Here is a 112,519-nt window from a genome sequence, read left to right on the forward strand (position 1 = left end):
CTTGGCTGGATAACCCTGGCCGGCGCCGGGTACCTGCTGTGGCTCGGGGTGGGAACCCTGCGCTCCTGGCGCGGTGCGAGCTTCAGTGCGGATGCCGCCGTCGGGCCGGGAACCCAGCTGCGCACCTTCCTGCAGGGCATGGGCACCAGCGGTATCAACCCCAAGGGCCTGCTCTTCTATGTGGCCCTCATTCCGCAGTTCGTCAGCGCCGATGCGTCGCTGCCCGTGCCGGTGCAGTCGGGCCTCCTGGGCATGACGTTCGTGGCGCTGGCGGGCCTGGTCTATACGGTGGTGGCCCTGCTGTCGCGCACGCTGCTGCAGAGCAGGCCCGGCGCAGCGCGCGCGGTAACCCTGGCCAGCGGCATCATCATGGTGGTCCTGGGGACTGTGCTGCTCGGCGAGCAACTGTTGCCCTTCCTGGCCAACCACTCATAGGCCAACGGGTCCTAATCCCCGCTGAGTTCCCTCCAGTCCTGCTCCCAGATCCGGCGCATTTCCTCATCCTTGCGGATGGGCGCCGGAGCCTCCAGCTCCCGCTGGGGTTCAGGGTCACCGCGCCGGCGTCCCCAGTCGCGCGGATTCAGCGAGCGTCGGCTCGATTCCAGGACCAGCAGCGCCCGGTCCGTCAAGGCGTCATTGCGCAGCGCAAGGTGCGTCTTGCGGCGGCGCAGGACCTCGGCGATCGCCTGGTGGGCCGCGTCCAGCCGGCCTTCCCTCCGCAGGGCACGGGCACGGACCAGCAGCAGGGCAGCGGAGAGGTCGTCCGCGTTCAGCAGTCCCTCCGTCCAGTCGATGACCGTGCGGCTTCGGCCCAGGCTGAGGGCAAGGGAGCAGCGGGCCAGGGCCATGGGAAGCGACGGCGGCAGCCCGGTCAGCGAGTCGAGCGCAGCCTCGGTGCGGCCGGTCTCGCGCAGCGAGTGGGCCAGGGCCAGGAACACCGATTCCTCGCTGAACAGGACGGGGATCTCCACCCGCTCAGCCAGCTCGATCCGCGTGACGATCCTGGTGAGGTAAGTGGAGGAGTACCTGTTGGCTTCATCGTCGTTCCTGGTGGTGAGCCCCCGCTGAAGGAGCTCGGAAGCACGCAGATAGCCGCCGTGTTTGTACACCAGCAGCCCGGCCATCAGGTAGCAGAGCCCGGCCCATCCGGGGTAGGCGCGCGCCAGGGTGATCAGCCGTTCCGGCTCGCGGCTGGTGAAGACGGCTTCGTGGACCGCTTTGGCAGGCTTGGGCATCAGCCGCTTGAGCCGGGGCACCTCGCCGTCGATGGACAGCAATGCGGGGTTCCGCCCACCCAGGACACCGGTCAGCAGGCCACCCACTCCCCCGGCGAGATCATGGACCGGAGTGCGCAGCTGTGCCTGTCCGAAAGGGGTGAGATCGCGGCTGTCCCAGTAGATCGGTGCAGTCTCCCCGGCGCTCATCCTTAAATGCTAACCGTGAGTTCAGAGCCCCCCTCCCCAGTCCGGGCCCCAGGGCAGTCAGTTCCTGGCCATGAACCATTCGGTAAAGGCGGAGGCCCGGCCGGACCCGTCAAACCTGATGACCCACAGGTTGTCATACGTGGGGCGGCCGCCCGAGTACGCGGTGACGCCCTGGACAAAGGCCGTGTTGCCGTCGCATCCGAGCAGCTCCCAGCTGAATGTCCAGTCGGCCGGCTCGTCGCGTGCGGCGAGCCAGCCTTCGACGATCCCCTCGTCGCCCCGCCAGGGTTCCGGATCGTGGGGACGGGTTTCATAGACCGCGTCAGAGGTGAACAGGGCGCGGATGTCATCGGCGCCGTTGCTGTTCCAGGCCGCCTGGTACTTTTCCATCCAAGCGTGGACAAGATCCTCTGCCGACGCACGGCCTTTTGCTGAAGCTGGCTGGGTCATACCTAGGTTGTACCCGCGCCGCAGTGCCGGCGCAACGGCGTCACCCGTTGGCGGCTGCTACCCACACGCCGATCACCCAGGTGCTGGCAGCAAGGCAGGCGAGCCCGAATTCAGCGAGCATACCCACGCCGGTGGCCTTCAGGGCGGCCCAGCTGGACCTCGCCGCCGTCGTAAAGTTCCGCGTGCGGAGGAACTCGCTGGCCAGCAGGCCGGCAGCAAAGCCCACGAAGAGCCCCACCACGGGGATGATGAACATCCCCACGACTCCCGCAACCAAGGCCACCACGATGCTGCGGCTGGGAATGGCGTGCTGCTTAAGTTTCCTGCCGGTCAGGACGGCACCTGCCGTCATTCCCGCGGCGACGAAAATCATGGCCACCGCAAACACCACCCAGCCCGCCGTCCCGGCACCGCCCCAGATGGCCCACGCCAGCAGGCTGACACCGATCAGCACGCTCCCGGGCAGGACGGGAATGATCGTGCCGGCCACCCCCACCAGGATCGCCAGGCCGCACAGGATGGTCACCACGGTCTCGGAGCTCATGATGCCCAGTCTAGGTGGCCCGGTTCAGCGCCTTAGCCCGACGGCGGTGCCTCCTTCGGGGAAGGAGGCACCGCCGTCGTGGTTCCGGAGGAAAGGAGTCCTACTCCGCTTCCACCGCTGCGGCGACGGCGGCGGTAACCGCCGGGGCCACGCGCGGGTCCAGTGGGCTGGGGACGATGTAGTCCGCCGACAGGTCCTCGGCGGCAAGCTCGGCAATGGCACGGGCCGCGGCCAGCTTCATGGCCGGCGTGATGCGGCGGGCCCCTGCGTCGAGCGCACCGCGGAAGATGCCCGGGAACGCCAGGACGTTGTTGATCTGGTTGGGGAAGTCGCTGCGGCCCGTGGCCACGACGGCGGCGTACTTCACGGCAACCTCGGGCAGGACTTCGGGGTCCGGGTTGGAGAGGGCGAAGACGATGGCGTCCTGGTTCATGGTGGCCAGGTGTGCCTCGTCCAGCTTGGAGGAGGAGACGCCGATGAACACGTCGGCTCCAGCGAGGGCTTCGGCGGGGCCGCCGGTGATGCCGCGGGGGTTGCTGCGGCCGGCGATGTCCGCCTTCTTGCTTCCGGGGCTGGCGGCCAGGTCCTCCCGGCCGCTGTTGATGACGCCCCGGGAGTCCAGCAGGACCACGTCGGTGATACCGGCTGCGAGGAGGATTTCGGCGACGGCGATTCCTGCCGCGCCGGCGCCGGACACCACAACCTTCAGCCCTTCCAGGCCGCGGCCTGTCACCTTTGCTGCGTTGGTGAGCGCGGCAAGGGCAACGACGGCGGTGCCGTGCTGGTCATCATGCATGACCGGGCAGTCCAGGGCTTCGATCAGCTTTTCCTCAAGCTCGAAGCAGCGCGGAGCCGAGATGTCTTCAAGGTTGACGGCGCCGAAGCTGGGGCGCAGGCGGACCAGCGTTTCCACGATCTCGTCCACGTCGGTGGTGTTGAGGACCAGCGGGATGGAGTCAAGGTCGCCAAAGGTCTTGAACAGGGCGGACTTGCCTTCCATGACGGGCAGTGAGGCGCTGGCACCGATGTTGCCCAGGCCCAGGACGGCCGTGCCGTCGCTGACAACGACCACCAGGCGCTCGGCCCAGGTCAGCGTGCGGGCGAGTTCGGGCTTGGCGTGGATGGCGCGGCTGACCTCGGCGACACCCGGGGTGTAGGCGATGGACAGGTCCCGCTTGTTGGACAGCGGAACAGTGCTGGTGACGGACAGCTTGCCGCCCTGGTGGGCGCTGAAGATCTCGTCTTCGGTCAGGGCAGTGGCTGCTGAGTTGTCGGCGGCGGTAATTGCGTCAATGGACACGTCGTTGTCTCCTGGTGCTTGCCGTGGGCGCACGGCACATGGGACTGGAACCCGGCAGCGGGCCCAGCATGGAAAAGTAGTGCGACAGGAAACCCAGGGGTGGCGGGTCCGTGGGAACGCCGGGGATGTTTCCGCCCTGCCGCTCCTGTGCCTCCATGGTAGGCAGTCCGGAACTGCCCGGATGGCACCTCTTGACAGCCGCGGCGTCTGAAAAAACGTTTTGGCAGCGGTTTATGTGGCCCGCATCACGTGATTATGGCGGATTTAATCAGGTTTTGGTCTAGACCAGTTACGCAGATCGACTCACTGTTAACGCAGCCTCGGCTTCCGGGGACAGCCGCCCGCAGGCCTTTTTGAGGTCTTCCTCCGCTTCAAAGAGCGACAGCCGGCGGTTCCGCACGGACTGGACCAGACCAGTGACCGTCAGGAGGAGGACCCGTGCTCCCACGGCGTCACCGCAGGCGCCGGCCACGAGCTTTTCGCTGAGTGCGTCGATCTCGCGCAGGAGGTCCGTGGTGTCTTTGTCCGGCAGGTACACGCCCCTGCTGAGGCATTGCTCCACCGCGGGCTGCATGACGCGCATATGGAAGATTTCCATCAGCAGGCCGGAAAGAGCGCGGCCCCGGAAGCGCGGGGACGAGCCGCCGGAACCTGCCTGCAGCTCGTCCAGCTGCTGCCGGTACAGCGCCAGCATCAGATGGGTGGGGGACGGAAAGTAGCGGTAGAGCGTACCCAGCGGCACGTCTGCTTTTTCTGCGACCTGGGAGAGTTCCACGGCATCAAGCCCCGTGCGGGCAAACCCGGCAGCGGTATCAAGGATCCGTGCGTAGCGGAGGCGCTGGCGGGGAGCGGAAGGCCTGGCGGCCATGGGCGGATGGTCTGAAAAAGTCTCGGGCATCAGCATTCCGGGGTTGTGTCGTAGGGACTGCGGCCAGGAGCGCCCCCACTTCCGTACCGCCCTGCAGCCCGGTTCAACTATACGGCACAGGCACGTGACCTAATTAGTCAGCGGCCTTATCTTCAGGCCCCCAAGGGGTCAGTCGACGCCCCGGATCTTCACCACAAAGACCGCGCCCAGCAGTCCAATTGCCGCAGCGGTGAGGAACAGTGTCCGGTAGCCGCCCCAGTAGTTCACGGCCAGGAGCGCCAAAGCCGGAGCAACCACCTGCGGCAGCGAGTTGGCCACGTTGATGACGCCCATATCCTTGCCCCGGCTGACGGCGAAAGGCAGGACCTGGGTCAACAGGGCAAAGTCCACGGCCAGATAGGCGCCAAACCCGATGCCCAGGACCGCGGCACCGGCCAGCGCACCGGGCCACACGGGAAAGAACGCCATGATGGCACCGGCCATGGCGATGGTGGCGGAGGATCCGATGACGAAGGGCTTCCGCCGCCCCACCCTGTCACTCCAGGGCCCAGCGACGACGGCCGTGATCATCACCATCACGGCATAGATGCCGGTCAGGACCAGCACCCCCATGGCGGGGTCCCCGAAGTGGATGACGTCGCGCAGGAAGAAGAGGAGGTAGACGATGGTCAGCTGGTTGCCCACATTGACCAGGAAACGGGTCAGCCAGGCCCACGCGAAGTCCGGATAGCGCCGGGGGCTGATCCAGAAGCCCTTGATGAAACCGAGGGGGCGGAAAGCCGTCAGTTCAGACTTGGGAAGTTCGGGGTCGTTACGGTGGAACAGGTACGGCAGCACGGAGAGCAGCAGCGCACCCGCGCAGAGCCAGTAGCCCACCATGAAGTTCCCGGAGACCACGGCGCCGAAGACCGCCCCCGTGAGGATTCCGAGGGTCTGGCCCATGGCCGCGAGTCCGCCCACTCCCCCGCGCTGGACCACGGGAACCCGGTCCGGGACGGCGGCGGTGATGGCGGCGTAGGCGGCGTTCGCGCCCAGCTGCACCAGGCACCAGAAGAGAACCATGAGCGCCACGGCACCCGAGAAGGACATGGCCAGCAGCGCTGCTGTGGCAAGCACTGCCCCGGCCAGCACCCACGGCGCCCGCCGGCCGAACCGTGACGTGGTCCGGTCCGACAGCGCACCGAAGAGGGGGTTGGCCACCAGCGACACGGCGGCCCCGCAGGCCGTGACCAGGGACAGGATGGCTTCCTTGGCGGGCGCATCGATGCTGATGGCCTGCTGGCCGATGAAGACGTTGATGGGGCCGAAGAAGGCGGCGTTGATCCCCACGTTCACCAGCACCAGCCCGGTCACCCAGCGGGCAGTGACCCGCTCAACCGGTTCGGCGAGCGCTGCCGCCGGGGTTTGGGCCGCGAAGGTGCCGTCCGGCGCGGGCGTATTGGACACACTCATTGGTTTGGCTCCCCCTGGTACGGCCGGTTGGCGGTGGGATCAGACTATCGTGGGCGGTAACGCGCCGCCCTGCGCCGGGCGCCGAATGTGCACAGTCCACCACCACGCGAGGAAAGCCACGTGACCACACCAGCAGGAAACGGATCCGCTCCGGCCATGAACACTGCCGATCTCTACGATGAGCGCGGCGACGCACTGGCATCGGTGTCCCTGCAGTTCCAGTCCTTGGGTGGCAGGTCCCATTTCAGCGGTCCGGTCCGGACCATCCGCTGCTTCCAGGACAACGCCCTGGTGAAGTCCACGCTCGGCTCGCCAGGGAACGGTGCGGTCCTGGTGGTGGACGGCGGCGGCTCCCTGGGCACCGCCCTGATGGGGGACATGATCGCCGAAAGCGCCGTGGCCAACGGCTGGGCCGGCGTCGTCATCAATGGCGCCATCCGCGACCGGCTGGCAATCGCTGAACTGGACCTCGGCGTCAAGGCCCTCGGAAGCAACCCCAGGAAGAGCCAGAAGGCCGGAGCCGGCGAGGTCGACGTGGACGTGGTGATCGACGGCGTGACGTTCCGCCCCGGAGCCACCGTTTGGTGCGATCCCGACGGCATCCTCGTGGAACCGTAGGGCGGTTGGGCAAAAGCTTCAGCAACAAAATCGCACGGCCGGGAATAGAAAGAGCCGGTAAGATAGTTACTGAAAGCAACTATCGCTGCTTATATCCTTTTTCTTCCCTTGGAGCACCCATGTCCAAAGCCACTGCCGCGCCAGGCGCCGGAGAAACCCTGACACGACGCCAGATCGTCACCGTAATGGTGGGCCTGATGCTGGGCATGTTCCTGGCATCCCTCGACCAGACCATCGTCTCCACGTCCATCTACACCATCGCCAACGACCTGGACGGACTCTCCCTGCAGGCGTGGGCCACCACCGCCTACCTGATCACGTCCACGGTCAGCACCCCGCTCTACGGCAAGCTGAGCGACATTTTCGGGCGCCGCCCGCTGTACCTGACCGCCATCGCCGTCTTCCTGGTGGGCTCGCTTTACGCGGGGTCCGTGCACTCGATGACTGAACTAGCCATTGCCCGCGGCATCCAGGGCCTGGGCGCCGGCGGCCTGCTCGCCCTGGCGCTGACCATCATCGGCGACATCGTCTCGCTCAAGGACCGCGCCAAGTTCCAGGGCTACTTCATGTCCGTATTCGGAATCTCCTCGGTCCTGGGGCCGGTAGTGGGCGGCGCGTTCGCCGGTTCCGCCAACATCCTGGGCTTTGACGGCTGGCGCTGGGTGTTCTTCATCAACATTCCCATCGGACTGGCGGCCCTGACGGTAGTGTTCCTGTTCCTGCACCTTCCCGCCAAGCACCTCAAGCAGAAAATCGATTACTGGGGCGCGGCAGCGATCACCGTGGCCATCGTTCCCCTCCTCCTGGTGGCCGAACAGGGCCGCACCTGGGGCTGGACCTCGCTGAACTCCTTCCTCTGCTACGGCCTGGGCGTGGTGGGCATTGCCTGGTTCCTGCTGGCGGAAAAACGCGCCGGCGACTACGCACTCATCCCGCTGCGGCTCTTCCACAACGTCACGTTCGGCCTGTCCTCGCTGCTGAACTTCATCATCGGCATCGGCATGTTCGGCGCCATCGCCATGCTCCCGATGTACCTCCAGCTCGTGAAGGGCCTCACCCCCACCGAAGCCGGCCTGATGATGATCACCTTCACGGTGGGCATCCTGTTCGGATCCATCACGGCCGGCCGCACCATCTCCGCCTCCGGAACGTTCCGCATCTTTCCCATCATGGGTACCGGAATCCTGACCGCGGCGGCCCTGGTGATGGGCTTCTCGCTGGGCGTGGACACGGACCTGTGGGTGCCGGGCCTGATTGCGGTGTTCTTCGGAGTGGGCCTGGGCTTCTGCATGCAGCCGCTCACGCTGGCCATGCAGACCTCGGTTCCGCCGCGGGACATGGGCGTGGGGACTTCCTCGGCAGCGTTCTTCCGCTCCATGGGCGGTGCCGTGGGAACCGCCGTCTTCATCTCCATGCTGTTCAGCCTGGCTGCCAGCCGGATCGCCGACAGCATGAAGGCCGCCGCCACGGATCCCGCCTACCTGGCCGTGCTCAAGGACCCCGCCGTCGCGTCGGACCCGGCCAACGCCAAGCTGTACGACTTCTTCAAGAACGGTGCATCCAACGATTCCCTGAACGACACCAGCTGGCTGCACACCGCCAACAGCACCCTGACCAGGCCCATCACCGAAGGGTTCGCCACGTCCATTGACACGGTGATGCTGACGGCGGCAGCCCTGACCGGCCTGGCGTTCCTCATCAGCTTCGCCCTCCCCCGGAAGAAGCTGACCGACCAGAAAGCATCCCCGCAGGACAGGGACAGCATGGAGATTCCGGCGCACTAGCAGGTGCCCCGGCCCGGGAGCGCACTGAACGGACGACGACGGCGGCACGGCCCGCCGTCGTCGTCCGGCGTTTAAGGGGACAGTCGCTCAAGGGGACAAGGGGCGCCAAGTGGAACCTAAGGCGGTGACGTGCCACACTGTTTAGCGCGTGTGCGCCGGCCCCTTTGGCCGGTACCGCAGCCGACGACGTCCGCACCGCATCCATAAAACCCCCAAACCCAGGGAGAACCATGCCCACTGCACAGGAGCAGACCACCACCGGGATTCCGCGGCGGGTGATCTGGCTGGCGCTCGCGGGGGCGGTGGGCGGATTCCTCTTCGGCTTTGACTCGTCCGTGGTCAACGGGGCCGTGGATGCCCTGAAGGGCGAATTCGCGCTCTCCGAGGCCGTGACAGGATTCGCCGTGGCCATTGCCCTCCTGGGCTGCGCGGCCGGCGCCTTCCTGGCCGGCAAGGTGGCGGACCGGCACGGCCGCATTCCCGCCATGAAGCTCGGCGCGCTGCTGTTCCTGGTCAGCGCCCTGGGCACCGGGTTCGCCTTCGGCGTCTGGGACCTGGTGTTCTGGCGCCTGGTGGGCGGGCTGGGCATCGGCCTGGCGTCGGTCATCGCCCCGGCCTACATTTCCGAGATTTCGCCGCGGCAGGTGCGCGGCCGCCTGGCCTCGCTGCAGCAGCTGGCCATCACCACCGGCATCTTCGCCGCCCTGCTGTCAGACGCGCTCCTGGCCACCACTGCCGGCGGCGCGGACCAGCGCTTCTGGCTGGGCATTGAGGCATGGCGGTGGATGTTCCTCGCTGCCGCCGTCCCGGCCGTGGTTTACGGCTGGATTGCCTTCACCCTGCCCGAGTCCCCGCGGTTCCTCGTATTCAAGGGCAAGGAGGAGGAAGCCCGGAAGGTCTTCGCCTCGATCGCCCCCGCCGAGGATACCGACCGGCACATCCGCGAGATCCAGGACGCCATCGAGGAAGACAAGGTGGCCGGCCAGAAGGGCTCGCTGCGCGGCAAGACCCTGGGCCTGCAGGCAGTGGTCTGGGTGGGCATCGTCCTGTCCGTGCTTCAGCAGTTCGTGGGGATCAACGTGATCTTCTACTACTCCACCACCTTGTGGAAGGCTGTGGGCTTCCAGGAGAAGGACTCCCTGGCCATCTCGGTGGCAACGTCCATCACCAACATCCTGGTCACCCTGGTGGCCATTGCCCTGGTTGACCGCGTGGGCCGCCGGCCCATCCTGCTGGCCGGCTCCGTGGGAATGGCCGTGTCCCTGGGCGCCATGGCCCTGGCGTTCTCCTCTGCCACCGGCTCCGGCGAGAACATCACCCTCCCGGGTGCGTGGGGTCCGGTGGCCCTGGTTGCGGCCAACGTGTTCGTGGTCAGCTTCGGCGCCTCCTGGGGACCCCTGGTGTGGGTGCTCCTGGGCGAGATCTTCCCGTCCCGGATCCGCGCCCGGGCCCTGGGCCTGGCCGCGGCCGCGCAGTGGGTGGCCAACTTCGTGATCACCCTCAGCTTCCCGGTCATGGCGTCCGCGTCCCTGCCGTTGACCTATGCGATGTACGCCCTGTTCGCTGCCGCGTCCTTCTTCTTCGTCATGTTCAAGGTGCCGGAGACCAACGGCATGTCCCTGGAGCAGGCGGAGACGCTGTTCGTGCCGAAGGGTTCGGCGAAGGCCAAGTAACGCCCGATCACATTCGGCAACCTTTCCGGCGACGCCCCATCAGCTTCCGCCGGAAAACATCAAACCCTCCATCACCTGGCGTGATGGAGGGTTTGCCGTTTATTGCCTGACGTGCGGCGGTTACACGACGTGCGGTTCGTGCGAGGACAGGTAGGACCGGCCGCTGAACGCCACCAGGATGGCGATCACCATGGCCACCGCGCCAGCGAAGAACGGGACCTGCGGGCCGAAGTGCTCGCCGAGCTGGGCCGCCGCGAACGGGGCCAGCGCGCCGCCCATCCAGCGGACGAAGTTGTAGCCGGAGGATGCCACCGGCCGGGGCGAACCCGAGACACCCATGGCCAGTTCGGTGTAGATGGTGTTGTTGACGCCCAGCAGTGCACCGGCAACGATCACCAGCACGACGACGGCGGGAACCGAGTGCCCGGCAGCCAGTCCCAGCCCGGCCAGGTCCAGCATGAGCAGGAACAGCGTGCCCGTCAGGACCTTCACCGCGCCGAAGCGGGCCTGCAGCGGCGGGGCCACGAAGACCGAGAACACCGCCACGGCAACGCCCCACCCGAAGAAGACTCCGCCAATGCCGTACGCATCCATGCCCAGGATGAACGGGGTGAAAGCCAGGATGGTGAAGAAGCCGTAGTTGTAGAACAGGCCGCTCGCCGCCGTCGTCCGCAGTCCCTTGTGTCCCAGCGCCAGCAGCGGGTCGCGGAGGCGCACCTTGCGCTCAGGCAGCGGGGTCTTGGGCAGCAGGGCGATCAGGGCGATGAAGGCGGCGGCCATGAGGACGGCGGTGCCGAAGAAGGGTGCGCGCCACTGCCAGCCGCCCAGGAGGGCGCCGAGCAGCGGGCCGAGGGAGATGCCCAGGCCCAGGGCGGCTTCGTAGAGGATGATAGCGGTCCCGGCGCCGCCGCTGGCCACGCCCACGATCACGGCGAGGGCGGTGGCCACGAAGAGGGCGTTGCCCAGTCCCCAGCCGGCGCGGAAGCCCACCAGCTCACCAACGCTGGCGGACAGTCCGGACAGCGAGGAGAAGACGACAATGACGGCCAGGCCGATCAGCAGGGTCTTCTTGCCGCCGATCCGCGAGGACACAAAACCCGTGATCAGCATGGCCAGCGCCGTGACCAGGAAGTAGCTGGTGAAGAGCAGCGATACCTCGCTGGGGCTGGCGTCCAGGTTGGTGGCGATGGCCGGGAGGATGGGATCCACCAGCCCGATGCCCATGAAGGCGAACACTGCGGCGAGGGCGGTGGCCCACACCGCCTTGGGCTGCTTCAGGAATGAGGCCTTTTCGGCCTGCAGGGTTGATTCTGGTGCCGGCAGGGTTTCTGCGAGCTGGCCGTCCATGGAGGGTACTCCTAAGTTCGTGGCTAATTCAGTGTGGGTGGCTGGTTCAGTTCTGGAGGGATGCATTGATCTTGTCGATGACCGGCAGGGCCTCCGACAGGGCTTTACGGTCCTGGTCGGTGAGGGTGCTGAGGATGTCGGCCATCACCTGGTTGCGCCGCGTGTTTGCGGCGTCGACGGCGGCACGGCCTTGGGGGGTGAGGATCACCCGGACGGCGCGGGAGTCTGCCGGGTCGGGCTCGCGCCGGGCCAGGCCCGCGCGTTCGAGCTTGATGATCTGCTCGGTGGCGCTGGGCACGCGGACCCCGAGGTTCCGGGCAATTTCACCGACGCGCTGGCCTTCGCCGAGCAGCATCTTGAGCGTGCTGAGCTGGGCGGCGCTGAGTTCACCGTCCGCGTCGAGGCGCCGGACCAGGTAGACACTGTGGCGGAGGGCTTCGCGGAACCCACTGGCGAGTTCCTGGAGCTGGGGATCGTTGGTATCCATCGTTAGGTACCCTAACATTTAGGGTACCTAACGGTCAAGATTCGAGGGCCATCTTCATGCCGACGTGGCTGGCCTCGAAGCCCAGCTGCTGGTAGAACCGCTGGGCTGCCGTGCGGCTTTGATGGGTGGTCAGCTGCATCAGGCTGCAGCCGCGCCTGCGGGACTCCCCGGCCGCCCAGCCCACCATCAGCTTCCCGAGCCCCTGGCCGCGGAGGGACGCGTCCACCCGGACGCCCTCGAGCTGCGAGCGCCAGGCACCCTTCCGCGAGATCCCTGGCAGGAAACTCAGCTGGAAGGTGGCAACTGCCGCGCCTGCGTCTTCGCCGTGAGGCACCAGTTCGCCCACCACCAGCAGATGGTTCTGGTCAGCCGCTATCGCGTCGAAGGCGTGCTCGTAAGGTTCCATGTCCTGCGCGGTTTCCCGCCCGGCGGCCAGGGCATCGTCGGCCAGCAGCCGCACCATGGCGGGCAGGTCGGCCCGGGTGGCGTGGCGGAGGCGGAACGTGCCGCCGTCGAATTCGGCAGTGAACAGGGCAGGAACGGCATCTTGGGCAGGGATCACCTGCCCAGCCTTGCACAGGAAGACCGCGACGCCGGCACCCGCATGGGTGCCGGCGTCGTGCTGATGCCGCGTTGCCGGAAATCCGGCAGGATCTGATGGAGCGTTGCGTCAGGGGGTGCAGGAAGTGATGGCGCGTCCCGGGATGGGTCAGGCCGGGGTGCTGGCCAGCTCCGCCTGCCGCTCCTCCACCAGGGTGGCAACGGCATTGAACAGCGGATGGTCCTTCTCAAGCCCGGTGATTTTCGCCGTGGCATCGGCCGGGCCCGCGGAGGCCAGGATGGCTGCCAGCTCGGTAGCCTCGGCATCGGCGGGATCGGTGAAGCGCAGGGCGGCCGCGATGGCACCCAGCAGGGCCTCCGGCACGACGCCGCGTTCCGCCAGTTCCGCCGCCGGGCCGATGAACCGTTCGTGCCGGCTCAGCTTCCGCAGCGGGGCGCGGCCCACCCGGTTCACGGTGTCCGGAAGGTACGGGTTGGAGAACCGGACCAGGATCTTCTGGACGTAGGCCTCCTGCTCGTCGTTGCTGAACCCGTGCTTGGCCACCAGGAGCTGCTTGGTTTCCTCCAGCACGGCCCGTACGTCCTCGGCCACGTCCTGGTCCGCCATGGCATCCGAGATCTTCTCCACGCCCGCTTCGAAGCCGAGGTAGGCGGCAGAGGCATGCCCGGTGTTCACGGTGAACAGCTTCCGCTCGATGTAGGGCGAGAGGTCATCCACGAAGGTGGCTCCCGGAATCACCGGAACGGAATCGCCGAAGGCGGTGCGGTCGATGACCCACTCGTAGAAGGTTTCCACCGTCACGTCCAGGCCCTGCCCGGCCTCCTGGTTGGGCACGATCCGGTCCACGGCGGTGTTGGCGAAGACCGCCTTGCCGTCGAGCACTGCGGCGGTGACCCCGGGCTGCGAGGCAACCTCCTTGGCCAGGATGTCCGTGGCATTGATGGCGTTCTCGCAGGCCATCACCTGGAGGGGCGCGAGCCCCGGTTCCCTGGCGACGATGCCCTTGGCGATCACGGGCGCCACGAACTTCAGGATGTGCGGGCCCACCGCCGTGGTGACGATGTCCGCCGTCGAAATTTCCTGGACCAGCTCTGCTTCCTGGGCGTTGGAGTTCAGCGCCCGGAAGTTGTCCACGGTGCGTACGGCGGGGTTCTCCCCCACCTCGTGCACCGCATATCTGTCCGCCTGCGAGAGCCGGGTGATGAGTTCCTCCGCGACGTCCGCGAACACCACCTCGTAGCCTGCGTCATGCAGGAGCAGGCCCACGAAGCCGCGGCCGATGTTGCCGGCACCGAAATGTACTGCCTTCACTATGCGTTGACCTTTCCGAAGAGCTCCAGGACTTCGTCCTCGGACGTGGCAGCCTCCAGCCGGGCCACCTGCTCCTTGTTGGTGAACACCTTGGCGATGGAGGACAGGATGTGCAGGTGTTCGTTGTTGATGCCTGCCACGCCCACCACGAACTTCACTTCCTTGCCGTTCCAGTCGATGCCCTCCGGGTAGCGGATGACGGACACCGCAGACTTGCGGATGTGGTCCTTGGCGGCGTTGGTGCCGTGCGGGATGGCCAGGAAGCTGCCCATGTAGGTGGACACGGATTCCTCGCGCTCGTGCATGGCGGCGATGTATCCCTCATCCACGGCGCCCCGGGCCAGCAGGAGCCGTCCGGCCTCGTCGATGGCGGCGTCGCGGGTGGTGGCCTTACCGGTCAGCACCACGCTCTCGCGGGCCAGGATCTCGGAGGTTCCGGTGGCGGCTGCTGCGCCGCCTGCCGTCGCTCCCGCGGCAGCGGGGGCTGCGTCCACCGGTGCATCGGCGGCGTGGGCACCGTGGGAGGTGCCGGCGTCGGCCGTTCCGCCCTCGGTGTTGCTGTCCCGGACCAGTTCCACGATCTCGTCGTAGCGCGGGCTGTTCATGAAGTTGTCCACCGAGTAGTGGACCGCGCTGGAGGTGACCGGCTTGGCGCGTTCGGTCAGGTCCTGGTGCGTGACCACAACGTCGTAGGTGTCGCTGAGGTTGGCGATGGAGGCGTTGGTGACCTTGACGTCAGGGAAGCCCGCCGCCTTGATCTTGTTCCGCAGCACCGAGGCGCCCATGGCGCTGGAGCCCATGCCGGCGTCGCACGCAAACACGATGTTCCGCACCGGGCCGGCGAGCACGCCCACTCCGCCGTGGCCGGCGGCCGCACCAGCGGCAGTTCCCGCGCCGGCACCGGTCAGGGTGGAGGCAACGGAGCTCTTCTTGCCCTTCATGGCCTCCATGCGGGCGGTGGCGTCGCCCAGGTCCGCCTCGTCACTGTGCTTGGTGGTGCGCAGGATGACGGAGGAGACCAGGAAGGAGACGGCAGCCGCGAGCACCACGGAGAGGATCACGCCGAAGTAGCTGTCGCGGGAGGTCTGCGCCAGGACGGCGAAAATGGAGCCAGGCGCGGCCGGGGCCACGAGGCCGGAGTTGGTGATGGCCAGGGTGGCGATGCCGGTCATGCCGCCGGCGATGGTGCCCAGGATCAGCAGCGGGCGCATCAGGACGTACGGGAAGTAGATCTCGTGGATGCCGCCCAGGAACTGGATGATGGCAGCGCCGGGGGCGGAGGCCTTGGCGGCGCCGCGGCCAAAGAACGCGTACGCGAGCAGGAGGCCCAGGCCGGGACCGGGGTTGGCCTCCAGCAGGAACAGGATGGACTTGCCCTGCTCCAGGGACTGCTGGACGCCCAGCGGGGTGAGCACGCCGTGGTTGATGGCGTTGTTCAGGAACAGGACCTTGGCGGGTTCGATGAAGATGCTGGTCAGCGGCAGGAGGCCGTTCTGCACCAGGAACTGGACAAAGTTGCCGGCGGCCGTGCTGAAGGCGGTGACCAGCGGCGAGATGCCGTAGAAGCCCAGCAGTGCCAGCAGGGCGCCCCAGATGCCGGCGGAGAAGTTGTTCACCAGCATTTCGAAGCCCGGGCGGATCTTGCCGTCCCAGATGGAGTCGATCTTCTTCATGGTCCAGCCGCCCAGGGGGCCCATGATCATGGCGCCGATGAACATCGGGATGCCGGCGCCCACAATCACGCCCATGGTGCCGATGGCCCCCACCACGCCGCCGCGGACGTCGTAGACCATCTTGCCGCCGGTGTAGCCGATCAGCAGCGGCAGGAGGTAGGTGATCATGGGGCCTACCAGGCCGATGTTGGGCTTCCCGCCGGTCTCACCGAAACCACCGAGCTGCGGAACGGGCAGCCACCCCTTCTCGATGAAGAGGGCGGTGATGATGCCCCAGGCGATGAACGCGCCAATGTTGGGCATGATCATGCCGGACAGGAATGTCCCGAACTTTTGGACGTGCACGCGCGCGCTGGTGCGGGGTTTTGCAACTGTCTCTGTTGCCATGTGATTTCCTAACCGTCATTCCTGCTGCTCCGCAGGATTGGTCCGATGATTACGACGACGTACTGCTGGGTAATGCGGGGTTGTGGGGCTATCCGGCCGGGCTGGTGGAGATCCGGTGCAGCCATTCGAGGAAAAGCTTGAGTTCCGAGCTGGAAAGCTGGTCAGAGTGCGAAGCCTGAAGTGCGGCGTTCAGGGCGATCGCTGCCACCACCACCGAGGACTTCCCGGTGCCGCCCGGGGCCGGGCCGCTGGCGGGCTCGGCGGACACCGCGAAAATCATGGCGTCCCGGGTCATGGTGGACAGTTCGAGGTTGCGTTCGGTGGCGGGTTCCGCAATCAGCATCAGCGTCACGCCCACGTTGGCCGCCAGAATGGACCTGGCCGCTTCCCTGGGCTGGACGTTCAGCTGGCCCGCCGCCGCTGCCTTGTTCAGCATCTCTTCCATCAGCGCCTCGGCATCCGCCACGATGGCAGGACGGCTTTCCGGACGGATGTTGCCGAACATGACCAGGTACAGCTCGGGCTGGTTCAGGCCGAACTGGACGTGGTTGTCCCACATTCTCCGGATGTCCTCAAGGGGCTGTCCGGAGGGGGCGAAATCCCTTTCGCCCGCGACATATTCCTCAAACCCTGCGGCGACGACGGCGTCGAACAGACCTTCCTTGTCACCGAAGTGGTGGTACAGGGTGGGAGCCGAAACCCCTGCCAGCTGGGTGATCTGGCGGGTGGAGACCGGAGCTCCGGCCGAATTTGCCAGCAGTTCCGCGGCAGCACGGAGCAGCCGCATTTTGGGGGGAAGCTGGCCATCCAAACTCATAACCGCTACCCTAGCACCTATAGCGTTGCTATATGAACTGAATCACATACAATTTTTTCAGGCACGTTTCCCGCCCCTGGACGTAGCAGTCCTCCGGCGGACCCGGCACGGCGCCGGAGAACTTGGCGGGCCTGTCTACCGGCAGAGAATGAGGACCTTCAGTGCAGAACTTCCCAGGAGTAGGCGTCAGCCCAGGCCGCGTCATCGGCACCATCCGGCAGATGCCCAAACCCATCAGTGAGCCTCCCGCCGGTGAACAGCTGGCTCCGGACACCACTGCCGAGGAAGCCACCGCAGCCCTGAAGGCAGCTTCCCAGGCGGTGCACGACGAACTGAAGGAGCGCGCCGCGCACGCCATCGGTGACGGCAAGGCTGTCCTGGAAGCCACTGCACTGATGGCCAAGGACACCATGCTGATCAAAGGGGCGGCCAAGCTGGTGGCCCGGGGTGTTTCTGCCGAACGCGCCATCTGGGAATCCGGCTCCTCCGTGTCCGAGATGCTGCACAACCTGGGCGGCTACATGGCCGAACGGGCCACCGACGTCCTGGACGTCCGTGCCCGGATTGTCGCCGCGCTGCGGGGCGTCCCCGCACCCGGCATCCCCGCCTCCAACACCCCGTTCGTGCTGGTGGCAGAGGACCTTGCCCCCGCGGACACGGCAACCCTTGACCCGAACAAGGTCCTGGCGCTGGTCACCGCCGGCGGCGGCCCCCAGTCCCACACGGCGATCATCGCCCGCTCCCTCGGCCTGCCCGCCGTGGTTGCCGCCGTGGGCGTCGACGAACTCCCCGACGGCACCGAGGTCTACGTGGACGGCGCAGCCGGCAGCATCACCGCCGAACCCGACGAGACCCTCCGTGCCACCGCGGAAGCCTGGGCAGCCACGGCGTCGCTGCTGGCTGAGTTCACCGGCACGGGTACGACGGCGGATGGCCACCAGGTGCCACTGCTCGCCAACGTGGGTGGCGGCAAGGACGCCGAAGCTGCCGCCAAGCTCGGAGCCCAGGGCGTAGGCCTCTTCCGCACCGAGTTCTGCTTCCTGGAGCGGGACACCGAACCTTCCGTTGAGGAGCAGGCGGCTGCCTACAAGAGCGTTTTCGATGCCTTCCCCGGCAAGAAGGTGGTGCTGCGTACGCTGGATGCGGGCGCGGACAAGCCCCTGCCCTTCCTGACCGATTCCACGGAGCCCAACCCTGCCCTCGGCGTCCGTGGCTACCGCACGGACTTCACCACCCCCGGCGTCCTGGACCGGCAGCTCGAAGCCATCGCCCTGGCCCAGCAGCAGTCCCAGGCCGACGTCTGGGTCATGGCCCCCATGATCTCCACCGCGGAGGAAGCCTCTCGCTTCGCCTCGATGTGCGCAGACGCCGGCATCAAGACCCCCGGCGTCATGGTGGAGGTCCCCTCCGCGGCCCTGACCGCCGAGGCCATCCTCCGCGAAGTCAGCTTCGCCAGCCTGGGCACCAACGACCTCACGCAGTACGCCATGGCTGCCGACCGCCAGCTCGGCCCGCTCGCCAATCTGAACACCCCCTGGCAGCCCGCGGTCCTGCGCCTCGTGGGACTGACCGTCGAGGGGTCCCGCGCGGAGGGCCACGACAAGCCCGTGGGCGTCTGTGGTGAGGCTGCCGCCGATCCTGCCCTCGCCGTCGTCCTTACCGGCCTTGGCGTCAGCACCCTGTCCATGACCGCGCGGTCCCTTGCCGCGGTGGCCGCGGTCCTGAAGACCGTGACCCTGTCCGAGGCCCAGGAACTGGCCAAGCTGGCCCTGTCCGCGCCGAGCGCCACCGAAGCCCGCGCCTGGGTGCGGGAAAAGCTGCCGGTCCTGGAGGAACTGGGGCTCTGACGCCCGCGGGCATGCCGGCCACACCCGGGATAGGCTACGTCCATGGCACTGATAGCCCCCCGCGTCACGGCCGGCCTGCCCGCCGGCGAGGCCCGCAGCCTGACGCGCGCCCTCGAGGACAGCAATGACATCACCGTGTTCGTGGACGGAACGGTCCACCGGCTGCCCGGGCAGGCGAGGGACGCCGTCGTGGATCTCCTCGCCAGGCTGGGCCGCGGCGAAACGGTGACCGTGAGCAGCGTGGAGGAGATGCTGACCACCTCCCAGGCGGCCGAACTGGCCGGGATCTCGCACACCTACCTGCGCAACATGACGGACCGCGGCGAGATCCCGGTGGAGTACCGCGGATCGCACCGCCGGATCCGGACGGCCGACATCATGACGTGGCTTGGGAAGCAGAAGCTTGCGGAGCAAAAGCGCAAGCACGAAAAGGACGCCGGCGATCACGCCGGCACGGCCGGGTAGTGCGGCCCCGCATGGCGTGGCCGCGGCGACGGAAAGACGTTTCGCTTCACTCTGCCGACGTGGAAGCAAACGGTTTGCATGGCCGCATCTTCTGGGCTCACGGGACGCCGCCTCCCGGACCGGACGCTGCCGGAGCCCCCGCCGCGCCCGCCTATGTCCTCATCCACGGCATCGGCGTCTCCCACCGCTACCTTCGCCGCCTCCACGGCGAACTCTCCGCCGTTGCCCCCACGTATTCGCTGGACCTGCCGGGCTTCGCCGGGACGCCCAGGCCGGAGCGGCAGCTGTCCATTGCAGACTACGGCGCCTTCATCGCCCAGGCCCTGAAGGCAAGCGGCATTGGCTCCTACATCCTGGTGGGACATTCCATGGGCGTGCAGTTCGCCATCGAAGCCGCCCTCTACGCCCCGGGGCAGGCCCACCGGCTGGTGCTCATGGGGCCGGTGGTGGACGCCCGGTACCGGAGCGTGCAGCGGCAAGGGCTGGCGCTTTTCCTGGACGCCCTCCTCCGCGAAAACGCGTCCTCCAACTGGCTCGTCTTCTCGGACTACTTCCGCTGCGGACCGCGCTGGTACTTCACCGAACTCCCCGTCATGATGGCCTACCCCACGGAGCGGCGGCTGGCCGGCATCAATGTGCCCGTCCTGGTGCTGCGCGGCAACCACGACCAGGTGGCCGGCGCCGACTGGTCGCTCCGGCTCTCGCAGGTGGTGCCGGAGGGAAGCTTCGTGGAGATCCAGCGCGCCGGACATGTGGTCCAGCACCTGCGTCCGCGGCAGGTGGCGGAGGCCATCAAATCCTGGGCCGCGCCGCCCACCGCCGCATCTTGAGGGCGGCGTGCAGTTCCAGCCGGGGCATCCCCTTCAGCGGGTCCACCCCCAGCAGCTGCCGGATCCGCCCCAGCCTGTTGTAGATGCTGCTGCGGTGCAGGTGGAGCTTGGTGGCCACATCCTGGACTGAGCCGTCATTGTCATAGAGCAGCTCCAGGACCGGAATCAGCTCGCCGTTGCGGTCGTGGTCCTCGAGCATCCGGAAGTACACCGACCCGGAATCAGCCCACGCCCCCACCCCTCCCCCGGCGGACGCGAGCAACTGGTACACGCCGGTGGCCCTGCAGTCCACCAGCTCGCCCAGCTGGGGATCCACCGCGGCGGCCTGGGCCGCCATCCGTGACTGCCGGTATGCCTCGGAGAGCTGGCGGGTCTTGGCGAAGCCTTCACTGATCCCCAGGATGATCCGGTGCACCGGGCGGCCGGAGCGCTTGGCCAGCTCCAGCTGGTAGTGCACCAGGACCTGTGCATGGTTGGCCCGGCCGGTCGATTCGCGGAACAGCACCACCGAATGCGTCTCCGTGCCGGCGCTGAAGAGGGCGGCGTCCACCCCCACCGTGGCCTGGAGTGCGGTGGACCGGTGGATCAGGGTGGACGCGATGGGGTCCGGGCCGCTGGCCCAGCCGTCCGCGTCCAGCACCGTGACCATCTGCCATGGACCCCTGCCCTGGACTTCCTTCCACCCGGCCACGGCGGCCACGGCATTGGGTTCTCCGGCACAGGCGGCCAGGAATTCCCGCTCACGGCCCCGCCGGAATTCGGATTCGGCCGTGTTCGAGTCGAGCAGGAGCCCGGACAGCAGCTCCAGCTCGTGGTTGACGCCGGGCAGTTGGGTGAGGATCGCCGTCGGGCTTTCCTCCGCCGAGTCCTGCTGCACCCAGAGGTAACCCACCCGGAAGCCGCGCACCATCAGCGGGACGCACACCCGGCCCAGCATGCCCAGGTCCGGGTTGGCCGGAACCACCACGGGCCGCACGGCAGTGGCAATGCCATGGGAGAGCTGCCATGCGCTCACGTCCGCCGGAACCTTCTTGCTCAACAGGAAGTTCACCCGCACGCGGTCGGCATGGGACTGGTTGGAGCTGTAGGCGAGCAGCAGTCCGTCCAGGTCCTCAAGGGACAGGCCACGGCCCAGCTTCTGCGCCACCTGTTCGACGAGCTGTTCCACACCCTGCTGCTGCATGGGCCAACAGTACTGCCCAGGTCGCCCAGCGGACGAACGGACACGAGGCGACACCTGACGCTTCAGGACTCGACAGGTGTCGAGGCGAACGATCCGAAATCCGCGGAATGGCGCGGTTTGGCGTGCAGCATCCGATGCGGTTCATGTCGCCTGGCTCACAGCGGGATTTATCGTTGAAACACGAAAATCCTTCCGCCTTTTCGGCCTACCGGCCCCAAAAACTGGAGCAGACGATGATCATCGGCGTCCCCAAAGAAATCAAGAACAACGAATTCCGCGTGGCCATCACCGCGGCAGGCGTCCACGAGTTCCTCACCCACGGGCACACCGTGCTGGTGGAGCGCGGGGCCGGCCTGGGCTCGGGCATCACCGACGAGGAATACTCGATCGCCGGCGCCGAGATCGTCAACGAGGCCGATGACGTCTGGGCCCGCGCCGACATGGTGATGAAGGTCAAGGAACCCATCAAGTCCGAGTACCACCGCTTCCGCAAGGGCCTGATCCTCTTCACCTACCTGCACCTGGCTGCCGAGCCGGAGCTCACCACGGAGCTCATCAACTCCGGCGTCACCGCCATCGCGTACGAAACCGTCCAGGAGGGCCGGTCCCTCCCCCTGCTGGCACCGATGTCCGAAGTTGCCGGCCGCCTCTCCGTCCAGGTCGGTGCCACCTCTCTGATGGCCCCCGCCGGCGGCAAGGGCGTCCTGATGGGCGGCGTGCCCGGCGTCCGTCCCGCCAAGGTGGTTGTCCTGGGCGCCGGTGTTGCCGGCACCAACGCCGCAGCCATGGCCCTGGGCCTGGGCGCCGACGTTACCATCCTGGACATCAACATCAACCGCCTGCGCGAACTGGACGCCCAGTACCAGGGCCGGTTGAAGACCGTTGCCTCCAACACGTACGAGATCGAAAAGTCTGTGGTGGACGCCGACCTGGTGATCGGTTCCGTCCTCATCCCCGGCGCCAAGGCGCCCAAGCTGGTCACGAACGACCTCGTGGCCCGGATGAAGCCCGGCTCCGTCCTGGTGGACATCGCCGTGGACCAGGGCGGCTGCTTCGAGGACACCCACCCCACCACGCACCAGGAACCCACGTACAAGGTGCACAACACCATCTTCTACTGCGTCGCCAACATGCCTGGCGCCGTACCCAACACCTCCACGTACGCGCTGACCAACGTCACCCTGCGCTACGCGGTGTCCTTGGCAAACCTGGGCGTCAAGGCCGCCTTCGACCGCGACCCCGCCCTGGCTGCGGGCCTCAACATCGCCGCGGGCCACGTGGCACACCACTCCGTGTCCGAGGCCCACAACCTGCCCCTCGTGGCTGACTGGCACGAGCTCGTCTCCGCTTAAGGCCCCCCCTTCATCGATTGCTCCGTACTTGTCGTTTTGGACCCCCGGAACGACAACTACGGAGCAATCGATGAGTCATTTAACCCCAAGCTCCCTGGCCCTCTCGATGATTTTGAGGACCTCGACGGCGTCTTCCGGGTTTACGGGGAGGGGCAGGGATGACTGTGCTCCGCCGTCGAGGATCCTGGCTGCCAGCAGGCGGTAGAACTCCGGGTAGTTCCCGCGTTCGGTGGGCAGACGGTCCAGGTGTCCGTCGCGGCCCAGGAGCCCGGCCCACTCCGGAGCTTCCACGCCGTAGTCCCCGTCCAGCGGGCTGCCACCTGCCACGATGTAGGGCTCCTGCGGGTCCACGCCGTTCTTGGTGAAGCCGCCGATCGAACCCAGCACCCGGAAGCGCGGCCCCTGCTGGGCGCACAGCACGTTCATGGCCAGGTGGCTGATCACTCCCGACTGGTGTTGCAGGACCAGGAAGACGTCGTCGTCAGCCCGCTCATCGGACCGCCGCGCCTGCAGTTCCGCGTGGAGGATGGTGGCCGGGCCGAACAGCTGCAGTGCCTGGTCGATCAGGTGGCTGCCCAGGTCGAACAGGACGCCTCCGCCGTCGGAAGCGGTGGCCCGCGCTTTCCAGGCTTTGGCGATGGCCGGGGACCACCGCTCGAACCGCGACTCGAACCGGGTCACCCGGCCCAGGGCCTGGGCCGCCAGCAGCTTTTGGAGGGTCAGGAAATCCCCGTCCCACCGGCGGTTGTGGAACACGGTGAGCACCCGGCCCAGATGCCCCGCCAACGCAATGAGTTCCTCGCCCTGCGCGCTGGTGACCGCGAACGGCTTGTCCACCACCACGTCCAGCCCCGCCTCCAACGCGGCCTTTGCCAGGGGGAAATGGGTCATGGGCGGCGTCGCCAGGACCACAAGGTCAAGGTCCGCTGCCCGCCTGACGACGTCAGCGCCGTCGCGCACCACCTCCACCCCGGGAAGCCGGGACGAGGCACTTGCCTGCCGCCCGGCGTCGGACGTTGCAACGACGTCCAGCGAGTAGCTGGTGTTGGCTGCCAGCAGCGGCGCGTGGAAGACGCTGCCGGCAAGCCCGTAGCCGACGACGGCGGTGCGGATGGTGCGGGGGGCGCCTTCAGTTCCGGTCATGGAAGCAACGCTACCCCCGGTCCCGCGTGGTTAAAACGCCTGGCTAAAAGAAGCCGGCACCCCTGGAAGACCAGGGGTGCCGGCTTGTCGATCGGGCTGCGGGGGGTTACTTCTTGACCCAGCCGATGGTGGTCCAGTCCGGGACCTGCGAGGTGCTCTGGAAGAGGGACGGACCGTAGTTGGCCAGTCCGGTGCGGACGAAGGAGATCTGCGGGCCGTTGAAGACCACGCCCATGGAGTAGTACTTGGCCATGTGCTCCTTCTCCACGTCCATGGCTGCCTTGTTGCGGGCTGCGTTGTCCTCGATGGAGGCGAGGTCGGCGATCTTCTTGTCCAGCTCGGCGTCGCCCAGCTTGTTCTCGTTGACCTTGGAGTCGTAGTACTGCTTGACGGCGTCGGTGGCATCCGGGCCCACGGTGTAGCCGGAGATGCTCAGGTCGAACTCGCGGCTGCCCAGCACCTTGCCGAAGTCGGCGGAGGCGCGCTGGTCAATGCCCACATCCATGCCGCCGGCCTGGAGCTGCTTCTGCAGGGTCTGTGCCACGGCCAGGGTGGTGGGGTCGTCGCCGAAGTTGCTGATCTTGAAGGCAGCGGGCTTGCCGTCCTTCTCCATGATGCCGTTGGCGTTGGCCGTGTAGCCGGCGTCAGTGAGGACCTTCTTGGCGGCATCGGCACCGGTTTCCTTGACCGGGTAGTTGTCCTGGTAGTACTCCGAGAACGGCAGGAGCATCATGGAACCGCTGCTGGGCTCCTCCCAGTTCAGGCCGTTGAAGCGGACCTTGCGGAGGGCTTCGCGGTCCACGGCAGCGAAGATGGCCTTGCGGACGTTGACGTCGGTGATGCGCTGGGCATTCAGGTTCAGGCCGCCGGCGAAGAGGCGCTGGCCGCGGCGGATGTCCGCATCCTTGGTGCCGTCCAGCTGCTTGTAGAGCGAGATGGTGTTGGCGGACATGGCATCGATCTCACCGTTCTTGAAGGCGGCGATCTGTGCGCTGGTTTCCAGCTGGCGGAAGGTCACGTTGGCCAGGACCGGCTTCTGGCCCCACCACTTGTCGTTCGGAACCATGGTGACCGTCTTGGCGGCGGTGTCGTACTGGTCCAGCTTGAAGGGGCCGGCCATCCACTCCGGGTGCATGTTGCCGTTGAAGCCCTCGTTGAAGATCTCCGGGGTGTTGACGGCCGGGTGGATGAGTCCGAAGAAGAGCGAATCCACGGGGAAGACCGGGCGGCTGGTCTTGACGATGACTTCCTTGTCGCTGCTGCCCGCCTCGACGGAGTCAACGAACTCATAGGCGCCCGAGCTGACGATGTCGTAGCCGGCATCCGGGCTCTTGAGGATGTTCCAGGTGTTCTTGAAGGCCTTGACGTCAATGGGCGTGCCGTCGTTGTAGGTGGCCTTGGGGTTCACCTTGATGGTGATGGTCTGCTTGCCGTCCTTGACCACGCTGTCCACCGACTCGCAGAAGTCCGTGTTGGGCGTGACCTTGCCCTTGAAGTCAACCTTCCAGCAGCCGCCGATGCCGCCGCTGTTCATGGCGATCGGGTTCATGGGGATCTGCAGGGCGGAGTTGTCCGCGCTGTTGCCGTTGTTGGAGAACCCGTTGAAGTCCGGGCCGATGTTGCCCAGCGGAAGGGTAACCTTGCCGCCCTGCTGAAGGTCGGACGCCGGCTTCTCGTTGATGCTGATCAGCTTGGACAGGTCGCTTCCGGATTCCTGTCCTTTGGCTGTTTCGGGGCCGCTGGCACCGCCACCGCCGCAGGCCGTCAGCGCCAGGGCCGCAGCAACGGCTGCAGCTCCGCCGATCCTGTTCAGTTTCCTCATGGTTTTCCCTTCATTGGTGCGAGTGGTGGTGCTTTGGGGTCGAAAAATCCTAGGGCGCATGGTGGTCTACCGGTTCGTGGACCACCAGCATGTCCTCGTCCAGCTCCCCGTCCGGGAAGAAGCAGGCGAACTGCTGGTCCGTGGCGGAGGACGCCGTTTCCAGGGGCGGTTCAAGTGTGAGGCACTTCTCCTGCTTGGCCGGCGGGAGTGCGGCGAAGACGGGACAGCGGGTGGCAAAATTGCAGCCCTTCGGTGCCTGCAGCGGCGAGGGCAGGTCGCCCTGGAGGATGATGCGTTCGCGGGTGCGTTCCAGCTGGGGGTCCGGCACGGGGATCGCGGAGAGGAGGGCGCGGGTGTAGGGGTGGCGGGGGTTGTCGAACACCCGTTCCACGGCGCCGATCTCCACGATCTTTCCCAGGTACATGACGGCCACCCGGTTGGAGATGTGGCGGACCACCGAGAGATCGTGCGCCACGAGCAGGTAGCTCAGGCCCAGTTCGGCGCGCAGGTGGTCCAGCAAGTTAATGACACCGGCCTGGACGGAGACATCAAGGGCCGAGACGGGCTCGTCCAGGACCACCAGCTTGGGGTTCACGGCCAGTGCGCGGGCTATCCCGATCCGCTGGCGCTGGCCGCCCGAGAACTGGTTGGGGAAGCGGTTGACGTGGTCCGGCTGCAGGCCCACGAGCTTCATCAGCTCCATGATCCGCTTCCTGATCGCGGCCCGGTCCATGCCCGCGTTCTGCAGGGGCTCGGCAAGGACTTCGTACACCGTGAACCGCGGATCCAGTGCGCCCGTGGGGTCCTGGAACACCATCTGGAGTTCGCGCCGCATTTTGGCTTTGGTCCGGGCATCGGCTGCCTGCTTGTTGCTCAGGCCGCCAATCACCACCTCGCCGTCCTGGTCCGGGTGGAACTCCATGATTTCCAGCAGCGTGGTGGTCTTTCCGGATCCGGATTCGCCCACGATGGAGAAACATTCGCCTTCGCGGATATCGAAGCTCAGGCCGTCCACGGCCTTAACCGTGCCGATCCTCCGCTTGATCAGGGCGCCCCTGGTCAGCGGGAAGTGCTTGCGGACGTCCGTGAGCTGCAGGACAGTGGACCGCTCCTCCCTGGGAATGGCATCGAAGCGGGACACCGGCACGGGCGGCGCAGCGAATACGTCGTGCACATCCACGGTTCCGCCGAGTGAGCCGGACTTGATGCACGCCGCGCGGTGCCGGGCGCCGTCGTCAACGGGTGCCAGGGCGGGCTCACCGTCCAGGCACGCCTCCGAGGCCAGGGGGCAGCGGGCAGCGAACGAGCAGCCGGTGGGGGCGTGCAGCAGGTTGGGCGGCATGCCCTCGATGGGAACGAGCGAGGATTTCTCTGCCACATCCACGCGGGGCACCGCGCCCAGCAGGCCCATGGTGTAGGGCATCCGCGGGTTGTAGTAGATGTCATCCACGGCACCGGTTTCCACCGGCCTGCCTGCGTACATGACCATGATGTCGTCTGCCATCCCGGCCACCACGCCAAGATCGTGCGTGATCATGACGACGGCGGCGCCGGTCTCCTCCTGCGCCGTGTGGAGCACCTCCAGGACCTGGGCCTGGATGGTGACGTCCAGGGCCGTGGTGGGCTCATCGGCGATCAGGACCCGGGGGTTGTTGGCTATGGCGATGGCGATCATCACGCGCTGGCGCATGCCGCCGGAAAATTCGTGCGGGAAGGCCTTCAGCCTGTCCTTGGGGCTGGGAATCCCCACCATGGCCAGAAGTTCGACGGCGCGGGCTTCCTTGGCCGTCCTGCTCATGGTGGGGTGGTGGATGGTGAGCGCTTCGATGATCTGGGTGCCCACGGTGAACACCGGGGTGAGGGATGACAGCGGGTCCTGGAAGACCATGGCGAGGTCGTTGCCGCGGTACTTGCACATGTCCTTGTCGCTGAGACCCAGCAGTTCCCGGCCCTTGAGCCGGACGGAGCCGGAGACCTGGGCCGTGGGCGGGAGGAGCCCCATGACGGCCAGCGAGGTGACGGACTTGCCGGACCCCGATTCGCCCACAATCCCCAGCGTCTTGCCCGGCATCAGGTCGAAGTCGACGCCCCTGACGGCGTGCACAATGCCGTTCTCCGTATTGAAGCGGACGTTCAGGTCGCGGACGGACAGGACGGCGTCGCCGGGGGCGTGGAGCCCTGCCACGTGCAGGCGCTCCACGGCTGGACGTGATGGGTCCGTGGCTCCGGTGGTGGTTTCGCTGCTCATGCCGCCTTCTTTTCCGCGGTGATTTTCCGGGTTTTGGCTTTCTTTGCCTTGCCGCTGGAAGTTGAGCTGGGGTCAAAGGCGTCGCGCAGGCCGTCGTTCATCATGGCCAGGGAGCCGGTCAGCAGGAACATTACGGTGAGCGGCACCCAGAACATCCAGGGGAAGGTCTGCACCTGGGAGGTGGCCTGGCCGATCAGCACGCCCAGGCTCACGTCCGGGACCTTGATGCCGATGCCGATGAAGGAGAAGGCGACCTCGGCCAGGATGGCTGCGGTGACGCCGCGGGTGATGTCCAGGATCAGCAGCGAGCCGATGTTCGGCACCAGGTGCCGCCAGACGATCCGGCGCGGCGGGACACCCATGTACTGGGCCGCCTTGACGAAGTCACGCTGCATCAGCGACATGGACATGGAGCGGATCAGGCGGGCGGTGCCCATCCAGCTGAACACCAGCAGGACGATGATGAGCAGAAGCCACGAGGGCAGGTCGCGTTTCAGGCCTGCACCGCCGCCGCTGGTGGCTACAGCAACCACCAGGAGCGCCGGCATCATGATCAGCGCTTCGAGGATGAACAGCATGACCTTGTCCACCTTGCCGCCGAAGTAGGCCATGGTGCAGCCGTAGACCGCGGCGATCAGGACCGACACCAGTCCCACCACCAGGCCGATCAGGATGGAAATCCTGGTGCCCTCCACGGTCATGGCGTACAGGTCGATCCCTGCCTGCGACGTCCCGAGGTAGTGGTCGGCCGACGGGGGCATGCCGATGTTGAAGGGGTCGATGGTTTCCTTGTCCCATTGGGTGAAGAAACCGCCGATGAACGAGAAAACGGTCAGGGCCAGGAAGATGGCCAGGCCGGCCACTGCGGTCTTGTTGCGCAGGAAGCGGCGGAAGATGATGGTGGTTTTGCCAATGACGACGTCGGCGCTTTCCAGGTGCGCGTCCTGCGCCACTGCTGCCGGGTCAACGGCGTTCAGGTTGGTCATGGCTACTGCACCCGCACTCTCGGGTCGACAAGCGTGGTGGCGAAGTCCGCGAGGATGGCGCCCAGGGCGAAGATCACGGAGCCGTATGCCAAGGTGGCCGTGGCCGCGTTGACGTCCTGCAGCGAGATGGCGTCGATGCTCCAGGACCCCACACCCGGCCAGGCGAAGATCTTTTCCGCGAAGAAGCCGCCGGCGAAGATGGCCGGGATGGTGAAGGCGATGCTCTGGGCCACCGGAATGAAGGAGACGCGCAGTGCGTGCCGGGCAATGGCCTGGTTGCGGGTCAGCCCTTTGGCGCGTGCGGTGCGGACAAAGTCGGCGTTCACGTTGTCCAGCAGGTATTGCCGCTGGGCAATCTGGTACGCGCCCCACCCCACAAGGGTGATGGCCACTGTGGGGACTGCATAGTGGGCCAGCATGTCCACGAACTGGGCCCAGCCCGGCGCGATGCCGGGGGTGGAGATGCCGGTGACGAAGAAGATCCGGTCGCCCACGGATTCGTTGATGTTGATGGCGCCCAGCTGCACCAGGAAGTAGGCGATGGGCGCCGGCACGATGTACGCGAGGTAGCTGTAGGACGTGATGACCCGGTCCTGGAACTTGTACTGGCGTGCCGCCGAATAGACGCCGAGCGCGACGCCGATGACCAGGGTCAGGATGATCGATGCCAGGAAAAGCCGGGTGGAAATCCAGACCCGGTCCCCGAACTCGGCGTTGATGTAGGCGCCGTTGGGGCTGCGGCCCCAGTCCCAGCGGGTGACGATTCCGGTGAGCCAGTCAACGTAGCGCTCCCACGGGCTGAGGTCCGGGTCCAGGCCCTTCAGCCGCATGGAATTGGCCACCTGCTCCGGGGTGGGCCGGGGGATCCGTTCCTGCTCGAGCAGCGCCGGCTTAAGCGAGCTGACGGCCAGGAAGTAGCCGGCGGACGTGGTGAGGAAGATCATCACCACATACGTGATGCCGCGCTTGGCGAGGTACTTGAGCATGGGCGCTGCTGGATCCTTCCGTCTTCCCCGGACAAGCACGGGTTGTGCCGCCTCACCGGGTCCTGCACCAGCGGGTAGCTGGCCTCCCGCAGCCCTTAGGGCAGGTCCTGATGGACTATGTCGCGGGTCACATTCCAGAGGAAACTATCACAAGCCCCAACCCGAAAAGTGCGGGAATCCCCGGAAATTGGACGCGCCGTATCAGATCGTTATGAATAGTTCTGTGAAGCCCGCGTGACTGGACGTGGAGGAACGCCATCGCGTAGCCTACGCGCCCGTGACAACCCGTGTCACAAGGTCGCGCCAGGATGTTGCCAGCCGTTCGCGTGTGACGCCATCTTCACGGATCAGGTGCAGGAGCCGCTCGGGATCGAGGGTGGCGTTGAGGGATCCGGCCATCAGCCAGGGTTCCGGGGAATCCATCCCGCCTTCGCGCAGCAGCATCTCCACATGCCGGTCCCAGAGGGCGGCGGCAGGTACTTCGAACTTTCCCCTGGAAGCATTTCCGGCAGCAAGCACCAGGTCCCCGTATTCCACCACGTAGGCGATCCGCTCGGTTCCGAAGGCGATCAGCCGGTCGAGCGGCGGAGCACCTGGCCCCAGTGGCGGCGGTCCGAACAGGAACCGGGCTTGAAACGCGGCCTCGGAGTCGTTCAGCAAGGTCAGCATCAACCCGGCCCGGCTGCCGAAGCGGCGGAAGACGGTGCCCTTGCCCACGCCGGCCTGTTCGGCCAGCCGGTCCATGGTGAGCGCAGCGGCTCCACCCTGCTCGATCAGTTCCCGGGCAGCCAGCAGGAGGCGTTCCCGGTTGCGGGCAGCATCGCTGCGTTCCGCGGCCGTTACCGGGGTCATTCCCGGCCGCACTGGGATGGAACTCACACAGACAGTGTAAGCATGGGGAATATAAACGGACTACGGTCCGTTTAGTCTGGTGAAGGCTCCGCGAGCCCGAAGTTTGACCGATAGCGGCCCCCGCCGCTCCCCTAGCCAGGAGTTCCCATGACCAAGAGCACAGTACTTACCCTTGTCGGCAGCCTCCGCGCCGAGTCCACCAACCAGAAGCTGGCCGAAGCCATCCAGCTCAACGCCCCGGAGCAGGTGGACGTGGTGATCCACGAGAGCCTGGGCAACATCCCGTTCTACAACGAGGACATCGACGTCGAGGGCCAGGTCCCTGCCGCCGCCGCAGCCCTGCGCGCCGCAGCCGAGGAAGCCGACACCGTCCTGCTGGTCACCCCCGAGCACAACGGCACGGTTCCCGCCGCCCTGAAGAACGCCATCGACTGGCTGTCCCGCCCCTTCGGCGCCGGCGCCCTGGCAGGCAAGCCCACCGCCGTCGTCGGCACCGCGTTTGGCCAGTACGGCGGCGTCTGGGCCCAGGATGAGGCCCGCAAGGCTGCCGGCATTGCAGGTGCCCGGATCCTGGAGGACGTCAAGCTCGCCGTCCCCGGTTCCATGGTGCGCTTCGCCGAAGTCCACCCCAAGGACGACGCTGAGGTTGTAGAGCAGATCAAGGGCATCTTCGACACCCTTGCCGCAGCAGCTCCCGCCGCCTAGTCCCCCTGGCGCAGCGCCCGGCACGCAGCCCGCGTGCCGGGCGCTGCTGCATCCGGTGTTGCCGTGACCAACTCTTGTCTCAACCGGTACCGTGCGGACATCTCCGCCGGCCGGCGCCGCCGTAGCGTTAATCCCCTGGACCTACCGGATCGGATTGCGGTGCCGCATGGCAAAAAGATGGAGCGGGGACGGGCGTGGGCGCGGTGCCCTGGCTGCGGTCGCCGGCTGCCTGGCGCTCCTGCTCTCCGGCTGCACGCCCAGCGGGGGCAGCGCCGGATCCAGCGGGGCCCCGCTGGCCCTCCTTCCCGCCACGGCGCCGGCCACCCCTTCCACCGGTACGGCCGGAGCGGCGCGGGAAAATCCGGACAGTCCCACGGCCCCTCCGGACCCCGGCACCAACGCCGGGCCCGCGACTCCCCCGGTGACGGCATATTTCGTGATGGTGGACGACGGCGGCAGGCACGGTGTCCGCTTCGGCTGCAATGACAGCCTGGTTGGCTCCGCCCAGCCGGGAGGCTCCGGGGACGCCCGGCTCAAGGCGGCAATCGGCGCCCTGCTGGGTGGCGGCCGCCCGCCCGCGAACGCCTACAACGCACTGGGCTCTTCCCGGCTGACGTTCCTTTCCGGGAGCTTCGACGGAACCACCGTCACCGTTTACCTTTCGGGAACGCTGAACCAGGGCGGAACATGCGACCTCCCCAGGATCGAGGCCCAGCTAACCCAGACCGCCCTCGAAGCCGTAGGTGCCATCAGGGCCGACATCTTTATCAACGGCGAAGGCCTGTCGGACTATCTGAGCCTGGATTAGCGCGCCGCCTGCCGTAAATCGCGTATAAACAGATGTTGCCTCGGAAGCAACAACGGGCTGTATCCTGACTCTGTGACCCACGAAACACTTGACGCCCCGGCCGGAACTCTGCCCGCCGAAGCCATCGATGCGATCGAGCGCGCGGCCACGTCCGCCCACCGCCACGAGGGACTGTTTTCCGAGCGGGCGGCCAACATCCGCCAGTCGGCCGTCCGGGATGTTTTCGACATCTCGATGCGGCCGGGACTGGTTTCCCTGGCGGGCGGAAGCCCGTACCTGCAGTCACTTCCCCTGGACCGCCTGGCAGCGACGGCGGCAAAAATCATTGCCGACGACGGACTCACGGCCCTTCAATACGGCGCCGGGCAGGGTACCGCGGAGCTCCGGGCACAGATCTGCGAGGTCATGGCCGCCGAGGGAATCCTGGATGCCCTGCCGCAGAACGTGGTGATCACGGCAGGCTCACAGTCGGCCCAGGACGTGGCCACCAAGCTCTTCTGCAATCCGGGAGACGTGGTCCTGGTGGAGGATCCCACCTACGTGGGGGCGCTGAACACCTTTGAGGCCTACCAGGTGCGGGTGGAGACCGTGGAGATGGACCAGTACGGCCTGGTCCCGGAGCTTCTGGAGGCGCGGATCGCGGCCCTGCAGCTTGCGGGCAAAAGCATCAAGTTCCTCTACACCATCCCCAACTTCAACAATCCTTCCGGGATCACGCTGGCCAGGGAACGGCGCCAGCAGGTGGTCGATATATGCCGCAGGGCGAATATCCTGGTCCTGGAGGACAACCCCTACGGACTGCTGCGCTTTGAAGGTGAGCCTTTGCCTCCCCTGCGCGCCGCCAACCCGGACGACGTCATCTACCTCGGCTCCTTCTCCAAGATCTTTGCCCCCGGCCTCCGCATCGGCTGGGCCCTGGTGCCTGAACACCTGCAGCGCCGGTATTACCTCGCCGCGGAATCGGTGACGCTCTGCCCGCCGGCCCTGAACCAGATGCTGGTCTCCGCCTACCTCCGCGACTACGACTGGAAAGGCCAGATCGAAACCTACCGCGGGCTGTATGCCGAACGCTGCCGCGCCATGCTGGCAGCACTCAAGGAGTACATGCCGGCGGGGACCACCTGGACCAGCCCGCAGGGGGGCTTCTTCGTCTGGGTGACCCTGCCCGAAGGCGTTGACACCTACCCGCTGCTGCACAAGGCGATCGATGCCGGCGTCGTGTTCATCCCCGGCGCCGCCTTCACGCCGTCGGACGAACCGTCCAACAAGCTGCGGCTCGCGTTCAGCGCCGTTCCCCCCGACGCCATCGCCGAGGGTGTGCGCAGATTGGCGCCGGTGCTGCAGGAAGCCATGGCGGCGCTGTAGCGTAAGCCACACGAACGCCGAAAACCGAGCAAAGGAGCATGCATATGGGTGGAATCATCGTTGTAGGGGTTGACGGCAGCGAGACCGCGAAGAGGGCGGCGGAGTCGGCCAGGAACCTGGCTGCAGGACTGGGCGCTTCACTGCACGTCGTGTCAGCCTTCGACAGCGACCGGACCGAGGTCTTCGGCAGCGGCAGCGACCGGTGGATCGTGTCCGATGCCGACGCCGCAGAGCAGGTGGCACGGACCGTGGCTGAGTCGCTGGGCCGCGACGTCCCGGTCACCTATTCCGCAGCCCGGGGACGGCCCGCAGACGCCCTCATCAAGGAAGCCGTCCGCATGGATGCCCGCGTGATCGTCGTGGGAAACCGGCGCATGCACGGCATCGGCCGTGTCCTTGGCAGCGTGGCCAACAGCGTGGCCCACAACGCCCCGTGCGACGTGTACATCGCCAACACCTACGACGCCGACTAACGCGCGGAAGCCCTCCTGGGGTAACGCAGGACACCCCCCGTGGTGGCGGACATCGCTGCGGGGGGTGTCCGTTCTCACCGCAATATCACCGATTCAGCTGCTGGCGCAACGATAAAATTGGATGGGCCCCCAAAGGCGTGGACACTGCCGAATCCACCCCACAGCGAAGGGCTCCCCTTGATCACCTTGCAGCGCCGCCAGCTTGTTGGCCACGACATCCTCCTGGCCCGCCACGGCAACCACATCAGCTCCATGCGGGTGGACCGCAGCAATGACCGGGTGGTTGCGCTCCTTGATGACGGCAGCCTGGACAGCGCACCGAACCTCATCACCCCCGGGCTCCAGCTTCCGCAGACCGTGCGCAGCGTCCTGCGCGAGGACTGGAAGCTCCTGAGCGCCTGGGCCGGCATGGCCGCGCTCATGGGTGGCCTGATGACCGCCGCCGCTGTTGTGCTGGGAACCACCGCGGATCCGGCCATGCTCGAGGCTTTCACCGCATACGCCGCCTACTAAGCCCGGTTGGGAGCCTGAACGTTCAGGCCACCAGCCAGCCCTGCAGCACCCACCAGATCCCGGCCATCACCAGCCCCCCGAAGAGCGATCCGGCCACCACTTGGGCCAGGGAATGGGCCCGCAGAACCACACGTGACCAGCTGACTGCCGGGATCAGGAGCAGCAGCGGTGCCCACGCGGCGCCGAGCATCAGCACGGATACGACGGCGGCGCAGGACACGGCAGCGGCGTGGCCGCTCATCTTCCAAAACGGACTGACCACCGCCAGTACCGCCACGCCGCCCACCACCGCCAGGACCATCGCAAAGACGCTCTCCGGCGCATCCACGGCGCCCAGTACCAGCAGCCCTACGGCGATGCAGCCCAGCGCCATCAGCAGCACGGGTGCACGCTGCTTCCGGTCGCTTACATGGTGGTCCGTGACCTTGCCCAGCCTGACCAGGACCAGCAGCACCATCAGCGGAAGCACGCACACGAAGAGGGCCGCCAGCGCGCCGTAGCCGATGGTTCCCGGGAAACCCGGCTGGGCCAGCGGGCTGATCAGCAGCTGCAGGGAAACCACCACCGGAGGCTGGAAGACCTCCGTCAGCCACCTGGCTGTGCGGTTCCTGACCCGGATTGCCCCGTTGTCTATTGCCACGTCCTGACCCGGCGCCCTAGTCCAGGAGGAGCGCGGGCTCCTCCAGGATGGCTGCGACGTCGGCCATGAAGCGGGCGGACAGGTCACCATCCACCACGCGGTGGTCGAAGGATCCCCCGAGGGTGGTGATCCAGCGGGGAATCACCTCTCCGTCCAGGACCCAGGGCTTCTGCTTGATGGTTCCGAAGGCAACGATGGCCACCTCGCCCGGATTGATGATGGGCGTCCCGGTGTCGATGCCCAGGGCGCCGATGTTGGTGATGGTCAGCGTCCCGCCCTGCATCTGCGCCGGCTGGGTCTTCCCCGCCCTGGCCGTGGTGGCCAGGTCGTTCAGCGCCAGGGCCAGCTCCTTCAGTGACAGGTCCTGCGCATTCTTGATGTTGGGCACCATGAGGCCGCGCGGAGTGGCCGCGGCGATGCCCAGGTTCATGAAGTGCTTGACCTGGATCTCGGCGCTGCCGTCCTCGTTGTCCACCCAGGCTGCGTTCACGCTGGGGTTCCTTGCGGCGGCCCAGATGACGGCCTTGGCAAGGATGAGCAGCGGCGAGACCCTGATGCCCTCGAAGTCCCGGGAGGCCTTGAGCCGCTTGACGAACTCCATGGTGCGGCTGGCGTCGACGTCCACGAAGATGCTGACGTGCGGTGCCGCGAACGCCGATTCCACCATCGCCTTTGCCGTGGCCTTGCGGACGCCCTTGACCGGAATGCTTTCGACGCGCTGGTCCTGCGGCTTCCCGGCCTTGCCCCAGAAACCGTCCGCCTTGTCCAGTTCGGCGTCGCGCTGCGCCTGGTAGCTCACCAGGTCCTCGCGCGTCACCTCGCCGCGGGAACCGGTGGCAACAACGTCGGCGAGGTCGATGCCCAGGTCGCGGGCAATTTTGCGGACCGGAGGCTTGGCCAGCACCCGGTTGACCAGGCCCGTGATGGTGCCGCCAAGGGTTGGCCGGGTGTCGACGACGGCAGGTTCCGCGGCGGAAACCTCGGCGGCCGTGCGGGGCTGGACAGGTTCAACCTCCGGGGCGTTGACCGTCACGGCAGCCGCGGGTGCAGTCTTCCGCGGGCGCCGCTTGACGGCGTCGGCCTTGGGTCCTGAACCCACCAGGGGAGCGGCGGACGGGGTACCGGCACTCCCGGCCTCCCCCGCATCCGCTGAGAGCTTGCCGTAGAGCGGCTGGGCAGGTAATTCAGCGGGAGTAACGGCGGCGGGGACAGCCTGGGGCGCGCGGACGTCGGCGGGGGTCGGGTCCCCGGAAACTTCGTCGCTGACGCTGATGATGGCGGTCCCGACGTCGACAGTCACCCCTTCCTCCACCAGCAGTTCGGTGACTGTTCCGGCGAAGGGGGACGGCAGCTCCACGATCGACTTAGCGGTTTCGATCTCGCAGATGACGTCATTGACCGCGACGGTGTCGCCGGGCTTGACCTTCCAGGAGACGACTTCCGCCTCGGTGAGGCCCTCGCCGACGTCGGGCAGGTTGAACTTGTTCAGGGTCATGGTGTCCTCAGTAGGAGAGGGCGCGGTCCAGCGCCTCCAGGATGCGGTCGATGTCCGGAAGGTAGTCTTCCTCCACCTTGGCAACGGGGTAGGGCATGTGGAACCCGCCGACGCGGATCACGGGCGCCTCAAGGGAGTGGAACGCCCGCTCGCTGATCCGGGCTGCGATCTCGCCGCCGATTCCGCCGAATGTGGGAGCCTCGTGCGTGACGATCAGCCGCCCGGTCTTTCGGACGGAGGCGGTGACGGTGTCGAAATCGATCGGGGAGATTGACCGGAGGTCGATGACCTCGATGCTCCTGCCGTCCTCCTCCGCTGCGTTCGCGGCTGCCAGCGCCACGGGCACCAGGGGGCCATAGGCCACCACGGTGGCGTCTGTGCCCTCACGAAGGACGTGGGCCTTGAACGGATCCTCCGACGGCCCGGGTGCCTCGACATCAACGTCGCCCTTGAGCCAGTAGCGGCGCTTGGGTTCGAAGACGATCACCGGGTCCTGGCATTCAACGGCCTGCTGGATCATCCAGTAGGCGTCATGCGGATTGGACGGGGTGATGATGCGCAGGCCCGCCGTGTGGGCGAACAGTGCCTCCGGGGATTCGGAGTGGTGTTCAATGGAGCCGATGCCCCCGCCGTATGGAATCCGGATGACCACGGGCACGCTGAGGTTGCCGTTGCTGCGCGAATGGATTTTGGCGAGCTGGGTGGTGATCTGGTTGAAGCCGGGGAAGACGAAGCCGTCGAACTGGATCTCGCAGACCGGGCTGTATCCCCGGAGGGCCAGGCCGATGGCGGTGCCGATGATCCCGGACTCGGCCAGCGGGGTGTCCACCACGCGGTCCGGGCCGAACTCACCGATCAGCCCGTCCGTGACCCGGTAGACGCCACCGAGCGGACCGATGTCCTCGCCCATCAGCAGTGATTTGGGGTGTGCGGCCAAAGTGGCGCGAAGGCCTTCGTTGATGGCCTTCGCGATGGTCATGGTGGTCATCAGTGGCCTGCCTTTGCTGCCTGCCCGGCGGACTCTTCCTCGCCGGCGAATCCTGCGCTGTATTCCTCGAACCACGCCAGTTCCTCGGCGACCAGCGGGTGGGCCTCCCTGTAGACGCTGGCGAAGGCCTGCCGGATATCCGGGTTTTCAAGGTCGTGGGCGGTACGCCGGACGTACGCGGCCAGTTCGTCGCCGTCGGCCTTGACCTTGGCAAAGTAGGCGTCGTCCGCAAGGCCCTCGGCACGCAAATACTTCTCCAGACGCGCCAGCGGGTCCTTGGCGCGCCAGGCATCTTCCTCCGCCGACTGCCGGTACTTGGTGGGATCGTCTGCCGTGGTGTGTGCCCCGACCCTGTAGGTGAAGGCTTCGATGAGGACCGGGCCCTTGCCCTGGCGGGCGTGCTCCAGGGCCCACTCGGTAACTGCGTGCACGGCGATTACGTCATTTCCGTCGACCCGGATGCCGGGGAACCCGTAGCCCTTTGCCCGGTTGGACAGCGGGACCCGGGTCTGGACGTTGGTGGGCACGGAGATGGCCCAGTGGTTGTTCTGGCAGAAGAACACCACGGGGGCCTTGTAGGAGGAAGCGAACACCATGGACTCGTGGACGTCGCCTTCCGAGCTGGCACCATCGCCGAAGTACGCGATGACGGCGGCATCCGGCTCCCGGCCTGCCGCATTCGATGCGGCGGCGAGCTTCTGGTCACGCTGGATCCCCATCGCGTAGCCCACGGCGTGGAGGGTCTGCGCAGCCAGGACCAGCGTGTACAGGTGGAAGTTGGTGTCCTTGGGGTTCCAGCCGCCGTTTGAAACACCGCGGAACTGGCGCAGGAGTTCGGCCAGGTCCACGTTGCGCGTAAGGGCCACGCCGTGCTCGCGGTAGGTGGGGAAGATGTAGTCCTGCGGCTGGCTGGCCCTGCCCGATCCGATCTGTGCTGCCTCCTGGCCGGTCAGCGGGACCCACAGCGCCAGCTGGCCCTGGCGCTGGAGGGCGGTCGCTTCGACGTCGAACCGGCGGATCGCGGCCATGTCGGCGTACAGGCCGCGGAGGGCCTCAGGGGTGAGCTTGTCCGCGTAGTCGCTGAAGACCGGATCGGTGCCCAGTTTCCCGTCGGGGCCGAGCAGCTGCACCATCTGGGCCGCGGGCTCGCCCATCACGGCTTCAGCATCGGCTTCCCGCTGGTCGTCTACCGCTGTTCCGTCGAACTCGGTGGAAGGCAGATGAGTGCCCATACCGTCTCCTTGCTTGCCGCATCCGGATGCAATGCAATGTCGCTGGGATATATGCCGTACGGGGAATACATTCCCGGCGCGGCATATACATTGGCTTACTGATCCTAACTTTATCTTCGGTAAGTAGCGGGAGGGCTACTTGTTAAGTGCTAGGAAGTTGCCGGTGCCTTTGTATAGTCGGCACACAACTGAAGGAATCGGGTGTTCGCTTCGGGTTCTCCGATGCTGACCCGCACGCCCTCTCCGGCGAATGCCCGGACGGACAGGGCGCGTGTCCCTGCCAGCTCTGCGAAAGCAGTACTTTCGGCGCCAAGCGCGAGCCACACGAAGTTTCCCTGGGCATCCGGTACCGCCCAGCCCAGGCCCCGGAGACCCTCGGTTACCCGGGTCCGCTCATCCACGAGTTTTTGTACCCTTTCCACAACCTGGGCGTAGTTCTCAAGGGAAACGATCGCTGCCTTTTCGGCTATCTGGGATACCGCGAAAGGTGTTGCGGCGACCCTGAGGTACTGGGTCAGACCGGGGTTGGAGACGCTGTAGCCAACGCGGAGCCCTGCCAGGCCGTGCGCCTTGGAGAAAGTACGGAGCACCACCACGTTGGGATATTTCCGGTAAAGGTCAATCCCGTCCACGGCGTCCTCCGCCCTGACGAACTCCTGATAGGCCTCATCGATGACCACCACCACGTCTGCCGGGATGGAGCGGATAAACGCTTCGGTTTCGGCTGCAGTAAGGGCAGGGCCGGTGGGGTTGTTGGGCGTGCAGAGCAGGATGACTTTGGTGCGGGCGCTTACCGCGGCCGCCATGGCCCCGAGGTCATGCCGTCCCTCGGCGGTCACCGGAATGCGCACGCTCTCTGCGCCTGCCAGGCCCACGCTGATGGGGTAGGCCTCAAAGGACCGCCACGCATAGATGACCTCGTCCGCTTTGCCGTCCTCGTTCTGGCCGGCAAAAGCAGCCAGGATCTGGTTCAGGGCACCCAGGCTTCCCGCTCCAGTGACGATGTCCTCCGCCGGTACGCCCAGGAAATCCGCGAGCGCCGCGCGGAGCTTGGTGCTCAGCGGGTCCGGGTACCGGTTGAAGTCCGTCTGGCCGGCGATGGCCTCGAGGACGGCCGGGATGGGCGGCAGTGGGTTTTCGTTGGAGGACAGCTTGTAGCTGGCAAGACCGCTGACGGCGGCCGGCGGTCTTCCTGCCGCGTAGCGGGGCAGCCGGTCCAGCACCGGGCGGGGTGCGATGCCGCCCGCCCTGGTATCAGATGAAGTCATGGCTCCTAGCCTACGTCCAAGGTCCCGTGGGAATCCGGGGGCCAGCCCCCGAAAAATCGGGGCACGCCGCCATCCTCCCCCATGGGACGGTATGGAAGCATGGTGCCATGGCTTCATTCATCCTTCGGGTCATCGTCAATGCCGCAGCCCTGTGGGTGGCCAGCTGGCTGCTGCCGGGAATGGACATCTCCAGCACGGCGGCATCTGATGCCGTAGCCAGGACCGGCATTTCGCAGGACACCGGGACGATCGGCATTGTCCTGGCCTACCTGTTCATCGGCCTTATCTTTGGCGTGGTCAACGCCTTCGTGCGGCCGCTGGTGCGGCTCCTCGCGCTTCCCATCACCATCCTGACCCTTGGCTTGTTCGCCATCGTCATCAATGCAGCCATGCTGTACCTGACGTCCTGGATCAGCACTTACACGCCGGTGCACCTCACGATCGATTCCTTCTTCTGGACTGCGCTGCTGGCCGCGGTCATCATCTCGCTGGTGTCCCTGGTGGCGGGTTTGCTGCCGGGCGGCCGGCGCTGACTCCCCGGCGCATCGCCCCTCTTTCGAAGAGCCCCTCCCCCGGGAAGCCCTGCCCTCCCGAGTAGGAGGACGGCGGAGAACAGGTACCCCCTAGGTACCGCTCCCCGGAACAGCAGGAAAAACTCCAGTACCTGCCACCCATGACCCCCACGGGACCAGCCGCCTAGGCTGCAAACCGGGCCCCAAGAGGCCCGTTGCTGTCAGTTCCGGAAAACGGGGGCCCACCATGAAGCCCATAAGGTTGCTGCTCGCTGCCTGCCTGCTTATGACATGGCAGGCCGACCCCGCCCATGCAGAATCGGACCCTGCCCTGCAGGGCGGCGGCCCTTTGGGCAATGACATCTCCTGGCCGCAGTGCGGCTCTGATCTTCCGGCGCCCCCGGCATTTGCGATCGTGGGCGTGAACGGCGGCCGCCCGGACACGGTCAACCCGTGCCTGGATGCCCAGCTGGCGTGGGCGGACCAGAGCGCGGAGTCGGCCGGTGGAACGCCGGCGGCGGTGTATGTGAACACGGCCGCAACCGGGCCCGCGGAGGGGTTATGGTGGCCGGCAGACAACACCTACGGTGGCGCCGCCGTCAGCAACCCGTATGGATTGTGTGACGGCACCGCGTCCCCGGCCTGCGCTTATGTTCACGGCTACGCCATGGCTGCCGTTGATGCCGCAATCCTGAAGGGGGTGGACGGCGGCGGGGTACGCCGGCTGTGGTGGCTGGATGTTGAAACCGGAAACAGCTGGTTATGGGACAAGGCAGCCAATGCAGCTGAGCTGGAAGGCATGACCGCCTACCTGCAGGGGACCGGCGCGGATGTGGGGATCTATTCCACTTCCTACCAGTTCGGCGAGATTGTGGGCGGGGTAAGTCCTGGCAGCAACCTATACGCGCTCCGGAACTGGCTGGCCGGCCCCGATTCGGCCTGGTCCGCCAGGGAATATTGCGCGTCCGACCCCCTGACCCCGGGCGGGACCGTCACCACAACCCAGTTCACCGAGAACAACCTGGACTACAACTACCGCTGCCCGGGCGCCCCTCCGGCACCCGCTCCGGCGCCCGTTCCAGCACCCCCTCCACAGCCTGCCCCGCAGCCCTCCCCACCTGCCCCGCAACCCGAACAGCCCCGCTCCACCCGGTACGTGGAATTGCACGCCGCCCAGATTTCGTAAGGGCGGCAACAGCCAGGAGAATCAACACCTACCTGGCCCCCGGCTGCGGCCGCCCGGAAAAGGGATCCCTCCGGTCCATGGGCGGAGCGGGCGGCGGAGGCTTCGACAAGGAAAACCGGGTGGCAGTGGCCGCCCCGCCGGCGCCCAGTACCCCGCCCAGTACCGCGGTGGACTGGACCAGCGACGGATCCTTGCTGGCGCCCACAAGCTCCGCCGCCTCCTCGTAGCCGGTCAGCCGGTGCCCGGGCCCCAGGCCGGCGTCTTCTCCGCCGCGCACGTACAGGTCATTGGTCACGGTCACGGTGACCTGGTTCCGGGCGTCCCGGTTGGGCAGGCCATCAGTGCCCGGCACCCAGTCCGTGCGGTGTTCGAGGTGAAGCGTGCTGACCTCCGGCGGGGGCGCGATGCGGGCAACGGGAGATCCGGCAGTCAGGACGTACTTCATGCGGTACTCCCTGAGGACGTCCTCGTCCGCCGCCAGGTTCATGGCATGGATGCCGCCCTGGCTGTATCCCACCGCCACCACATCAGCTCCCGGTTGCGCACCGGCCGCCCGAAGTGCCTGGAGGACAGCGGCATTCACCTGTTCCGAGTTGCTGCCCATCCCGTCGACAATGCCGGAAAGATCGAAAGGATTGGTGCCGTGGTCGGCGTCGTTCATCTGTGTCCCGGGAACCACCACGACGTAGGCCTTTCCGCCGCCGGTATGCACCTCGATAACTTCGATGTAGCCGCTGCCGCGCTCCTCAATCAGCCTGACCCGCTCAAGCAGCCCGGCGGGGGTGGCGTCGAGGTCGATGCGCAGGCGCTCTTCCTGCCTGACTGTTACAGGGCCTGGGCGCAGCGACGGGACAAGCCAGCCAACCGCCGGTTTGATGCCGGGAAGGACCGTCACGGCGTTTGCCAGCACTGATTCAGTGGCATCACCGTTCAGGAAGCCTGTCCGCCAGAAATCCACGTGCTTCTGCAGTTCCACGTCCGGTTCCGACAGACCGAGCATCCACTGCATATGGGCAGTGGATTCGGCCATTTCGTAATCCCACCTGCAGCTGCGCACCTGTCCACTGATCCGCTGCAGTTCCAGGCGGACTTTCAGGACCGCATCCCGCGCCTCCCCCACCGCGATCAGCGCCGCGGAGCCTGTGGCGCGGGGCTGGTCCTGGTAAGGACAAAGCTCCTGCCAGGCCCCGAAAAGCTCCGCCTCAACGGCGGTGAGCCCCCTGGCGAGCCCATCCAGCTTCGCGGCCCCCGCCTCCAGTTCCTCCAGCTGCACCGTAATGCCGCCCACGCCTCCGGATATTGTCAGGATTCCGTCCGGAGGAGGCGGCGAAACATGAAGGGGACCGCCTGAGCCGGAGGGAGTTGCGTCCGCCATCAGAACCGTCCGTCAGCTGGACAATCGGCTGTCAGGGCTGCCTGGGCATGGACGGCCACCGCGGCAGAAGCCTCCCGGATCCGGTCCAGGGCCCGCCGTACTGCCACCGCCTGAAGGCTCACGGAATCCCGGTATGCCTGTCCGGCCGGCGACTGCCAGTCCTCCAGCTGGATCTGGTGAAATCCCGACAGCACCTCTTCGGTCCGGTCCGAAGACCGGGCCACCTTCCTGCCTACTTCCTGGACTGCGAGGCTGATGCCCAGCCCGCCACCCCATATCCCGTCCATCAAACCGTCCCCCCGTCCCAGCTTCCTACCCGGTTTCCTGCCCGCCGCCCGTCCCGGCCTCCCCGGCCGGACAATCCGCCCCAACCGCGCTGCTCCCAACGCTAGGCATGCGCCGCTGCCCACGTAAGCGCCGCCGTCGGCTATGTGGACAAGTAACGTGGACGATCCGCTTAAGGCGCTGCCGGACTTCATGAAAGAATCAGCACATGCCTGAAACTGCCGCCACAGCTGATACCCGTACGCCCTCAGGACGCCTGGCCCTCGCCGCGTCATCGGAAAAAATCGCTCTTGGACCCCTGGACGGCCGTTACCAGTCCGCCGTCGCGCCCCTCGTGGACTACCTGTCCGAGGCCGCCCTAAACCGGGACCGCGTGGCCGTGGAAGTTGAGTGGCTTATCCACCTGACCGGCAACAACGTCCTTCCCGGCGCCGGACCCCTGAGCGCCGAACAGCAGGACCGGCTCCGCGCCATCGTCACCGAATTCGATGCAGCGTCGGTGCAGGAGCTCGCCGACATCGAAGCCGTGACCGTGCACGACGTGAAGGCCGTGGAGTACTACATCGGCCGCCGCCTCCCCGCAATCGGCATTGAAAACCTGACCGCCATGGTCCACTTCGGCTGCACCTCCGAGGACATCAACAACCTCTCCTACGCGCTCGGCGTCAAGGGTGCTGTGGAGGACGTGTGGCTCCCGGCAGCCCGCGCCCTGGTGGCACAGATCAGCAGGATGGCGGAGGACAACCGGGCGGTCCCCATGCTGTCCCGCACCCATGGCCAGCCGGCCACCCCCACCACGCTGGGCAAGGAACTGGCCGTGATCGCGCACCGCCTGACCCGCCAGCTGGATCGGATCGCGAAGACCGAATACCTGGGCAAGATCAACGGTGCCACCGGCACCTACGCCGCCCATGTGGCCTCCGTCCCCGCCGCCGACTGGCAGCAGGTCTCCAAGTCGTTCGTGGAAGGCCTGGGCCTCACCTGGAACCCCCTCACCACCCAGATCGAAAGCCACGACTGGCAGGCGGAGCTCTACGCCGACGTGGCCCGCTTCAACCGCATCCTGCACAACGTCTGCACCGATGTCTGGAGCTACATCTCTATTGGCTACTTCGCGCAGATCCCGGTGGCCGGGGCAACCGGCTCGTCCACCATGCCGCACAAGGTCAACCCCATCCGCTTCGAGAACGCTGAGGCCAACCTCGAGATCTCCAACGGCCTGCTGGACACCCTGGCCGCCACCCTGGTGACCTCCCGCTGGCAGCGCGACCTCACAGACTCCTCCAGCCAGCGCAACATCGGCGTCGCATTCGGGCACTCCCTTTTGGCCATTTCCAACGTGGCCAAGGGCCTGGAGCGCCTGGATGTTGCCGAGGACGTCCTGGCAGCGGACCTGGACACCAACTGGGAGGTCCTGGGCGAGGCAATCCAGATGGTGATGCGGGCCGAGGCGATCGCAGGCGTCGAAGGCATGGAAAACCCGTACGAGCGCCTCAAGGACCTCACCCGCGGCCAGCGCGTGGATGCCGCCCGCATGCAGGAGTTTGTGCAGGGCCTGGGCCTTTCCCCGGAGGCCGAGGCACGCCTCCTGGCTCTCACCCCCGGCCGGTACACCGGCATCGCGGACCAGCTGGTGGACCACCTGAAGTAGGCACTGCGCCAGCAGGGCTGCCGGAAGGGCAGGAATTTACGACGGCGGCGCCGGGCTCATGTGGGCCCGGCGCCTTCGTTGTGGAGCGGCAGCGCCACGGACAGTTCCGCTTTGCGCCCGCTACCAGCCGGGGGTGGGAAACTGGGAATATGAAGTTGCTCCTGATCCGCCACGGCGAAACCCCCGGCAACGTGCTGGGCCAGCTGGACACCGACCATCCCGGCCCCGGGTTGACCGAACTCGGCGAACGGCAGGCAGAAGCCATGGCGCGGGCCCTTGCCAACGAACGCATCGGAGCGCTGTACGCGTCCACGTTGATCAGGACGCAGATAACGGCCGCACCGCTGGCACGCCTGCACACCCTTGACGTTGAGGTGCTTGAAGGGCTGCACGAAATCGAGGCCGGATCACTGGAGAAGCTCACCGACCACGAATCCCATAAGCGCTACATGGGCACCGTGATCTCCTGGGCTGCGGGCGACCTGGACCGGCGCATGCCCGCGGGGCCCGACGGCCACGCCTTCTTCGACAGGTTCGATGCTGCCATCGCGCTGGTGGCCGGGCGGGCGGAACGCCAGCAGCACGGCACCGTTGCAGTGGTCAGCCACGGCGCCGCCATCCGTACCTGGGCGGGGCTGCGGGCCGAGGGCGCAGACCACGAGTTCGCTGCCCGCCATGTCCTGGCCAACACCGGAATCGTGGCACTCGAAGGCAGCCTGGCGACCGGCTGGACCCTGCTCCACTGGGACGGAAGCCCCGTGGGCGGCCTTGCCCTGGCAGACCCGACCGCGGAGGACCCGACAGGTCGGGACGTAGCCGCCCCCTAGGCCTGCTGCCGGTGGCGCCGGGATGGACGTGCCCGCAGCGCGGGACACGGACGGGCGTCGATCCCGCCGGGCAGGCTCCCGCGGACCCCTTGAACGCTTGGGCTGCGGGACGGCACCCCGGGCACAAGCCGGGCTGCCATCGCTGCGGCATCTGCCGCCGCCGGCCGTTCCCGGGGATCCATGGCGGTAACGGACCGCAGCAGGGGCACCCAGCCGCCGAGGTGGCCTGGGACGTCCGGGGACCGCAGGGTCCGGGCCACGAGGGATTCGATGGCGGTGCCGGGAAACGCCTTGGTGCCTGTGAGGAGCTCCAACAGGACCAGCCCCATGGCGTACACGTCCCATGACGGAGCCGCTGCCCCGCCGGATGCCTGCTCGGGACTCATATAGTGCACTGTGCCGGACGAAATTCCGGGCTCGGGCGCCGAGCCGGTGGCCGTGGCAATTCCGAAATCGATGATCCGGACAGGACTTCTCCGCAGGCCGCTCAGCATCAGGTTTGCGGGCTTGATATCACGGTGCACAAGACCGTTGGAGTGAAGGTACGCGAGCGCACCGAACAGGCCGCGGGCCCAGAGGGCCACATCAGCGGGCGTGGGGCTTTCCAGCCGTAGGGTTTCGGACAGGGTTGCCCCCAGGGCCAGCTCCTCCACAAGATAGGGCCGTCCCGCATGGGTCCCGCCGCCGCCCACCACGCCTTGACCCAGCAGCCTCACGATGGATGGGTGGGTGAGGCCGGCGAGGACGGAAGCTTCGTTCCGGATCCGCTGATGCTGCTTCCGGCCGCTGGCTGCCGCGATCTTCACGGCCACCTCCGGACCGCCCTCAAGGTCCACCGCCCGAAAGACTTCGGCAGCTGCTCCCCTGCCCAGGCGTTCCCTCAGCTGGTAGCGGCCTGCCAGCGGCCCAGCGGCATTCAGCGACGAATGCGGCAGCGCCGGCGCTGCCGTCCCCGTGGCGCTCATGCGGGAAAGGCTGCGGTATGGTGGGCGCCCCTGGAATCAGTTGTCCATGCATCGAGCTGGAACCCGCAGGCGCAACGCCACACAGGCGGAAGTTCGGTACTTCCGGCACTGGTTGGGGCGAAGGTGTAGCTGGCGCGCTCCCACCCGAGTGCCGGGGTCACCAGCTGCATCGGTGAACCGCAATGGACGGCGGCCTTTCCCTGCGGCGCTGTGGTGCCGTCCAGGGTGGATCGCGTCAGGTCCAGGAGCCCATCAGGGGTGGTCGCAGCCATGCCGGGCTCACGCGGTGAAACTTCGGTGGAAGAAACCAACACACTCACGACTCCGTTGGGAAGCAACTTTGGGAACAATCGTAAGCTTACATATAACTAGCCGAACTAGCTAGTCAGGCTAGTGAACTTTTAATTCCGCACTTTCGGCCGCCTGGAGCGATTCGGTCATGCGCTGGAGGAAGTCGACCACAGTTCGGGCCTCCTCTGCGGTCAAGCCTTCCGCAACCGCCATCATCCGGCGATGCATGGCACCGAGGGTCTCCCGGACCTCCTTGTCCGACTCCACCGTGGGGACCACCACCACGGAGCGGCGGTCGGAGGGGTGCGCCTCCCGGCGGACATGCCCGCTGGCCACCAGGCGGTCAATCAGCGAGGTGGTGGAAGCGCTAGTAATATTGAGGAACCGGCTGAGATCCTTGGGGACAACCTGCTTGCCGGACGCCTGGACCCTCAGCAGGTACCGCAGGGCAAGGATGTCCGTCTCACCCATGCCCATGGAATCCCTGGTGCTGCGGCGGATTTCGGTCTCGGCCGCCCGGTAGTCCCGGAGGGCCTTGAGTACCGCCGCACTGTAGTCCAGTTGCCCGTCGGGTCCGTACCAGTAGCCGGATCCCTCGTTGCCCATAGAAGCCATGGGATCATTTTAGACCAACTGGTAACTAGACCGCCAAGTAACTTCCCTTCACGGCTGCTCCTGGCGTTATCCAGGTGCTAACCGCCAGGAAACACCTGCGTAACTCCCCGCACCTAGCCTTGTCAGGCATACCCCTCCGGCGAATCGAGGCAGATATGCAGACCAACCCCAGGCTCAACATCCGGCAGGTCTCCTGGTCCAATCCCGTTGGCGCGGACCTTCGCCGCGCGCAGCAGGCCGAACTCGACGCCCGCTTTGGCCGGCCCGACCACGAGCCCGGGCCGCCGCCGTCGGGAGCAGACTGCGCTGTCTTCCTGGTGGCATACGACAAAGGATCGGGGCAACCGGTGGGCTGCGGCGGGCTCCGGCTCCTGGATGGAACAACGGCCGAAATCAAGCGGCTCTACGTGCTGCCGTACACCCGGGGCTCCGGCGTTGCCAGCTCCATCCTCGCGGCACTGGAAGCAGAAGCATTCAGCCAGGGAATCACCAGGATCAAGGCCGAAGCCGGATCGGCACAGCCTGACGGCCGGAACTTCTACGAGAATTCGGGGTTCGAACCCATCCCGAACTTCGGGCCCTATATCGGCGTGGAGCACTCGCACTGCTACGCCAAGCGCATCAACGCCCACAGTGCCGCCCAGACCGCCATGGCCTAGCACCCGGTCCGTCACACTCGGATTGCGGGCAGTGGCTTCGGCTAATCTCGGCCTATGGAAACAGCAGACATCACCTTCCGGACCCGCAAATGGGTCCGGCCCGAGGACCTCAACGCCAACGGGACCCTCTTTGGCGGCAGCCTGCTGAAATGGATCGACGAAGAAGCCGCCATCTACGCCATCCTCCAGCTGGGAAACGGCCGCGCAGTCACCAAGTACATTTCGGAGATCAACTTCGTCAGCTCCGCGGTCCAGGGCGACCTGATCGAAATGGGACTGACAGCCACGCGGTTTGGCCGGACCTCACTGACCATGCGCGCCGAGGTCCGCAACATGATCACCCGGCAGAGCATCCTCACCATCGAGGAGATCGTTTTCGTGAACCTGAACCAGGAGGGCAAGCCCGAGCCGCACGGCTATACGGAAATCACCTACGACAGGGACAGGATCCCCACCCACCACCTCAGCGGGACCGCCGTCAAGGACTGACGCCGCCCACGGCCAAGGTTTTCCCCCGGTTCACGCCGAGGGCCCCGGCCGTTTCCCCGACTGGACCAAAGTGAGCAGCCGGGCTGTTTATCGAATCGATAGCTATAACAGCCCGGTTTTTGTCATGCCCGGCTATAGGCTGTGCGGACATGCTCCGATTCCAGTCCAGAAATGAGTCCTGATCGTGCGTACATTGAAGACTTTGGTTGCCGCCGCCGTCGCCGCCACCCTGCTCGCCGGCTGCGGCGGTGCTTCCACCCCGCCCGCTTCGACCGGTGAAGCCTCCGGGGCTCCGGCAGGAGCCTCCGGGGACACCCTGGTGATCTACACCAACTCCAACGGCGAGGGCCGGGGCGACTGGTTGGCCGCCAAGGCGGCCGAGGCCGGATTCAAGATCGAGATCGTGGGGGCCGGGGGCGCCGATGCCACCAACAAGCTCATTGCGGAGAAGAACAACCCCATCGCCGACGTCGCATTCGGCCTGAACAACATGTACTTCTCGCAGGTCAAGAACGAGGGCGCGCTGGAGGCCTACCAGCCCGCGTGGGCGGGCGATGTGGACAAGGGCCTGGGCGACGGGGAGACGTACTGGCCCCTGGTGAAGCAGGCCATCCTCCTGGGCTACAACTCGGACAAGATCTCCAAGGACGCCGCACCGAAGGACTGGACGGACCTGTGGACCAAGGACGAGTTCAAGAGCCGCTACGAGCGGGTCACCGGCCTGGGCACGGCCACGGCGCAGCTGGTTTTCGCCGGCATCCTCTCCCGGTACCGGGACGACTCCGGGGATCTGGGGATATCCGACGACGGCTGGAAGCAGGTTGAGCAGTACTTCAAGAACGGCAGCCCGGCAGTGGCCAAGACCGACCTGTTCGCCCGGATCGCCGCCGGCGAAGTGGACATGGGCCAGATGCCGTCCTCGATCATTGCCGACCGCGAAAAGTCCTTCAAAGTGAACGTGGACACGGTCATTCCTTCCGTGGGGGTCCCCCTTGCCGTGGAGCAGATCGCCCTGGTGAAGGGGACCAAGAAGAAGGAGCAGGCGCAGAAGTTCATCGACTGGTTCGGCAGCGCAGACGTCCAGGGTGAGTTCGCGCAGAAGTTCAACTCCATGCCCGTCAACAAGAGCGCCCAGGCGAAGGCCAACCCCGAGGTGGTGGACTTCTTTGCCGGCCTCAAGCAGCAGGACATCGACTGGGACTTCGTCCAGAAGAACATGGGCGCCTGGGTGGAGAAGATCGAACTCGAATACATGACGTAACCCGTCCCGCCAGCCGCCGTTCCCGCGTTCCATCAGACAGGTTGCCATGATCCGCTTGGAAAACATCGAAGTTACCTTTGGCGATTTCACCGCCATTCCGCATCTGGACCTGCATGTCCAGCCGGGTGAGTTCTTCACCCTCCTAGGGCCCTCCGGCTGTGGAAAGACGACGGCGCTGCGCACCCTGGCCGGCTTCATCCAGCCGGCCGGGGGTGCGGTCCGGGTGGACGGGAAGGATGTGACCCGCCTTCCCAGCGACAAGCGGCAGGTGGGCATGGTGTTCCAGAACTATGCCCTGTTCCCGAGCATGAGCGTATGGGAGAACATCGCCTTCGGACTCCGGGTCCGGAAGGAAAGACCTGCCGACAGTGACCGCCTTGTGCGGGATATTGCACGGCGCGTGGAACTCAGCGACGAGCAGCTGGCGAAGAACGTGGCCGAGCTGTCCGGCGGCCAGCAGCAGCGCGTGGCTGTTGCCCGCGCCCTGGTGCTGCGGCCCAAGATCCTGCTGCTGGACGAGCCGCTGTCCAACCTCGATGCCAAGCTCCGCCACCAGTTGCGCCAGCAGCTCAAGGACCTGCAGAGCGAGTTCGGCATCACCACCGTGTACGTCACCCACGACCAGGACGAGGCCCTTGCCATGAGCGACCGGGTGGCGGTCTTCAACAAGGGCGTGGTGGAACAGGTTGGGACGCCCCAGGAAATCTACGACCATGCCGCTACGGAGTTCGTCTGCAACTTCATTGGTGACAGCTCGGCCCTGACGCCGGACTTCGTGGCGGAGGTCAACCGGCTCTCCGGCGCCGGCCTCAGCACGGATGCCAGATCCTACCTGCGCGTGGAAAAGGCCTCCCTGGACCGGCCGGCGGACGGAGGGACCGCCGTCGGGCTTCCCGCCACCGTGGTGTCCCGGACCTACCACGGCCTGCACAGCCGGTATGTGGTCCGCAGCCATGGCGCGGACATCCGCCTCCTGGTCCGGGAAGACGGCGCCGCGCACCCTGAGGCCGGCACGGCCACAACGGTCCACGTCCAGCCCGGGCACATCCTCCAGTACCATCCGGGATCCGGTGCCGCGCTTGCACAGGACCAGGCGGTTGCCCTGCCATGAGCGGCAACAACGCGGTGCGCAGCATGGTCCGCTCCCCGTTCGTCGTGGTGGTGGGGGTCATCCTCACATGGTTCATCGCCGCGTTCCTGGTATGGCCCAACGTGAACATCCTGATCGCCACGTTCTTCCCCGACGGCAGCTTTTCGGGCCGTGCCGCGGAGAAGCTGTTCTCCTCCCAGCGGGCCATGAAGGCACTGGGCAACAGCTTCCTGCTGGCCGTGGCGCTGTCCGTCACCGTCAACCTGGTGGGCGTCTTCATCGTCCTGGTGACGCATTACTTCAGGATCCGGGGTTCGAGGATCCTGTTCCTGGGCTATGCCTCCACCTTTATCTATGGGGGCATCGTGCTGGCGGCGGGGTATAAATTCATCTACGGGGACAAGGGCATTGTCACGTCGCTGCTGGTCCGGGTTGTCCCCGGCATGGACCCCGGCTGGTTTTCCGGGTTCTTTGCCGTGCTGGCGGTCATGACCTTTGCCACCACCACCAACCACATGCTGTTCGTTGCCAACGCCCTCAAAGGCATCGACTACCAGACCATTGAGGCCGCGCGGAACCTCGGCGCCTCCACGTGGACCATCCTGCGGCGCATCGTCCTGCCCATGCTCAAGCCCACGCTGTTCGCCGTCACCATCCTGTCCTTCCTCACCGGCCTGGGCGCCCTCAGCGCCCCGCAGGTGCTGGGTGGCCGCGATTTCCAGACCATCACGCCGATGATCCTGACGTTCACCAACAGCCCCACCTCGCGTGACCTGGCGGCGCTGCTGGCCGTGATCCTTGGACTGGCCACCATGGTGATGCTCGCCGTGATGTCCCGGCTGGAGAAGGGCGGCACCTACTTTTCGGTCTCAAAGGTGTCTTCCGAGCTGCAGAAACAGGACATTGCCAACCCCGTAGCCAACGTGGCGGTGCACGCCGTGGCATATCTCCTCTTTGCCGTCTACACGCTTCCCGTGGTGCTGATCGTGCTTTACTCATTTGCCGACGGCGCCGCCATCCAGACCGGACAGCTCTCGTTTTCCAACCTGACACTGGACAACTACGTCCGTGTCCTCACCCAGCAGTCCGGGCTGCGGCCGTTCATCGTCAGCGTGGTGTACAGCGCCCTGGCGGCCGTCATCGCCGTCGGCGGCCTGCTCTTTGTGGCCCGGCTGCTGCAGAAGTATAAAAACTGGGTGGCCTCAACATTTGAGTACCTGCTGCACATCCCTTGGATCCTGCCCTCAGCGCTGCTGGCCCTGGGCCTGATTGTCAGCTACGACCACCCCAATCCGCTGGTAGGCGGTGCCGTCCTCACCGGAACAACGGTGATCCTGCTCATCGCCTTCGTCACGGTGAAGATCCCGTTCACCCTGCGGATGCTCAAGGCATCCTTTGCCGCCGTGAACTCTTCCCTGGAGGAGGCCGCCGCCATTATGGGCGCCAAGACGCTGTATGTCTTCCGCCGGATCCTCCTGCCCCTGGTGCTTCCGGCGGCGGCAGCCATCACGGCCCTGAACTTCAACAGCCTGCTGGACGACTACGACACGGCGATCTTCCTGGCCCATCCGCTGGTGCAGCCCCTGGGCCTGGTGATCAAGGCGAACACCGACGGTGCCGAGGGCACGGAGGGCATCGCAAACACCTTTGTCTACACGGTGCTGCTGATGGTGATCACCGGGGTGACGATGTACCTCGTGTACGGCAGGTCAGGGCGGCGGAAGGGCAGGAAGCGTCTTCCCGCAGCTCCGGCCGGCCTGCAGGTCTCCGGCGCCGGACTTCCCGGCGCACAGGCGCCGGGTGAGGACGACGCCACGCGCCCGGCAGCCGCCGTCCGCTGACTACCGCCCCGGACCGCTGGCGACGGCGGTCCGTGCGTTCCGCCGCCGGGCCAGGTCGAGCACGCGGTCGCGCAGCGGCTGTGCACGGTCTGCCAGGGCGACACGCCCGAGTGCAGAGGAGGCCACGCTCACGGCGCGGGTGCGGAGTCTCCGTTGCTTGTTGTAGGCGCGCAGTGCCTGCTCCTGGCCTTGAGGCGCGTTGTTGAGGAGGTCGGCCAGTGTCACCGCGTCCACCAGCGATTCACAGGCGCCGCGGCCAAGGGTGGGCATCATGGCGTGCGCGGCATCGCCGATGAGCACCGTCCGCCCGCTGACGTAGGAGCGCAGATGCGGCACTGTCCACAGGCGCTGGACGAGGCATTCCTCCGGGGTAGCTGCAGCGAGGGCACGCCGGATGGCAGGCGCGTGGCCGGAGAAGCGTTCCCGGGCCTGGTCCAGCGCCGACGGAACATCGATTCCGTAGGGGCCCAGTCCTGACCGGTAACTGGCGTACCAGAAGGACCCGCCCCGGGCGGCTGCCATGCCGAACAGGTCGCCGCGGCCCCAGTACTCGCCCACCTCGTCCGGAGCGACCGGCGTCGGGAGGGTTCCCCGGAGGGCAAGGTAGGGCGTCAGGCGGGCATCGGTGGCGCTGCCCCATCCCGTACGGCGAACCATGCTGTGGACGCCGTCAGCGCCCACCACCAGGCTGCCATCCGCGGGGACTGACTGCACGGCATCGGTGACACGGCGTACGGCGGCGGGCACGGCGCCGTCCAGCAGCCGGATCAGGTCGATCCGGGAAATGCCGAACATCTCCCCGGCATCGACCGTGACCCACGGTTCACCCTGTGCATTGCGGACCGACCCGCTGCCCAGCACCGGACTGACGGCCCGGGCCTGGTCCAGTATTCCCAGCCGGGCCAGGGCTCGCTGGGCGTTGGGCCACATCCCGAGGGCGTTGCCGACGGTGGGCAGTTCCGGCCGTTTCTCGTACACCGTCACGTGGAAGCGGCTGGGATCCAGGGCTGCCGCAAGGGCCAGGCCGGCGATGCCGCCGCCAACGATCGTGATCGTTTCCATGCGCGCCATTTTACTACTTTTGTAGTGATCCGGAAGGGGTCCCACTACACTGAATCCATGCCGGACCGACGCACCCTGTTGCTCGATGCCGCCCTGGCCGTGGTGGCGGACAAGGGCATGAAGGGGCTCACCCACCGGGCCGTGGACACCGCCGCAGGCCTGTCGGAGGGCACCACGTCCAACTACTACCGGAACCGCGCTGCCCTGGTTGACGCCGTCCTGGGCCGGCTGCTGGAGCTGGACGCCACCCTCCTCCGGGACCAGGGGCCTGCCGGTCCGCCCAAGGACGTGGGTGAACTGGCAGGCCAGCTCGCCTCCATGGTGGTGATGCTTGCCGGCCGGCACGCCGGCCTGACCCGCGCCCGGCTGGCACTTTCCCTGGACAAGCCGGACTCCGTGACGGCCGGCCACTTCCAGCTGGTGGGAGGCCTGGAACAGGCGCTTGCCGGGCTGGGAGTGCCGGACGCGCGGGCGCGGGCACGGGATGTGGCCGACTACGGCGACGGGGTGCTGCTGCACCTGCTCACCGTCAGGCGGGACGAGCAGCCGGACGCTGCCGCCATCGCCGCCGCTGTCCGGCGGCTGGTGGGTATATAAGCCTCACCCGGCCGGCCGGCGTCGTCCTTTCTCCGGATGCCCTAGGAGGAGGCGGGCCAGCCCGTGTAGGCCTCCGCCAGGTAGGCCCTGCCATGGCGGGAGGAGACCACGGAGTTCAGTTCGCCGAGCTGGCGGGCGCGGGAGAAGTCGTCCGCATCGGCCGGGGTGTGCAGCATGGTGGTCATCCAGTAGGAGAACTGCTGGGCCTTCCACACCCGGTCCAGGGCGCGGTCGCTGTAGGTGTCCAGGAGCCGGTCCGAGCCGGAGTTGTAGTGGCTGTCCAGCCCCTCGAAGAGGAACTTGACGTCGTTGATGGCCAGGTTGAGGCCCTTGGCACCGGTGGGCGGCACGGTGTGTGCGGCGTCGCCGGCCAGGAACAGGTTGCCGTGGCGCATGGGGGTGTGGACGAAGCTGCGGAACGGCAGGACCATCTTTTCCAGGACCGGACCCTCCTTGAGCTCGAAGCCGTTGCCGTTGACGCGGCTGCGGAATTCGGCCCAGATCCGGTCGTCATCCCATTCCGCCACGTTTTCCTTGGGGTCGCACTGGAAGTACATCCGCTGCACGGTTTCCGTGCGCTGGCTGATCAGGGCGAAGCCGTTGGCCGAGTTGGCGTAGATCAGTTCGTCGGAGCTGCGCGGCGCCTCGGCCAGGATGCCGAACCAGGCGAAGGGGTATTCGTGGAAGTACCACTTGCGGTGGGCCTCGGGGATCTGGAACCGGCAGTGGCTGCGCGAGCCGTCAGCGCCCACCAGGAAGTCGGCCTGGATTTCGAACTCGACGCCGTCGGCATCGGTGAACCAGACCTTCGGCCTGCCCTCCAGGTCGTGGACGGTGGTGTCGGTGACGCTGTACCGCACGTCGCCGCCGTCGTCCTTCCTCCGTGCGGCGAGGTCCAGGAAGACGTCCGTCTGCGGGTACAGCCACACGGACTCGCCCACGAGGTCCTTGAAGTCGATGCGGTGGCTCTCGTTGTTGAAGCGCAGCTCGATGCCGTCGTGCCGGTCGCCGTCGCGCAGCACCCGGTCCGAGACGCCACTGTCCACCAGCAGGTTAACTGTTCCGTGCTCCAGGATGCCGGCGCGCACCGTGTGGGAGATTTCCTCGTGGCTGCGGATCTCGATCACCGTGGACTCGATGCCTGCCTTGGCCAGAAGATGGGAAAGCATCAGCCCTGCCGGACCGCCTCCCATGATGGCTACCTGGGTGGTGATGATTTTTCGTGCCATGGCTTTGTCTCGCTTCGTTGCGGGGCCCGGGAGTGGGGCCGGAATGGGTGCCTGGGTTCAGTGTGCGCCAGGCCGGGTGACCGGCGTTACAGGCATTCCGTTCAACGGATTCCGGGGGTGGTGTGAGGGGCCGGATCAGGCCTCGGCGAGGCCGCGGGCAATGCCGCGGGCCGCCGTCTGCAGCGCGGGAACCAGCGCCTGCAGCCGCATTTCCCGCAATGGAACCACGACGCCGAGAGACGCCACCGCGCGCCGGCGGCGGTTAAGGACGGGCACGGCTATGCCCCACGTGTCCGGGTCAACCACGCCCTTCAGCTGCGCGAAACCCTGTCGCGAAGTGTCCGCGAGCAGGGTCCGCACGTCATCGGCAGTCAGCTTTCCGTCGGGATCGTGGAACTGGCCGAGGTACTCGTTCTGCAGCGCCCTGTCCTGGTGGGCCATGAGCGCCAGGCCGGCTGACGAGATATGGACAGGCATTCGGCCTGCCACCTGGGCGCGGTTGGCCACCGAGCCGCGCCGGGAGAGCCGCTCCACGAAGAGCGCCTCCCAGCCGTCCAGTACAGCAAGGTTCACGTTTTGGTTCAGGACCTGCTGGATGTCCTCCATGAAGGGCATGGCGGCCTGGCGCAGCGCCAGAGCGGGAGAGGCGCGGTTCACCAGTTCCCAGAGCCGGAGGCCGGGACGGACCGTTCCCCCGGGGGCAGTCTCCAGCAGGCCATGCCCGGCGAGCTGGCCCACCAGCCGGTGCGTGGTGGTCAGGGGGAGGCCGGACCGCTCCGCAAGCTCCGACAACCGGAGATCGGCGACGTCCTGGGGGAAGGCGGAGATCAGCCGCACAATCCGGTCCACCACCGAATCGCCCGAGCTTGAGTTCGCCACGGCCGCACGCCCTTCCGTTGAATGGGAAGTCCAGCATACCGCGCCCGGCGGACCAAAGGCGGGGCGCACCCACAGGCGCTTTACCGGACGGCTGTCACGCCGCCGTCGGGCCCTGCTCCGGCTTGCGCCGCAGGCGCCGCCACGCGCCGGGGGCGAGCACCACCGCGATGCCGACGGCGGCGCCAATGACGGTCTCGATGATGCGGTCCCGCAGCAGGATGGACGCCGAGGCGGGGACCACCAGGAGCGTGGACACCAGCGCGAGGGGTGTGACGAACACCTGGGCCACCAGGTACTGGCGGATGATGAACATCTCCGCGCCGAACTGGCAGAGCGCCATCACCAGCACCGTCTGCCAGGGCTGCAGGCCCACCAATAAGACGGCTGCCAGGACCAGCAGGCCCAGCACCGTGCCGATGATCCTTTGGATGCCGCGGCGCACCCGGTGCCTGGTGGTGTGCCCCACCAGTGGAACCACGGCGGCCACCATCGCCCAGTAGTTGTGGCCGAAGCCGAGCCGGCCGCCGGCCCACGTGGCCAACGAGCCGGCCAGGCCTGCCGCCACCAGGTAGCCGAAACCCTCAAGCCACGCCGTCCGCTTCTCCGCCGGGGTCCGCCGGATGCGGGGAGGCCTGGCCCAAGGGGTGCGGTGGCTGGGAAGGATCCGGGAGGAGAAGCCGATGAGCAGGGCGAACACCGTGGTGAGGACCGCGACCAGCATGCCCTGCCACAGCGGCGGCTGGTTGGGAATGGAGGCGATGGCGGCGAAGGCGAAGATGTGGAAGAGGGAGCCCGCCGGGCGCAGCCGCAGCCAGGAGATCGCCACCGAACACCCGCCGGCCACCAGGGTGGTGGCCAGGACCAGCAGCCAGGTGTGCGCGGCGGCATCCAGGCCCCAGGCTGGACCCATCCGGGCGGCGAGCGCGGCGAGGAGGATCACCAGCAGCATCAGCAGCCCGGCGCGCAGCTGCAGCACAAAACGGACGGCGTGCGGCTCTCCGCGGCCGTAGATTCCGGTGAAGGCACCGAACGACGCGAAGATTGCCAGGTCCAGCCTGCCCAGCAGCACCAGGGTGATCAGGGGCACGAAGACGCCGACGGCGCACCTCAGTGCCGGGTGGTGGTCCTTGTTGCCGGGGGCGATGCTGAACATCTCAGCAAGCATCTTCACGGGGGCAGCGCCTTCCTTGGGGGTGGATTCCGGGGTGGCGGCCGCGCTGACGTTCCTGGTAAATCCTACGGCCCAGACCCCCGGGACCGCCCGGCACGTTCCCATGAACGGAATCGGGAGGCAATGCGGCGGAAACAACGCCCCATGATGCTTGAGTCATGAAGCGCCCTCCGCACAACTCGCCCGCCGCTGACCTGAGCTGTGAAGTCTGCGGCCGGATGCCGGAACCGCCCAAGGCGCGGCTGACCCTGGCGAACGTGGCCGCGATGCTGCCCATCGAGCTCCTGGTGCATGCGCTGGTGGTGGAGACGCACCTCCCTTACGTGGCGAAGGTGCTGGTGCTGACCCTCACCGCCACGGTCCTGGTGATCTGGGTGGCCGAGCCGTCCGCCGCCCGGATCCTGCGCGGCTGGCTGCATGCCCCCGCGCTGCGGCACCGCCGCCGGCTGGCCGCCGCCCCGGCGCTGTGGCGGGCGCGGACGATGCTCCAGGACCAGCCGGGATCGCTGCAGCGGGTCACGCGGGCGCTGTCCCGGCTGGATACCAATATCCTCGGCATCCACGTCCACCCGGTGCCGGGAGGGGTCCTGGACGAGTTCGTGCTCTCGGCTCCAGGGACCGTGGGCGAGCGTGAGTTGCTGGCCGCGCTTGCCGACGGCGGCGGGAGCCGTTCGCACGTTTGGCCCACCACCGCGCTGGCCATGGCGGACGGGCAGACCAGGGCCCTGAGCCTTGCCTCGAGGATCGCGGCTGCACCGGAGGAACTGCCCCTGGCGGTGGCCGAGCTGCTGCACGCAACGATTGTGCCGCCGTCGGACGCCGGCACCAAAGCGGCCGACGACGGCACCCGGCTTAAGATCCCCACGGCCTGGCATGGCCCCATCACCTTTGCCCGGCCGGGCGAGCCGTTCACCCCGGCCGAATCGGCCCGGGCGCACCGGCTGGCGGAGCTTGCCGAGATCCTGTCCCACCGGCGCGAGGACTCCCGCGCCTAGGTCCACGGGCAGTCACAATCCGTTTGCAGGCCATCCGGGCTCATCGGACCGTGAAACCCCTTGACAGTGGCGGGAGTCACTTCTACCTTTGATTTTGGGATCCCAATTTGGGATCCCAAAAGAGTATCCGCTCCACGCTCCGGATCGTCCAGCGGCCGCTCCCACTCCGCAGGCCGGCCCCATCCTGCCCGCGACGCACCACACATCTTTTCGAACCCTCCCATCCGTAAACTTCCCCGTGAAGGAGAAGCTGTGTCCATCCCAAACACCGAAACAACGGCCACGTCCGACGAGGCCGCACCCCAAACCACCGAACAATCCGGAAAGGGCGGAACGCAACGGCGCACCTCCGTCCGCTGGAAGATGTTCCTGCTCCTGCTCGTTCTGGTTTCCGTCAACTACATCGACCGCGGCTCCATCTCTGTCGCGCTGCCCATCATCCAGAAGGAATTCAACCTCGCTCCGGAGTTGGTGGGCCTGCTGCTGTCCGCTTTCTTCTGGACCTACGCCCTGATGCAGGTTCCCGTGGGCTGGCTGATCGACAAATTCGGTCCCCGCAAGGTCATGACCGCTTCCTGCATCGGCTGGGGTGCTGCCACAGCGGCGTCCGGCATGGCCGGCGGCTTCCTGAGCATGTTCATCGCCCGGCTTGGAATCGGCGTAACCGAAGCCGGCGTGATGCCTGCCGGCGGAAAGCTCAACGCCATCTGGATGCACAAGTCCGAACGGGGCCGCGGCGCCACCATCCTTGACGCCGGCGCACCCCTGGGAGCAGGGCTGGGCGGCATCATTATCGCCGGCCTCATCGCCTCCACCGGCAGCTGGCGCTGGTCCTTCGTCATCGCCGGTGCCGCCACCGTGCTGATGGGCCTGGCCGTCTGGTGGTATGTCCGGGACAATCCCCGCCAGCACCGCGGCGTCAACGACGCCGAGGCCTCCTACATCGAAGCCTCGCATGCTGCCGAGGACGCCGAAGCAGCCATGGACGGCAGCAAGGGCAAGCGCGGCCTGCTCCCCTACCTGAAGTTCCGCTCCTTCTGGGCCATGTGCCTGGGCTGGCTGGGATTCAACGGCGTCTTTTACGGCCTGCTGACCTGGGGCCCGCTGTACCTGGCCCAGGCCAAGGGCTTCGACCTGAAGACCATCGGCTGGTCCACGCTGGTCATCTTCGGTGCCGGGTTCGTCGGCGAAATCATCGGCGGCACCATCGCCGACAAGTGGCGCGCCTCCGGCGCCTCCGCCAACCTGGTCATGCGCACCCTCCTGGGCATCTCCAGCGCCGTGGTCATCGGCGGCCTGGTGGGCGTAACGGTGGTCCCTGATGCCACCACCGCCGTGGTCCTGCTCTCGCTGGTCCTGTTCTTCCTGCGCTGGGTGGGCCTGTTCTGGAGCATCCCCGCCATCCTGGGCGGCCGCACCAATGCCGGCGTTCTGGGCGGTGCCATGAACCTCAGCGGCAACATCTCCGGTTTCGTGACCCCCATCGTCGTTGGCCTGATCGTGGGGGCCACCGGCTCCTACACCTGGGCGCTGCTGTACTTCGTGGGTTCCGCCGTGATCATGGGCGCATCAGTGCTCACCCTGAACTACAACAAGCGGCTTCCTGTCTAAGCTGACCCTCGCAGGGAAACCTGCAAACACATGCCCCCGCAGCCGGGAGCAGTGCCGCACAAAATCCGAATGGAGCATCATGCTGACCGCAGAAGAGACCCAGGACAAGGACCGCCCCCTCCGCGAGACTGTCCGGGACACCCTCCGCACCCGGATTTTCGAAGGACACTACGCTCCCGGCACGCGGCTCGTGGAGCGCGACCTCGCAGCCGAATTCTCCGTATCCCGGCTGCCGGTCCGCGAAGCGCTCCGCATGCTCCGCCAGGAAGGCCTCATCAGTGACCGCGGCGCCCGCGGCGCCGAAGTCAGCAGCCTCAGCCCCAAGGATGTGGAGGACCTCTTCGACGTCCGCCAGTCCCTGGAGGTGCTGGCCTGCAGGCTCGCCGCCAAGCGGGCCACCAGGGACGACCTTTCCTACCTCAAGCGGCTGCTGGACAACGCGGAGGCGTTCCTGGCCAAGGGGGCGGTGATGGAGGCGCACCGCGCCAACAGTGAATTCCATGACGCCATCACCGCCATCGCAGACAACAACTTCCTCAAGTCCGCGCTGGAGCCCCTCCAGGGCCGCATGCACTGGCTGTTCCGGCACGTCAGCGACCTGCCCGAGCTCATCCGCGAACACCGCGAACTCTATGCCGCCATCGCCAGCGGCGATCCGGACAAGGCAGCCGCCCAGTCCGCCTCCCACATTGGAAAGTACCGGGACCAGTTCCCTGAGGACTTCCAAAAGACCGAACCAGAATTCCACCGGAAGAGAAAATGAAACTCCTGGTCATCAACCCCAACATCAGCGCAGATGTCACGGCGCTGATCGAATCCGAGGCGCTCCGATCCGCTTCCCCCGGCACTGAACTGCTGGTCCGGACGGCCGGCCACGGCGTCGAATACATCGAGACCCGCGTCGAATCCCTCATCGCCGCCGGCGCGGTGGCCGAAATCATCGCCGAACACACCCGCCCCGGAGCAGACCCGGTGGATGCGGTGGTGGTGGCAGCCTTCGGGGATCCGGGCATGCCGGCCCTCAAGGAACTGGCGGACATCCCCGTCATCGGCATCACCGAGGCTGCACTGTGCGCAGCCGCCCTGCAGGGCCACCGTTTTTCCATCATCGCCATCTCGGACCGGATCAAGCCCTGGTACCGCGAGTGCGTGGAGCGGTTCGGCCTGTCCGGCCGGCTGGCTTCCATCCGCTCCATCAACGACTCCCTCACCAGCATCGCTTCCGTGCAGCAGGACTTCCGGGAAACCCTGCTGGCGCTGGGCCGGCAGGCCGTGGCCGAGGACGGTGCCGACGTCGTGATCCTCGCCGGCGCCCCTCTGGCCGGGCTTGCCCGCGAACTCAACGGCCAGATCCCCGTCCCGGTGGTTGACGGCATTTCCGCCGGGATCCGCATTTCGGAGGCCGTGGCCGCACTGCAGTCCGGAACCCACCGCGCCGGAGCCTTCGCCCCGCCCCCGGCGAAGGACCGCAAGGGCCTGTCCGGCAACCTGGACGCGGCCCTCGCCGCCCGCCAGGAACGCGCCGGCACACCCCAGCCCACGGCCTGAACCACACGACCCAAACCCCAGGAGGACACCGATGTCCCACCAGCCAGAACTTGTCATAGCCAACGCCACCGTGGTCAACAGCGACGGCCGCCAGGAAGCCCACATCGTGGTTTCCGGAGGCCGGATCGCGGCCCTTGTGGGCGCCGCCCAACCCGCCCCGGCGGCAGACCGCACCATCGACGCCACGGGCAAGCTCGTGATCCCCGGCGGCGTGGACGGACACTGCCACGTGGCGCAGGTGACCGGCCGCTTCCGCACCGTCGACGACTACCGGACCACATCCACCGCAGCACTGTGGGGCGGCACCACCACCATCATCGACTTCGGCATCCCCCGCGACGCCCAGGAAACCCCGCTCGCCGCCGTCCTGCACAAGAAGGAACTGGCCACCCAGTCACGCTGCGACGTGGCCCTCCACGGCGCCGTGGTCAGCTGGGACGAAACCGTGCCGTGGCAGCTGGAGCAGTTGGCCGCCGAGGGCGTCCGTTCGGTGAAGATGTACACCACCAACCGCGGCACCACCATGGCCGACGGCGGCACCATCCTGAAGGTGATGCGCGAAATGGTGCGGCTGGACGGCCTGGCCTACATCCACGCCGAGCACGATCCCATCATCGCCGACTGCACCGAACAGCACGCCCAGGACGGCCGGATCGGCATCGAACACCTGCACCGGACCCGGCCCGAACTGGCCGAGGAGATCTCCGTCAAGGAAACCCTGGCCATGGCCGAATACACCGGCGCGCCGGTCTATTTCGTCCACCAGTCCACGCCCGGAGCCGTCGACCTGGTATCCCAGGCACGGGAACGCGGGCTCGAGGCCTACTCCGAGACCTGCCCGCACTACGTCACGCTGGACGACACCGTCTACGCCTCCACCTTCCCCGAGTGGTTCGCCTGCTGCCCGCCCATGCGCAGCGCGGAAACCGTGGCCGCCCTCAAGGAGCGGCTGGTCTCGGGCGCCATCCACACCATGTCCTCCGACCACTCCTGCTACGACCTCTCCCAGAAGCGCGAGCGCACCGATGATGTACGCGCCATGCCCCACGGGCTGCCCGGCGTGGAAACCCGGATGCCCGTCACGTTCACCGCCATGACCTCCGCCGGCGCCACCGTTGAGCAGTTCGTCAGCGCATTCGCTGCGGAGCCGGCCCGGATCAACGCCGTCCCCGGCAAAGGCCGCATCGCCGAGGGGTTCGACGCCGACCTGGTCATCTTCGATCCTGCAGAGGAACGCACGGTCAACGGCGGCGCCCTGCACATGGGAACCGACTTCTCGCCCTTCGACGGAAAGGCACTCACGGGCTGGCCCGCCGTCGTGGTCTCCAACGGGCGCGTGGTCCTGGACGCAGACGGCTTCCACGACCCCGGCGCCGTGGGCCGCTTCGTCAACCGCAACGGCTTCCGGCAGCACCAGTCCGCCGCCGCCGACGCCTCCCACCTGCCTGCCGCCGTCCGCTAGGAGCCCCCATGCCCGCAACCACACGCCCCCGCAGGATCGGCATGATCGTGCCGTCCTCCAACACCTGCCTGGAACCCCAGACCTACCGCATCCTGGGCAGCCGCACCGATGTCACGGTGCACTTCACCAGGATCCCGGTCACCCGCATCGCCCTGGACGATTCCTCCAACCGGCAGTTCGACCCCGCCGTCATGGAGGAGGCAGCCAGGCTGCTGGCGACGGCGGATGTGGACGTGATTGCCTGGAACGGCACCTCGGGTTCATGGCTGGGGTCAGCCCACGACCAGGAACTGGCCGGCGGGATCACTGCCGCCACCGGGATCCCGGCCACCACCTCCACGCTGGCCTACCTTGAGGCCTTCCGGGCCTTCGGCACCGAGCGGATCGGCCTCTTCACGCCCTATACCGGGGACGTGAACCACCAGGTCATCGCGTCCTACGAGCGTGAAGGCATCAAGACCGTGGACCACCGGGCGCTGGGCCTGAGCGACAACGAGTCCTTTGCCCGGGTGACCGACGACGAGATGCGCCCGGGCTCCCTGGAACTGGCTGCCGCGGCACCGGACGCACTGGTGTACCTGTGCACCAACCTTTACGGAGCCAACATCACCGCAGAGATCGAGGAAGCCACCGGCATTCCCGTGCTGGACTCCGTGGCCGTCACCCTCTGGCACGCCCTGAAACTGGCAGGCGCGCCGTTGCTGGACCCACGCTGGGGACGGCTGCTGGGCTAGCGGACCTGCCCCAAAACCTCCCTGAAGCAGCAGGCCCCTACATGCGCAGGGTGAGGGCCCCGGGCTCCATGGTCATGAGCACGTGCTTGCCCTCGCCCTCGTGGTCTCCGTCCAGCTGGTAGTCGTCCTTGTGCTCCAGCGTGATCTCAACGGTCTTGCCCTGGAAGTACTCCACGGCGGTGTCCCTGTTCTTGCCCTTGCCGATGATGCCGGCCAGCACGGACAGCCAGCCCAGCTTGCCGTGGTGCGGCGCCAGGACGGCAATGTCCAGCAGGCCGTCGTCCACCTTGGCGTCCGGGAAGATCTCCAGGCCGCCCTGGACCTTGCCGCAGTTGCCCACCATCACGCTGCGGACGCCCCGGTGCACCACTTGCTTGCCGTCGATCACCACGGTGGCCTTGACGGGTTTGCCGGGCAGGTTCCTGATCCCGGCGTCCACGTAGGCGAGCCAGCCCACCTTGTCCTTCAGGTCCTCATTGGTGTCCGCCATGATGGTGGCGTCGTAACCCATGCCGGCCATGACCAGGAACAGCTGGTCCTTATCCGGGTCGCTGCGGCGGGCGCGGACCACGTCGATCTTCCGTTCGGTACCGATCAGGGCGCCGGCCATGGCGCCGTCGTAGTCGGTGACGTCCATGCCCAGGTTGCGGGCCAACAGGTTGCCGGTTCCCAGGGGCAGCAGGCCCATGGGGGTATCGCCGCCGGACAGCACCTCGGCGACGCAACGGACAGTACCGTCGCCGCCGGCCGCGATGACGATGTCCGCGCCCTGCGCCAGCGCTTCCTTGGCCTGGCCCACCCCGGGGTCCTCCTTGGTGGTTTCCAGCCAGATGGCTTCGCCCCAGCCGTTTTCCACGCAGTGCTTGGCCACCAGGCCGCGCACGTCGATGTCCACCGGCTTGGCGGGATTGACGATGATGGCGGCACGTTTGGGCGAAGTGGAGCTGGTCTCAGTCATGGCGTCCTCTAATGGCGAATGGAAAGCAGGCTTCTGAAAGAAGGGTATCCCGCCGCGGGGGCGGTCCGGCGCAGCGCGGCGGCCTACAACGCCTTGACCGCACCCAGCACCTGGGCAAGGGAGTCCTTGGCGTCACCAAACAGCAGGGAGGTCTGGGGCTCGTACAGCAGGTCGTTTTCGATGCCGGCGAAGCCCGGGCGCATGGAGCGCTTCAGGAACACCACCTGCCGCGCCTGGGCCACTTCCAGGATGGGCATGCCGTAAATCGGCGACCCGGAGGACGTCTTGGCGGCCGGATTCACGACGTCGTTGGCGCCTACCACCAGGGCCACATCGGTGGTCTTGAACTCCGGGTTGATCTCGCCCATCTCCTTGAGCGACTCGTAGGGCACGTTGGCTTCCGCCAGGAGGACGTTCATGTGGCCGGGCATCCGGCCGGCCACGGGATGGATGGCGAAGTCCACCTCGATGCCCCGGGCTTCCAAGGCCAGCGCCAGTTCCGCGGCCGTGTGCTGGCCCTGTGCCACCGCCAGCCCGTAGCCGGGGACGATAATCACCCGCTGGGCGTACCCCAGCAGGACTGCCACGTCCTCCGGTGAAGACGAGCGGACCGGACGCCCGCTCACAGCCGTGGACCCCGCCGTCGAACCTCCCCGGAAAGCCCCGAACAGGATGCCCGCCACGCTCCGGCCCATGGCAGCCGCCATGGCACGGGTGAGGATGGTGCCGGAGGCTCCCACCAGGGTGCCGGCCACCACCAGCAGGACGTTGCCCAGCACCAGGCCCGATGCCGCGACGGCCAGGCCGGTGAAGGCGTTCAGCAGCGAGATGACGATGGGCACATCGGCGCCGCCCACGGGCAGCACCAGCAGCACGCCGGCGGCCAGGCCCAGGGCCAGCAACAGCGCCGCGAGCGGCAGCGAAGCGGTGAGGACCACGGCGACGCCGGCGGCGATAGCGGCCAGGAGGACCACAGCCATCACCACGGGAAGGCCCGGAAAGACGACAGGCCGGGTGGTCATCAGTTCCTGCAGCTTGGCGAACGTGACGCCTGATCCGGCGAAGGACACAGCCCCCACCAGGAGCGTGAAGACGATCGCCACCCGCATCCAGGGGTTGTCCGCATGCCCCAACTCCAGGAGCGCCACCAGGGCTGCCGCGCCGCCGCCCACCCCGTTGAAGAGCGCCACCAGCTGTGGCATCTGCGTCATCTTCACCCGCCGGGCCACGGGCGCCGCCACCGCGGAACCCACGGCGATGGCGGCCAGGATCCAGGGGATGTTCTCCAGCCGGGCGGACAGGAAGACAGTGACGACGGCGATCAGCGCACCGAGTGCCCCCACCAGGTTTCCGCGGCGGGCCGTCCGCGGGGAACTGAGTCCGCGCAGGGCCAGGATGAAGCAGACCGCAGCGGCGAGGTAAAGCAGGGAAGTCCAGACGGGGTCGAGGAGGCTCATTTGCTGCCTGCCTTGGGCTGGGCGCCCGCCTTCACGGCGTCCTTTTTGCCGTGGAACATGTGCAGCATCCGGTCCGTCACCACGAACCCGCCCACCAGGTTGGCCGTGGCAAGGACGACGGCGAGCAGCGCCACCGCGAGCACCCAGGGGTCCGCTGCCTGGCCGGCGACAATGATGGCCCCCACCAGGATGATCCCGTGGATGGCGTTGGCGCCGGACATCAGGGGCGTGTGCAGGGTGCTGGAGACTTTGGAGACCACCTCGAAGCCAACGAACACCGCCAGCACGGTGATGGTCAGCAGCGCGATCCCGTCCATCAGCGCGCTCCTTCCTGCCCGGCCGCAGCCGTGGCCGTCCGTGCCGCCAGCAGGTCCGCGGTGGGCTGGTGCCGCACTTCCCCGGCGTGGGTGAGGCATGCGCCGGCCACCACTTCGTCACTGAAATCCAGCGCGAGGGTCCCGTCGCGGACCAGGAGGGCCAGCAGGTTGGCCACGTTCTTGGCGTAGAGGCGTGAGGCGTCCGATGCCATGGCGGAGGCGGGGTCTTTCAGCCCCACCAGGGTGATGTGGCCCGTTCCGTCGGCGGTGGGGATGGGGATGTCCCGGCCGGGCACGGAGCCCTCCACGTTGCCGCCGGACTCGGCGGCGAGGTCGACGACGACCGACCCCGGGCGCATGCCCTGCACCATCCCGCGGGTCACCAGGAGGGGCGCCGGGCGCCCGGGGACGGCCGCCGTCGTAATCAGGACGTCCGACTGCGCCACGTGGGGTGCCAACAGCTGACGCTGCCGCGTGCCGGCGTCGGAACTCAGCTGCCTGGCGTAGCCGCCGGCCGCTTCAGCGGTTTCGAGGTCCAGCCGGATAAAGGTGCCGCCCATCGAGGCGACCTCGTCGGCGGAGGCGGGGCGGATGTCGTTGGCGAAGACCCGTGCCCCGAGCCGCTTGGCGGTGCCGATGGCCTGCAGCCCTGCCACGCCGGCGCCGAGCACCAGGACGCGGGCCGGCGGGATGGTTCCCGCCGCGGTCATGTACAGCGGGAAGAACCGGGGAAGCCTGATGGCTGCCTCCAGGACGCACCGGTAACCGGCTACCAGGGCCTGGGAGGTCAGGGCGTCCATGGACTGGGCGCGGGAGATGCGGGGCACCAGTTCCAGGGCGAAGGAAGTCACTCCGGTGTCAGCGAGCGCCTGCACCGCGGGCAGTTCGGACGATGGCGACGCGAGGCCCACCGTCACGGCTCCCCTTGGCAGGGACGCGGCAGTGTGCGGGTCAAGGGGCCGGACGTGGGCCAGGACATCCAAGGCTGAGGTGTCCAGTACAGGGACGATGGTGGCGCCGGCCTGCTGGTAGGCGGGATCGGCATGTCCCGCGCCGTCCCCTGCCCCGGTTTCCACCAGGACGTCCAGTCCCATCCCCGCCAGCTCCCTGACAGTATCCGGAGTGGCGGCGACACGCCGCTCGCCCTCCCTGCGTTCCCGCGGAATCCCCAGTTTCACCCGCCGACTCCTCTTCCTGACGAGCTGTGCAGCGGCTCTGCTGCACGCAGTTGGGTTGAGTCTAGAGCGCGGCGGCCCTCGGCGGGAGTAGTCGGCGGGGAGCTTGTGGGTAACGATTCGCCTGTCAGCGCGCGTCCTCCCGGGGCTGGGCGTCCCTTGGCGCGGCGGGCGGGTTATTTGTTGCTGGCGCGGATGGCGTCCGCCACGCTTTCGAGATGGACGCGCATGGCCTCGGCGGCGGCGTCCGCGTCATGGGCGCAGACGGCATCGATGACGGCAAGGTGCTGCGGGAGCGAGACGGCCGGGCGCCCCGGCTGGCGCGCCAGCCGGAACTGGAAGCGGACCGCCTGTCCGCGCAGCCGCTGGATGGTTGCCGCGGCGGTCTTTTGCCCGCTCATGGCAATGATCTTTTCGTGCATCGCCTGGTTGCCTTCCGAGTAGGACTCGCGGTCTCCGCGGTCCACGGCGCCCTTCATCCGGGCTGCCAGCTCCTGCAGTTCGGCGATGTCGCTGTCCGTGGCCCGTTCGGCTGCCTTGCGGGCACAAAGGGCTTCCAGGGCTGCGCGCACCTCAGTGATCTCAACGGCCTCGTCCACCGAGACGGCGCGCACCCTGGCGCCCCGGTTCTGGACGCGTTCCACGAGGCCTTCAACGCTCAGCTCCGAGAGCGCCACCCTGATATTTCCCCGGCTGGCTCCATACTCGGCGGCGAGGTCGCCTTCCACCAGGCGCTGGTTGGGGACCAGTTCGCCGCTGACGATGGCGGTGCGCAGCAGCTCCGCGAGTTCGGCGGCGGTGAGGGTCCGGCCCGTTCCGTCCATGGTCTCCACAGCCCACCATCTCCCTGTTCAGCCGGTTGCCAATTTTGCTGACAATTTTCCGGATTCAGCGTACTCCAGACCCGGCCGCCCGGACCCCGTGCTGACCATTGATTGTTAGCTATATTGCTGACAACATTTGCTTGTGCGGTTATCGAGTTAGCACGGCGTCGTTCTGCAGGCGCCCCTGCCAGGAGCATGCGCGATGATTATTGACATCCACGGCCACTACACCACGGCCCCAGCCGCCCTTGGGGAGTGGCGCGAGCGCCAGGTGGCAGCGCTGCAGGATGCCTCGCCGCCCCCATCCCGTGCCGATGTGAAGATCTCCGACGACGACCTGCGGGCGAGCATCGAGGCGAACCAGCTCCGGCTCATGGACGAGCGCGGCATCGACCTCACCGTCTTCTCGCCCCGGGCATCCTTCATGGCCCACCACATCGGGTCGTTTGAAACTTCCGCCGAGTGGGCTGCCATCTGCAACGAACTCTGCTACCGGGTCAGCATGCTCTATCCGGAGCGGTTCGTCCCGGCCGCGATGCTTCCGCAGTCCCCCGGCGTGGACCCGGCGACCTGCCTCCCTGAACTGACCCGCTGCGTGGAGGATTACGGGGCCGTGGCCCTTAACCTGAACCCGGACCCGTCCGGCGGCCACTGGACTGCCCCGCCCCTGACGGACCGGTACTGGTACCCGGTCTACGAGAAGATGGTGGAGTACGGCATCCCCGCCATGGTCCACGTCAGCACCAGCGTCAATCCAGCCTTCCACACCACCGGCGCGCACTACCTCAACGCGGACACCACAGCGTTCATGCAGCTCATCCAGGGCGACCTGTTCGCGGACTTCCCCACCCTGAAACTCGTCATCCCCCACGGCGGCGGCGCAGTGCCGTACCACTGGGGACGTTTCCGCGGCCTTGCCATGGCACTGGGAAAGCCCGCACTGGAAGAACACCTCCTGCAGAACGTCTTTTTCGACACCTGCGTCTACCACCAGCCCGGAATCGACCTGCTGCTGGAAGTCATCCCGACGCAGAACATCCTCTTCGCCTCCGAGATGATCGGCGCGGTCCGGGACATCGACCCGTGGACCGGCCACCACTTCGACGACACGGCACGCTACATCGACGACGCCGGCCTTGACGAGGCCGAACTGGGCGCCATCCAGGAACACAACGCACGCAACGTTTATCCACGCCTTGACGCCCTGCTCACGCAGCAGGGCCGGTGACATGCCTTCGGAGGGAACAATGATGCAGGAACTCGGCGTGGTCCACACCAATATCACCCGCGCCGGGGAAGACGCCGTCAAGGCCCTCTCCGCGTTCGGCGTCAGCACTGTGCATGAGGCCATGGGCCGCCTGGGGCTCATGCGGCCCTACATCCGCCCCGTCTACCCCGGCGCCACCCTGTGCGGCACCGCTGTCACCGTCCTGCTCCAGCCCGGCGACAACTGGATGCTGCACGTTGCAGCCGAACAGCTCCGGCCCGGAGACGTGGTGGTGGCAGGGTGCACCACGGAATGCGAGGACGGCTTCTTCGGCGAATTGCTGGCAACGTCGCTCCGGGCACAGGGCGCAGCCGGCCTGGTCATCGACGGCGGCTGCCGCGATGTCGCAGCACTCCAGGCCATGGACTTCCCCGTTTTCAGCCGCGCCATCAATTCCAAAGGCACTGTCAAGGCAACGCTCGGTTCCGTGAACGTCCCGGTGGTCTGCGCCAACGCACTGGTCACCCCCGGGGACGTGGTGATTGCCGACGTCGACGGCGTGGTGGTGGTGCCCGCCGCCCGCGCCGCCGAAGTAGCGGCAGCCGCCAGGAAACGCGAAGAGAACGAAGAAGCCAAGCGCGGGCGCTTCGCAGCAGGAGAGCTCGGCCTGGACATCTACAACATGCGCGGACCGCTTGAAGCGGCGGGGCTGCGGTACGTGGATTAAACGGCGCGGACGGCAGGACCGCCGTAATCGAGTGCAATGCGCCGCGCGGCCTCCGTCAGCTGCGGGAGGACCGTTGCCTCGATATCCCGGGCCGCTGCCCGGTGTGTCTGCAGGGACACATTGGCCGCGGCAACAACCTCGTTTCCGCGGCGGACCGGGACGGCCACACCGCGCAGGCCCTCTTCGAGTTCCTGGGAGACCATGGACCAGCCCCTGGTCCGCGCCGCTTCCACCTCTGCCCTGAGGTCCTCCACACTGCCGATTGAGCGGTCGGTAAAGCGGCGCAGCTGGACCGACCGGAGGTACTCCTCCAGCTGTGGGCCAGGCAGCCCGGCAAGCAGGACGCGGCCCATGGAGGTTGCCCACGCCGGGAAGCGGGTCCCGACGGTGATGGAAACGCTGAGCAGCCCCGGAGACGGCACGCAGGCCACGTAGACCACGTCGCCGCCGTCGAGGATGCACAGGGCTGTTGTTTCATTGAGCTCCGCCGCCAGGTCCCTGAGATGGGGCTCGGCCACCCTGGGCAAGGTCAGGCCCGCGAGGTAGGAACGGCCGACGTCCAGGGACCGGGCCGTGAGTTCGAAGGCCGGCCCCTCGGCGCGGATGTACCCGAGGTCCGCCAGGGTCAGCAGGAAGCGGCGGGCGGAGGCACGGGTCATGTCCGTCCGGGCAGCCACCTGCGACACGGTCAGCCGGGGCTGGTCCGGAGTGAAAGCGAGCAGGACGTCGAATGCCTTCTCAACCGACTTCACGAAGTAGGCTGCCTGCTCCTCCATTGACGTTGCTGTTCCTCTCTGAACGGTTGGCGTGCCTGCGCCGGCCTGCCGGCCTGCGGTGCCTGTTTGATCTTATCGTTCGGCGCGTCCGCCTTTCAGTGCTTTTCCCGGAGCTCTCCCAGGGTCTGCTCCAGCAGCTGGCAGGCCCGCCCGTCCAGGCCGAGGAGGGGCACCATGGCCACGGCTTGCTCACGGAGGTGGTCCCACCCATCGATGCACCGGACCCCCAGCTCCATGGCCCGCTCCACGCTGGCAGTGGCATGGCCGGCGTAGACGTAGTCGTAGAGCACAGCATCGGGGGCCAGCCGGGCGCCGCCCCAGACCGGACCGTCGGTGGCCTTTTTCCCGACAGGAGTCGCATTGACAATCAGGGACGCCCCGGGCGCCAGATCCTGCGCCTCCTGCCAGGTGACGGCCCGGGCCTCGATGCCGAAGCCGTTGGCGAGGTCCAGCAGCTCCTCCGACGCGTGGGGATCGCGGTCCGCAATGGACACTCTTCCCACCTTGTCCTTCAGCGCGATCAAGGCCGCCCGGGCTGCTCCCCCGGCACCCAGCAACAGCGCGTGGCGCTGGTACCAGCCCTCCAGCAGGACGCCCACGGCGGTAACATCCGTGTTGTGCCCCGCCAGCCGGCGGTCCTGCCGTACCAGCAGGTTGCAGGCACCACTGAGTTGGACGGGCCTGGTGGCTTCATCAGCGGTTTCCGCCGCCCAGTGCTTGTGCGGCATGGTCACGTTGGCCGCCACGATGTCCGGTTCCAGGAGCCTGCGCCGGACGGCGCCAAGATCGGCGTCCGGCGCCACGTCCCAGGCCTCATAGGTCCACCCGCTGCCGAGTTCCTGCAGGACCGGATTCCACAGGCCGGGGGACATGGCCTGTGATGCGGCGGAACCGATCAGGACCAGCCGGGATGCGTGCCCGCGTCGTTCGGCCATGATGCACCTTTCCTTTTGCCGTTGTGATTGGCGTCACGGCCTAGTATCCTCTTTCTAGGCGCATTCCGCACACCTGTTCGCATTGCGTACAAATAATGACAGATCCCCACCTTCAGCGTGGAAGGGAACCCCACCATGACCCACATCGCAGCAGGAGCCCAGGCGCAGTCAACGCCTGAAGCACAACGCCAGCTCAAGCGCGCCCGGAAAGCCGCGCTGGCTGCCTTCCTTGGCGGCGCCCTGGAGTACTACGACTTCTTCATCTATGCCACCGCCGCGTCGCTTGTGTTCTCGAAGATCTTCTTCCCGGCCGGCGATCCCACGGTGGCCCTTATCGCCTCCTTTGCGACGTTCGGCGTCGCCTACGTCGCACGGCCCTTCGGAGCTGTGGTGTTCGGTCATCTCGGTGACAAGATCGGCCGCAAGAACACCCTGGTGCTCACCCTGGTGCTCATGGGCAGTGCCACTTTCCTGATCGGCGCCCTGCCCGATTTCAACGCAGCCGGCTACTGGGCCCCGGCACTGCTGGTGGTGCTGCGCCTGATGCAGGGCCTGTCGGCCGGAGCGGAAACCGCAGGTGCTTCCGCGCTGTCCACGGAGGAAGCACCCGAAGGCCGCCGCGGCTTCTTCGCCAGCTTCGCCATGAGCGGCATCTCCGCCGGCATCGTCCTCGCGTCCCTGGCCTTCCTGCCCGTGGCCGCCATGAGCGAGGCGGACCGCCTCGCCTGGGGCTGGCGGATCCCGTTCTGGCTCTCCCTGGTGGTCCTGATCGTCGCCTACCTGGTCCGCCGCTCGCTGGAGGAGCCGGAGGTCTTTGAGGAAAAGCATGACCACGGGGAACTGGTGAAGCTCCCCTTCGCCAAGATGTTCCAGACGCACCCGGCCCAGTTCTTCCAGGTGGCGCTGATGTCCTTCGAGACCGTCACCAACACGTTCATGCAGTCCTTCGGCCTGGCCTATGCGGTGTCGGTGGGCGTCCCCGCCTCCACCATGCTCTGGGTCAGCATCCTGGGCAACGTGCTGGCGATCGCCAGCCAGCCCCTGATGGCACGCTGGTCCGACAGCTTTGGCCGGCGCCCCATCTTCATCAGCGGCGTGCTCGGTTCCGGCGCCATGATCTTTGTCTACTTCTGGGTGATCTCCACCGGAAACATCCCCATGATCTTCCTGACCAGTACGCTGATCACCGCCGGCACCTACTCCATGTCCAACGCAATCTACCCGGCCTGGTTCTCCGAGCTCTTCAACGTCAAGGTCCGGTACTCCGGCATGGCAATCGGACTCCAGGTCGGCATCCTGTGCGCCGGCTTCACCCCGCTGCTCGGCACCGCCCTGGTGGGTGCCGACAAGGCGAACTGGGGACCGGCAGCCTGGATCGTGGCAGGTTCCTCGATCCTCGCGGTGGCGGGCGCCTGGTGGGCGCGCGAAACTGCAAAGACCCCGCTCCGCGAGCTGGGCAACCACGTAAAGTAACGGCCTTCGCAGCCACACCGCAAAACTGAAGAGGACGACGGCGGGAAGCACCCGCCGTCGTCCTCTTCAGTTAAGCTCCGGATAAAGTCAGCCGCGGGCAGTGAGGTCCGCGGAGATGAGCTTGGCCGTGGCCACGATCTCCTGCGCCACCGAAGCCAGGTACGCCTGCGGATCCGGCTTGGCCTCCACGGACTGGGCCTGCAGCGAAACGTTCACCGCCGCCACCACCTTGGCCCCGTCATAGACCGGGGCGGCCACGGACATGAGGCCAAGCTCCAGCTCCTGGTCCAGGAGGCACCAGCCCTGCGCCCGGACGGTGTCCAGCACCTTCAGCAGTTCCGGGACGGTGCCGAGGGCGCGGGGCGTCAGCGGCTTGATTTCGGCCGCCGCCAGGTACGCCTTAAGGTCGGCCGGCGGCAGGTAGGCAAGCAGCACCCGGCCCATCGACGTCGCATACGCCGGGAACCGGGTACCCACCGTTATGCCGACGGTCATGATCCGGCGGCTGGTCACCCGCGCGATGTAGGCGATATCCGTGCCGTCCAGCACGGCCGCGGACGTGGATTCGCCCAGTTTGAGGGACAGCTCCTCCAGGTGCGGCTGCGCCAGTTGCGGCAGCGAAAGCCCCGAAAGGTAGGCGTAGCCCAGCTGGAGGACCTTGGCCGTGAGCGCGAACGTCTTGCCGTCGGTGCGTACGTAGCCGAGCTCCACCAGGGTGTGCAGGAAACGGCGGGCCGTGGCCCGGGTCAGGTTGGTACGCGAGGCCACCTCGGTGAGCGTCATGACCGGGCGCTCGGCGTCGAAGGCGCGGATCACGGCCAGGCCCCGGGCCAGCGACTGGACGTACTGGTCGCTGGCCTGCGGGGCGGCCTGGGTATCTGTGCCTGCGGCGTCAATCATGGTTACCAATCCTAGGTGCGGTGACGGGCGCAGGCTCATCCGGCGGCGGGCGTGGCCTTCAGCGGGACGGGCACCAGGTCCTGGAGTTCTTCGAGGGTGCAGCCGAAGGTTTCACGGACGGTGACGCCGTCCGGGCCGGTGAGGAAGACGGCCTTGTCCGTGTAGACGCGGGTGACGCAGCCGACGCCGGTGATCGGGTAGGTGCAGGCGTCCACGATCTTGGACGCGCCTTCACGGGTCAGGAGCGTCATCATCACGAAGACGTCCTTGGCGCCGGTGGCCAGGTCCATGGCACCCCCGACGGCGGGAATCGCCCCGGGCGCGCCGGTGTGCCAGTTGGCGAGGTCCCCGGTGGCGGAGACCTGGAAGGCGCCCAGGACGCAGATGTCCAGGTGCCCGCCGCGCATGATCGCGAACGAGTCGGCGTGGTGGAAGTAGGACGCGCCCGGGAGTTCGGTGACGGGGATCTTGCCGGCGTTGATCAGGTCCTCGTCGATCTCGTCGCCCTTGGCTTCCGGGCCCATGCCCAGCATCCCGTTCTCCGTGTGGAGGGTGATGTTCTGGTCCTCGGTGAGGTAGTTGGACACCAGGGTGGGCTGGCCGATGCCGAGGTTCACGAAGGACCCGGGGGCGATGTCCTTTGCCACCAGCCGGGCCAGGTCATCCCGGCCCAGGGGCGTCGCCGAGGTCTGGAGGGACTTTTCGTTGGACTGCACGCTCATGTCAGGCCGCCTTTCCTGCTGTGCTGCCGCTCCCGGCAACCTTGACGATGCTGTTGACGTAGATGCCCGGGGTGACCACGTTCTCCGGGTCCAGCGCCCCGGTGGGCACGATCTCGGAGACCTGGACGATGGTGTGCTTCGCGGCCGCTGCCATGATGGGGCCAAAGTTCCGGGCGGTCTTGCGGTACACCAGGTTGCCCTTGCCGTCAGCCTTCAGGGCCTTGATGAGGGCGACGTCGGCGTGGATGGGGGTCTCGAACACGTGGCCGCGGCCGTCGATGATCCGGGTTTCCTTGCCCTCGGCGAGCATGGTGCCGTAGCCGGTGGGGGTGAAAAACCCGCCGATGCCAGCCCCTGCGGCGCGGATGCGTTCGGCAAGGTTACCCTGCGGGACGAGTTCGAGCTCGATTTCGCCGGCCTTGTACTTGGCGTCGAAGTGCCAGGAATCGGACTGCCGCGGGAAGGAGCAGATCATCTTCTTCACCCGGCCCTCCTTGATCAGCAGGGCCAGGCCCTGGTCTCCCTGGCCGGCGTTGTTGTTCACCACGGTCAGGTCCGTGGCGCCGCAGTCCAGCAGCGCGTCGATCAGTTCGAACGGCTGGCCGGCGTTGCCGAACCCGCCGATCATCACGGTGGAGCCGTCCTTGATGCCGGCGACGGCGTCCTGGACCGAATCTACGAAGTTCAGCATTACTGGTCCTTTCCAGTGTTGGCTCCGGCGGCGGTCATGTTTTCGAGCACGACGGCCAGGCCCTGACCCACGCCGATGCAGATGGCAGCGACACCCCAGCGTTCGCCGGAGGTCTGCAGGGACCGGGCCAGGGTGCCCAGGATCCGGGTCCCGGAAGCACCCAGCGGGTGCCCCATGGCAATCGCCCCGCCGTGCCGGTTCACGATCGAGTGGTCGACGCCCCAGGCGTTGATGCAGGCCAGGGACTGCGCGGCGAACGCTTCGTTAAGTTCGACAGCGCCCACCTGCTCCCAGCCGATGCCCGCCTTTTCGAGGGCCTTGTTCGCCGCCTCGACCGGGGCGTAGCCAAAGTACTGCGGATCGTTGGCGTGCGCGCCACGCCCGGCGATACGCGCCAGCGGGTCCAGGCCCAGCAGCCCCGCGGCCGCCTCGGACCCGATCCAGGCCGCGGAGGCGCCGTCGGACAACGGGGACGCGTTCCCCGCGGTGACCGTGCCGTTCTCTGCCCGGAACACGGTCTTGAGCCCGGCGAGCTTCTCCGCCGAAGAACCCGCCCGGATGCCCTCGTCGCGCACCAGGTCCGTGCCCGGCACCGGGGCGACCAGGTTGTCGTAGAAGCCCTCGTCCCAGGCGGCCGCGGACAGGTTGTGCGAGGCAGCGGCGAACTCATCCTGCGCCTCCCGGGTCACGCCGTACTTCTCGCGGAGCCTCTCGGTGGCCTCGCCCAGGGAGATGGTCCACTCCTTCGGCATCGCCTTGTTCACCAGGCGCCAGCCCAGCGTCGTGGACGCCAGGGTCATGTCCCCGGCCGGATACGGCTTCTCCGTCTTCGGCAGCACCCAGGGCGCGCGGGACATCGACTCGGCGCCACCGACCAACATCAGGTCGGCATCACCGGCATTGATCTGGCGGGAGGCAATAATGGCGGCATCCAGGGAGGACCCGCAGAGCCGGTTCACCGTGGTGCCCGGGATGGAAACCGGGAGCCCGGCCAGCAGCGTGCCCATCCGGGCGATGTTGCGGTTCTCCTCACCGGCACCGTTGGCGTTGCCGAACACCACCTCATCGATCCGCTCGACGTCGAGGGACGGCGCCCGCTTGACGGATTCCTTGATCACGTGCGCGGCAAGGTCGTCCGGACGGACGGCGGCGAGGCCGGAGCCGAACTTTCCAAAGGGGGTGCGCACAGCGTCGTACACAAAAGCCTGGTTCATCGGGTGGTGTCCATTTCTCGAAAGACCTGTTGGGCGGTCTTGAAGGCGGTGTTGGCGGAGGGGACTCCGCAGTAGATGGCGGTCTGCAGCAGGATTTCCTTGATCTCATCCCTGCTGAGGCCGTTCCGGAGGGCGGCGCGGATGTGCATGGCCAGCTCCTCCCAGTGGCCGTGCGCCACCATGGCGGTGATGGTGACCGCGGAGCGCATCTGGCGGGTCAGGCCGGGCCGGGTCCAGATTCCGCCCCAGGCAATGCGGGTGATCATGTCCTGGAAGTCGTCGGTGAATTCGTCCTTGTTGGCGTTGGCCCGGTCCACGTGCGCGTCGCCCAGCACCTCGCGCCTGACCACCATGCCGCCGTCGTAGATTTCCTGGCTGGTGGCGCCGGGCTGGACCACGCCGTGGCGCTGCGCCCCGTCGTGTTCAGCGCCGCTCACTGGGCGGCCTGCCGTGATTCGGCCCAGCTGGCCAGGCTGCGCATCAGGTCCGCAACGTGTGCCGGAGCTTCGGCGGGTGCCAGGTGGGAGATGCCCTCCACGGTCACCGCCGTCGCGGTTCCGCCCCCGGCGGTGATTCCCGCTGCCACTTCCTCGGCCATGGCGGGCGTGGCGACGCCGTCCAGGGACCCGGCGATGACCTGGGTGGGGACGGTGATGCTGCCCAGCTCCTGCCGGACGTCGAAGGCGGCCAGCGCCTCGCAGCAGAAGGCATAGCTGAACCGGTCGGCGTCGCGCAGGGCGTGCAGCAGGCGGCTGCTGAAATCGGGTTCCCGGTCCATGAAGCCCGGCGCGAACCAGCGCTCCGCGGACCCCTGGATCATGACCGGCGTGCCCTGGGTGCGGACGGTCTCGGCGCGCTCCAGCCACCCTTCGGGGGTGCCGATCTTGGCGCCGCTGTTCTGCACGGAAAGGCTCTTCAGCCGTTCCCCGTGCTTGATGCCCAGCTGAAGGCCGACGGCGCCGCCCAGGGAGACTCCTGCGCAGTGGAAGTTTTCACCGGGGGCGATGGAGTCCACCAGGTCCACGACGCCGTCAGCGAGCGCGGCGACATCGAAAGCTTCGGTGGCGGCGGGTGAGACGCCGTGGCCGGGAAGGTCCCAGGCCACCACGTCGTAGTCGTTGCCGAGCAGGGACGCCACCCTGTTCCACAGGATCGACGAGGTGCCCAGGGAGGGTCCCACCACCATCAGGGGGTGGTCGCCCAGGGGACGTTGCGGGGACAGCAGCGCTGCTTTCAAGGCCGGCTTAGCCACGGGAGGCTCCATTCGCGTCGGTGGTAGGGGAAGTGAATTCGGGAAAGGCGGCCAGGACGCGGCGGGCGATCTCCGCCGCTTGGCCCAGGTAGCTGGAGGGGTCCAGGAGCTCCTCCAGCCGGGCGTCAGGGACGACGGCGGCGGGGACGGCACCGCGGAACAGCTTGCGGTAGGTGGCGGCTTGCTCCGGAGGGGGCGCCTGCAGCGTCTGGTCCACCACGTCCTGCAGCTGCTGCTTGCCGCTGAGTCCGTCCCTTTCCTCAAGCAGGGGGGCCACCGCGGCGCTGACGCCCTCAGCCAGCAGCAGCGGGCCGGACAGGTCAAGGTTGCGGCGCATGGCGTCCGGGAACACCCGGAGCCCTTCGGCGAGTTCCCGCAGATGGCCTGCGGCGCCGAGGGCCAGGGCCAGCAGCTGGCGGAGGGCAGCCCATTCGGTGTGCCAGGCGCCGTCCGGGCGTTCGTCGTTGAAGTTGGCGGCAGCCACATGCAGCTGGGCGGCCAGCTGTGGTGCCTGCAGCGCGGCGCTGCGGACCAGGACGGACAGCACCGGGTTCTGTTTCTGCGGCATGGCAGATGAGACTCCCCGCCCGGCGGCCCGCGGTTCGGCGACTTCAGCCACCTCAGGCCGGCTCAGGAACAGGACGTCGGCGGCGATCTTGCCGAAGGCGTCCAGCACGGATGCCAGCGCATGGCCCAGGGATGTGATGGCCAGGCGGTTGGTATGCCAAGGAGCCGCGGCCGGGGCCAGGCCCAGTTGGGCCGCCAGGGCGTCGGCCAAGGTGAACGGCGTGGCCTGGGAGCCATCCGTCAGCACGGTTCCGGCGGCGAGGGTCCCCGCCGCCCCGCCGAACTGGACCGGGAACTCCAGGTTTTCCAGTTGCCGCCCCGCGGCGGCCACGCCCTGGAACCACTGCGCGGCCCGCAGCCCGAAGGTGTAAGGCAGCGAATGCTGTGTCAGGCTCCTGCCCACGCACAGCGTGCCCGCATGCTGCCCGGCAAGGTCCGCGAGCGCCGTCGTGGTGCCTTTCAGGTCCGCCAGCACCGCGTGGACGGTGTTGCGGGCCAGCAGCATCAGGGCAGTGTCCAGCACGTCCTGGCTGGTCAGGGAGGTGTGCACGGCCTTCGCGGCACCAACCCCGGCGGCATCGAGGGCCGCCACGTTCTTCCGGAGGTCCGCCAGCAGCGGGATCACCGGGTTGCCGCCGCCCTGGGCGCGCAGCGCAATACCGGCCAGGTCGTAGCGCCCCGCCTCGGCGGCGGAGGCGACGACGGCGGCCGAACCGGCGGGTGCCAGCCCGGCCCGTTGCAGCACGGCGGCCCAGCCGGCTTCGACGGCGAGGATGGCCGCCAGCACTGCCCGGTCCCCCGTCAGCGCCGCCACCAACGGCGACGCTGAGACGGGGGTGAGCAGGCCGGCGTCGGCCTCTTCCGCGAAGGCGCGCAGGTCTCCCAAAGCGGCGGCGTGGGTCACTGGAAGTCCAGGAAGACCGTCTCGCCCTCACCCTGGAGGCGGATGTCCCAGGTGAGGCCGCCGTCGGGGTCGCGGCGGGCGATGAGCGTCTCGCGGCGCTCCGGCTCCAGCGAGCTCAGCAGCGGGTCATTGGCCAGTGCCTCGGTGTCCTCCGGCAGGTAGATGCGGGTGAACAGCCGGTTGGTCAGGCCGCGGGCGAAGAGTGCCACGGAAATGAACGGGGCCGCACCCGGCTTGGTGGGGCCGGGGTTGACGGTGGTGAAGGTGAAGACGCCGGAGTTGCCCACGGCGCCGCGGCCCCAGCCGGTGAAGGTGTAGCCGTCCCGGACCAGGGAACCGGTGCGCTGGACAACCTTGCCGTCCGCGTCGGGCTGCCAGATTTCCAGGATGGCGTCCGGAATGGTGTGGCCGGCGCCGTCGTAGACGGTGCCCTGCAGGCGGATGGAGCCCGGGAAGCCGGGGGGCAGGAGTTCGTTGTCCTTCTCGAACGGGAGCGCGTAGCCGTAGAACGGGCCCACGGTCTGGCCGGGGGTGGGTACCAGTTTGGTGCTCATCTTTCCTACTCCTCGTCGCCTGCGGCGCCAAGCGCCTCGTTTTCGGTCCAGGTCCGCTTGGGACCGGTCAGGACGATGTCCCAGTTGTAGCCCAGGGCCCATTCGGGTTCGGTGATGCTGTGGTCATACGTGGCCACCAGCCGGTCGCGGGCGTCCTGGTCCACGATGGTCTGGTAGATCGGGTCCAGCGGGAACAGCTGGTCGCCAGGGAAGTACATCTGGGTGATGATCCGCTGGGTGAATTCGGTGCCGAACAGCGAGAAGTGGATGTGCGCCGGCCGCCACGCGTTCAGGTGGTTCTTCCACGGGTAGGCGCCGGGCTTGATGGTGATGAACCGGTACGAGCCGTCCGGGCCGGTGATGCAGCGGCCGATGCCGGTGAAGTTGGGGTCGATGGGCGCGGGGTGCTGGTCACGCTTGTGGATGTAGCGGCCGGAGGAGTTGGCCTGCCAGATTTCCACCAGCTGTCCCGCCACCGGGCGGCCGTCGCCGTCCAGGACCTTGCCGGAGACGATGATCCGTTCGCCCAGCGGTTCGCCGTTGTGCTGGATGGTGAGGTCCGATTCCAGGGCGTGCACGTCCTGGTGCCCGAACGCCGGCGAGTACAGCTCGATGGTTTCCGGGTCCGCGTGCTGCAGGCTCTTGGTGGGGTGGCGCAGGATGCTGCTGCGGTACGGCGGGTAGTCCAGGCGCGGCTGGATCTCCGGCTGGCCGCCGTCCTTGAGGGCGCGCCGGTAAGCCTCGCCGATGGCGCTGATCTCTGCGCTGAGGTCCGCCTGCGACTCGATGGCCTTGTCCAGGGGCTGGTGGGCAGCCTTGGGTTCGGCCGGGGGCACGAGCTCCTCCGACTCCAGCTCGGCGTTGATGTCTTCCTTCACGGCTGGCTCCTTTCTGATCTGTTGGGTTTGTTGCGTCTGGGTACTGGGTGGTGCGGGTTTAAGTGGTGCGGTGCAGCGAGTCGTACTGGACCGCATGCCGCACCGGGGCGTTCGGGGCGCCGTAGCCGTCGTAGCCGCCGCGGCGTTCGACCATTTCGAAGAACACGCTGCCCACGGTGGCGGTGTAGAAGTGCAGGAACTCGCCCTCGGCATCCCGGTCGAACAGCAGGTTGAGTTCCTGCAGCGTGGCCAGGAATCCCGGTTCCAGGTCGAACCGCGCGTCCAGGTCCTCGTAGTAATTGGCCGGGATCTGCAGGAATTCCAGGCCGCGGTCCCGGGCGGCCCGGGCGGTAGCCACCAAGTCCTCCACGGCGAAGGCGATGTGTTCCTGATAGGTCTTGCGGGCCTGGTTCCGTGCCTGCTGGATGGGTGCCAGGTTGAGCACGAGCCGCACGGCGCCGTCGGAGGTCTGCATGACCTGGGACCGGACCAGGCCGCTGGGGCTGGGTACCTCGGCGAACGGCTGGGGCTCCAGGGCCAGGGCGCTGGTGTAGAAGAGGACAGCCTCGTCAAAGTGCTGCCACGGCTGGGCCAGGTTGACGTGGTCGATGACCGCCCTCGCTCCTGCCGAAGGGTGTTCCAGCCCTTCCCCGAATTCGTGCGTCCACGCCGCGGTTCCGTCCGGGCTGCCCTGGCAGAGGAAGATCTCGGTGGAGTCCGGGGCGGAGATGCCCTGGAACACTTCCTCGTCCGCCTGGACCTTGCGGGCCACCACGGGGGCCTTGAGCTGCTGGGCCCGCGCGGAGGCAATCACGGGGGAATCGACGTCGAACCCCAGCGCGGCAATGGCCGGCTCGGCGTGCTGCGCGGCCTGCTCGTTGATGATCACCCGGGCCTGCCCCATGGTCCACAGCTGGACGTCCTTGGTGCGGTGGCGGCCCTCGAACTGGAACCCGAGCTGGCCCAGGAGCTTCTCCAGCTGGGCGGTATCGTCCGCCTTGACCTCGGCAAAGTTGAAGCCGGCAGGTTCGTTGACCTTGGGCAGCGTGGCAAGTTCCATGGGATAACGACGGCGGAGCGCGGCTGCGTTGCCGGGCGCGGCTTCGGCGCCGGCGAGCCATTTGGCACTTTGCTCCTCCAGCCAGATCAGGGACCGCATGGCATCCACCGCGGTGCGCTCGACGTCCGACTGGCGGAAGACGTCGTTGAAGACCTCCAGCGACACGGGTCCGGTGTAGCCGGCGCGGACCACATGGCCCATGAACTTGGCCAGCTCGAACTGCCCCTCGCCCGGGAAGACGCGGTAATGACGGCTCCAGGACAGGACGTCCATGGAGAGCTTGGGGGCGTCCGCCACCTGGACGAAGAAGATCTTGTCCGGGTTGATGTCCTCGATCGGCGCCGTGTCCCAGTCGCGGGACAGGATGTGGAAGGAGTCCAGGCAGGTTCCCAGGTTGGGGTGGTCCACCATCTCCACCAGGCGGTAGGCGTGCTCGTAGTCGTTGACGTACTTGCCCCAGGCCAGGGCCTCATAGGCCACCTTGACGCCGTGGTCCCCCGCCAGGTTTGCGAGCTGTGCCAGTTGTTCGGCGCGGACGGCGTCGTCGTCAATGGTGGCGGTGGCAACGTTGGAGCACACCAGGATGGTGTCCATGCCCAGGCGGGCCATGAGCTTGAACTTGGCCTCGGCGCGGCGGAGGTTGGCCTTCAGCAGGTCCGGGGTGACGCCGTCGAAGTCGCGGAAGGGCTGGTACAGGTCCAGGCCGAGCCCCAGGTCCGCTGCCATCTTCCGCACGTCTTCGGGGCTGAGCGGTGAGGTGACCAGGTCCTGCTCGAAGATCTCGATGCCGTCAAAGCCGGCGATGGCGCAGGCCTGCATCTTTTCCTTCAGGGTGCCGGAGAGGCAGACCGTGGCGATTCCGGTGCGCATCAGGCGGTCACCTCCTCGGCGGCCACAAGCTCCAGGAAGTGCGAGCGCATGCGCTCCGGGTCGGCGTCCAGGCCGGTGAAGATCCGGAACGCGTCGGCGGCCTGGCCCACTGCCATCCTGCCGCCATCCAGGACCTCGCAGCCCTTGGCGCGGGCGCCGCGGACCAGTTCGGTGTCGATCGGGCGGTAGACGATGTCCGCCACCCAGTGCCGGGGCTCGAGCAGGTCAAGGTCCAGCGGGACGCCGGGGTGGGCTGCCATTCCAACGGGTGTGCAGTGCACCAGGCCATCGGCCAGCGGCATCAGCTGCGGCAGCTCCGCCGTGGTGCGGGCCGTGACGGTGCTGTCCGGGAAAAAGCCCTGCAGCTCGGCAGCCCGTGCGGTGGCCCTGGCGGGGTCCATGTCCACCAGGTCCAGGGATTTAACGCCTGCGCTGAGCAGGGCATAGGCGACGGCGGACCCGGCACCGCCCGCGCCGAGCTGCACCACGCGGTCCAGCCGGGCGCCGGGAAGGCCGGAGGCGAGGGCGGCGGCGAAGCCGGAGAAGTCGGTATTGTGGCCGATGAAGCGGCCGTCCCGGATGACCACGGTGTTGACGGCACCGAGGCGGCGCGCGTCCGGGCTGACCTCATCCAGGTGCTGCAGGACCAGCTGCTTGCAGGGATGGGTGATGTTCAGGCCGTTGAAGCCCAGGATGCGGGCACTGTCCAGGATGGCGCCCACCGATTCCCCGGTCAGCCCCAGTTCCAGCAGGTCGATGGGACGGTACAGGTAGCGCAGGCCCTGCACGTCACCTTCCCGTTCGTGCATGGGCGGCGTGAGCGATGGCGTAACGCCATCACCAACCAGCCCTACAAGGTAGGACTCAGTTCGATTGCTCATGCGTGCAGCTCCTTTGGTACGGCACCGGGCAGGCGCGGAACTCGGCCGCGCTGCGGGGTGATAGGGATTACGGTACAACAAATGTTCACTTATCGCACTATTGTTCTTCATGCGAACAAAAGGGTCGCCCCGGGGACGGTTGCTGGCCCCTTGGTGCTATCGCTGCGGCAGCCTGGCCGCCAGTTCGGCGGCGGCTTCCTGGAGCAGGGGAACGTGCGCCACCAGCCCCTCCAGGTCCAGCCGGAAGACCGGCACGGCAGTTGCCAGCGAGGCGAAGGCGTGCCCCTGGTCGTTGAGCAGCGGCACGGCCACGGCACGCATCCCCGCCTCGTTCTCCTCGTCCATGACGGCGTAACCCTGCCGGCGGACCTTTTCGATCTCAGCCCGGAAAGCGCGGCGGTCCGTCACGGACTTGTCAGTCAGCGCCTCCAGCGGGAGCTCCGCCAGCAGCTTTTCCCGTTCCGCATCCTCGGCAAAAGCCACCAGGGCCTTGCCCACGGCGGTGGTCGAGAGCGAGCCGAGGTGGCCGGGGTCACTGGTCACACGGAAGGTCTGCGGCCCGTCCACCTTGCTGACGGTCAGGTGGTGCAGGCCGTCGCGGACGCTGAGGATGGTCGCCTCGCCGGTCTGCTCGGTGACCCGGCGGAGAATGGGCATGGCCGTACCCGCGAAGCCATGGTGGTTGGAGACGCGCTGCCCCAGCTGGAAGATCCGCAGGCCCAGGTGGTAGCGGCGGCCGTCCGGCTCGTAGTCGACAAAGCCGTCGCGGGTCAGGGAGCCCAGCAGGCGGTAGGTGGTACTGAAGGGAAGTTCGGCGCGGCGGGAAATTTCTGCGGCACTGGCACCGCGGGGTTCATCACCCAGGAGGACCAGCAGCCCCAGGGCCTTGCCCACCATGTCCGTGCGGTCGGCGGGACGGGCGCCCACTTTGCCTTCCGGCGGCATGGCATTCACGGGCTCTCCGGCGCGGGCGGCGGCAGCGGATTCTTCATTGACCGCTGTGGTTTGGTTCACACTCATGCATTCGATGTTGCCACAATGTGAGAGCTATTTCTAGATGGTGATTATTTTCTTGACAGGTGACTGCCCTCACAGTCATAGTTTCTGTATCGCAAAAGTAGCTCCCACCATGTGGCTACAACTGCCGGGTCTTTGCACCGGACTCCAGCCGCATCCCCCGCCCGCACCAAGGCATCGGCGGCTGCGCCCCCCCAGATTCATCCGCGACAATGTCGTCACACCAAAGGAACACCATGAGCAAGACACTTCCGTCCGCAGGGGCGGGTGCCCTCACCTCCGCCGGGACACCCAAGAAGGCCGCCCTCGCCAGCTTCCTGGGCAGCGCCGTCGAATACTATGACTTCTTCATCTTCGGCTCGGCCGCAGCACTGATCTTCCCCACGGTCTTCTTCCCCAACGCCGATGCCAACGCCGCCATCATGTCCTTCGCAACCTTCGGGTTCGCGTACGTGGCACGTCCCATCGGCGCCATCATCCTGGGCCACTTCGGCGACCGGGTGGGCCGGCAGAAAGTCCTGATGTTCACCCTGGTGCTCATGGGTGCTTCCACCTTCGTCATCGGCTGCCTGCCCGACTTCCGTACGGTCGGCTGGTGGGCTCCGGCGCTGCTGGTGCTGGCCCGCCTCTGCCAGGGCCTCTCCGCGGCAGGCGAGCAGGCCGGCGCCTCCTCCATGACCCTGGAGCATGCCCCGGACAACCGCCGCTCCTTCTTCACCTCCTGGACCCTCACCGGCACCCAGGGCGGCCAGATCCTCGCAGCCCTGGTGTTCATCCCCGTCCTGGCCCTGCCGGACGAGATCAAGTTCGGCATCGGCTGGCGCATCCCGTTCTGGCTGAGCGCCGCGGTGGTTGTGGTGGCGTTCCTCATCCGCCGCACCCTGCACGAGCCGCCCGCCTTCGAGGAAGCCCGGAAGAACGCACAGATCGCCAAGCTGCCCGTGGCAGACCTGCTCAAGGGCCACTGGCGCGACGTGCTCCGCGTGATCTGCTGCGCCTTCATCGCCGCCGTCTCCACCGTCTTCGGCACCCTGGCCATCAGCTACGCCAAGACCGTTGCCGGCGTGGACGGCACCACCACCCTGTGGCTGGTCGTTGCCGCCAACATCGTGGCCCTGGGCACCCAGCCGCTCTTCGGAATGCTGGCCGACAAGATCGGCCGCAAGCCCGTCTTTATCTACGGCGCCCTGGCCAGCGCGGTCCTCACCCCCGTCTTCCTGCTGAGCCTGGAGTCCCACAGCGTCCCGCTGATGTTCCTGGCCGCCATCGGCTACTTCTCGTGCGGCTACGCGGCGGCCAACGCCGTCTGGCCTTCCTTCTACGCCGAAATGTTCAGCACCAAGGTCCGGTTCTCCGGCCTGGCCATCGGAACCCAGCTGGGCTTCCTGATGGCAGGGTTCGCGCCCGCCATCGTGGCTGCCATGGGCGGCATCAAGCCCGGCGGCTGGGTCCAGATCAGCATCTTCACTGCCATCATCTGCGCGGTGGCCGCTGTCTCGGCCCTGACCGCAAAGGAATCCTTCCGGATCCCCACCAAGCAGCTCGGCCTGAAGTAGGCCGTCCGCCGCGTACAGCCTGGCCCGGTTTTCAGGCCGGAGAGCCCGCCATTCCCCCACATGGCGGGCTCTCCGGCGTTAAAACTGGGCCAGGCCGTTAAGACTGGGCCAGTCTCCGGCTACCGCCCTGTCTCCAGCACCGAGGCGAGGTCGAAGTTCACCGGCTCCTCCAGCTGCGCGTAGGTGCAGGATTCCGGGTCCCGGTCCGGCCGCCAGCGGTTGAACTGGGCAGTGTGGCGGAACCGGTCACCCTCCATGTGGTCGTAGCGGACCTCCACCACCAGTTCGGGCCGGAGCGGAACGAAGGACAGGTCCTTGCCGGCGCTCCAGCGGCTCCCCTCCGCGTTCCGCGGGGTCCGTTCGCCTTCTTCCTGCTTGGCCCAGGCCCAGGGGTGGTTGTCGAAATCGGTCACCAGCGGCTGGAGTTCCTGGAACAGCTCCTGCCGCCGCTTCATCGGGAAGGCGCCGATGACTCCCACGCTGGCCAGGCCGCCGTCGTCCTTGTACAGCCCCAGCAGCAGCGAGCCGATGGCGTCCGGGCCGCTCTTGTGCAGGCGGTAGCCGGCCACCACGCAGTCCGCGGTGCGCTCGTGCTTGACCTTGAACATCACCCGCTTGTCGGGTTCGTACCGGCCGTTCAGCCGCTTGGCCACGATGCCGTCCAATCCGGCCCCCTCGAACTGCTCGAACCAGTGCCCGGCCGTGTCCTTGTCCGTGGTGGCCGCGGTGAGGTGCACTGGTGCCTTGCTCGCGGCGAGCGCCTTCTCCAGCGCAGCGCGCCGCTCAGCAAAGGGCCTGCCGGTGTAGTCCTCATCGCCGAGGGCCAGGAGGTCAAAGGCCACAAAGCTTGCCGGGGTTTGTTCCGCCAGGAGCTTCACGCGGCTGGCGGCAGGGTGGATGCGCTGCTGCAGGGTGTCGAAGTCGAGCCTGTTCCCGGACGCCCCCACGAGGATGATCTCGCCGTCCACCACGCAGCGCGGGGGCAGGTTCTCCTTGAGCGCGGCCACGAGTTCCGGGAAGTACCGCGTCATGGGTTTTTCGTTGCGGCTGCCGATCTCCAGGTCATCGCCGTCACGGAAAATGATCGACCGGAAGCCGTCCCACTTGGGTTCGTAGCTGAGGTCCCCGCCGCCGGGAATACCGTCGATGCCGCTGACGGCCTTGGCAAGCATGGGCGGGACGGGCGGCATCACGGGAAGTTCCATGTGCCCATTCTTGCCCGGCCGGTGGCCCGGGCGGTAGGGCGGCGCGCCCGCTTCAGGCCGCCAGCAGCCACACGACCAGCACCAGCACCGGCGCAGCGGCGGCCGTGGAAAGCAGGATGGTTTCGCGCGCCACGGCCACGCCCCGCCCATACTTGCTGGCGAACAGGAACACGTTCTGGGCCGAGGGCAGCGCTGCCATGAGCACCACGCCCAGGAGCATGTGGTGGTCCAGGTTGAACAGGAAACGTCCGACGACGAACGCCACCGCCGGCATCACAGCGGACTTCAGTGCCGTGGCAGTGAGGATTTCGGCCGTGTGGCCGCCGCTCCGGAGCATCCTGGTTCCGCGCAGCGACATGCCGAAAGCCAGCAGCACCACCGGGACAGCAGCACCGCCCAGCAGGGTGAGCGGCGCCATCACCGGGGCGGGCAGCTCCACGTGGAACGCCGCCAGGACCACACCGAGGAGCGAGGCGATGATCATGGGGTTGCGGAAGGGCTGCGTGAGCATCAGCCGGGGCGAGAACCGGCCGGCTTCCGCGAGGTCCAGCAGGGTCAGGACCAGCGGGGCGAACAGGAGGAGCTGGACCAGCAGGACCGGGGCCACCGGGGTGGCATCCCCCAGGGCATAGAGCGTGATGGGGATGCCGATGTTGTTGGCGTTGACGTAGGAGCCGGCCATGGCACCCACTGCGGTCTCAGCCAGGGGCCGCCGGAACCAGATCCGGCTGGCGGCCACGTATAACAGCGCGGTGGCCGCCGCAGTGATCATGGCCAGCGGAACATAGGCGGAAAAGACCACGGACAGATCCGATTTCAGCACCACCGTGAACAGCAGGACCGGGTTGGTGATGAAGAAGGCAGTACGGGTCAGGGCGTTGATGGTGGGTTCATCGCCCAGGCCGCAGCGCGCGGCAAGGTATCCGACGGCAATGACGACGCCGATCACCGCCAGTCCGATCAGCACACCGCCCACGTGGGGTACTTCCTTCCGGTTCCGCCGTGCACCACCGCAGGAAGGCAGTACTACAAGTTCACAACTTATCGAATAAGGTGCGTTGTGCCAGCAGGCGTCCACGGAGTGGCCTCCCCCGCCGCCCGCCGTCGTGCTTTGTGAAAAGATCAACCATGCGCGCCATGCAACACTCCAGCAAACTCCGGAACGTCCGTTACGAACTTCGCGGGCCGATCCTTGAGGCCGCCAAGAACATGGAGGCCGAAGGGCACCGGATCCTCAAGATGAACCTTGGGGACACCGCGCCTTTTGGGCTGGAAGCGCCCGAGTCCGTGGTGGTGGACATGATCCACCACCTTCGCGGCGCCCAGGGCTACAGCGATTCAAAGGGCATCTTCACGGCCCGGACCGCCATCTCGCAGTATTACCAGACCCGGGGCCTGATGAACATTGGGGTCGAGGACATCGTCATCGGCAACGGCGTCAGCGAACTGATCTCCATGTGCCTGCAGGCCTTCATGGAGAACGGCGACGAAATCCTGGTCCCGGCACCTGACTACCCCCTGTGGACGGCCGCCGTGACCCTGACCGGCGGCAAGCCCGTCCACTACGTCTGCGACGAGGCGGAGAACTGGTGGCCGGACATGGCCGATGTGGAAGCGAAGATCACCAACCGCACCAAGGGCATCGTGATCATCAACCCGAACAACCCCACGGGCGCCGTCTACCCCCGGCACATCCTGGAACAGTTCGCCGGGCTGGCCCGGAAGCACAACCTGGTCCTGTTCTCCGACGAGATCTACGAGAAAGTGCTCTACGACGGCGCCACGCACATCCACACCGCCGCGGTGGCCGAGGACGTGTGCTGCCTGACCTTCAGCGGCTTGTCCAAGGCCTACCGGATGCCCGGCTACCGGGCCGGATGGGTGGCCATTACCGGCCCGCTGGCTGCCACCGCCGCCTACCGTGAAGCGTTGGAACTGCTCGCGTCGCTGCGCCTGTGCGCCAACGTTCCCGCCCAGCACGCCATCCAGACCTGCCTCGGCGGCTACCAAAGCATCGACGCGCTGGTGAAGCCGGGGGGCCGGCTGCGCGAGCAGCGGGACCTTGCCCACAAACTGCTCACGGCCATTCCCGGCGTCACCTGCGTCCCGGCGTCGGGCGCCATGTACCTGTTCCCACGCCTGGACCCGGAGCTGTACCCGATCGAGAGCGACGAGAAATTCGTCCTGGACCTGCTGCGGGACCAAAAGATCCTGGTCTCCCACGGCTCGGCCTTCAACTGGCCTGCGCCGGACCACTTCCGCTTTGTCATCCTTCCCTCGGTGCTGGACATCGAGGAAGCCGTCCGGAGGATTTCCACGTTCCTGGCGGCCTACCGGAGCGGGGCCGTGGCCTGAAACCGCGGCGGCGCGAAGAACTAACCGGGCCCTAACCGCGGGGAAACCGGTACGCAACATTCCAGGCCCACACTTGGTAGTGCAGGCAAGAGCCGGCACCAGCTCCAGCCAGGAGGCCCCAGCGATGTTGAAGAAAGCGACCACGCATGTAACACGAGTCCGCGCCCTGGACCAGCTCCACCGCGGCGATGAAATCGAAGCCCGCCTGTCGGTGGGGCCCTCCTACGACGACGTGGTGATCCGCCGCGGCAGCGTCCAGGAAACAGCACCCGGCATCGGTGTGGTCTGGATCCTGGACCGCATCAGCGGCGTGCGCAAAGCAATCAATACGGACGAGTGCAGCGTCTGGCGGGTTGCATAGCAAGTCCGGGAAGACGGTTGCGGGCGTAGTCAGGAAGGACTGTCCGCAACCTGGTCCTCCTCCGGCTCCTGCTGCCGGAATGCGAGCGAATGCAGCCACTCGATGCTGGCGTCCGTTACCGGATGGGCGGTCCCGAGCGACTCCAGGAAGTCCCGCACCTCAACCATCTCTGCCTCCCTGCGGACGGCATGCAGCCGCGTGCCCTCAAGCATCCGCGCCACCAGCGCATCGCCTGACGGGCCAAGTTCCGCTGCAATCTGGCTGATGACCCAGTCTTTTGCCCCTGCCGCCTCGGCGGCCGTGACTGACTCCAGGACAGTGGCGGCCAGCCCCTTCATGAAGACGCTGCGGAGCAGCTTCCGGCCGGCCGCCGCTCCCGCTTCGCTTCCGGCGTTGGTGGCCGGGATGCCCCATCCGGTGAAGAGGGCCACCAACGCGTCCGCCCCCGTGCCGCTGACCAGCAGGGGCGAACTGATCCGGCCCCGCGGAACGGGCGCCAGGACGGCGACATCGGCGAAAAGGATGCCGCTCCCGGCCGCCCGTTCCGCGAGCCGCCGCTTTTGGTCCGGTCCGGTGGTGTTGAGGTCCGCGAAGATGGCCGCCGGGTCCATCGCGGCCAGCGCCTCCTCAAGGACGGATTCGGCCGCGCGGGCTCCCACCAGGCTGATCACCAGGCCGGAGCCCGCCACTGCTTCACTGATGCCAGGGGCCCGCAGCACCCCGGGCGGGACTGCGTCGACAGCAGGGTCCGTTCCCGTCACCCGCAATCCACGGGCGGCCAGGTCCTGGGCGTAGATGCTCCCGGCTTCCCCCAGGCCCAGGACGGCGACAGGCCGGCCGGCCGTTCCCGCCGGACTACCGTGCACCGGCGGCCGCGGTCCGCCAGCCGCCGTGGTATTCGGTACGGGCGGTGACCGCGTAGGGCGCCGGGCTGACGACCGCCCGGACACTGATCTGTTCATGCGGTTCCACGGTGGTCTTGCGGGATCCGCCGTCGGGTTCGCCCCAAACAACCCGCACTTCGGTACCGATCTCCACGTTGGGGTCCACCGTGGCCAGCGAGAGGCCCCGGCGTTCATTGGCCGTCACGCCGGTGAAGAGCGACAGGCCCACCCCCGTCCCGTCCGCGTCGATGACGGAGTCGTAGTTGGACGACCCGTAGTTGGCGTTGGGGACGTCGAAGAACTGGTAGCCGGGCTTGTCGCGGTCCAGGAACGATGCCCAGATGGTGGCCAGGTCCTCATCGTTCCAGGCGAGGGTGACCTTTTTCCGCTGCGCGGCGGGGTCGATCTGCTGGAGGGCGTCCCGGCCAATGAAGTCGTGGTCGAATTTGACGAAGGAGCCGTAGCCCAGTTCCCAGGGGGTCAGGTAGTAGTCCTCGATGTTGCCGGAGACGAACGAGCCGGCGAGCGCGTTGACCGCTTCGTAGCTGGTGGCCGGCAGCCATTCACGGTAGGCGCGCTCGGCGTCGCTGCTGTAGATGGCCGGCAGCGGCGAGGGGATCCAGCCCGATTCGAGCGTGTTCGAGGAGTAGGCCCGCGACCCGCATGGTTCCAGCCCGAACTCAGCCCCGGCCTCGAGCACGGCATCCCGGATTTTTCCGTGCTGTTCGTAGGGTCCCCAGATTTCCAGCCCCGGGGCTCCCGCCATGCCGTGGCGCAGCGTGCGGACCTGCTCCCCGGCGATGCCCAGGTGGCCCATGTGGAAGAACTTCACCTGCTCCAGCGTCCCGCCGTTGAGCTTTTCGATGATCTGCCAGGCGCTGGGGCCCTGGATCTGGAAGCGGTAGTACTTCCGGCCGACAGCCTGGCCGTAGGGGCGTGACGGCGACCTGTCATCGTAGGTGCATTCGACGTCGTATCCGCCGGTTTCGGCGTGGAACTGGAGCCAGTTGGCGGCCGGCGCGCGGCCAACGTAGACAAATTCCTGCTCTTCCAAGTGGAACAGGATGCCGTCGCCGATCACCCCGCCGTTGGAGGCCGTGGGCACGAACTGCTTGGCGGTGTTGACCGGGAAGTTGGCGAAGCTGTTGATGCCCGTGTCCGAGAAGAGCTTCAGCGCATCGGGGCCCTTCACGAAGAAGTTGACCATGTGGTGGGACTGGTCGTAGAGCACCGCCGTTTCACGCCATGCGCGCTGCTCGCGCCGCCAGTTGGTGAACTCGGCGGGAACCACCGGATAGATGTAGGTGCCAAGTTGGGAATTGCGCAGCAGTTCGACGGTGCTGCCCGCCGCATCGAGCACGTCCTGCAGGGATTTCGGGGCCATGGGCTGTTCTCCTTCGGTTCAGGGGTGGCGCAGTTCAGTGGGTGGCGCGGTAACTCTCGCGTGCGTATTGCACGAAGGGAGCGGGGGCGACGGTGGCCCGGATGGGGACCTGCCGGTGGGGTTCCACCTGCAGTTTGGCGGAGTTGGGCTCTTCGCCCCAGAGCACGGTGACCTCGGCGCCGTCCTCCAGTCCGTCCACCGCCGCCAGGGAAACAAAGGAGTGCTCGTTGGCGATGTAGCCGCAGTCAAAGGACTGGCCCACCGTTACGCCGCCCTGGAGCACCCGGTCCACCTGGAACAGGGCGTAGCGGGCCTTGGGCATGTCGATGTACTTGGCGGGAAGCCCGGGACGCAGGAGGGAACCCATCACGTCCTGGACGTCGTCCGGGTTCCAGACGAGTGTCACCTTGCGGCGGGAGGGTGTGCGGGAGAGCGCCTCCAGGGCTTCACGGCCCACGAAGTCGTGGTCGAATGCGACGGAGCGGCCGTACCCGAGCTCGTACGGGGTCAGGAAGTAATCCTCGATGTCCGCCGAATCGAAACTCCCGCCGAGTGAACCGGCCGCTGACGCCGGGAGCCATTCGCGGTAGCCGCGCAACCGTTCGTCCGTAAAGACCGCCGGGACGGGCGAGGGCACCCACCCGGACTCAAGGTTCGCCGTCGAGTAGCCTTTAGCCCCCACCTGGGTCAGCCCGAACTCGCCGCCGGCCTGCAGCAACGCGTCCCTGACGCGTTCGCCCTCTGCCCAAGGGCCGAACAGCTCATAGCCGGGCTGCCCGGCCATGCCGTGCCGGATCGCCCGGACCTGCAATCCGGCGATGGGGAGGTGCCCCATGTGGAAGAAACCGAGCTGCGGCACAGGGGCGCCGGTGAGTTTTTCGACGAGGGCCAGGGCGGTTGGCCCCTGGAGTTCGTAGCGGAACAGCCGGGGGTCACCGGCGCGGACGATCGAGTTTCCGTCCCGGGAGACCTCAACGTCGTGGCCTCCGGTTTCGGCGTGGTACTGCACCCAGTCGATGGCCATCGGGTGGCCCACCAGGTTGAAGGACTGTTCGTCGAGGTGTGCCAAGATGGCGTCGCCGATGAGCTGCCCTGAATGGTTCACCGCGATGAACTGCTTGGCACGGTCCACGGGAAAGTTCGCGAAAGAGTTCACCGCGAGCCCGCGCAGCAATCCTTCCGCGCCCGGTCCGGAGAGGAAGAGATCGGTCATGTGGTGCGACTGGTCCAGGAGGGCACAGGCTGTACGCCAGGAATTCTGCTCGGAGCGCCAGTTGCTGAACTCGGCCCGCACGGGAAAAACGTGGGGGCTGGCGGGCGAATCGCGCAAAAGCTGGACCGGTGAAGCCGCCTGGTCCAGCGCCTCCTGCAAAGACCCTGTCACTGCCAAATCCCTGTCACTGCGAACTCCATCGTTCGGTCCACGGTGGAAAGCAGCCCGGGACGTCCAGTACCAACACGATTGCTAACAAAATTGTATCGGATGTCTTGACCAGAGTTCCAGAGCGTGGTTTTCTGGCACTGTCCGCCGGAAAGGACTGACCATGGGCCGCCCAGGCACCATGCCCGCCGTGGAACGCGAGGGTGCACATGCCCGATACAGAGGGGATCCCCTGCCTCCTGATGCGGGGCGGGACCTCCAAGGGTGCCCTGTTCCTGGCGTCGGACCTGCCTGCCGACCCCGGAGAACGCGACGACCTGCTGCTGCGGATCATGGGCTCTCCTGATCCCCGCCAGGTGGACGGACTGGGTGGAGCGCACCCCTTGACCAGCAAGGTTGCCGTCATCGCGCCGTCTCCGGACGCCGGCGCGGACGTGGACTACCTTTTCCTCCAGGTCGCTGTGGACACCGCACTTGTCAGCAGCCGGCAGAACTGCGGCAACATCCTTGCCGCCGTCGGGCCCTTCGCCGTGGAACGTGGCCTGGTGCAGCCAGCCGACGGCCACACCGAGGTGCGCATCCGGATGCTGAACACCGGCAGCATGGCCACCGCACGGTTTGCCACGCCCGGCGGCGTGGTGGATTACGACGACGGCCCGGCGGCAGGCGGTGCGGTGGCGATCGATGGCGTTCCGGGGACGGCGGCAGCCATCCGGCTCAACTTCGAGGGCACGGCGGGGTCTTCGACCGGCGCCCTGTTCCCCACGGGCAGGACCCTGGACCACACGGAGGGCGTGGACCTCACCTGCGTTGACAACGGAATGCCCACCGTCCTGATGCGTGCCGCCGCTCTGGGCATCACCGGGAACGAGGCCCCTGCAGACCTCGAGGCCAATGAAGACCTGGCACAACGGCTGGCCGGGATCCGCCTCGCCGCGGCGGACCTGATGGGCATGGGCGATGTCAGCGCTGCCACCGTGCCCAAGCTGGTGCTGCTGGCGCCGCCACGGGCCGGGGGCGCCATTGCCACCCGCAGCTTCCTTCCCGTCCGGGTCCACACCTCCATCGGCGTGCTCGGAGCACTCACGGTGGCGGCGGGTGTGCTGGCGGAGGGGTCGGTGGGCCATGACCTGGCCGCGCTTCCTTCACCGGGGGAACCCTTCCGGGTGGAACACCCCACCGGCCATTTTGACGTCGAGGTGGCCATCGAGAAGACCCCGGACGGCTGCACGGTGACCCGCTCAACTGCCCTCAGGACAGCACGGAAGATTTTCGAAGGACGCGTCTTCCCGCGCCCGCGCCCCTAACCACTGCACAACGACCCCTTGAGAGAGGACAGCTTCATGACCGGGTATACCTCGTTCGACGTCGCCCACCTGGGAAACGTGGAACTGCTGACCCCCGTCTTCGAGGAAAGCCTGTGGTTCTTCCGCGACCTGCTCGCCATGCGCGTTGTAGCGGAGACCGGCAGCGCCGGCACGAAGTCCGCCTACCTTCGCACCTGGGACGAATACCAGCGCTACACCCTCAAGCTCACCGCCTCAGCCGACGCAGGCGTCGGGCGCACCACCTTCCGGACCACCAGCCAGGAGGCCCTGGAGCGCCGGGTCAACGCCATCGAAGCCACCGGCCTGGGCATCGGCTGGGAAGACGGCGAGGTGGGCACCGGGCCCACCTACTCCTTCCGGGACCCCGACGGGCACCTCATGGGCATCTATTACGAAACCGAACGGTACGTGGCCACGGACGACAAACCCGCCCTGAAGAACCAGGCCTCGGCCTTCCCCGGCCGGGGCGTTAACGCCCGCCGGCTGGACCACATCAACTTCCTGGCCAAGGACGTGGTGGCCAACGGGGAGTTCGTGGCCCACGCGCTGTGCGGGCGGGAGAGTGAACGCATCCGGCTCGACGACGGCGGATATGCCGCCTGGTGGTTCCACTTCAACAACAAGTCCTATGACATCGTCTACTCCGACGACTGGCTCAAGCACGGCAACCGGCTCCACCACGTGGCATTCGCCCCGGATACCCGCGAGGACATCCTGAAGGCCGCGGACATCTTCCTTGAAAACGGCATCCACATCGAGTCCGGTCCGCACAAGCACGCCATCAACCAGACGTTCTTCCTCTACGTCTGGGAGCCCGGCGGCAATCGGATCGAACTGGCCAACGCCGGTGCCCGCCTGCTGCTGGACCCGGACTCGCCCGTGGTGGAGTGGAGCCAGGAGGAGCGCAGGAAAGGGCAGGCCTGGGGCATGAAAACCATCGAGACATTCCATACCCACGGAACGCCAAACATCCCCCAGTGAGAAAATTAAAGGATCCCGGCAGTACCGCACAGAGAGGTGCACCATCATGACCAACACAGTGGATACGTCCGCCCCGGTGACCACCGGCCTCTTCATCGGAGGCACCGAACGCCAGGCCGCCGCCACCATGGACATTGCCGATCCGGGCAAGCCTGGCACAGTGGTGGGCCACGCCGCGGCGGCCGCCCCCGCCGACGTCCAGGATGCCATCGCCGCGGCCAAGGCGGCCTATCCCGGATGGGCGGCGCTGGGTGCACAGGAGCGCGCAGACCGGATGCGGCAGGCACTGGAGGGCATCGCGGATTTCCGTGATGAGGATGCCGCCATCCTCTCGCAGGAAAACGGCAAGATCCGCATGGAAGCCTGGGTGGACTCCCTGGTGTTCGAGATCAGGTGGAACCTCGCCCTGGAACTGGCCCCCGACGTCGACACCGCCAAGGTGCTGCCGCCCGCGCCCGGCATTCCCGTCTCCACGTCGGTCACCTTCCAGCCCCTTGGCGTGGTGACGGTCATCGTGCCGTTCAACTGGCCCATTGCCATCCTCGCGGCCTCGCTCCCGCACGCACTGCTGGCGGGAAACACGGCGATCGTTAAGCCGCCACCCACCGCGCCGCTGGCAACGACACGCGTGGTCCAGCGGATTGCTGAAAAGCTGCCGCCGGGAGTGCTGAACGTGGTGACCGGCAAGGACGCGGACATGGCTGCGCTCATCACCAGCCCGGACATCGCCAAGGTCTGCTTCACGGGAAGCGTGGGCGGCGGCAAGCGCATCATGGAAATGGCCTCAAAGTCACTCACCCGGGTAACGCTTGAACTCGGCGGAAACGATGCCGCCGTCATCCTCTCGGACGCGGTCCTCGATGACACCCACCTGGACCGGCTCTACGCCGCGATCTTCGATACCACCGGCCAGATCTGCATGAACGCGAAGCGGGTCTATGTGCACCGGTCGCGCCTGGACGAGGTGGTGGCCGGGCTCTCGCAGCGGCTGGAGAAGGCGGTCATTGGCTACGGGCTCGACGACGGGACCACCATGGGTCCGCTGCACTCCCCCGTACAAAAGGCCTTCGTGGCTGAGCTCATCGAGGAGGCCAAGGAGGCGGGCGCGGATGTCAGGGAATTCGGCACCCTTCCCTCGGACCCTGAACTGCACGGCGGGAACTTCCTGCGCCCGGCACTGGTCATCGACCCGGACCCCTCGCTGCGGGTTGTCACCCAGGAACAGTTCGGGCCGGTCATCCCCCTGATCCCGTTCGACACGGAGGACGAGGCGGTGGAGGCGGCGAACGCCACCTGGGCGGGGCTGTGCGGCTCGGTGTGGACCGCCGACCCGGCAGCGGCCGACCGCGTGGGCGGACGCCTGGTCTGCGGCTACGTCTGGGTTAACGACCACGGGGCAACCCGACTGGACCTGCGCGCGCCATTTGGCGGAATGAAGCAGTCCGGCATGGGCAGGGAACAGGGTATTGAAGGAGTCCGGGCCTTCCAGGACACCCGTGCCATCGCCCATCTGGAACCGGAAGCAGCACAGGGGTAGGCCCGGAACGGACGGCGGACCGGAAGGTTCCGGATTCCATCAATAGCTATCGACATTACCTATGCACATAGGTAATCTTGGAGGTGGGTGCACCGCTGCACCCGCCGAAAGGATGACCTGATGGCGACTCGAATCATGCCCGCCCCCAACCGGGCAGCATCCCTGGAACTCATCAACAACTTCTCGCTGGAGATGACCGGCAAGGACATTCCCGCGCTCATCGAAGCAAAAGACAGGATTCCGCCGGGCACCCGCATTAACGTCACCTTCCTCGGCAACGAGGACCTGGAGATGCGGGTGGCCGCCGCCAAGGCCGCCCGGGACCTGGGATTCATTCCCGTGCCGCACGTCTCTGCGCGCCGGCTGGCATCGAAGGGCGAGCTCGAAAAGTTCCTTCAGCGCCTGGCGGAAGTGGGCGCCGCCGAGCACCTTTTCGTGGTGGGCGGCGACCCCGCAGAACCCGAGGGCCCGTACGAAGACTCCCTGGCGCTGGTCAACACCGGCCTCCTGCAGCAGTTCGGGGTGCGGGAAGTGGGAATCGGCGGATATCCGGAGGGCCATCCCGACATCCGCAAGGAAGACCTTTGGCGGGCGCTGGAGGACAAGACCGCAGCCCTCGCCGCGCAGGACCTTGGCGCCTCCATCATCACCCAGTTCGCCTTCGACACCGAACCTGTGGCTGCGTGGATCGCCGAGGTCCGGGCCAGGGGAATCCAGGCACCGATCCGCGTGGGAACCCCCGGCCCGGCGGGAGTCAAACGGCTCCTGGGCTTTGCGCGCCGTTTCGGGGTGGGCGCCAACGCGATGATCGTGAAGAAATACGGCTTCTCGCTGACCAACCTGATGGGCGATGCCGGCCCGGACCGGTTCGTGAACGACCTGGCCGCCGTCCTTGCCGACCGTGCGCCCGGCCAGGACCAGCACCTCCCGGGGCAGGTTGGCCTGCACTTCTATACGTTTGGCGGCCTGCTGGCCACGGCCAACTGGGTCCGGCACTTCACCGCGGAAGAGGGCTAGGACGGCATCCGATGGTCCTGCATACTGAATCCCGCAAGGACCAGTCCTGCCTGATCGTCCACGGGCCGGACCAGCCGGGCATCGTGGCTGCGGTGGCCGCCCTGGTGACCCGCAACAGGGGAAACATCGTCTCCCTGGACCAGTACTCCAGTGATCCTTCGTCGGGCGACTTCTTCCAGCGGGTGGTCTTCAACCGGCCGGACCTGGCCGCCGCGATGCCTGAGATCGAAGCCGACCTCGCCAGGACCCTCACCCCGCTGGGGTTGTCCTGGACCCTGACCGACCGCTCCATCCCCAAGCGCATGGCCATCCTGGTATCCACCTCCGACCACTGCCTGCTGGAACTGCTCTGGCGGCACCGGAGGGGTGAACTGCCGGTGACCATTCCCATGGTGATCTCCAACCACACGAACACGGCCGAGGATGTGCGGGCCTTTGGCGTTCCGTTCTTCCACGTCCCCTCCGCCGGGCCGGACAAGGCAGCAGCGGAGGCCCAGATCCTGAAGCTGCTGGAGGGCAACGTGGACTTCGTGGTGCTGGCCCGGTACATGCAGATCCTGTCCCCCGGATTCCTGGACGCGGTTTCCGTGCCGCTGATCAATATCCACCACTCCTTCCTGCCTGCGTTCGTGGGCGCCGCGCCCTACCGCAAGGCCAAGGAGCGGGGGGTCAAACTGATCGGCGCCACCTCGCACTACGTGACCAAGGACCTGGACGAGGGGCCCATCATCGAACAGGACGTGGCCCGCGTAACGCACGGGCACTCCGCCCTGGATCTTCAGGCGCGCGGCGCCTACGTGGAACGCGCGGTGCTCTCCCGCGCCGTCCAGTGGCATGCCGAGGACCGGGTCATCCGGCACGGCAACCAGACCATCGTCTTCTAAAGACCCACCACCAATCCGATACAGAACAAGAGGTTCAACGTGGCACCGAAAAACCTGCAGGAAGTCCTCGACGCGTCGAAGGGGGCGGTTGACCTCCTCCGCAACTCCCAGATCGGCTCCTACATCTACCCGGTGGTCCCGGCCGACTTCCAGAACTGGATCAAGGAGCAGACCGCGTGGCGGCAGACGGCCGTGCTGTACGACCAGTCGCACCACATGGACAACCTGTTCCTGAAGGGCCCGGACGCGATCAAGCTGATCACCGCCACCGCCATCAACTCCACCGCCACCTTCCCGGTGAACAAAGCCAAGCAGTACGTGCCCACCACCGAGTCCGGGCACGTGATCGGCGACGGCATCCTCTTCCACGAGGCGGAGGACGAATACGTGTACGTCGGTCGGTCCCCGGCGGCCAACTGGCTGCTCTACCACGGCGAGACGGGCGGCTACCGGGACCTGGACATCACTGTGGACCGGCGCTCACCGTCGCGGCCGTACGGCCACCCCGTGACCCGCCAGTACTACCGCTTCCAGATCCAGGGGCCCGCTGCCTGGCAGGTCATCGAAAAGCTCAACGGCGGCGCACTGGAGCAGCTCAAGTTCTTCAACATGTCCACCATGGCCATCGCCGGCACCACCGTCCGCACCCTGCGGCACGGGATGGCCGGCGCACCGGGCCTGGAGGTGTGGGGACCGTACGCGGACCACGACCGCATCCGCGACGCGATCGTGGAGGCCGGAGCCGAGTTCGGGCTGGTCCCCGTCGGTTCCCGGGCGTACCCGTCCAACACCCTCGAGTCCGGCTGGATCCCGTCGCCGCTGCCCGCCATCTACACCGGCGAAGCGGAGCGCGGCTACCGCGAATGGCTGCCCGCTGACGGCTACGAAGCCACCGGGACCCTGGCGGGCTCGTTTGTGTCCGGGAACATCGAGGACTACTACCTGACCCCGTGGGAGCTGGGCTACGGCTCGTTCGTCAAGTTCGACCACGACTTCATTGGCCGCGACGCACTCCAGAAAATCGACCCCGCCGCCCAGCGCAAGAAGGTCACCCTGGCCTGGGACGCGGAAGATGTCACCTCCATCTTCGCGTCGCTGTTCAACGTGGACGGACCCAGCTACAAGTTCTTTGACCTGCCCCTGGCAAACTACGGCTCGGCCAACTACGACTCGGTGGTGGACGCCGACGGAACGGTGGTGGGCTACTCGATGTTCACCGGCTACAGCGCCAACGAACGCCGGGCCCTGTCGCTGGCCACCATCGATCCCAACGTCCCGGAAGGCACGGAACTGAAGGTCGTGTGGGGTGAGCCGAATGGCGGAACCGCCAAGGCCGCCGTCGAACCCCATGTGCAGACTGAAGTGCGGGCCGTGGTCAGCCCCGTGCCCTACTCCACCGTGGCGCGCGCCACGTACCACGGCGGGTGGCGGACGAACTACCAGTCGGCCTAGGCTGGGGACCCCGGAGTGCGGGGGCGCAGGCGCCCCCGCACCTTCCTTGAGCCCTTGGAGGAGTACCGCATGAGCCTTCGGTACGCGCTGCTTGCGCTGCTGCGCGTGGGCCCGCTGTCAGGCTACGAACTGCAGAAGCAGTTCTCCATGTCGGTGGGGCACGTGTGGCACGCGCCCGACTCGCAGATCTACCCCGAGCTGCGCAAGATGGAGGCGGAAAACCTCATCGAAGGTGAGGAGCAGCCCCGGGGCCAGCGCGCCACGCGGCGGCTGTACCACGTGACGGATACCGGAAACCAGGCCTTCCTCGACTGGATGCAGACGCCCTTGGAGTACGCCCGGGTCCGCGACCCCGCCCACCTGCGGGCCGCCTACCTTGAAGCGGCGTCGCCGGAGGCCGCCCGTGCGTTCTTCCGCCGGCACAAGGAGCAATGGGAGTCCGAACTCGCCCAATGGGAGGGTGAGCTCCAGCGCATCGACCAAGTGGACAACCCAATGCTGGTGCGCCGCCTGGCCGTGACCGATCCGGCCGACCGTGAACGGACCATCGCTTTTAAAAGGTTCACCTACGAGGGCCTGGTGGACCGGGCCCTCGTAGAGATCGCATGGGCCCGGCGCGGGCTGGAACTGGTGGACGCCCTGGAATCCGGGGGCGGCGCCCGGCCGGAGCCAAGCGCCGCCCGCGCCTAGCGGAAACCCGCCCTAGTCAGCCAAAGTTCTCGGCCGTTGCATAGCCCTTGCCGTTGTACTTCTGCACCACCACCGAGGACACGGCCGGCTGGCCATCCACCGTGGTGTTGACCGACGTGCCCTCCAGCATCAGTGGCGCCTTCAGGTCCTTGATATCCCGCAGCGCCGTCATGAAGCTGTCCCGCGTGGGCTCCTTCATGTTCTGGAACGCCTTTTCAAGGGTGGCCCCCACCATGTAGCTCCACATGCAGTGCGGGAAGGCCGGCATGTCCGGGTAGTTTCCGTACTTCTTCAGTTCGTCGAGGAATTTGACGACGTCGGGGTCCTTGGCGAACGCCGGGCTCTGCGGTGCCTTGGCAAAGGACACTGAGTAGATGCCGGGGTAGGCGGAGGCGCCACCCGGTTCGAGGATCGCTGTGGGGCTGGACGTGTTGGAGGGTAGGAACCAGCTGGGCTTCCAGCCGATCTGCTGCGCCTTCTGCAGCGAGGCGATGGTCAGCGGCGTGATGGACATGGCGTTGAAGAAGACATCCGCCCCGGAGGAGGCCAGCTGGGTGAGCTGGGCATCAACGGACGTGTCGGTGGCCTCATAGGTCTGCTCGCCCACCACCGAAATGTTGGACGCCCCCTGGATGGCCTCCTTGAAGCCCGAGACGTAGCCCTTGCCGTAGTCATCATTCTGCGACAGGATGGCCACCTTGTGCTGCGCCCCCGACTTCGCCAGGAGCTTTCCGAACGCGGCACCCTCATTCTGGTAGACGGGCACGAAGCCCAGTTGCCAGGGGCTCTGCTTCCGGTCGCTGAAGAGCGGGTCACCGGTCATCACCAGCACCTGCGGGACCTTCTGGCTGATGGCAGCGTCCCGGAACGCCCTGTTGGTGGGCGTCCCCAGGCCGGCGGTGGCGGCAAACACGTTGTCGGACACCATCTGCTGGAAGTTGGCCAGGGATTTTTGCGGGTCGTAGGCGTCGTCGTAGGACTTGATGTTTACGGTGCGCGTCTTGCCGTCGCCAAACTTCACCCCGCCAGCGGCGTTCGCGGCCCCGAAGTACGCCGAGACCCCGGCGACCGTGCACTTGCCCGGCCCGGCGGTGGCGCCGCTGAGCGGCGTGGTGATCCCCAGCGTGATCGCCGAGTCCGTGATCCCCGGGGAGGACGCCGAACCGCCGCCCTGGCCGCCGCTGTCACCCCTGCATCCGGACAGGGAAAGCGCGACGGCGGCCGTCACGGCAACGATGCCAAGGACCCCGCCGGGCTTCTTTCTCATCTTCATGGTCCATCCTGCCTCTCTGTTTGTTCGTGTCCATCCAGCGCACTGTCCGGTACCGGATGGTGCGCTGGAGCGTTCTGCTCGGAAGTCTGCGCTGGAGGGGCCGCGGTGGAACGGCCGGTGGAGCGGCCGCGGGCGGCATCGGTCCGGCGGGCCAGCCGCCGCACCACCCGGGGCAGGCTGACCAGGCCGCCGGGCAGCAGGAACAGCACCGCCAGAAGGATGGCACCCTGGCTGATGGTGGTGAGGTTGGGGTCGATGGCGTTGGTCAGTTGCGGGACGAAGACGTAGTAGGCGCCTCCCAGGAGGGAACCGGCGATGCTTCCGGCCCCGCCGATGACCATCGCGGCCAGGAGGCTGATGGAGTGGCCGAAGCTAAGGGTCTCAGGCGAGGTGTACTGCACGGCCGCAAGGTACAGGAAGCCGCTGGCACCGCCGAAGATTGAGGCGATGGTGAAGGCGAGGACCTTGGTCCGGTAGGGCGAAATGCCCATGGAGGCCGCAACGGCCTCGTTTTCCCGGACGGCCGCAAATGCCCGCCCGTACTTGCCCCGGACCAGGCTCCGCGCCAGCAGGAAGGCCGCGGCCGCCACCAGCAGGACGATGTAGAACTGCCATTGGTCGTTGTCCAGCCCGGACCAGTCCGGGGCGTCCGTGAACCGCGCGGAAATCCCCTGCGAGCCGCCGGTAAATTCGGAGAGGCGCTTGGCGAGGGGCACGCCGACGATCGGGAGGGCGATGGTGACCATCGCGATGGCAAGGCCGCCCAGGCGGGCGGCGGCAAGGGCCACCAGCAGCCCCACCACGCCGGCAACGGCGCAGGCGGCGGCGAACACCAGCAGGATGTTCCAGCCATGGTTGACGCCGTACGCGGTGACATAGGCGCCCAACCCCACGAAGAAGATCTGCCCGAGGTTGACCTGGCCTGTGTAGCCCATGACGATGTTCAGCCCGAGCACCGCCACCGCATAGACGCCGATACGGACCAGCGTCTGGTTCGCAAAGGCCGGCAGGGCCAGCGGGGCCACGATCAGCACCACGGCCACGACGGCGGCGAGGACAATCCGGACCCAAGGCCTGCGGGCGGTGGCGGCAACGGCGTTCATCAGACCCTCACCACGACCTTTCTGCCGAACAGGCCCTGGGGACGAACGATGAGGATGACGAAGATCAGCGCGAAGGGCACGGCGATTTTGAGGTCGTGGCCAATGAGGGGAACGTAGACGGCCACCAGGTTTTCCAGGACACCGATGGCCGATGCCGCCACCACGCAGCCGATGGGGCTGGTCAGGCCGCCGAGGATCACGGCTGCGAGCGCGTAGACCAGTGCGGTGTCCAGCATGCCGGGCGTGAGGGTCAGCTGCGGAGCCACCAGGACGCCGGCAATCGCCCCCAGGGTGGCGGCAAGTCCCCATCCCACCATGAGCAGGCGGCCCACCGGCAAGCCGGAAAAAGCGGCCGACGCCGGGTTGTCGGCAACGGCGCGAAGGGCCAGTCCCAGCTTGGTGCGCAGGAAGAGCAGCTGCAGGACCACCATGATCACCACGATGGTCACGGCGGTGGCAAGGGACCTGACGCTCACCACGGCCCCCAGGATTTCAACGCTGGTCAGCGGGAAAAGCGACGGGAAGCCCAGGTTGTTGTAGCCCCAAAGGACCGCGCAGATGCCGGTGACCAGGGTGAGCAGGCCGATGGTCACCACCACTGCGGTGTCCGGATCCCCCCGTTCAAACCGCCGGATCAGGAAGCGTTCCACCAGTGCGCCGAAGAGGAAGGACAGGACAATGGCAATGATGACGGCCAGGATGAGCGGCAGGCCGAGCTGCACGAAAACGTAGGCGATGTAGGCGGACAGCACGGCCATGCCGCCCTGCGCGAAGTTGATCAGGCCGGTGGCCTGGTTCACCAGCACGATGGCCAGGGCCAGGGCGGCGTAGATGGAGCCGGTGGCCAGGCCGTCGACGACGAGTTGGATGAAGGTTCCCATACGCTCAGCCCCCCAGGTAGGCGCGGCGGATTTCGTCCATGCCCTTGAGTTCGGCCGAGGTTCCGGTGAGGACGTTCCGGCCCGTTTCCAGGACGGTAGCGGTGTCCACCAAGGAGAATGCGAGGTTCGCATTCTGTTCCACCACCAGCATGGCGATCCCGGATTCGAGCCGCAGCCGCCGGATGGCCTGGTAGACGGTCTTGGCGGTACTGGGCGCCAGCCCCAGCGAGGCTTCATCCAGGAGCAGCAGTTTGGGTTTGGCCATGAAGGCGCGGCCCACCGCGAGCATTTGTTGTTCGCCGCCCGAGAGTGCCGCTGCCCGCGAGCCAACCCTGTCCTGCAGTTGCGGGAACAGGTCCAGGCAGTAGTCAATGTCGCCGGCGATGGCCTTCCGGTCCTTGCGCAGGTAGGAGCCCACCATCAGGTTCTCGCGCACGCTCAGCTGGCCCAGGGTGCCCCGGCCCTCGGGTACGTGGGCTATGCCCAGCGCGGCCACCTGGTCCGGCCGCAGGCCCCGGATGTCCCGGCCATCGAACCTGATCCGTCCACCGGTCCTGACGTTGCCGCTGATGGCACGGAGCGTGGTGGTCTTGCCCGCCCCGTTCGCACCCAGGATGCCCACGGACCCGCCGTCCGGCACGCTGAGCGAGACCCCGTCCAGGACCTGCACGGGGCCGTAGGACGCTGTCACGTCCGTGAGTTCAAGCAGCGTCATCAGCGGCGTCCTTCCCAATGTAGGCCTCGATGACGCGCGGATCGGACTGGGCCTCCGCCGCAGTTCCCGACATCAGCTTCCGTCCGTGGTCCAGGACCACCACCTGGTCCGTGAGCGCGGAGATGAGTCCCATGTGGTGCTCCACGATGATGATGGTGACGTCCTGCTCGGCGCGGAGGCGCTTCACGGTGGCGATGAGTTGTTCAACTTCCCCGTGGGAGAGCCCGGCTGCCGGCTCGTCGAGAAGAAGCAGTGCGGGCCTGGAAAGAAGGGCCCGCCACAGCTCGATGCCTTTATGGAGCCCGTGGGATAGTTCGTCGGCAGGCACATCCGCCGCCCAGCCCAGCCCGGCCTTGGCGAGGAGTTCGAGCGCCTCGCTGCGGACGGCGCGCTCGGCCCGGACGGTGTAGGGCATCCTGAGCGCCCACGAGACCGGGCCGCCGGGCAGCCGCGTGTGCCCTCCGAGGAGCACGTTCTGCAGAACTGTGGCGTTCAGCTGCAGTGCCGGATGCTGGAAGGTGCGTGCAAGTCCAAGGCGGGCCATCCGGGACGGGGCGCTCCCGGAAACCTCGGTCCCGTCGATGGAAATCGAACCGGAGCTTGGCCGGTAATGGCCGCTGATGCAGTTGAACAGGGAGGTCTTGCCGGCACCGTTCGGGCCCACCAGGCCAAAGATCACGCCGGGCTCGACGTCGAAACTGACGTCCTGCAGCACCTTGACCCCGCCGAAGTGCAGGCTGACGTCCTTGAGGCTCAGGCTCGCGGCCACCCTGTACCTTCCTGTCGCATCATCGCTAGGAATGGGTGCAGTCGATCACCACTGCACGAAACCGACGGTACGGATCGCGGACGAAATTGTCAACGATTTTGGAATCGTTTGGCGGTCAGGACTTCGGGCGCGGCTTAGCCACCCGCAACGGACTGGATCACCAGCACTTCCTGGCCCGGTTGTACCTCGGTGTCCAGGCCCTGCAGGCGCCGGACTTCGTCGCCGTTCACATAGATGTTGACGAATTTGCGCAGGGCCCCGGTCTCGTCGCGGAGCCGCCGGCCCAGCACGGCATAGTCCGCGGCCACCGCGTCAAGCAGGTGTGCCACCGTCACCGGCCCGTCGGCCCGGGTGGACAGGACGGCCTGCCCGCCGGCCAGCGGCTGCAGGACACCGGGAAGCAGCAGCGAGATCTCAGGCACCGGCCACCACTGCCGCCCGGACGCAGAGGACGTCCGGCAGGTGCGATGCCACTTCACTGAAAGTCTCCCCTTCGTCCGCACTCGTGTAGACGGTCCCGCCCCGGGTGCCGAAGTAGACGCCGGCGGGTTCGGCCGTGTCCACCGAGGCGGCGTCCCTGAGCACGCTGTTGTATTCGTGCCCGGGGAGTCCGGTGCTGAGCCGCTTCCAGCTGTTCCCGGCGTCGTCCGTGCGGTGGACGGCGAGCTTTCCGTCGGGAGGAATGCGTTCGCCGTCGGCCTTCAGCGGAACAACCCAGGCGGTGCCGTCCCGGCGCGGATGCGTCAGCATCACGAAGCCGAAGTCCGCGGGCAGGCCCTCTGCGATGGAGTTCCAGCTGTCGGCATTGTCGTCTGTCCGGTAGACCCCGTGGTGGTTCTGTGCGTAGAGGCGTCCTGCCACCGCGGCATCGGCAGCGATCTTGTGAACGCACTGGCCGAACTCCGGGTTGGGGTCCGGCATGAAATAGGCCGAGATGCCCTTGTTACGCGCCTCCCAGGACCTGCCGCCGTCGAGCGAGCGGTACACGCCGCCGGTGCTCATGGCGACGTGCACGGTTTCACCGGCAGGGTCCACCACGATCGAATGTGCCGCCGCACCGCCATAGCCTGCTCCCCACTCACTGCGGTGCGGGTGGTCCCACAGGCCCCGGTTCAACTCGAAGTGCTCGCCGCCGTCAGTCGATTTCCACACGGAGATGGGCTCCGCTCCCGCCCACACCACCCCGGGACGGGACTCTGCGTCCGGGTAGATCTGCCACACACGGTCCAGGGCGGCGCCGGTGTCCTCGGGAAACGTGATGGCACCATGTTCCGGCTCGGACCACGTGGCGCCCAGGTCATCGGAGTGTGCAACCGTGGGCCCCCAGTGCGGGCTGCGGACGCCCACCAGGATGCGGGTGCGGCCCTCCCTGGTATCGATTCCGATGCTGGGGATTTCAGCCATGAGGAAATGCGGGCCGGTGAAGGACCACTCCCGCCTGTCCGGGCTGGTGGCGAGCCACAGCCCTTTCTTGGTGCCGATTGCCAGGAGGAATGATTCTGCCGCCGTTGCCATGCGGACCATGCAACCACCGCAGTGGCCAAGGCGCAACGGGTACAGGCCCCCTTCAGCTCCCGAACTGCCGGCGGTCGGGGGTCAGTCCACGAATTCCGACTGGGTCTCGATGAAGTCCCAGTCCGCGGCGGTCAGTACAGCAGCGGGGTTGCCGGGGTGCGGACCGCCCGCCTCCGCGATCCCCTGGAGCACCGGAAGCGGAAGTTCCTCTGAATGAAGGTTTTGGCGCAGCCACTCCTTGCTGGCGAGGTCCAGGTCCAGCCACCACATGAAGATTTCCACGATTCCCCTCCTTGCTTCACTTAAAACGTTAGGCGCGGCCCACGCAGCGGACAAGGTCCCGGCGCGGAAGCAGGTGGCCCAGGCCGGCTTTAGGGTACTGGCAGGTAACTTGGCCGGCCTGCGCCGGTGAAAGACAAGTACCCCCTACTGGCGACTGCCCCGGGAGGCGCCCCTAGCCTGAAATCTCAAAGCAAGCTGACCGTGCTGCTGGGGCATACGGCGCCACCGCTGGCCGTCCCCCGCCATGGTCCGTTTCACGCACATATGGGGAGAAGACATGAAACGCACCTTAGCCACACTGGGGGTGGTTGGGCTCGGCCTGATCAGCCTCACAGCGCCTGCCATGGCCGCGGGAGAGAAAGTCACCGTTTGCCACAGCGACGGCAGCACCTGGGCACCTTTGGAATTCAGCATCAATGGGCTTGGCGGCCATGACCAGCATCCGCTGGACATCATTCCGCCGACGTCCAAATCGCCGGGCAAGAACTGGACCAGCGCCGGAAAGGCACTCTACGTCGCCAAGTGCGCCCCGCTGCCGCCCGGCGAGGTGCTCGATCCCGTGGATCCGCCGGTCGTCGTCGATCCTCCCGTGGTCACACCGCCCGTCGTTACCCCGCCCCCCGTCGTCGACCCTCCCGTGGTCACGCCGCCAACTGAGCAACCGCCAGCGGTGACACCCCCGGCCAACGAAACGCCCGTCGTCGTGGACCAGCCCGTGGAACAACCCGCGGTGCAGCCTCCGGCGGATACGCCTGTTGCGGAAACTCCTGCGGTGGTGCCACCGGCCGCAGTGGCACCGGCAGCTGTACCCGCCCAGGCAACGCCTGCCCAGCAGGCCGCCGCCGCTCCCAAGGCAGCCCCCGCCGCAGCGGCCGCCAGTGTGGGAACCAACCAGGGCTACAACGCCCAGACGGCTGTGGGCGCCGCTGACGGCGCGCCCGGCTGGCTTGCAGGTGTGGGAGCGCTGGCTGCCGCAGGAGCAGCAGTGGCAGTACGCCGCCGGCCACGCCCGCTGCACACCGCCGGCTAGCCCGCCATCCGCCACTTCCCGTGGCTTCCCGACAAGGAAGGCGTCCTGCCAGTGCCCGGCAGGGCGCCTTCCTTCCTTTCCACCGACCACCCGTGAGGAAATGCCATGCCACAGGACCGACGCCGGCACGCAGCGCCCGGGGGACGCATCGCCACCTGGCAGCGGTGGAGCAGGGGCGATCTGGCCATCCTTTGCTGCGGCGTCCTTACCTTCCTGTCGTTTACGGCGGGCGCACCCCTCTTCCACGAGGCACCCACGCTGACGGTCCCCGGCATCTCCACTTCGACTCCCGGCGTCCGCGCCGCCGCGGCGCCTGCCGGGGCAGCGGCCCCGATGGCGGAGACCGGCATGCCACAGCCGGCAGGGGCGGCCGCCCAGGCTCCGGCCCGTCCGGCGGCGGCAACACCTGCCCTTCCCCCGGCTGCCCAGCCAATCCATATCCGTTACCCGGCCGCCGCATTTGACGTAGCCGTCCAACCCCTGGACCTGGACGGAGAAGCCCAGGCCAGCCGAACCATAGAACCCCCTGCCACCAAGGACGGGTACTGGCTCACGGCCTTCGGCACTCCTGGGAAGGGCTCCGGCAACACCACCTACGTCATCGGCCACAGCTGGGAGGGCGCGGACGCCCCGTTCAACCACCTCAGTTCCGCCGCGGCCATTGGCGACCTGCTTGATGTCCAGACTCCGGCCGGAACCATCAGCTACCGCGTGGACAGCGTCACGACCTACCTGAAGTCCGGCCTCAAGGACAGCCCTGTCTGGGAGATGGTGCCCAACCGGTTGGTCCTCATCAGCTGCTACACGGAAGACCCGTGGGGCAGGAACGTGGTTGTCACCGCCTACCCCGCAGTTCCCTAGCTCCGGGCCCGGCGCTCCGGGACGTGCCCGGGCCTAACGTACCTGTTCAGGCGGCCTTGGGCGGGCGGACAATGGGCAGCATGACGTGGGAACATTTCGACGGGGCCCCGCTGCTGGTGGGGATCATGCCCAAGCAGCACCCGGAGGTCATCCAGACCGCGGCCACCCTGGCTGCCCGGCTGGGCGCCCCCTTGGTCTGCGCGTACGTGGACGAAGCCAGCTACCTCGTGGAGTGGGATCCGGCCCGCTCCGCCCACCGCCTTTCCCGGCACCCGGACGCTGATGACGACATGCTGGAACTCGCAACGGAGCTCAAAGCACAGGTCCAGGCCACCGTGGACAAGCTGCCCGGTGGCAGCCCCCCTGACTGGTCCTTCCGCACCCTTACGGGCGACGCAGCCCGTGCGCTGGGACAGCTGGCCGCGGAAGTGGATGCCCCCATGATCATCGTGGGAACCTCGGAACGTGGATTGTCCCATCGCCTTTCCGAGGCTTTGGGTGGGTCCGTTGGGGCGTGGCTCAGCCACCATCAAAGCCGGCCGGTGCTGGTGGTTCCCTACCGGATGCCCGCCCATGAGGACCGGCCATGACCGGCGCATCCAGGGCAAAATGCCTCCGTTCCGGGCGTGATTAAAGTAAAGCGAAAGTAGTTATTCGCGGTGCTGGCGCAGTCCCGTACCAGCCAGTAAGCTGATTCAAGCAAGGCCGATCCACCCAGGTGGAAGCCGGAATTGCCCAAGAGCTGCTCCGGAGTGCGTATCCCCCAATAACGCACTCCGGAGCTTTTTTGTGCCCTGACGGACCGGGCCTTCCGCGCGCCGCGGCACTTCTGCAGATACCCCCAGGGGGTACTTGCATTGATACCCCCAAGGGGTATATGTTGGCTCCATGAACGCTACCGAAGAAGCCCCTGCGGCCGCCGAACAGCCGGCTGGGGAGGATGGCACTGCCCCACAGCACGGGTACACGGGAAACAAGGACGCCTACCTGCGCCGCCTGAAGCGCATTGAGGGCCAGGTGCGGGGCATTGCCCGGATGGTGGATGAGGACAAGTACTGCATCGACATCCTGACCCAGGTTGCCGCCGTCACCAAGGCCCTGCACGCCGTCAGCCTGGGGCTGGTCGAGGAACACATCGGCCACTGCGTGGTGGGGGCGGCCTCCGAGCCGGACCCCGACGCACGCGCAGAAGCCATCGATGCCAAGGTAAAGGAAGCTGCCGACGCCATCGGTCGGCTGCTTCGCTGACACACCCCCACACCAACCCGGCCACCGCCGGCACCACATGAAGGAGCAAGCCATGAGCACCACCTCACCCACCACCACAACCATCAGCGTCTCGGGCATGACCTGCGGACACTGCGTGTCGGCAGTCAGCGAAGAACTCGAAGCCATCGACGGCGTTGAAGCAGTGGCCGTGGACCTGAACGCCGGCGGCATCTCCACCGTGACCATCACTTCAGGCAAGGAACTCTCCCCCGCG

Annotated in this window: 112 protein-coding genes (2 of these 112 running past the window's edge); 47 read left to right on the forward strand and 65 right to left on the reverse strand. The window is 67.1% G+C overall.

Annotation, left to right across the window (positions count from 1 at the left end; all coding sequences use genetic code 11):
- Positions 1-435, forward strand: partial view of a LysE family translocator gene (locus tag LDO22_RS13040; RefSeq protein WP_224023709.1) — the 3' portion only. Its footprint begins 207 nt before the window's first position; 435 of the gene's 642 nt are visible here — the last part of the coding sequence; its start codon lies beyond the left edge, outside the window; the stop codon is at positions 433-435.
- Positions 436-446: 11 nt separating this feature from the next.
- Here the strand turns inward: LDO22_RS13040 and LDO22_RS13045 are convergent, their stop codons facing one another.
- From LDO22_RS13045 to LDO22_RS13070, 6 genes are all read right to left on the reverse strand, one after another.
- The gene (locus LDO22_RS13045; protein WP_224023711.1) at positions 447-1,424 is read right to left on the reverse strand and encodes a hypothetical protein; all 978 of its coding nucleotides are present in this window, start codon (positions 1,422-1,424) and stop codon (positions 447-449) included.
- A 57-nt stretch (positions 1,425-1,481) separates the two neighbouring features.
- A complete protein-coding gene (locus tag LDO22_RS13050; protein ID WP_224023713.1) occupies positions 1,482-1,874 on the reverse strand; it encodes a nuclear transport factor 2 family protein in 393 nt (130 codons plus the stop codon).
- Positions 1,875-1,914: 40 nt separating this feature from the next.
- Positions 1,915-2,418, reverse strand: a complete 504-nt coding sequence (locus tag LDO22_RS13055; RefSeq protein ID WP_159629691.1) for a DUF456 domain-containing protein — start codon at positions 2,416-2,418, stop codon at positions 1,915-1,917.
- A 100-nt stretch (positions 2,419-2,518) separates the two neighbouring features.
- A complete protein-coding gene (locus LDO22_RS13060; protein WP_159629689.1) occupies positions 2,519-3,718 on the reverse strand; it encodes an NADP-dependent malic enzyme in 1,200 nt (399 codons plus the stop codon).
- Positions 3,719-4,007: 289 nt separating this feature from the next.
- Positions 4,008-4,616 carry a TetR/AcrR family transcriptional regulator gene (locus tag LDO22_RS13065; RefSeq protein ID WP_224023715.1) on the reverse strand — a complete coding sequence of 203 codons (609 nt, stop codon included), beginning with the start codon at positions 4,614-4,616 and terminating at the stop codon, positions 4,008-4,010.
- 138 nt (positions 4,617-4,754) lie between these two features.
- The gene (locus LDO22_RS13070) at positions 4,755-6,038 is read right to left on the reverse strand and encodes an MFS transporter (RefSeq protein ID WP_224023717.1); all 1,284 of its coding nucleotides are present in this window, start codon (positions 6,036-6,038) and stop codon (positions 4,755-4,757) included.
- A gap of 156 nt (positions 6,039-6,194) precedes the next feature.
- Here LDO22_RS13070 and rraA point away from each other — a divergent pair, with 156 nt between their 5' ends.
- The 3 genes from rraA to LDO22_RS13085 all read left to right on the forward strand — a co-directional run bounded on the left by rraA (position 6,195) and on the right by LDO22_RS13085 (position 10,113).
- Entirely contained in the window at positions 6,195-6,656 is a 462-nt protein-coding gene (gene rraA, locus LDO22_RS13075; RefSeq protein WP_224027236.1) for a ribonuclease E activity regulator RraA, read from the forward strand.
- 119 nt (positions 6,657-6,775) lie between these two features.
- Positions 6,776-8,440 carry an MDR family MFS transporter gene (locus tag LDO22_RS13080; RefSeq protein WP_224023719.1) on the forward strand — a complete coding sequence of 555 codons (1,665 nt, stop codon included), beginning with the start codon at positions 6,776-6,778 and terminating at the stop codon, positions 8,438-8,440.
- Positions 8,441-8,670: 230 nt separating this feature from the next.
- Positions 8,671-10,113, forward strand: a complete 1,443-nt coding sequence (locus LDO22_RS13085) for a sugar porter family MFS transporter (RefSeq protein ID WP_159629683.1) — start codon at positions 8,671-8,673, stop codon at positions 10,111-10,113.
- Between the two features lie 120 nt (positions 10,114-10,233).
- On the opposite strand, the gene LDO22_RS13090 is transcribed toward LDO22_RS13085, so the two are convergent.
- From LDO22_RS13090 to LDO22_RS13115, 6 genes are all read right to left on the reverse strand, one after another.
- Positions 10,234-11,460, reverse strand: a complete 1,227-nt coding sequence (locus tag LDO22_RS13090; RefSeq protein WP_224023721.1) for an MFS transporter — start codon at positions 11,458-11,460, stop codon at positions 10,234-10,236.
- Between the two features lie 46 nt (positions 11,461-11,506).
- Positions 11,507-11,947, reverse strand: a complete 441-nt coding sequence (locus LDO22_RS13095) for a MarR family transcriptional regulator (protein WP_159629679.1) — start codon at positions 11,945-11,947, stop codon at positions 11,507-11,509.
- A 34-nt stretch (positions 11,948-11,981) separates the two neighbouring features.
- The gene (locus LDO22_RS13100) at positions 11,982-12,479 is read right to left on the reverse strand and encodes a GNAT family N-acetyltransferase (protein ID WP_224027237.1); all 498 of its coding nucleotides are present in this window, start codon (positions 12,477-12,479) and stop codon (positions 11,982-11,984) included.
- 177 nt (positions 12,480-12,656) lie between these two features.
- Positions 12,657-13,820, reverse strand: a complete 1,164-nt coding sequence (locus LDO22_RS13105) for a mannitol-1-phosphate 5-dehydrogenase (RefSeq protein ID WP_224023723.1) — start codon at positions 13,818-13,820, stop codon at positions 12,657-12,659.
- Positions 13,820-15,880, reverse strand: coding sequence for a PTS mannitol transporter subunit IICBA (locus LDO22_RS13110; protein WP_224023725.1), 2,061 nt, complete (start codon positions 15,878-15,880; stop codon positions 13,820-13,822). The genes LDO22_RS13105 and LDO22_RS13110 overlap by 1 nt, the downstream gene beginning before the upstream one ends.
- Before the next feature lie 88 nt (positions 15,881-15,968).
- Entirely contained in the window at positions 15,969-16,697 is a 729-nt protein-coding gene (locus LDO22_RS13115) for a TetR/AcrR family transcriptional regulator (protein ID WP_159629673.1), read from the reverse strand.
- 161 nt (positions 16,698-16,858) lie between these two features.
- On the opposite strand from LDO22_RS13115, the gene ptsP reads away from it, so the two are divergent.
- Genes ptsP through LDO22_RS13130 form a run of 3 tightly spaced genes read left to right on the forward strand, consistent with a single transcriptional unit; the run spans position 16,859 to position 19,839 of the window.
- Positions 16,859-18,544, forward strand: coding sequence for a phosphoenolpyruvate--protein phosphotransferase (gene ptsP / locus LDO22_RS13120; protein WP_159629671.1), 1,686 nt, complete (start codon positions 16,859-16,861; stop codon positions 18,542-18,544).
- Positions 18,545-18,586: 42 nt separating this feature from the next.
- Positions 18,587-19,009 (forward strand): helix-turn-helix domain-containing protein, encoded by a 423-nt coding sequence (locus LDO22_RS13125; protein ID WP_224023726.1) that lies wholly within the window; start codon positions 18,587-18,589, stop codon positions 19,007-19,009.
- An 11-nt stretch (positions 19,010-19,020) separates the two neighbouring features.
- Complete coding sequence (locus LDO22_RS13130) at positions 19,021-19,839, forward strand: alpha/beta hydrolase (RefSeq protein ID WP_224023728.1); 819 nt, start codon at positions 19,021-19,023, stop codon at positions 19,837-19,839.
- Here LDO22_RS13130 and LDO22_RS13135 read toward each other — a convergent pair.
- Entirely contained in the window at positions 19,802-21,022 is a 1,221-nt protein-coding gene (locus tag LDO22_RS13135) for a PucR family transcriptional regulator (protein WP_159629666.1), read from the reverse strand. The two genes, LDO22_RS13130 and LDO22_RS13135, sit on opposite strands and share 38 nt — an antisense overlap.
- Before the next feature lie 233 nt (positions 21,023-21,255).
- Between LDO22_RS13135 and ald the strand changes: the two genes are divergently transcribed.
- Positions 21,256-22,374, forward strand: coding sequence for an alanine dehydrogenase (gene ald, locus LDO22_RS13140; RefSeq protein WP_159635003.1), 1,119 nt, complete (start codon positions 21,256-21,258; stop codon positions 22,372-22,374).
- Between the two features lie 75 nt (positions 22,375-22,449).
- Here the strand turns inward: ald and LDO22_RS13145 are convergent, their stop codons facing one another.
- The 6 genes from LDO22_RS13145 to LDO22_RS13170 all read right to left on the reverse strand — a co-directional run bounded on the left by LDO22_RS13145 (position 22,450) and on the right by LDO22_RS13170 (position 30,411).
- Positions 22,450-23,517, reverse strand: coding sequence for a Gfo/Idh/MocA family oxidoreductase (locus LDO22_RS13145; protein ID WP_224023731.1), 1,068 nt, complete (start codon positions 23,515-23,517; stop codon positions 22,450-22,452).
- Between the two features lie 106 nt (positions 23,518-23,623).
- Positions 23,624-25,339: an ABC transporter family substrate-binding protein gene (locus LDO22_RS13150; RefSeq protein WP_224023733.1), complete on the reverse strand. Its 1,716-nt coding sequence runs from the start codon at positions 25,337-25,339 to the stop codon at positions 23,624-23,626.
- Positions 25,340-25,388: 49 nt separating this feature from the next.
- Positions 25,389-27,587 (reverse strand): ABC transporter ATP-binding protein, encoded by a 2,199-nt coding sequence (locus tag LDO22_RS13155; RefSeq protein ID WP_224023735.1) that lies wholly within the window; start codon positions 27,585-27,587, stop codon positions 25,389-25,391.
- Complete coding sequence (locus LDO22_RS13160; protein ID WP_224023737.1) at positions 27,584-28,573, reverse strand: ABC transporter permease; 990 nt, start codon at positions 28,571-28,573, stop codon at positions 27,584-27,586. Before LDO22_RS13160 ends, LDO22_RS13155 begins: the two co-directional genes overlap by 4 nt.
- Before the next feature lie 2 nt (positions 28,574-28,575).
- A complete protein-coding gene (locus LDO22_RS13165) occupies positions 28,576-29,559 on the reverse strand; it encodes an ABC transporter permease (RefSeq protein WP_224023739.1) in 984 nt (327 codons plus the stop codon).
- Between the two features lie 267 nt (positions 29,560-29,826).
- Complete coding sequence (locus LDO22_RS13170; protein ID WP_224027238.1) at positions 29,827-30,411, reverse strand: TetR/AcrR family transcriptional regulator; 585 nt, start codon at positions 30,409-30,411, stop codon at positions 29,827-29,829.
- A gap of 147 nt (positions 30,412-30,558) precedes the next feature.
- Here LDO22_RS13170 and LDO22_RS13175 point away from each other — a divergent pair, with 147 nt between their 5' ends.
- The 5 genes from LDO22_RS13175 to LDO22_RS13195 all read left to right on the forward strand — a co-directional run bounded on the left by LDO22_RS13175 (position 30,559) and on the right by LDO22_RS13195 (position 34,275).
- Complete coding sequence (locus tag LDO22_RS13175) at positions 30,559-31,116, forward strand: NADPH-dependent FMN reductase (RefSeq protein WP_159629654.1); 558 nt, start codon at positions 30,559-30,561, stop codon at positions 31,114-31,116.
- Positions 31,117-31,282: 166 nt separating this feature from the next.
- Positions 31,283-31,924, forward strand: coding sequence for a hypothetical protein (locus tag LDO22_RS13180; RefSeq protein WP_224023741.1), 642 nt, complete (start codon positions 31,283-31,285; stop codon positions 31,922-31,924).
- A gap of 72 nt (positions 31,925-31,996) precedes the next feature.
- Positions 31,997-33,289 (forward strand): PLP-dependent aminotransferase family protein, encoded by a 1,293-nt coding sequence (locus LDO22_RS13185; RefSeq protein ID WP_224023743.1) that lies wholly within the window; start codon positions 31,997-31,999, stop codon positions 33,287-33,289.
- Between the two features lie 44 nt (positions 33,290-33,333).
- Positions 33,334-33,762, forward strand: a complete 429-nt coding sequence (locus tag LDO22_RS13190; RefSeq protein ID WP_159629650.1) for a universal stress protein — start codon at positions 33,334-33,336, stop codon at positions 33,760-33,762.
- Positions 33,763-33,939: 177 nt separating this feature from the next.
- The gene (locus LDO22_RS13195; protein WP_159629648.1) at positions 33,940-34,275 is read left to right on the forward strand and encodes a hypothetical protein; all 336 of its coding nucleotides are present in this window, start codon (positions 33,940-33,942) and stop codon (positions 34,273-34,275) included.
- 22 nt (positions 34,276-34,297) lie between these two features.
- On the opposite strand, the gene LDO22_RS13200 is transcribed toward LDO22_RS13195, so the two are convergent.
- The 5 genes from LDO22_RS13200 to LDO22_RS13220 all read right to left on the reverse strand — a co-directional run bounded on the left by LDO22_RS13200 (position 34,298) and on the right by LDO22_RS13220 (position 39,898).
- Positions 34,298-34,915, reverse strand: a complete 618-nt coding sequence (locus tag LDO22_RS13200; protein WP_159629646.1) for a phosphatase PAP2 family protein — start codon at positions 34,913-34,915, stop codon at positions 34,298-34,300.
- 16 nt (positions 34,916-34,931) lie between these two features.
- Positions 34,932-36,410, reverse strand: coding sequence for a dihydrolipoamide acetyltransferase family protein (locus LDO22_RS13205; protein WP_224023744.1), 1,479 nt, complete (start codon positions 36,408-36,410; stop codon positions 34,932-34,934).
- Positions 36,411-36,417: 7 nt separating this feature from the next.
- Positions 36,418-37,398 carry an alpha-ketoacid dehydrogenase subunit beta gene (locus LDO22_RS13210; RefSeq protein ID WP_224023746.1) on the reverse strand — a complete coding sequence of 327 codons (981 nt, stop codon included), beginning with the start codon at positions 37,396-37,398 and terminating at the stop codon, positions 36,418-36,420.
- The gene (gene pdhA / locus LDO22_RS13215) at positions 37,398-38,630 is read right to left on the reverse strand and encodes a pyruvate dehydrogenase (acetyl-transferring) E1 component subunit alpha (RefSeq protein WP_224023748.1); all 1,233 of its coding nucleotides are present in this window, start codon (positions 38,628-38,630) and stop codon (positions 37,398-37,400) included. The genes LDO22_RS13210 and pdhA overlap by 1 nt, the downstream gene beginning before the upstream one ends.
- A gap of 149 nt (positions 38,631-38,779) precedes the next feature.
- Complete coding sequence (locus LDO22_RS13220) at positions 38,780-39,898, reverse strand: histidinol-phosphate transaminase (protein ID WP_224023750.1); 1,119 nt, start codon at positions 39,896-39,898, stop codon at positions 38,780-38,782.
- Positions 39,899-40,005: 107 nt separating this feature from the next.
- On the opposite strand from LDO22_RS13220, the gene LDO22_RS13225 reads away from it, so the two are divergent.
- Positions 40,006-40,431, forward strand: a complete 426-nt coding sequence (locus LDO22_RS13225; protein WP_224023752.1) for a phage holin family protein — start codon at positions 40,006-40,008, stop codon at positions 40,429-40,431.
- A gap of 226 nt (positions 40,432-40,657) precedes the next feature.
- Positions 40,658-41,596 (forward strand): hypothetical protein, encoded by a 939-nt coding sequence (locus tag LDO22_RS13230; RefSeq protein WP_224023754.1) that lies wholly within the window; start codon positions 40,658-40,660, stop codon positions 41,594-41,596.
- A gap of 28 nt (positions 41,597-41,624) precedes the next feature.
- On the opposite strand, the gene LDO22_RS13235 is transcribed toward LDO22_RS13230, so the two are convergent.
- Both LDO22_RS13235 and LDO22_RS13240 read right to left on the reverse strand, forming a co-directional pair.
- On the reverse strand, positions 41,625-42,884 hold the full coding sequence (locus LDO22_RS13235; RefSeq protein ID WP_224023756.1) for a hypothetical protein: 1,260 nt from the start codon (positions 42,882-42,884) through the stop codon (positions 41,625-41,627).
- Positions 42,885-42,970: 86 nt separating this feature from the next.
- Positions 42,971-43,258: a hypothetical protein gene (locus tag LDO22_RS13240; RefSeq protein ID WP_224023758.1), complete on the reverse strand. Its 288-nt coding sequence runs from the start codon at positions 43,256-43,258 to the stop codon at positions 42,971-42,973.
- A 206-nt stretch (positions 43,259-43,464) separates the two neighbouring features.
- On the opposite strand from LDO22_RS13240, the gene purB reads away from it, so the two are divergent.
- Together purB and LDO22_RS13250 are read left to right on the forward strand one after the other, a co-directional pair.
- Positions 43,465-44,907 (forward strand): adenylosuccinate lyase, encoded by a 1,443-nt coding sequence (gene purB / locus LDO22_RS13245; RefSeq protein ID WP_224023760.1) that lies wholly within the window; start codon positions 43,465-43,467, stop codon positions 44,905-44,907.
- A gap of 149 nt (positions 44,908-45,056) precedes the next feature.
- On the forward strand, positions 45,057-45,734 hold the full coding sequence (locus LDO22_RS13250) for a histidine phosphatase family protein (protein WP_224023762.1): 678 nt from the start codon (positions 45,057-45,059) through the stop codon (positions 45,732-45,734).
- Here the strand turns inward: LDO22_RS13250 and LDO22_RS13255 are convergent.
- The 3 genes from LDO22_RS13255 to LDO22_RS13265 all read right to left on the reverse strand — a co-directional run bounded on the left by LDO22_RS13255 (position 45,731) and on the right by LDO22_RS13265 (position 47,605).
- Positions 45,731-46,699: a serine/threonine-protein kinase gene (locus LDO22_RS13255; RefSeq protein ID WP_224023764.1), complete on the reverse strand. Its 969-nt coding sequence runs from the start codon at positions 46,697-46,699 to the stop codon at positions 45,731-45,733. The two genes, LDO22_RS13250 and LDO22_RS13255, sit on opposite strands and share 4 nt — an antisense overlap.
- Positions 46,696-46,971: a hypothetical protein gene (locus tag LDO22_RS13260; protein ID WP_224023766.1), complete on the reverse strand. Its 276-nt coding sequence runs from the start codon at positions 46,969-46,971 to the stop codon at positions 46,696-46,698. Before LDO22_RS13260 ends, LDO22_RS13255 begins: the two co-directional genes overlap by 4 nt.
- Positions 46,972-47,089: 118 nt before the next feature.
- Entirely contained in the window at positions 47,090-47,605 is a 516-nt protein-coding gene (locus LDO22_RS13265; protein WP_159629622.1) for a MarR family transcriptional regulator, read from the reverse strand.
- Positions 47,606-47,760: 155 nt separating this feature from the next.
- Here LDO22_RS13265 and LDO22_RS13270 point away from each other — a divergent pair, with 155 nt between their 5' ends.
- The 5 genes from LDO22_RS13270 to LDO22_RS13290 all read left to right on the forward strand — a co-directional run bounded on the left by LDO22_RS13270 (position 47,761) and on the right by LDO22_RS13290 (position 52,945).
- Positions 47,761-48,264: a GNAT family N-acetyltransferase gene (locus LDO22_RS13270; protein ID WP_224023768.1), complete on the forward strand. Its 504-nt coding sequence runs from the start codon at positions 47,761-47,763 to the stop codon at positions 48,262-48,264.
- A gap of 54 nt (positions 48,265-48,318) precedes the next feature.
- Complete coding sequence (locus tag LDO22_RS13275; RefSeq protein ID WP_159629618.1) at positions 48,319-48,753, forward strand: hotdog domain-containing protein; 435 nt, start codon at positions 48,319-48,321, stop codon at positions 48,751-48,753.
- A 184-nt stretch (positions 48,754-48,937) separates the two neighbouring features.
- A complete protein-coding gene (locus tag LDO22_RS13280; protein WP_224023770.1) occupies positions 48,938-50,014 on the forward strand; it encodes an extracellular solute-binding protein in 1,077 nt (358 codons plus the stop codon).
- Between the two features lie 46 nt (positions 50,015-50,060).
- Positions 50,061-51,125, forward strand: coding sequence for an ABC transporter ATP-binding protein (locus tag LDO22_RS13285; protein WP_224023771.1), 1,065 nt, complete (start codon positions 50,061-50,063; stop codon positions 51,123-51,125).
- Positions 51,122-52,945 carry an iron ABC transporter permease gene (locus tag LDO22_RS13290; protein ID WP_224023773.1) on the forward strand — a complete coding sequence of 608 codons (1,824 nt, stop codon included), beginning with the start codon at positions 51,122-51,124 and terminating at the stop codon, positions 52,943-52,945. The genes LDO22_RS13285 and LDO22_RS13290 overlap by 4 nt, the downstream gene beginning before the upstream one ends.
- Here the strand turns inward: LDO22_RS13290 and LDO22_RS13295 are convergent, their stop codons facing one another.
- The gene (locus LDO22_RS13295) at positions 52,946-54,007 is read right to left on the reverse strand and encodes an FAD-dependent monooxygenase (protein WP_224023774.1); all 1,062 of its coding nucleotides are present in this window, start codon (positions 54,005-54,007) and stop codon (positions 52,946-52,948) included.
- Between the two features lie 57 nt (positions 54,008-54,064).
- Between LDO22_RS13295 and LDO22_RS13300 the strand changes: the two genes are divergently transcribed.
- Positions 54,065-54,604 (forward strand): TetR family transcriptional regulator, encoded by a 540-nt coding sequence (locus LDO22_RS13300; RefSeq protein WP_159629609.1) that lies wholly within the window; start codon positions 54,065-54,067, stop codon positions 54,602-54,604.
- Between the two features lie 41 nt (positions 54,605-54,645).
- On the opposite strand, the gene LDO22_RS13305 is transcribed toward LDO22_RS13300, so the two are convergent.
- The 3 genes from LDO22_RS13305 to LDO22_RS13315 all read right to left on the reverse strand — a co-directional run bounded on the left by LDO22_RS13305 (position 54,646) and on the right by LDO22_RS13315 (position 57,883).
- On the reverse strand, positions 54,646-55,833 hold the full coding sequence (locus LDO22_RS13305; protein ID WP_224023775.1) for a 4-hydroxybenzoate 3-monooxygenase: 1,188 nt from the start codon (positions 55,831-55,833) through the stop codon (positions 54,646-54,648).
- A gap of 135 nt (positions 55,834-55,968) precedes the next feature.
- Positions 55,969-56,712 carry an IclR family transcriptional regulator gene (locus tag LDO22_RS13310; protein WP_224023777.1) on the reverse strand — a complete coding sequence of 248 codons (744 nt, stop codon included), beginning with the start codon at positions 56,710-56,712 and terminating at the stop codon, positions 55,969-55,971.
- A 94-nt stretch (positions 56,713-56,806) separates the two neighbouring features.
- The gene (locus LDO22_RS13315) at positions 56,807-57,883 is read right to left on the reverse strand and encodes an FUSC family protein (RefSeq protein ID WP_224027239.1); all 1,077 of its coding nucleotides are present in this window, start codon (positions 57,881-57,883) and stop codon (positions 56,807-56,809) included.
- Between the two features lie 158 nt (positions 57,884-58,041).
- Here LDO22_RS13315 and LDO22_RS13320 point away from each other — a divergent pair, with 158 nt between their 5' ends.
- From LDO22_RS13320 to LDO22_RS13345, 6 genes are all read left to right on the forward strand, one after another.
- Entirely contained in the window at positions 58,042-58,878 is an 837-nt protein-coding gene (locus LDO22_RS13320) for an amino acid-binding protein (protein WP_159629604.1), read from the forward strand.
- A gap of 252 nt (positions 58,879-59,130) precedes the next feature.
- Positions 59,131-60,489: an MFS transporter gene (locus LDO22_RS13325; RefSeq protein ID WP_224023779.1), complete on the forward strand. Its 1,359-nt coding sequence runs from the start codon at positions 59,131-59,133 to the stop codon at positions 60,487-60,489.
- 79 nt (positions 60,490-60,568) lie between these two features.
- Positions 60,569-61,252 carry a GntR family transcriptional regulator gene (locus LDO22_RS13330; protein WP_224023781.1) on the forward strand — a complete coding sequence of 228 codons (684 nt, stop codon included), beginning with the start codon at positions 60,569-60,571 and terminating at the stop codon, positions 61,250-61,252.
- A complete protein-coding gene (locus LDO22_RS13335; RefSeq protein ID WP_224023783.1) occupies positions 61,249-62,037 on the forward strand; it encodes an aspartate/glutamate racemase family protein in 789 nt (262 codons plus the stop codon). The genes LDO22_RS13330 and LDO22_RS13335 overlap by 4 nt, the downstream gene beginning before the upstream one ends.
- Before the next feature lie 31 nt (positions 62,038-62,068).
- The gene (locus LDO22_RS13340) at positions 62,069-63,499 is read left to right on the forward strand and encodes an amidohydrolase family protein (RefSeq protein WP_224023785.1); all 1,431 of its coding nucleotides are present in this window, start codon (positions 62,069-62,071) and stop codon (positions 63,497-63,499) included.
- Positions 63,500-63,507: 8 nt separating this feature from the next.
- The gene (locus tag LDO22_RS13345; protein ID WP_224023788.1) at positions 63,508-64,233 is read left to right on the forward strand and encodes an aspartate/glutamate racemase family protein; all 726 of its coding nucleotides are present in this window, start codon (positions 63,508-63,510) and stop codon (positions 64,231-64,233) included.
- A 37-nt stretch (positions 64,234-64,270) separates the two neighbouring features.
- Here LDO22_RS13345 and LDO22_RS13350 read toward each other — a convergent pair whose 3' ends face one another.
- The 5 genes from LDO22_RS13350 to LDO22_RS13370 all read right to left on the reverse strand — a co-directional run bounded on the left by LDO22_RS13350 (position 64,271) and on the right by LDO22_RS13370 (position 68,964).
- Positions 64,271-65,191 (reverse strand): diacylglycerol kinase family protein, encoded by a 921-nt coding sequence (locus LDO22_RS13350; protein WP_159629597.1) that lies wholly within the window; start codon positions 65,189-65,191, stop codon positions 64,271-64,273.
- Between the two features lie 83 nt (positions 65,192-65,274).
- On the reverse strand, positions 65,275-66,648 hold the full coding sequence (locus LDO22_RS13355) for an NAD(P)(+) transhydrogenase (Re/Si-specific) subunit beta (RefSeq protein WP_224023789.1): 1,374 nt from the start codon (positions 66,646-66,648) through the stop codon (positions 65,275-65,277).
- Positions 66,645-66,965, reverse strand: a complete 321-nt coding sequence (locus tag LDO22_RS13360) for an NAD(P) transhydrogenase subunit alpha (protein WP_159629594.1) — start codon at positions 66,963-66,965, stop codon at positions 66,645-66,647. The genes LDO22_RS13355 and LDO22_RS13360 overlap by 4 nt, the downstream gene beginning before the upstream one ends.
- Entirely contained in the window at positions 66,965-68,143 is a 1,179-nt protein-coding gene (locus tag LDO22_RS13365; protein WP_224023791.1) for a Re/Si-specific NAD(P)(+) transhydrogenase subunit alpha, read from the reverse strand. Before LDO22_RS13365 ends, LDO22_RS13360 begins: the two co-directional genes overlap by 1 nt.
- Positions 68,144-68,316: 173 nt before the next feature.
- Positions 68,317-68,964: a GntR family transcriptional regulator gene (locus tag LDO22_RS13370; protein ID WP_224027240.1), complete on the reverse strand. Its 648-nt coding sequence runs from the start codon at positions 68,962-68,964 to the stop codon at positions 68,317-68,319.
- Between the two features lie 202 nt (positions 68,965-69,166).
- Between LDO22_RS13370 and LDO22_RS13375 the strand changes: the two genes are divergently transcribed.
- Both LDO22_RS13375 and ligK read left to right on the forward strand, forming a co-directional pair.
- A complete protein-coding gene (locus LDO22_RS13375) occupies positions 69,167-70,192 on the forward strand; it encodes an amidohydrolase family protein (protein WP_224023793.1) in 1,026 nt (341 codons plus the stop codon).
- Positions 70,193-70,214: 22 nt separating this feature from the next.
- Positions 70,215-70,898 (forward strand): 4-carboxy-4-hydroxy-2-oxoadipate aldolase/oxaloacetate decarboxylase, encoded by a 684-nt coding sequence (gene ligK / locus LDO22_RS13380; RefSeq protein WP_159634988.1) that lies wholly within the window; start codon positions 70,215-70,217, stop codon positions 70,896-70,898.
- On the opposite strand, the gene LDO22_RS13385 is transcribed toward ligK, so the two are convergent.
- Both LDO22_RS13385 and LDO22_RS13390 read right to left on the reverse strand, forming a co-directional pair.
- Positions 70,895-71,674 carry an IclR family transcriptional regulator C-terminal domain-containing protein gene (locus tag LDO22_RS13385; RefSeq protein WP_159629588.1) on the reverse strand — a complete coding sequence of 260 codons (780 nt, stop codon included), beginning with the start codon at positions 71,672-71,674 and terminating at the stop codon, positions 70,895-70,897. The two genes, ligK and LDO22_RS13385, sit on opposite strands and share 4 nt — an antisense overlap.
- Positions 71,675-71,769: 95 nt before the next feature.
- A complete protein-coding gene (locus LDO22_RS13390; protein ID WP_224023795.1) occupies positions 71,770-72,609 on the reverse strand; it encodes a shikimate dehydrogenase in 840 nt (279 codons plus the stop codon).
- Between the two features lie 135 nt (positions 72,610-72,744).
- Here LDO22_RS13390 and LDO22_RS13395 point away from each other — a divergent pair, with 135 nt between their 5' ends.
- Positions 72,745-74,082 (forward strand): MFS transporter, encoded by a 1,338-nt coding sequence (locus tag LDO22_RS13395; RefSeq protein WP_159629585.1) that lies wholly within the window; start codon positions 72,745-72,747, stop codon positions 74,080-74,082.
- A gap of 87 nt (positions 74,083-74,169) precedes the next feature.
- On the opposite strand, the gene LDO22_RS13400 is transcribed toward LDO22_RS13395, so the two are convergent.
- The 12 genes from LDO22_RS13400 to LDO22_RS13455 form a co-directional block, all read right to left on the reverse strand.
- On the reverse strand, positions 74,170-74,982 hold the full coding sequence (locus LDO22_RS13400; protein WP_224023797.1) for an IclR family transcriptional regulator C-terminal domain-containing protein: 813 nt from the start codon (positions 74,980-74,982) through the stop codon (positions 74,170-74,172).
- A gap of 35 nt (positions 74,983-75,017) precedes the next feature.
- A complete protein-coding gene (locus tag LDO22_RS13405; protein ID WP_224023799.1) occupies positions 75,018-75,704 on the reverse strand; it encodes a 3-oxoacid CoA-transferase subunit B in 687 nt (228 codons plus the stop codon).
- Between the two features lies 1 nt (position 75,705).
- Complete coding sequence (locus LDO22_RS13410; protein WP_224023801.1) at positions 75,706-76,395, reverse strand: 3-oxoacid CoA-transferase subunit A; 690 nt, start codon at positions 76,393-76,395, stop codon at positions 75,706-75,708.
- Positions 76,395-77,609: a thiolase family protein gene (locus tag LDO22_RS13415; protein ID WP_224023802.1), complete on the reverse strand. Its 1,215-nt coding sequence runs from the start codon at positions 77,607-77,609 to the stop codon at positions 76,395-76,397. Before LDO22_RS13415 ends, LDO22_RS13410 begins: the two co-directional genes overlap by 1 nt.
- A complete protein-coding gene (gene pcaC / locus LDO22_RS13420) occupies positions 77,606-78,046 on the reverse strand; it encodes a 4-carboxymuconolactone decarboxylase (RefSeq protein WP_159629579.1) in 441 nt (146 codons plus the stop codon). Before pcaC ends, LDO22_RS13415 begins: the two co-directional genes overlap by 4 nt.
- On the reverse strand, positions 78,043-78,861 hold the full coding sequence (locus LDO22_RS13425; protein ID WP_224023804.1) for an alpha/beta fold hydrolase: 819 nt from the start codon (positions 78,859-78,861) through the stop codon (positions 78,043-78,045). The genes pcaC and LDO22_RS13425 overlap by 4 nt, the downstream gene beginning before the upstream one ends.
- Positions 78,854-80,332, reverse strand: coding sequence for a lyase family protein (locus LDO22_RS13430; RefSeq protein WP_224023805.1), 1,479 nt, complete (start codon positions 80,330-80,332; stop codon positions 78,854-78,856). The genes LDO22_RS13425 and LDO22_RS13430 overlap by 8 nt, the downstream gene beginning before the upstream one ends.
- On the reverse strand, positions 80,329-80,886 hold the full coding sequence (pcaG, locus tag LDO22_RS13435) for a protocatechuate 3,4-dioxygenase subunit alpha (RefSeq protein WP_159629573.1): 558 nt from the start codon (positions 80,884-80,886) through the stop codon (positions 80,329-80,331). Before pcaG ends, LDO22_RS13430 begins: the two co-directional genes overlap by 4 nt.
- Positions 80,887-80,891: 5 nt before the next feature.
- Positions 80,892-81,764, reverse strand: coding sequence for a protocatechuate 3,4-dioxygenase subunit beta (gene pcaH, locus LDO22_RS13440; protein ID WP_159629571.1), 873 nt, complete (start codon positions 81,762-81,764; stop codon positions 80,892-80,894).
- A 58-nt stretch (positions 81,765-81,822) separates the two neighbouring features.
- Positions 81,823-83,694: a sugar phosphate isomerase/epimerase and 4-hydroxyphenylpyruvate domain-containing protein gene (locus LDO22_RS13445; protein ID WP_224023807.1), complete on the reverse strand. Its 1,872-nt coding sequence runs from the start codon at positions 83,692-83,694 to the stop codon at positions 81,823-81,825.
- On the reverse strand, positions 83,694-84,575 hold the full coding sequence (locus LDO22_RS13450) for a shikimate dehydrogenase (protein WP_224023809.1): 882 nt from the start codon (positions 84,573-84,575) through the stop codon (positions 83,694-83,696). Before LDO22_RS13450 ends, LDO22_RS13445 begins: the two co-directional genes overlap by 1 nt.
- A gap of 156 nt (positions 84,576-84,731) precedes the next feature.
- A complete protein-coding gene (locus LDO22_RS13455) occupies positions 84,732-85,595 on the reverse strand; it encodes an IclR family transcriptional regulator (RefSeq protein ID WP_201302370.1) in 864 nt (287 codons plus the stop codon).
- Between the two features lie 233 nt (positions 85,596-85,828).
- Here LDO22_RS13455 and LDO22_RS13460 point away from each other — a divergent pair, with 233 nt between their 5' ends.
- A complete protein-coding gene (locus LDO22_RS13460) occupies positions 85,829-87,148 on the forward strand; it encodes an MFS transporter (RefSeq protein ID WP_224023811.1) in 1,320 nt (439 codons plus the stop codon).
- A 119-nt stretch (positions 87,149-87,267) separates the two neighbouring features.
- On the opposite strand, the gene LDO22_RS13465 is transcribed toward LDO22_RS13460, so the two are convergent.
- Positions 87,268-88,353 (reverse strand): ATP-dependent DNA ligase, encoded by a 1,086-nt coding sequence (locus LDO22_RS13465; protein ID WP_224023812.1) that lies wholly within the window; start codon positions 88,351-88,353, stop codon positions 87,268-87,270.
- 52 nt (positions 88,354-88,405) lie between these two features.
- Complete coding sequence (locus LDO22_RS13470; RefSeq protein WP_224023814.1) at positions 88,406-89,329, reverse strand: AEC family transporter; 924 nt, start codon at positions 89,327-89,329, stop codon at positions 88,406-88,408.
- Positions 89,330-89,481: 152 nt separating this feature from the next.
- Here LDO22_RS13470 and LDO22_RS13475 point away from each other — a divergent pair, with 152 nt between their 5' ends.
- Together LDO22_RS13475 and LDO22_RS13480 are read left to right on the forward strand one after the other, a co-directional pair.
- Positions 89,482-90,708 (forward strand): pyridoxal phosphate-dependent aminotransferase, encoded by a 1,227-nt coding sequence (locus LDO22_RS13475; RefSeq protein ID WP_159629560.1) that lies wholly within the window; start codon positions 89,482-89,484, stop codon positions 90,706-90,708.
- A gap of 124 nt (positions 90,709-90,832) precedes the next feature.
- Positions 90,833-91,069, forward strand: a complete 237-nt coding sequence (locus tag LDO22_RS13480) for a hypothetical protein (RefSeq protein WP_141158887.1) — start codon at positions 90,833-90,835, stop codon at positions 91,067-91,069.
- Between the two features lie 29 nt (positions 91,070-91,098).
- Here LDO22_RS13480 and LDO22_RS13485 read toward each other — a convergent pair whose 3' ends face one another.
- From LDO22_RS13485 to LDO22_RS13495, 3 genes are read right to left on the reverse strand one after another with little or no spacing between them, the layout of a single operon-like run.
- Positions 91,099-91,935 (reverse strand): DUF1932 domain-containing protein, encoded by an 837-nt coding sequence (locus LDO22_RS13485; protein ID WP_224023816.1) that lies wholly within the window; start codon positions 91,933-91,935, stop codon positions 91,099-91,101.
- On the reverse strand, positions 91,925-93,337 hold the full coding sequence (locus tag LDO22_RS13490; protein ID WP_159629556.1) for an aminomethyl transferase family protein: 1,413 nt from the start codon (positions 93,335-93,337) through the stop codon (positions 91,925-91,927). The genes LDO22_RS13485 and LDO22_RS13490 overlap by 11 nt, the downstream gene beginning before the upstream one ends.
- A 34-nt stretch (positions 93,338-93,371) precedes the next feature.
- The gene (locus tag LDO22_RS13495; protein ID WP_224023818.1) at positions 93,372-94,721 is read right to left on the reverse strand and encodes an aminomethyl transferase family protein; all 1,350 of its coding nucleotides are present in this window, start codon (positions 94,719-94,721) and stop codon (positions 93,372-93,374) included.
- A gap of 206 nt (positions 94,722-94,927) precedes the next feature.
- Between LDO22_RS13495 and LDO22_RS13500 the strand changes: the two genes are divergently transcribed.
- From LDO22_RS13500 to LDO22_RS13530, 7 genes are all read left to right on the forward strand, one after another.
- Positions 94,928-96,025: a 4-oxalomesaconate tautomerase gene (locus LDO22_RS13500; RefSeq protein WP_224023820.1), complete on the forward strand. Its 1,098-nt coding sequence runs from the start codon at positions 94,928-94,930 to the stop codon at positions 96,023-96,025.
- 36 nt (positions 96,026-96,061) lie between these two features.
- Positions 96,062-97,027 (forward strand): VOC family protein, encoded by a 966-nt coding sequence (locus tag LDO22_RS13505; RefSeq protein ID WP_224023822.1) that lies wholly within the window; start codon positions 96,062-96,064, stop codon positions 97,025-97,027.
- Between the two features lie 46 nt (positions 97,028-97,073).
- Complete coding sequence (locus tag LDO22_RS13510) at positions 97,074-98,564, forward strand: aldehyde dehydrogenase family protein (RefSeq protein ID WP_224023824.1); 1,491 nt, start codon at positions 97,074-97,076, stop codon at positions 98,562-98,564.
- Between the two features lie 120 nt (positions 98,565-98,684).
- Positions 98,685-99,581, forward strand: a complete 897-nt coding sequence (locus tag LDO22_RS13515; RefSeq protein WP_159629546.1) for a methylenetetrahydrofolate reductase — start codon at positions 98,685-98,687, stop codon at positions 99,579-99,581.
- 11 nt (positions 99,582-99,592) lie between these two features.
- Positions 99,593-100,465, forward strand: a complete 873-nt coding sequence (gene purU, locus LDO22_RS13520) for a formyltetrahydrofolate deformylase (RefSeq protein WP_159629544.1) — start codon at positions 99,593-99,595, stop codon at positions 100,463-100,465.
- 39 nt (positions 100,466-100,504) lie between these two features.
- On the forward strand, positions 100,505-101,917 hold the full coding sequence (locus LDO22_RS13525; RefSeq protein WP_224023826.1) for an aminomethyl transferase family protein: 1,413 nt from the start codon (positions 100,505-100,507) through the stop codon (positions 101,915-101,917).
- A gap of 69 nt (positions 101,918-101,986) precedes the next feature.
- Entirely contained in the window at positions 101,987-102,607 is a 621-nt protein-coding gene (locus LDO22_RS13530) for a PadR family transcriptional regulator (RefSeq protein ID WP_224023828.1), read from the forward strand.
- Positions 102,608-102,623: 16 nt separating this feature from the next.
- Here LDO22_RS13530 and LDO22_RS13535 read toward each other — a convergent pair whose 3' ends face one another.
- From LDO22_RS13535 to LDO22_RS13570, 8 genes are all read right to left on the reverse strand, one after another.
- Entirely contained in the window at positions 102,624-103,880 is a 1,257-nt protein-coding gene (locus LDO22_RS13535; protein ID WP_224023830.1) for an ABC transporter substrate-binding protein, read from the reverse strand.
- Complete coding sequence (locus LDO22_RS13540) at positions 103,877-104,983, reverse strand: branched-chain amino acid ABC transporter permease (RefSeq protein ID WP_159629538.1); 1,107 nt, start codon at positions 104,981-104,983, stop codon at positions 103,877-103,879. The genes LDO22_RS13535 and LDO22_RS13540 overlap by 4 nt, the downstream gene beginning before the upstream one ends.
- Positions 104,983-105,864, reverse strand: coding sequence for a branched-chain amino acid ABC transporter permease (locus tag LDO22_RS13545; RefSeq protein WP_224023832.1), 882 nt, complete (start codon positions 105,862-105,864; stop codon positions 104,983-104,985). Before LDO22_RS13545 ends, LDO22_RS13540 begins: the two co-directional genes overlap by 1 nt.
- A gap of 4 nt (positions 105,865-105,868) precedes the next feature.
- On the reverse strand, positions 105,869-106,579 hold the full coding sequence (locus tag LDO22_RS13550; RefSeq protein ID WP_224023834.1) for an ABC transporter ATP-binding protein: 711 nt from the start codon (positions 106,577-106,579) through the stop codon (positions 105,869-105,871).
- Complete coding sequence (locus tag LDO22_RS13555; RefSeq protein ID WP_159629532.1) at positions 106,566-107,348, reverse strand: ABC transporter ATP-binding protein; 783 nt, start codon at positions 107,346-107,348, stop codon at positions 106,566-106,568. The genes LDO22_RS13550 and LDO22_RS13555 overlap by 14 nt, the downstream gene beginning before the upstream one ends.
- 134 nt (positions 107,349-107,482) lie before the next feature.
- Positions 107,483-107,770 carry a MoaD/ThiS family protein gene (locus tag LDO22_RS13560; RefSeq protein ID WP_159629530.1) on the reverse strand — a complete coding sequence of 96 codons (288 nt, stop codon included), beginning with the start codon at positions 107,768-107,770 and terminating at the stop codon, positions 107,483-107,485.
- Complete coding sequence (locus LDO22_RS13565; RefSeq protein WP_224023836.1) at positions 107,763-108,872, reverse strand: exo-alpha-sialidase; 1,110 nt, start codon at positions 108,870-108,872, stop codon at positions 107,763-107,765. The genes LDO22_RS13560 and LDO22_RS13565 overlap by 8 nt, the downstream gene beginning before the upstream one ends.
- Positions 108,873-108,944: 72 nt before the next feature.
- Complete coding sequence (locus tag LDO22_RS13570; protein WP_159629526.1) at positions 108,945-109,145, reverse strand: hypothetical protein; 201 nt, start codon at positions 109,143-109,145, stop codon at positions 108,945-108,947.
- 277 nt (positions 109,146-109,422) lie between these two features.
- Here LDO22_RS13570 and LDO22_RS13575 point away from each other — a divergent pair, with 277 nt between their 5' ends.
- From LDO22_RS13575 to LDO22_RS13595, 5 genes are all read left to right on the forward strand, one after another.
- The gene (locus LDO22_RS13575; protein WP_224023838.1) at positions 109,423-110,175 is read left to right on the forward strand and encodes a hypothetical protein; all 753 of its coding nucleotides are present in this window, start codon (positions 109,423-109,425) and stop codon (positions 110,173-110,175) included.
- Between the two features lie 105 nt (positions 110,176-110,280).
- Positions 110,281-111,036: a class F sortase gene (locus tag LDO22_RS13580; RefSeq protein ID WP_224023840.1), complete on the forward strand. Its 756-nt coding sequence runs from the start codon at positions 110,281-110,283 to the stop codon at positions 111,034-111,036.
- Between the two features lie 80 nt (positions 111,037-111,116).
- The gene (locus tag LDO22_RS13585) at positions 111,117-111,626 is read left to right on the forward strand and encodes a universal stress protein (protein WP_224023842.1); all 510 of its coding nucleotides are present in this window, start codon (positions 111,117-111,119) and stop codon (positions 111,624-111,626) included.
- A gap of 298 nt (positions 111,627-111,924) precedes the next feature.
- Entirely contained in the window at positions 111,925-112,284 is a 360-nt protein-coding gene (locus LDO22_RS13590; RefSeq protein ID WP_224023844.1) for a metal-sensitive transcriptional regulator, read from the forward strand.
- Between the two features lie 52 nt (positions 112,285-112,336).
- Positions 112,337-112,519, forward strand: partial view of a cation transporter gene (locus LDO22_RS13595; RefSeq protein WP_224023846.1) — the 5' portion only. It continues 57 nt past the right edge of the window; the window shows 183 of its 240 coding nt (coding positions 1-183); its start codon is at positions 112,337-112,339; its stop codon lies beyond the right edge, outside the window.

The organism is Arthrobacter sp. NicSoilC5 (assembly GCF_019977395.1).
GTDB lineage: Bacteria > Actinomycetota > Actinomycetes > Actinomycetales > Micrococcaceae > Arthrobacter.

Coding starts and splice junctions, on each gene's coding strand:
- LDO22_RS13045 (WP_224023711.1), bottom strand. CDS start 1,424: ATGAGCGCCGGGGAGACTGCACCGATCTACTGGGACAGCCGCGATCTC.
- LDO22_RS13050 (WP_224023713.1), bottom strand. CDS start 1,874: ATGACCCAGCCAGCTTCAGCAAAAGGCCGTGCGTCGGCAGAGGATCTT.
- LDO22_RS13055 (WP_159629691.1), bottom strand. CDS start 2,418: ATGAGCTCCGAGACCGTGGTGACCATCCTGTGCGGCCTGGCGATCCTG.
- LDO22_RS13065 (WP_224023715.1), bottom strand. CDS start 4,616: ATGCCCGAGACTTTTTCAGACCATCCGCCCATGGCCGCCAGGCCTTCC.
- LDO22_RS13070 (WP_224023717.1), bottom strand. CDS start 6,038: ATGAGTGTGTCCAATACGCCCGCGCCGGACGGCACCTTCGCGGCCCAA.
- rraA (WP_224027236.1), top strand. CDS start 6,195: ATGAACACTGCCGATCTCTACGATGAGCGCGGCGACGCACTGGCATCG.
- LDO22_RS13080 (WP_224023719.1), top strand. CDS start 6,776: ATGTCCAAAGCCACTGCCGCGCCAGGCGCCGGAGAAACCCTGACACGA.
- LDO22_RS13085 (WP_159629683.1), top strand. CDS start 8,671: ATGCCCACTGCACAGGAGCAGACCACCACCGGGATTCCGCGGCGGGTG.
- LDO22_RS13090 (WP_224023721.1), bottom strand. CDS start 11,460: ATGGACGGCCAGCTCGCAGAAACCCTGCCGGCACCAGAATCAACCCTG.
- LDO22_RS13095 (WP_159629679.1), bottom strand. CDS start 11,947: ATGGATACCAACGATCCCCAGCTCCAGGAACTCGCCAGTGGGTTCCGC.
- LDO22_RS13110 (WP_224023725.1), bottom strand. CDS start 15,880: ATGGCAACAGAGACAGTTGCAAAACCCCGCACCAGCGCGCGCGTGCAC.
- LDO22_RS13115 (WP_159629673.1), bottom strand. CDS start 16,697: ATGAGTTTGGATGGCCAGCTTCCCCCCAAAATGCGGCTGCTCCGTGCT.
- LDO22_RS13125 (WP_224023726.1), top strand. CDS start 18,587: ATGGCACTGATAGCCCCCCGCGTCACGGCCGGCCTGCCCGCCGGCGAG.
- LDO22_RS13130 (WP_224023728.1), top strand. CDS start 19,021: ATGGCGTGGCCGCGGCGACGGAAAGACGTTTCGCTTCACTCTGCCGAC.
- LDO22_RS13135 (WP_159629666.1), bottom strand. CDS start 21,022: ATGCAGCAGCAGGGTGTGGAACAGCTCGTCGAACAGGTGGCGCAGAAG.
- ald (WP_159635003.1), top strand. CDS start 21,256: ATGATCATCGGCGTCCCCAAAGAAATCAAGAACAACGAATTCCGCGTG.
- LDO22_RS13145 (WP_224023731.1), bottom strand. CDS start 23,517: ATGACCGGAACTGAAGGCGCCCCCCGCACCATCCGCACCGCCGTCGTC.
- LDO22_RS13150 (WP_224023733.1), bottom strand. CDS start 25,339: ATGAGGAAACTGAACAGGATCGGCGGAGCTGCAGCCGTTGCTGCGGCC.
- LDO22_RS13155 (WP_224023735.1), bottom strand. CDS start 27,587: ATGAGCAGCGAAACCACCACCGGAGCCACGGACCCATCACGTCCAGCC.
- LDO22_RS13160 (WP_224023737.1), bottom strand. CDS start 28,573: ATGACCAACCTGAACGCCGTTGACCCGGCAGCAGTGGCGCAGGACGCG.
- LDO22_RS13165 (WP_224023739.1), bottom strand. CDS start 29,559: ATGCTCAAGTACCTCGCCAAGCGCGGCATCACGTATGTGGTGATGATC.
- LDO22_RS13170 (WP_224027238.1), bottom strand. CDS start 30,411: ATGACCCCGGTAACGGCCGCGGAACGCAGCGATGCTGCCCGCAACCGG.
- LDO22_RS13175 (WP_159629654.1), top strand. CDS start 30,559: ATGACCAAGAGCACAGTACTTACCCTTGTCGGCAGCCTCCGCGCCGAG.
- LDO22_RS13180 (WP_224023741.1), top strand. CDS start 31,283: ATGGCAAAAAGATGGAGCGGGGACGGGCGTGGGCGCGGTGCCCTGGCT.
- LDO22_RS13190 (WP_159629650.1), top strand. CDS start 33,334: ATGGGTGGAATCATCGTTGTAGGGGTTGACGGCAGCGAGACCGCGAAG.
- LDO22_RS13205 (WP_224023744.1), bottom strand. CDS start 36,410: ATGACCCTGAACAAGTTCAACCTGCCCGACGTCGGCGAGGGCCTCACC.
- LDO22_RS13210 (WP_224023746.1), bottom strand. CDS start 37,398: ATGACCACCATGACCATCGCGAAGGCCATCAACGAAGGCCTTCGCGCC.
- pdhA (WP_224023748.1), bottom strand. CDS start 38,630: ATGGGCACTCATCTGCCTTCCACCGAGTTCGACGGAACAGCGGTAGAC.
- LDO22_RS13220 (WP_224023750.1), bottom strand. CDS start 39,898: ATGACTTCATCTGATACCAGGGCGGGCGGCATCGCACCCCGCCCGGTG.
- LDO22_RS13225 (WP_224023752.1), top strand. CDS start 40,006: ATGGCTTCATTCATCCTTCGGGTCATCGTCAATGCCGCAGCCCTGTGG.
- LDO22_RS13230 (WP_224023754.1), top strand. CDS start 40,658: ATGAAGCCCATAAGGTTGCTGCTCGCTGCCTGCCTGCTTATGACATGG.
- LDO22_RS13240 (WP_224023758.1), bottom strand. CDS start 43,258: ATGGACGGGATATGGGGTGGCGGGCTGGGCATCAGCCTCGCAGTCCAG.
- purB (WP_224023760.1), top strand. CDS start 43,465: ATGCCTGAAACTGCCGCCACAGCTGATACCCGTACGCCCTCAGGACGC.
- LDO22_RS13250 (WP_224023762.1), top strand. CDS start 45,057: ATGAAGTTGCTCCTGATCCGCCACGGCGAAACCCCCGGCAACGTGCTG.
- LDO22_RS13255 (WP_224023764.1), bottom strand. CDS start 46,699: ATGAGCGCCACGGGGACGGCAGCGCCGGCGCTGCCGCATTCGTCGCTG.
- LDO22_RS13260 (WP_224023766.1), bottom strand. CDS start 46,971: ATGGCTGCGACCACCCCTGATGGGCTCCTGGACCTGACGCGATCCACC.
- LDO22_RS13265 (WP_159629622.1), bottom strand. CDS start 47,605: ATGGCTTCTATGGGCAACGAGGGATCCGGCTACTGGTACGGACCCGAC.
- LDO22_RS13270 (WP_224023768.1), top strand. CDS start 47,761: ATGCAGACCAACCCCAGGCTCAACATCCGGCAGGTCTCCTGGTCCAAT.
- LDO22_RS13275 (WP_159629618.1), top strand. CDS start 48,319: ATGGAAACAGCAGACATCACCTTCCGGACCCGCAAATGGGTCCGGCCC.
- LDO22_RS13285 (WP_224023771.1), top strand. CDS start 50,061: ATGATCCGCTTGGAAAACATCGAAGTTACCTTTGGCGATTTCACCGCC.
- LDO22_RS13290 (WP_224023773.1), top strand. CDS start 51,122: ATGAGCGGCAACAACGCGGTGCGCAGCATGGTCCGCTCCCCGTTCGTC.
- LDO22_RS13295 (WP_224023774.1), bottom strand. CDS start 54,007: ATGGAAACGATCACGATCGTTGGCGGCGGCATCGCCGGCCTGGCCCTT.
- LDO22_RS13300 (WP_159629609.1), top strand. CDS start 54,065: ATGCCGGACCGACGCACCCTGTTGCTCGATGCCGCCCTGGCCGTGGTG.
- LDO22_RS13305 (WP_224023775.1), bottom strand. CDS start 55,833: ATGGCACGAAAAATCATCACCACCCAGGTAGCCATCATGGGAGGCGGT.
- LDO22_RS13320 (WP_159629604.1), top strand. CDS start 58,042: ATGAAGCGCCCTCCGCACAACTCGCCCGCCGCTGACCTGAGCTGTGAA.
- LDO22_RS13330 (WP_224023781.1), top strand. CDS start 60,569: ATGCTGACCGCAGAAGAGACCCAGGACAAGGACCGCCCCCTCCGCGAG.
- LDO22_RS13335 (WP_224023783.1), top strand. CDS start 61,249: ATGAAACTCCTGGTCATCAACCCCAACATCAGCGCAGATGTCACGGCG.
- LDO22_RS13340 (WP_224023785.1), top strand. CDS start 62,069: ATGTCCCACCAGCCAGAACTTGTCATAGCCAACGCCACCGTGGTCAAC.
- LDO22_RS13345 (WP_224023788.1), top strand. CDS start 63,508: ATGCCCGCAACCACACGCCCCCGCAGGATCGGCATGATCGTGCCGTCC.
- LDO22_RS13350 (WP_159629597.1), bottom strand. CDS start 65,191: ATGACTGAGACCAGCTCCACTTCGCCCAAACGTGCCGCCATCATCGTC.
- LDO22_RS13355 (WP_224023789.1), bottom strand. CDS start 66,648: ATGAGCCTCCTCGACCCCGTCTGGACTTCCCTGCTTTACCTCGCCGCT.
- LDO22_RS13360 (WP_159629594.1), bottom strand. CDS start 66,965: ATGGACGGGATCGCGCTGCTGACCATCACCGTGCTGGCGGTGTTCGTT.
- LDO22_RS13370 (WP_224027240.1), bottom strand. CDS start 68,964: ATGGACGGAACGGGCCGGACCCTCACCGCCGCCGAACTCGCGGAGCTG.
- LDO22_RS13375 (WP_224023793.1), top strand. CDS start 69,167: ATGATTATTGACATCCACGGCCACTACACCACGGCCCCAGCCGCCCTT.
- ligK (WP_159634988.1), top strand. CDS start 70,215: ATGCAGGAACTCGGCGTGGTCCACACCAATATCACCCGCGCCGGGGAA.
- LDO22_RS13385 (WP_159629588.1), bottom strand. CDS start 71,674: ATGGAGGAGCAGGCAGCCTACTTCGTGAAGTCGGTTGAGAAGGCATTC.
- LDO22_RS13390 (WP_224023795.1), bottom strand. CDS start 72,609: ATGGCCGAACGACGCGGGCACGCATCCCGGCTGGTCCTGATCGGTTCC.
- LDO22_RS13395 (WP_159629585.1), top strand. CDS start 72,745: ATGACCCACATCGCAGCAGGAGCCCAGGCGCAGTCAACGCCTGAAGCA.
- LDO22_RS13400 (WP_224023797.1), bottom strand. CDS start 74,982: ATGATTGACGCCGCAGGCACAGATACCCAGGCCGCCCCGCAGGCCAGC.
- LDO22_RS13405 (WP_224023799.1), bottom strand. CDS start 75,704: ATGAGCGTGCAGTCCAACGAAAAGTCCCTCCAGACCTCGGCGACGCCC.
- LDO22_RS13410 (WP_224023801.1), bottom strand. CDS start 76,395: ATGCTGAACTTCGTAGATTCGGTCCAGGACGCCGTCGCCGGCATCAAG.
- LDO22_RS13415 (WP_224023802.1), bottom strand. CDS start 77,609: ATGAACCAGGCTTTTGTGTACGACGCTGTGCGCACCCCCTTTGGAAAG.
- pcaG (WP_159629573.1), bottom strand. CDS start 80,886: ATGAGCACCAAACTGGTACCCACCCCCGGCCAGACCGTGGGCCCGTTC.
- LDO22_RS13445 (WP_224023807.1), bottom strand. CDS start 83,694: ATGCGCACCGGAATCGCCACGGTCTGCCTCTCCGGCACCCTGAAGGAA.
- LDO22_RS13450 (WP_224023809.1), bottom strand. CDS start 84,575: ATGAGCAATCGAACTGAGTCCTACCTTGTAGGGCTGGTTGGTGATGGC.
- LDO22_RS13455 (WP_201302370.1), bottom strand. CDS start 85,595: ATGAGTGTGAACCAAACCACAGCGGTCAATGAAGAATCCGCTGCCGCC.
- LDO22_RS13460 (WP_224023811.1), top strand. CDS start 85,829: ATGAGCAAGACACTTCCGTCCGCAGGGGCGGGTGCCCTCACCTCCGCC.
- LDO22_RS13465 (WP_224023812.1), bottom strand. CDS start 88,353: ATGGAACTTCCCGTGATGCCGCCCGTCCCGCCCATGCTTGCCAAGGCC.
- LDO22_RS13475 (WP_159629560.1), top strand. CDS start 89,482: ATGCGCGCCATGCAACACTCCAGCAAACTCCGGAACGTCCGTTACGAA.
- LDO22_RS13480 (WP_141158887.1), top strand. CDS start 90,833: ATGTTGAAGAAAGCGACCACGCATGTAACACGAGTCCGCGCCCTGGAC.
- LDO22_RS13490 (WP_159629556.1), bottom strand. CDS start 93,337: ATGGCCCCGAAATCCCTGCAGGACGTGCTCGATGCGGCGGGCAGCACC.
- LDO22_RS13500 (WP_224023820.1), top strand. CDS start 94,928: ATGCCCGATACAGAGGGGATCCCCTGCCTCCTGATGCGGGGCGGGACC.
- LDO22_RS13505 (WP_224023822.1), top strand. CDS start 96,062: ATGACCGGGTATACCTCGTTCGACGTCGCCCACCTGGGAAACGTGGAA.
- LDO22_RS13510 (WP_224023824.1), top strand. CDS start 97,074: ATGACCAACACAGTGGATACGTCCGCCCCGGTGACCACCGGCCTCTTC.
- LDO22_RS13515 (WP_159629546.1), top strand. CDS start 98,685: ATGGCGACTCGAATCATGCCCGCCCCCAACCGGGCAGCATCCCTGGAA.
- purU (WP_159629544.1), top strand. CDS start 99,593: ATGGTCCTGCATACTGAATCCCGCAAGGACCAGTCCTGCCTGATCGTC.
- LDO22_RS13530 (WP_224023828.1), top strand. CDS start 101,987: ATGAGCCTTCGGTACGCGCTGCTTGCGCTGCTGCGCGTGGGCCCGCTG.
- LDO22_RS13535 (WP_224023830.1), bottom strand. CDS start 103,880: ATGAAGATGAGAAAGAAGCCCGGCGGGGTCCTTGGCATCGTTGCCGTG.
- LDO22_RS13540 (WP_159629538.1), bottom strand. CDS start 104,983: ATGAACGCCGTTGCCGCCACCGCCCGCAGGCCTTGGGTCCGGATTGTC.
- LDO22_RS13545 (WP_224023832.1), bottom strand. CDS start 105,864: ATGGGAACCTTCATCCAACTCGTCGTCGACGGCCTGGCCACCGGCTCC.
- LDO22_RS13550 (WP_224023834.1), bottom strand. CDS start 106,579: ATGACGCTGCTTGAACTCACGGACGTGACAGCGTCCTACGGCCCCGTG.
- LDO22_RS13565 (WP_224023836.1), bottom strand. CDS start 108,872: ATGGTCCGCATGGCAACGGCGGCAGAATCATTCCTCCTGGCAATCGGC.
- LDO22_RS13575 (WP_224023838.1), top strand. CDS start 109,423: ATGAAACGCACCTTAGCCACACTGGGGGTGGTTGGGCTCGGCCTGATC.
- LDO22_RS13580 (WP_224023840.1), top strand. CDS start 110,281: ATGCCACAGGACCGACGCCGGCACGCAGCGCCCGGGGGACGCATCGCC.
- LDO22_RS13585 (WP_224023842.1), top strand. CDS start 111,117: ATGACGTGGGAACATTTCGACGGGGCCCCGCTGCTGGTGGGGATCATG.
- LDO22_RS13590 (WP_224023844.1), top strand. CDS start 111,925: ATGAACGCTACCGAAGAAGCCCCTGCGGCCGCCGAACAGCCGGCTGGG.